The 115,343-nt window shown below is 71.5% G+C and carries 93 protein-coding genes and 1 pseudogene; 48 read left to right on the top strand and 46 right to left on the bottom strand.

Translation table 11 applies throughout. The features are described 5' to 3' along the window. Positions 1–16: 16 nt before the first annotated feature. The 3 genes from AC07BS_RS01235 to qcrB all read left to right on the top strand — a co-directional run bounded on the left by AC07BS_RS01235 (position 17) and on the right by qcrB (position 4,240). Positions 17–994 carry an antibiotic biosynthesis monooxygenase gene (locus AC07BS_RS01235; RefSeq protein WP_478929232.1) on the top strand — a complete coding sequence of 326 codons (978 nt, stop codon included), beginning with the start codon at positions 17–19 and terminating at the stop codon, positions 992–994. A 95-nt stretch (positions 995–1,089) separates the two neighbouring features. Then, positions 1,090–2,463: an FAD-binding oxidoreductase gene (locus tag AC07BS_RS01230; RefSeq protein WP_478929230.1), complete on the top strand. Its 1,374-nt coding sequence runs from the start codon at positions 1,090–1,092 to the stop codon at positions 2,461–2,463. Positions 2,464–2,599: 136 nt separating this feature from the next. Beyond that, positions 2,600–4,240, top strand: coding sequence for a cytochrome bc1 complex cytochrome b subunit (qcrB, locus tag AC07BS_RS01225; protein WP_478638812.1), 1,641 nt, complete (start codon positions 2,600–2,602; stop codon positions 4,238–4,240). Between the two features lie 18 nt (positions 4,241–4,258). Here qcrB and ctaF read toward each other — a convergent pair whose 3' ends face one another. After that, positions 4,259–4,648, bottom strand: a complete 390-nt coding sequence (gene ctaF, locus AC07BS_RS01220) for an aa3-type cytochrome oxidase subunit IV (RefSeq protein WP_478638814.1) — start codon at positions 4,646–4,648, stop codon at positions 4,259–4,261. After that, a complete protein-coding gene (gene ctaD, locus AC07BS_RS01215) occupies positions 4,645–6,363 on the bottom strand; it encodes an aa3-type cytochrome oxidase subunit I (RefSeq protein WP_478929227.1) in 1,719 nt (572 codons plus the stop codon). Before ctaD ends, ctaF begins: the two co-directional genes overlap by 4 nt. Before the next feature lie 336 nt (positions 6,364–6,699). Between ctaD and AC07BS_RS01210 the strand changes: the two genes are divergently transcribed. After that, the gene (locus tag AC07BS_RS01210) at positions 6,700–6,978 is read left to right on the top strand and encodes a hypothetical protein (RefSeq protein WP_478929225.1); all 279 of its coding nucleotides are present in this window, start codon (positions 6,700–6,702) and stop codon (positions 6,976–6,978) included. A 28-nt stretch (positions 6,979–7,006) separates the two neighbouring features. Here AC07BS_RS01210 and AC07BS_RS01205 read toward each other — a convergent pair whose 3' ends face one another. From AC07BS_RS01205 to AC07BS_RS01175, 7 genes are all read right to left on the bottom strand, one after another. Beyond that, positions 7,007–7,687: an HAD family hydrolase gene (locus AC07BS_RS01205; RefSeq protein WP_478638821.1), complete on the bottom strand. Its 681-nt coding sequence runs from the start codon at positions 7,685–7,687 to the stop codon at positions 7,007–7,009. 48 nt (positions 7,688–7,735) lie between these two features. Continuing rightward, positions 7,736–8,386 carry a diguanylate cyclase gene (locus tag AC07BS_RS01200; RefSeq protein WP_478639412.1) on the bottom strand — a complete coding sequence of 217 codons (651 nt, stop codon included), beginning with the start codon at positions 8,384–8,386 and terminating at the stop codon, positions 7,736–7,738. 41 nt (positions 8,387–8,427) lie between these two features. Continuing rightward, positions 8,428–9,432, bottom strand: coding sequence for an SDR family oxidoreductase (locus AC07BS_RS01195; RefSeq protein ID WP_478638823.1), 1,005 nt, complete (start codon positions 9,430–9,432; stop codon positions 8,428–8,430). A 63-nt stretch (positions 9,433–9,495) separates the two neighbouring features. After that, the gene (locus tag AC07BS_RS01190; RefSeq protein WP_478929222.1) at positions 9,496–10,599 is read right to left on the bottom strand and encodes an enolase C-terminal domain-like protein; all 1,104 of its coding nucleotides are present in this window, start codon (positions 10,597–10,599) and stop codon (positions 9,496–9,498) included. Next, positions 10,596–13,094 (bottom strand): GMC family oxidoreductase, encoded by a 2,499-nt coding sequence (locus AC07BS_RS01185; RefSeq protein WP_478638826.1) that lies wholly within the window; start codon positions 13,092–13,094, stop codon positions 10,596–10,598. The genes AC07BS_RS01190 and AC07BS_RS01185 overlap by 4 nt, the downstream gene beginning before the upstream one ends. A 3-nt stretch (positions 13,095–13,097) precedes the next feature. Further along, positions 13,098–13,574 (bottom strand): hypothetical protein, encoded by a 477-nt coding sequence (locus AC07BS_RS01180; protein ID WP_478929220.1) that lies wholly within the window; start codon positions 13,572–13,574, stop codon positions 13,098–13,100. After that, on the bottom strand, positions 13,571–15,400 hold the full coding sequence (locus AC07BS_RS01175) for a thiamine pyrophosphate-requiring protein (RefSeq protein WP_478929218.1): 1,830 nt from the start codon (positions 15,398–15,400) through the stop codon (positions 13,571–13,573). Before AC07BS_RS01175 ends, AC07BS_RS01180 begins: the two co-directional genes overlap by 4 nt. 265 nt (positions 15,401–15,665) lie before the next feature. Between AC07BS_RS01175 and AC07BS_RS01170 the strand changes: the two genes are divergently transcribed. Together AC07BS_RS01170 and AC07BS_RS01165 are read left to right on the top strand one after the other, a co-directional pair. Continuing rightward, positions 15,666–15,890 carry a DUF6458 family protein gene (locus AC07BS_RS01170; RefSeq protein WP_478639414.1) on the top strand — a complete coding sequence of 75 codons (225 nt, stop codon included), beginning with the start codon at positions 15,666–15,668 and terminating at the stop codon, positions 15,888–15,890. Positions 15,891–15,971: 81 nt separating this feature from the next. Continuing rightward, positions 15,972–17,003 carry a sulfotransferase family protein gene (locus AC07BS_RS01165; protein WP_478929216.1) on the top strand — a complete coding sequence of 344 codons (1,032 nt, stop codon included), beginning with the start codon at positions 15,972–15,974 and terminating at the stop codon, positions 17,001–17,003. 12 nt (positions 17,004–17,015) lie between these two features. Here the strand turns inward: AC07BS_RS01165 and AC07BS_RS01160 are convergent, their stop codons facing one another. The 3 genes from AC07BS_RS01160 to AC07BS_RS01150 all read right to left on the bottom strand — a co-directional run bounded on the left by AC07BS_RS01160 (position 17,016) and on the right by AC07BS_RS01150 (position 20,424). Next, on the bottom strand, positions 17,016–17,981 hold the full coding sequence (locus AC07BS_RS01160) for a TIGR03557 family F420-dependent LLM class oxidoreductase (protein ID WP_478638834.1): 966 nt from the start codon (positions 17,979–17,981) through the stop codon (positions 17,016–17,018). Positions 17,982–18,066: 85 nt separating this feature from the next. Further along, positions 18,067–19,386 (bottom strand): TolB family protein, encoded by a 1,320-nt coding sequence (locus AC07BS_RS01155; RefSeq protein WP_478929214.1) that lies wholly within the window; start codon positions 19,384–19,386, stop codon positions 18,067–18,069. A gap of 117 nt (positions 19,387–19,503) precedes the next feature. Continuing rightward, positions 19,504–20,424 carry a LysR family transcriptional regulator gene (locus tag AC07BS_RS01150; protein ID WP_478929212.1) on the bottom strand — a complete coding sequence of 307 codons (921 nt, stop codon included), beginning with the start codon at positions 20,422–20,424 and terminating at the stop codon, positions 19,504–19,506. Positions 20,425–20,495: 71 nt separating this feature from the next. On the opposite strand from AC07BS_RS01150, the gene AC07BS_RS01145 reads away from it, so the two are divergent. The 3 genes from AC07BS_RS01145 to AC07BS_RS01135 all read left to right on the top strand — a co-directional run bounded on the left by AC07BS_RS01145 (position 20,496) and on the right by AC07BS_RS01135 (position 22,212). Next, a complete protein-coding gene (locus AC07BS_RS01145; RefSeq protein ID WP_478929210.1) occupies positions 20,496–21,164 on the top strand; it encodes a maleylpyruvate isomerase family mycothiol-dependent enzyme in 669 nt (222 codons plus the stop codon). Positions 21,165–21,169: 5 nt separating this feature from the next. Next, positions 21,170–21,652, top strand: coding sequence for an anthrone oxygenase family protein (locus tag AC07BS_RS01140; protein WP_478929208.1), 483 nt, complete (start codon positions 21,170–21,172; stop codon positions 21,650–21,652). A 176-nt stretch (positions 21,653–21,828) separates the two neighbouring features. After that, the gene (locus AC07BS_RS01135) at positions 21,829–22,212 is read left to right on the top strand and encodes a hypothetical protein (protein ID WP_478929206.1); all 384 of its coding nucleotides are present in this window, start codon (positions 21,829–21,831) and stop codon (positions 22,210–22,212) included. A gap of 197 nt (positions 22,213–22,409) precedes the next feature. Here the strand turns inward: AC07BS_RS01135 and AC07BS_RS01130 are convergent, their stop codons facing one another. Further along, positions 22,410–23,159 carry a hypothetical protein gene (locus AC07BS_RS01130; protein ID WP_478929205.1) on the bottom strand — a complete coding sequence of 250 codons (750 nt, stop codon included), beginning with the start codon at positions 23,157–23,159 and terminating at the stop codon, positions 22,410–22,412. A 314-nt stretch (positions 23,160–23,473) separates the two neighbouring features. Between AC07BS_RS01130 and AC07BS_RS01125 the strand changes: the two genes are divergently transcribed. Then, positions 23,474–23,797, top strand: coding sequence for a hypothetical protein (locus AC07BS_RS01125; RefSeq protein ID WP_478638844.1), 324 nt, complete (start codon positions 23,474–23,476; stop codon positions 23,795–23,797). A 442-nt stretch (positions 23,798–24,239) separates the two neighbouring features. Further along, the gene (locus tag AC07BS_RS01120) at positions 24,240–24,650 is read left to right on the top strand and encodes a DUF3592 domain-containing protein (RefSeq protein WP_478638847.1); all 411 of its coding nucleotides are present in this window, start codon (positions 24,240–24,242) and stop codon (positions 24,648–24,650) included. A gap of 8 nt (positions 24,651–24,658) precedes the next feature. Here AC07BS_RS01120 and AC07BS_RS01115 read toward each other — a convergent pair whose 3' ends face one another. Beyond that, a complete protein-coding gene (locus tag AC07BS_RS01115) occupies positions 24,659–25,714 on the bottom strand; it encodes a hypothetical protein (RefSeq protein WP_478929202.1) in 1,056 nt (351 codons plus the stop codon). 184 nt (positions 25,715–25,898) lie between these two features. On the opposite strand from AC07BS_RS01115, the gene AC07BS_RS01110 reads away from it, so the two are divergent. The 10 genes from AC07BS_RS01110 (at position 25,899) to AC07BS_RS01065 (ending at position 37,941) form a co-directional block, all read left to right on the top strand. Continuing rightward, positions 25,899–26,717, top strand: coding sequence for a hypothetical protein (locus AC07BS_RS01110; protein ID WP_478929200.1), 819 nt, complete (start codon positions 25,899–25,901; stop codon positions 26,715–26,717). A 125-nt stretch (positions 26,718–26,842) separates the two neighbouring features. Continuing rightward, a complete protein-coding gene (locus tag AC07BS_RS01105) occupies positions 26,843–27,913 on the top strand; it encodes a hypothetical protein (RefSeq protein ID WP_478929198.1) in 1,071 nt (356 codons plus the stop codon). A gap of 116 nt (positions 27,914–28,029) precedes the next feature. Next, on the top strand, positions 28,030–28,212 hold the full coding sequence (locus AC07BS_RS01100) for a hypothetical protein (RefSeq protein WP_478638856.1): 183 nt from the start codon (positions 28,030–28,032) through the stop codon (positions 28,210–28,212). A gap of 236 nt (positions 28,213–28,448) precedes the next feature. Further along, on the top strand, positions 28,449–28,706 hold the full coding sequence (locus AC07BS_RS01095; protein WP_478638859.1) for a hypothetical protein: 258 nt from the start codon (positions 28,449–28,451) through the stop codon (positions 28,704–28,706). A 108-nt stretch (positions 28,707–28,814) separates the two neighbouring features. Continuing rightward, entirely contained in the window at positions 28,815–30,614 is a 1,800-nt protein-coding gene (locus tag AC07BS_RS01090) for a M6 family metalloprotease domain-containing protein (protein WP_478638860.1), read from the top strand. A gap of 134 nt (positions 30,615–30,748) precedes the next feature. Next, a complete protein-coding gene (locus AC07BS_RS01085) occupies positions 30,749–32,644 on the top strand; it encodes a M6 family metalloprotease domain-containing protein (RefSeq protein WP_478929195.1) in 1,896 nt (631 codons plus the stop codon). Further along, positions 32,641–33,465, top strand: a complete 825-nt coding sequence (locus AC07BS_RS01080) for a hypothetical protein (protein ID WP_478929193.1) — start codon at positions 32,641–32,643, stop codon at positions 33,463–33,465. Before AC07BS_RS01085 ends, AC07BS_RS01080 begins: the two co-directional genes overlap by 4 nt. Then, positions 33,462–34,388, top strand: a complete 927-nt coding sequence (locus AC07BS_RS01075) for an MvdC/MvdD family ATP grasp protein (protein ID WP_478929191.1) — start codon at positions 33,462–33,464, stop codon at positions 34,386–34,388. Before AC07BS_RS01080 ends, AC07BS_RS01075 begins: the two co-directional genes overlap by 4 nt. A 107-nt stretch (positions 34,389–34,495) precedes the next feature. Continuing rightward, positions 34,496–36,175 carry an ABC transporter ATP-binding protein gene (locus tag AC07BS_RS01070; RefSeq protein ID WP_478930039.1) on the top strand — a complete coding sequence of 560 codons (1,680 nt, stop codon included), beginning with the start codon at positions 34,496–34,498 and terminating at the stop codon, positions 36,173–36,175. Continuing rightward, a complete protein-coding gene (locus AC07BS_RS01065; protein ID WP_478929189.1) occupies positions 36,172–37,941 on the top strand; it encodes an ABC transporter ATP-binding protein in 1,770 nt (589 codons plus the stop codon). The genes AC07BS_RS01070 and AC07BS_RS01065 overlap by 4 nt, the downstream gene beginning before the upstream one ends. 54 nt (positions 37,942–37,995) lie before the next feature. On the opposite strand, the gene AC07BS_RS01060 is transcribed toward AC07BS_RS01065, so the two are convergent. After that, positions 37,996–38,961, bottom strand: a complete 966-nt coding sequence (locus AC07BS_RS01060; RefSeq protein ID WP_478929187.1) for a methyltransferase — start codon at positions 38,959–38,961, stop codon at positions 37,996–37,998. A 412-nt stretch (positions 38,962–39,373) separates the two neighbouring features. Between AC07BS_RS01060 and AC07BS_RS01055 the strand changes: the two genes are divergently transcribed. Genes AC07BS_RS01055 through AC07BS_RS01025 form a run of 7 tightly spaced genes read left to right on the top strand, consistent with a single transcriptional unit; the run spans position 39,374 to position 48,547 of the window. After that, entirely contained in the window at positions 39,374–41,344 is a 1,971-nt protein-coding gene (locus tag AC07BS_RS01055) for a KedN5 family methylcobalamin-dependent radical SAM C-methyltransferase (protein WP_478929185.1), read from the top strand. After that, positions 41,341–42,717 carry a preATP grasp domain-containing protein gene (locus AC07BS_RS01050; protein WP_478929183.1) on the top strand — a complete coding sequence of 459 codons (1,377 nt, stop codon included), beginning with the start codon at positions 41,341–41,343 and terminating at the stop codon, positions 42,715–42,717. The genes AC07BS_RS01055 and AC07BS_RS01050 overlap by 4 nt, the downstream gene beginning before the upstream one ends. Positions 42,718–42,752: 35 nt before the next feature. Continuing rightward, positions 42,753–43,982, top strand: a complete 1,230-nt coding sequence (locus AC07BS_RS01045; protein WP_478929181.1) for a glycine amidinotransferase — start codon at positions 42,753–42,755, stop codon at positions 43,980–43,982. Then, positions 43,979–45,043 (top strand): 3,5-dihydroxyphenylacetyl-CoA synthase DpgA, encoded by a 1,065-nt coding sequence (gene dpgA, locus AC07BS_RS01040; protein ID WP_478929179.1) that lies wholly within the window; start codon positions 43,979–43,981, stop codon positions 45,041–45,043. The genes AC07BS_RS01045 and dpgA overlap by 4 nt, the downstream gene beginning before the upstream one ends. A gap of 34 nt (positions 45,044–45,077) precedes the next feature. Continuing rightward, positions 45,078–45,845 carry an enoyl-CoA-hydratase DpgB gene (dpgB, locus tag AC07BS_RS01035; protein ID WP_478930037.1) on the top strand — a complete coding sequence of 256 codons (768 nt, stop codon included), beginning with the start codon at positions 45,078–45,080 and terminating at the stop codon, positions 45,843–45,845. Beyond that, positions 45,842–47,200, top strand: coding sequence for a (3,5-dihydroxyphenyl)acetyl-CoA 1,2-dioxygenase DpgC (gene dpgC / locus AC07BS_RS01030; protein WP_478929177.1), 1,359 nt, complete (start codon positions 45,842–45,844; stop codon positions 47,198–47,200). Before dpgB ends, dpgC begins: the two co-directional genes overlap by 4 nt. 15 nt (positions 47,201–47,215) lie before the next feature. After that, a complete protein-coding gene (locus AC07BS_RS01025) occupies positions 47,216–48,547 on the top strand; it encodes an aminotransferase-like domain-containing protein (RefSeq protein ID WP_478929176.1) in 1,332 nt (443 codons plus the stop codon). Positions 48,548–48,576: 29 nt separating this feature from the next. Here AC07BS_RS01025 and AC07BS_RS01020 read toward each other — a convergent pair whose 3' ends face one another. From AC07BS_RS01020 to AC07BS_RS00925, 20 genes are all read right to left on the bottom strand, one after another. Beyond that, complete coding sequence (locus tag AC07BS_RS01020; RefSeq protein WP_478929174.1) at positions 48,577–49,176, bottom strand: DUF6434 domain-containing protein; 600 nt, start codon at positions 49,174–49,176, stop codon at positions 48,577–48,579. 39 nt (positions 49,177–49,215) lie between these two features. Next, the gene (locus AC07BS_RS01015) at positions 49,216–51,516 is read right to left on the bottom strand and encodes a DUF6519 domain-containing protein (RefSeq protein WP_478929172.1); all 2,301 of its coding nucleotides are present in this window, start codon (positions 51,514–51,516) and stop codon (positions 49,216–49,218) included. Beyond that, complete coding sequence (locus tag AC07BS_RS01010) at positions 51,513–53,723, bottom strand: hypothetical protein (RefSeq protein WP_478929170.1); 2,211 nt, start codon at positions 53,721–53,723, stop codon at positions 51,513–51,515. Before AC07BS_RS01010 ends, AC07BS_RS01015 begins: the two co-directional genes overlap by 4 nt. After that, complete coding sequence (locus AC07BS_RS01005) at positions 53,720–56,248, bottom strand: putative baseplate assembly protein (protein ID WP_478929168.1); 2,529 nt, start codon at positions 56,246–56,248, stop codon at positions 53,720–53,722. The genes AC07BS_RS01010 and AC07BS_RS01005 overlap by 4 nt, the downstream gene beginning before the upstream one ends. Further along, the gene (locus AC07BS_RS01000) at positions 56,245–58,650 is read right to left on the bottom strand and encodes a putative baseplate assembly protein (RefSeq protein ID WP_478929166.1); all 2,406 of its coding nucleotides are present in this window, start codon (positions 58,648–58,650) and stop codon (positions 56,245–56,247) included. Before AC07BS_RS01000 ends, AC07BS_RS01005 begins: the two co-directional genes overlap by 4 nt. After that, complete coding sequence (locus tag AC07BS_RS00995; RefSeq protein ID WP_478638899.1) at positions 58,647–59,006, bottom strand: GPW/gp25 family protein; 360 nt, start codon at positions 59,004–59,006, stop codon at positions 58,647–58,649. The genes AC07BS_RS01000 and AC07BS_RS00995 overlap by 4 nt, the downstream gene beginning before the upstream one ends. After that, positions 59,003–59,347 (bottom strand): hypothetical protein, encoded by a 345-nt coding sequence (locus AC07BS_RS00990; RefSeq protein WP_478638902.1) that lies wholly within the window; start codon positions 59,345–59,347, stop codon positions 59,003–59,005. Before AC07BS_RS00990 ends, AC07BS_RS00995 begins: the two co-directional genes overlap by 4 nt. Next, positions 59,347–59,856 carry a phage baseplate assembly protein V gene (locus tag AC07BS_RS00985; RefSeq protein WP_478638905.1) on the bottom strand — a complete coding sequence of 170 codons (510 nt, stop codon included), beginning with the start codon at positions 59,854–59,856 and terminating at the stop codon, positions 59,347–59,349. The genes AC07BS_RS00990 and AC07BS_RS00985 overlap by 1 nt, the downstream gene beginning before the upstream one ends. Further along, entirely contained in the window at positions 59,853–61,025 is a 1,173-nt protein-coding gene (locus tag AC07BS_RS00980; protein ID WP_478929163.1) for a hypothetical protein, read from the bottom strand. Before AC07BS_RS00980 ends, AC07BS_RS00985 begins: the two co-directional genes overlap by 4 nt. Beyond that, entirely contained in the window at positions 61,018–61,383 is a 366-nt protein-coding gene (locus AC07BS_RS00975) for a hypothetical protein (protein WP_478929161.1), read from the bottom strand. Before AC07BS_RS00975 ends, AC07BS_RS00980 begins: the two co-directional genes overlap by 8 nt. Further along, complete coding sequence (locus tag AC07BS_RS00970) at positions 61,380–62,036, bottom strand: hypothetical protein (protein ID WP_478638914.1); 657 nt, start codon at positions 62,034–62,036, stop codon at positions 61,380–61,382. Before AC07BS_RS00970 ends, AC07BS_RS00975 begins: the two co-directional genes overlap by 4 nt. Beyond that, positions 62,033–63,439 (bottom strand): eCIS core domain-containing protein, encoded by a 1,407-nt coding sequence (locus tag AC07BS_RS00965; RefSeq protein WP_478929159.1) that lies wholly within the window; start codon positions 63,437–63,439, stop codon positions 62,033–62,035. The genes AC07BS_RS00970 and AC07BS_RS00965 overlap by 4 nt, the downstream gene beginning before the upstream one ends. Then, positions 63,436–70,797: an eCIS core domain-containing protein gene (locus AC07BS_RS00960; RefSeq protein WP_478929157.1), complete on the bottom strand. Its 7,362-nt coding sequence runs from the start codon at positions 70,795–70,797 to the stop codon at positions 63,436–63,438. The genes AC07BS_RS00965 and AC07BS_RS00960 overlap by 4 nt, the downstream gene beginning before the upstream one ends. Beyond that, on the bottom strand, positions 70,794–71,063 hold the full coding sequence (locus tag AC07BS_RS00955) for a hypothetical protein (protein ID WP_478638921.1): 270 nt from the start codon (positions 71,061–71,063) through the stop codon (positions 70,794–70,796). The genes AC07BS_RS00960 and AC07BS_RS00955 overlap by 4 nt, the downstream gene beginning before the upstream one ends. Next, on the bottom strand, positions 71,054–72,985 hold the full coding sequence (locus AC07BS_RS00950; RefSeq protein ID WP_478929155.1) for an ATP-binding protein: 1,932 nt from the start codon (positions 72,983–72,985) through the stop codon (positions 71,054–71,056). The genes AC07BS_RS00955 and AC07BS_RS00950 overlap by 10 nt, the downstream gene beginning before the upstream one ends. Next, positions 72,982–74,292: a Pvc16 family protein gene (locus AC07BS_RS00945; protein ID WP_478929154.1), complete on the bottom strand. Its 1,311-nt coding sequence runs from the start codon at positions 74,290–74,292 to the stop codon at positions 72,982–72,984. The genes AC07BS_RS00950 and AC07BS_RS00945 overlap by 4 nt, the downstream gene beginning before the upstream one ends. Further along, complete coding sequence (locus tag AC07BS_RS00940; RefSeq protein WP_478929152.1) at positions 74,289–74,753, bottom strand: hypothetical protein; 465 nt, start codon at positions 74,751–74,753, stop codon at positions 74,289–74,291. Before AC07BS_RS00940 ends, AC07BS_RS00945 begins: the two co-directional genes overlap by 4 nt. A 443-nt stretch (positions 74,754–75,196) precedes the next feature. Then, complete coding sequence (locus AC07BS_RS00935; RefSeq protein WP_478929150.1) at positions 75,197–75,934, bottom strand: T4 family baseplate hub assembly chaperone; 738 nt, start codon at positions 75,932–75,934, stop codon at positions 75,197–75,199. 11 nt (positions 75,935–75,945) lie between these two features. Beyond that, positions 75,946–76,467 (bottom strand): phage tail protein, encoded by a 522-nt coding sequence (locus AC07BS_RS00930; RefSeq protein WP_086573033.1) that lies wholly within the window; start codon positions 76,465–76,467, stop codon positions 75,946–75,948. A gap of 46 nt (positions 76,468–76,513) precedes the next feature. Next, on the bottom strand, positions 76,514–78,544 hold the full coding sequence (locus AC07BS_RS00925) for a phage tail sheath C-terminal domain-containing protein (protein ID WP_478929147.1): 2,031 nt from the start codon (positions 78,542–78,544) through the stop codon (positions 76,514–76,516). 335 nt (positions 78,545–78,879) lie between these two features. On the opposite strand from AC07BS_RS00925, the gene AC07BS_RS00920 reads away from it, so the two are divergent. The 5 genes and pseudogenes from AC07BS_RS00920 to AC07BS_RS00900 all read left to right on the top strand — a co-directional run bounded on the left by AC07BS_RS00920 (position 78,880) and on the right by AC07BS_RS00900 (position 84,466). Then, a complete protein-coding gene (locus tag AC07BS_RS00920) occupies positions 78,880–79,395 on the top strand; it encodes a hypothetical protein (RefSeq protein ID WP_478929145.1) in 516 nt (171 codons plus the stop codon). Positions 79,396–79,413: 18 nt separating this feature from the next. Then, positions 79,414–80,199 (top strand): annotated as a pseudogene (locus AC07BS_RS00915) (SWIM zinc finger family protein); the annotation flags it as partial. A gap of 1,118 nt (positions 80,200–81,317) precedes the next feature. Continuing rightward, positions 81,318–82,334, top strand: coding sequence for an HNH endonuclease (locus AC07BS_RS00910; RefSeq protein WP_478929143.1), 1,017 nt, complete (start codon positions 81,318–81,320; stop codon positions 82,332–82,334). Positions 82,335–82,431: 97 nt separating this feature from the next. Continuing rightward, positions 82,432–83,220, top strand: a complete 789-nt coding sequence (locus AC07BS_RS00905; RefSeq protein ID WP_478929141.1) for an NAD-dependent epimerase/dehydratase family protein — start codon at positions 82,432–82,434, stop codon at positions 83,218–83,220. Between the two features lie 88 nt (positions 83,221–83,308). After that, positions 83,309–84,466, top strand: coding sequence for a carboxylate-amine ligase (locus tag AC07BS_RS00900; RefSeq protein WP_478929139.1), 1,158 nt, complete (start codon positions 83,309–83,311; stop codon positions 84,464–84,466). Between the two features lie 15 nt (positions 84,467–84,481). On the opposite strand, the gene AC07BS_RS00895 is transcribed toward AC07BS_RS00900, so the two are convergent. Next, the gene (locus AC07BS_RS00895; RefSeq protein WP_478929137.1) at positions 84,482–85,216 is read right to left on the bottom strand and encodes a 2OG-Fe dioxygenase family protein; all 735 of its coding nucleotides are present in this window, start codon (positions 85,214–85,216) and stop codon (positions 84,482–84,484) included. A gap of 468 nt (positions 85,217–85,684) precedes the next feature. On the opposite strand from AC07BS_RS00895, the gene AC07BS_RS00890 reads away from it, so the two are divergent. Next, positions 85,685–86,173 carry an NUDIX hydrolase gene (locus tag AC07BS_RS00890; RefSeq protein WP_478929135.1) on the top strand — a complete coding sequence of 163 codons (489 nt, stop codon included), beginning with the start codon at positions 85,685–85,687 and terminating at the stop codon, positions 86,171–86,173. Beyond that, positions 86,170–88,197, top strand: a complete 2,028-nt coding sequence (locus AC07BS_RS00885; protein ID WP_478929133.1) for an ATP-binding cassette domain-containing protein — start codon at positions 86,170–86,172, stop codon at positions 88,195–88,197. Before AC07BS_RS00890 ends, AC07BS_RS00885 begins: the two co-directional genes overlap by 4 nt. A 71-nt stretch (positions 88,198–88,268) precedes the next feature. On the opposite strand, the gene AC07BS_RS00880 is transcribed toward AC07BS_RS00885, so the two are convergent. Beyond that, positions 88,269–89,486, bottom strand: a complete 1,218-nt coding sequence (locus AC07BS_RS00880; protein WP_478930035.1) for a PP2C family protein-serine/threonine phosphatase — start codon at positions 89,484–89,486, stop codon at positions 88,269–88,271. A 145-nt stretch (positions 89,487–89,631) separates the two neighbouring features. Then, entirely contained in the window at positions 89,632–90,402 is a 771-nt protein-coding gene (locus AC07BS_RS00875; RefSeq protein WP_478638954.1) for a GNAT family N-acetyltransferase, read from the bottom strand. A 194-nt stretch (positions 90,403–90,596) separates the two neighbouring features. Between AC07BS_RS00875 and AC07BS_RS00870 the strand changes: the two genes are divergently transcribed. Continuing rightward, positions 90,597–91,130 carry an NTPase gene (locus AC07BS_RS00870; protein WP_478929131.1) on the top strand — a complete coding sequence of 178 codons (534 nt, stop codon included), beginning with the start codon at positions 90,597–90,599 and terminating at the stop codon, positions 91,128–91,130. A gap of 10 nt (positions 91,131–91,140) precedes the next feature. Here AC07BS_RS00870 and AC07BS_RS00865 read toward each other — a convergent pair whose 3' ends face one another. After that, on the bottom strand, positions 91,141–92,304 hold the full coding sequence (locus AC07BS_RS00865) for an FAD-dependent oxidoreductase (protein WP_478929129.1): 1,164 nt from the start codon (positions 92,302–92,304) through the stop codon (positions 91,141–91,143). A 192-nt stretch (positions 92,305–92,496) separates the two neighbouring features. Between AC07BS_RS00865 and AC07BS_RS00860 the strand changes: the two genes are divergently transcribed. After that, positions 92,497–93,552 carry a ligand-gated ion channel gene (locus AC07BS_RS00860; protein ID WP_478929127.1) on the top strand — a complete coding sequence of 352 codons (1,056 nt, stop codon included), beginning with the start codon at positions 92,497–92,499 and terminating at the stop codon, positions 93,550–93,552. Between the two features lie 22 nt (positions 93,553–93,574). On the opposite strand, the gene AC07BS_RS00855 is transcribed toward AC07BS_RS00860, so the two are convergent. From AC07BS_RS00855 to AC07BS_RS00845, 3 genes are all read right to left on the bottom strand, one after another. Further along, complete coding sequence (locus AC07BS_RS00855; protein WP_478638961.1) at positions 93,575–94,336, bottom strand: SDR family oxidoreductase; 762 nt, start codon at positions 94,334–94,336, stop codon at positions 93,575–93,577. Positions 94,337–94,452: 116 nt separating this feature from the next. Next, on the bottom strand, positions 94,453–95,085 hold the full coding sequence (locus AC07BS_RS00850) for a pyridoxamine 5'-phosphate oxidase family protein (protein WP_478638963.1): 633 nt from the start codon (positions 95,083–95,085) through the stop codon (positions 94,453–94,455). A 39-nt stretch (positions 95,086–95,124) separates the two neighbouring features. Continuing rightward, entirely contained in the window at positions 95,125–96,255 is a 1,131-nt protein-coding gene (locus AC07BS_RS00845; protein ID WP_478638965.1) for a globin domain-containing protein, read from the bottom strand. A gap of 442 nt (positions 96,256–96,697) precedes the next feature. Between AC07BS_RS00845 and AC07BS_RS00840 the strand changes: the two genes are divergently transcribed. Continuing rightward, the gene (locus tag AC07BS_RS00840) at positions 96,698–97,867 is read left to right on the top strand and encodes an erythromycin esterase family protein (protein ID WP_478929124.1); all 1,170 of its coding nucleotides are present in this window, start codon (positions 96,698–96,700) and stop codon (positions 97,865–97,867) included. A gap of 47 nt (positions 97,868–97,914) precedes the next feature. Further along, positions 97,915–98,448: a hypothetical protein gene (locus tag AC07BS_RS00835; protein WP_478929122.1), complete on the top strand. Its 534-nt coding sequence runs from the start codon at positions 97,915–97,917 to the stop codon at positions 98,446–98,448. Here AC07BS_RS00835 and AC07BS_RS00830 read toward each other — a convergent pair. Next, positions 98,381–104,041: a WD40 repeat domain-containing protein gene (locus AC07BS_RS00830; protein WP_478929120.1), complete on the bottom strand. Its 5,661-nt coding sequence runs from the start codon at positions 104,039–104,041 to the stop codon at positions 98,381–98,383. The genes AC07BS_RS00835 and AC07BS_RS00830 overlap by 68 nt on opposite strands. Positions 104,042–104,402: 361 nt before the next feature. Between AC07BS_RS00830 and AC07BS_RS00825 the strand changes: the two genes are divergently transcribed. The 8 genes from AC07BS_RS00825 (at position 104,403) to AC07BS_RS00790 (ending at position 109,570) form a co-directional block, all read left to right on the top strand. Continuing rightward, complete coding sequence (locus tag AC07BS_RS00825) at positions 104,403–104,762, top strand: hypothetical protein (protein WP_478929119.1); 360 nt, start codon at positions 104,403–104,405, stop codon at positions 104,760–104,762. 155 nt (positions 104,763–104,917) lie between these two features. Further along, positions 104,918–105,451, top strand: a complete 534-nt coding sequence (locus AC07BS_RS00820; protein ID WP_478638975.1) for a hypothetical protein — start codon at positions 104,918–104,920, stop codon at positions 105,449–105,451. 136 nt (positions 105,452–105,587) lie between these two features. After that, positions 105,588–105,731, top strand: a complete 144-nt coding sequence (locus AC07BS_RS00815) for a lasso RiPP family leader peptide-containing protein (RefSeq protein WP_478638976.1) — start codon at positions 105,588–105,590, stop codon at positions 105,729–105,731. Further along, positions 105,728–107,572, top strand: a complete 1,845-nt coding sequence (locus AC07BS_RS00810) for an asparagine synthase-related protein (protein ID WP_478638978.1) — start codon at positions 105,728–105,730, stop codon at positions 107,570–107,572. Before AC07BS_RS00815 ends, AC07BS_RS00810 begins: the two co-directional genes overlap by 4 nt. Next, on the top strand, positions 107,550–107,807 hold the full coding sequence (locus AC07BS_RS00805; protein WP_478638979.1) for a lasso peptide biosynthesis PqqD family chaperone: 258 nt from the start codon (positions 107,550–107,552) through the stop codon (positions 107,805–107,807). The genes AC07BS_RS00810 and AC07BS_RS00805 overlap by 23 nt, the downstream gene beginning before the upstream one ends. After that, positions 107,804–108,223, top strand: a complete 420-nt coding sequence (locus AC07BS_RS00800; RefSeq protein ID WP_478638980.1) for a lasso peptide biosynthesis B2 protein — start codon at positions 107,804–107,806, stop codon at positions 108,221–108,223. Before AC07BS_RS00805 ends, AC07BS_RS00800 begins: the two co-directional genes overlap by 4 nt. Positions 108,224–108,400: 177 nt before the next feature. Further along, entirely contained in the window at positions 108,401–108,523 is a 123-nt protein-coding gene (locus tag AC07BS_RS00795; RefSeq protein WP_478638982.1) for a hypothetical protein, read from the top strand. A 174-nt stretch (positions 108,524–108,697) separates the two neighbouring features. Further along, positions 108,698–109,570, top strand: a complete 873-nt coding sequence (locus AC07BS_RS00790; RefSeq protein ID WP_478638984.1) for a universal stress protein — start codon at positions 108,698–108,700, stop codon at positions 109,568–109,570. A 30-nt stretch (positions 109,571–109,600) separates the two neighbouring features. Here AC07BS_RS00790 and AC07BS_RS00785 read toward each other — a convergent pair whose 3' ends face one another. Beyond that, complete coding sequence (locus tag AC07BS_RS00785; RefSeq protein ID WP_478638987.1) at positions 109,601–109,915, bottom strand: nuclear transport factor 2-like protein; 315 nt, start codon at positions 109,913–109,915, stop codon at positions 109,601–109,603. A gap of 219 nt (positions 109,916–110,134) precedes the next feature. Between AC07BS_RS00785 and AC07BS_RS00780 the strand changes: the two genes are divergently transcribed. After that, entirely contained in the window at positions 110,135–111,691 is a 1,557-nt protein-coding gene (locus AC07BS_RS00780; RefSeq protein WP_478638988.1) for a carboxylesterase/lipase family protein, read from the top strand. A 7-nt stretch (positions 111,692–111,698) separates the two neighbouring features. Here AC07BS_RS00780 and AC07BS_RS00775 read toward each other — a convergent pair whose 3' ends face one another. Beyond that, entirely contained in the window at positions 111,699–113,273 is a 1,575-nt protein-coding gene (locus AC07BS_RS00775; RefSeq protein ID WP_478929114.1) for a TROVE domain-containing protein, read from the bottom strand. 474 nt (positions 113,274–113,747) lie between these two features. Continuing rightward, a complete protein-coding gene (gene gltX, locus AC07BS_RS00770) occupies positions 113,748–115,118 on the bottom strand; it encodes a glutamate--tRNA ligase (RefSeq protein ID WP_478930033.1) in 1,371 nt (456 codons plus the stop codon). Positions 115,119–115,343 lie beyond the last annotated feature (225 nt).

Raw genomic sequence — 115,343 nt, 5'->3', positions numbered from 1 at the left:
TACTAGCCTAACTCGGGTGGGTTCCCGTGCAAGCCGTGATGCCGGGTCCAACAACGCCACCGTCGTGATCTCGCAGAAGGTGCACGCGGATCGCGTCGAGGACTACCGGCGCTGGCAGGACAGGACGAACGAGGCCGCCCGCGAATTCAACGGGTTCGAGGGCGCGGAGGTCTACTCGCCCGAAACCGGCGAAGAGAACGAATGGGTAGCCGTCTTCCGTTTCTCCGGGATCGACTCCCTGACCGCTTGGTTGAACTCGCCCCGAAGGCAGGAGTTGCTCGCCGAAGGGCGGGAGCTGTTCGACGGCCCACCGAGCCAGGAAGTGCTCCGCGGCGGTGCCGCTCCCGAGCGGCCGCCGGAGGCCGTCACGGCCGTCATCTCGCACGAGGTGAAGCCCGGACAGGAACAGGGGTTCCTGCGTTGGCAGACGAAAACCCTCAAGGCGCAGGAGAAGGCACCCGGATTCATGGGATCCGAGTTGTTCAGGCCCGTCCAGGGGGTGCAGGAGCGCTGGGTCGTCGTCTTCCGCTTCGACACGCGAGAACACCTCGACGCATGGCTCACCTCCGATGTCCGCGCGGCGCTGCTGGAGGAGGGGCGCAACTATTTCGGCGCCTACGACGTGCGCAAGGTCGGATCGGCGTTCAGCGGCTGGTTCCGTTTCGGTGAGGGAGCGCAGGGCAGTGCTCCGCCCAACTGGAAACAGGCCATGTCCGTGCTCCTGGCGCTCTATCCCACCGTGATGGTGCTGAACCTGACCGAGGGTGTCGAGCTGACCAGTCTCGGTGTTCCCGGATATCTCGGTCTGTTCATCGGGAACATGCTGAGCGTCAGCGCGCTGACCTGGCTGCTGATGCCTCTGGTGAACAAGGCGCTCGCCTTCTGGCTGGTGCCCGCGCGCGCACGCGGCCGCCGCGTCGATCTGGTGGGCGCGGCCGTGGTGGTGCTCTGTTATCTGGTGGCCATCGCCGTCTTCGGACTGATCACACACTGACCGCTCACGCACCGACCACGTACCGACCACGCACGCACTCACCGCTCACGCACCGACCGCTTCCCATGCCGGCCGGGCGAGGCGAGGAGGCCATGATGTCCGAAGAAGCCGTCGAGGGGACGCTGATACGGCGCGGCGACCCAGGCTACGAGAGCGCCAGGACCGGCGCGGTCTGGAACGGGCTCAAGCCCGAGCGGTTCCCCGCCGCCGTCGTGCGGCCCGGGTCCGAAGCGGACGTCTCCCACGCCCTGGCCTATGCCCGGTCCCATGGGCTGCGCGTGTCGACGGTCTCGGGCGGTCACAACTGGTCCGGGTCCCAGCTCCGGGACGGCGGGCTGCTGATCGACCTGTCGCTGCTCGCGGAGTGCCGTGTCGACGCCGGGTCGGCGACCGCCACGGTGGGGCCGGCCGCGACCGGCCGGGACCTGGTCGCGGCGCTCGGCCCGCACCGGCTCGCCTTCCCCGTGGGCCACTGCCCCTCCGTCGCCGTGGGCGGATACCTGCTCAGCGGCGGGCTGGGCTGGAACTCCCGCGCATGGGGCGTGTCATGCGCCGACGTCCAGGAGATCCGGGCCGTCACGGCCGACGGCCGCACGGTGAGCTGCTCCGAGACGGAGAACGGTGACCTCTTCTGGGCCGCTCGGGGCGCGGGGCCCGGCTTCTTCGCCGTCGTCACCGGCTTCCGGCTCGGCCTCCACGCCCAGCCGGCGTCCATCACGACGACGAGTCTGACGTTCCCGCTGTCCGACACCGGCCGCGTGGCGGGCTGGGCGGAACGGACCGCGCGCGAACTCCCACCGAACGTCGAGACCGCTCTTGTCCTCACGGCCTCCGCCACCGCCACGCCCGGGACACCGGACCCGGCGGGAGCGAGGGTGGTGGTCGGGGCCACCTCGTTCGCCGCGACACCGGAGGAAGCGCTCGCCTCACTGGCCCCCGTGTCCGGCTGCCCCTTCGCCACGAGCGCCGTTTCCCGGCAACCGCCCGAACCCACCTCCTTCGCCGCCCTCCACGCGGGCGCCGGCGGACTGTGGCCGCCCGAGCGCCGCTACGCGGCGGACACGCTGTGGTCGGCGGAGACCTACGAGACCCAGCTGACCCGAACGGCCGACGCGATCGCGCGCGCCCCCTCCGGCCGGTCCCTCGTGCTGGCCCCGGTGCAGCCGGTGTCCGAGGAGCCGGCCCTGCTGCGCGCCATGGCCTTCTCCCCGCTCGGCGACTCGTATCTCGTCTGCTACGCGATCTGGGACGACGCGGCCGAGGACGAGGCCAACGCCCGGTGGCTGCGGGAGGCGATGGGTGCCGCGGACCCGTCGGGGCACGGCGGCCACTACATCGCCGAGGCCGACCTGGAGGCCGGCGCGGCCGCCGCCCGGCGCTCGTACACTCCAGCCGCCTGGGACCGTTTGCGGGAGCTCAAGGCGAGCTGGGACCCGGAGAACCTGTTCCACTCCTACCTCACGCCGTGATGCACCCGATGGAGCGAACCCCTCGGCCCGTCGGGCCGGGAGTCTCGGGTGGGCGGGCGGGCCTGTGCCGTGATCTATCCGTCGGGGTTGCCGCGAGCCGGCCGGTCGGATCGATCCGAGAGGGAGCGGGAAACGCATGCTGCTGCGGAAGCGGAGGGCAGCGCTCAAGGCCCGGGCGCGTCAGGCCGCCGTCACGGGGTATGTCGCGCTCGACCGCCGCGCCCCGGTCTCGGAGGCGGCCGGGGCGCTGCTCCGGAAGGCCTTCCCCGACCACTGGTCGTTCCTCCTGGGTGAGCTCGCCCTCTACAGCTTCGTCCTACTGATCCTCACCGGCAGCTATCTGACCTTCTTCTTCGAGCCGGACATGACCGAGGTCCCGTACGACGGCTCGTACGGGCCGCTGCGCGGGCTGCTCGTCACCGGCGCCTACGCCTCGACGCTCGACATCACATTCGACGTGCGCGGCGGCCTGCTGATCCGGCAGATGCACCACTGGGCGGCCCTGGTCTTCGTGGCCGCCCTGGGGGTGCACATGCTGCGCGTCTTCTTCACCGGGGCCTTCCGGCGGCCGCGTGAGCTCAACTGGATGATCGGCGTGACGCTGTTCATGCTCGCGCTGCTGGAGGGCTTCTGCGGCTACTCGCTGCCGGACGACCTGCTGTCGGGCACCGGGATGCGTACCGCCAACTCGATCGTGCTGTCGATCCCGGTCGTCGGCACGCATCTGAGTTTCCTCGTGTGGGGCGGGTCGTTCCCGGGGCAGGCCGTGATGAAGCGCCTGTACATCGTGCATGTGCTGTTCGTGCCGGGGCTGCTGATCGCGTTGATCGCGGCGCACCTGCTGCTGGTCGTGTATCTGAAGCACACGCACTGGGCCGAGCGGGGACGGACGAACAGCAACGCCGTCGGTATGCCGATGGTCCCGCAGTTCACCATGAAGTCGGCGGGGCTGAACTTCATGGTCTTCGGAGTGCTCACGGTGCTCAGCGCTCTCGCGCAGATCAATCCCGTCTGGGCGTTCGGCCCCTACCGTGCCGATCAGGTGTCGACGGACGCGCAGCCGGACTGGTACGTGGGCTTCCTGGAGGGGGCCCTGCGCCTGATGCCGCCGTGGGAGAGCGCGGTGGGCGGGCACACGGTCATGTGGAACGTCCTCCTGCCCGCGGTGGTGCTGCCGGGGCTGCTGTTCCTCGTGCTCTACTGCTACCCCTTCTTCGAGAAGTGGGTCACCGGGGACCACCTGGAACACCATCTGTGCGACCGGCCGCGCGACCGGCCCGTCCGGACGGGCCTGGGGGTGGCCGCCGTGGTGTTCTACGGGGTGCTGCTGGCGGCCGGCGGCAACGACGTCATGGCGATGACCTTCCGGATCTCCGTCGAGGCGCTGACCTGGATCTTCCGCGTGGCGGTGATCGCCGGGCCGGTGCTGGCCTTCCTCGTCACCAAGCGGGTCTGCCTGGCGCTCCAGGCCCGTGACCGCCGGCGGCTGGAGGAGGGCGAGGAGACGGGAGCGGTCGCCCAGTCCCCGGAGGGCGGTTTCAGCGAGGGTGGCCGGGCGCTGGACGCCTCGTTCCACTACCGGCTGCTGGTACGCGACATCCCGGCGCCCCTGGCCCCTCCCGAGGCCGGGTCGTCCCGCCGGTACCGGCTGCGGGCGGCGCTGAGCGGCTGGTTCTACCGGCAGCGGGTGGAGATGCCGGCCACCCCTGAGCAGCGGCTCCAGGCATCGGCCCGCACGGCGGGCCCGCTCGCCGGGGCGGAGACGCGGGAGGAGTAGCCGCGGAGGCATCCGCCCTCAGTCGTCCACGTCCGTGAACTGGAGGGCCATCCCGAGCACTCCGGCCATCGTGACGCCGATGCCGATGATGAACAGCCACAGCCCGTAGACGATGCCCAGCACGGCCAGGGTGGCGCCCATGGCCGTGAGGGGCGGGTAGCCGCTGTGCGGCGGGAAGAAGCCCAGCGTGCCGGCCCGCTCGTGGATCCGCGAGTCGGGGCGGTCCTCCGGTCTGTCGCCCCTGCGGTGGTGGTTCACCGCGCAGAAGAAGGAGATGACCGACGCCATGAGGAAGGCGACGGTGAGCGCCGCCCCGCCGGCGGGTTCTCGGGCGAGCCAGATGTAGACGGCGTCGGTGACGAGGAAGAAGACCGCGACGCCGGCGAAGATGTAGGCCTCCGTCTTCATTCCTTCTGTCCTCCCAGGGTGTCGGGGGTAGGCGCCGCCTCGCCGCCGACCGGCAGGCCGAGTACGTCGGGGTGGTGGAGGTCGAAGGCGGGCGAGTCGGAGCGGATGCGCGGAATCGCGTCGAAATTGTGGCGCGGCGGCGGACAGCCGGTCGCCCATTCCAGCGAGCGGCCGAATCCCCAGGGATCGTCGGTCTCGACCTTCTCCCCGTAGCGCGCCGTCTTCCAGACGTTGTAGAGGAACGGCAGGGTGGACAGGCCGAGCAGGAACGCGCCGATGGAGGAGACGGTGTTGAGGGCGGTGAATCCGTCGGCGGCCAGGTAGTCGGCGTAGCGGCGGGGCATTCCCGATTCGCCGAGCCAGTGCTGGACGAGAAAGGTCGTCTGGAACCCGGTGAACAGGGTCCAGAAGTGGATCCTGCCGATGCGTTCGTCCAGCATCTTGCCGGTCAGCTTGGGCCACCAGAAGTAGAAGCCGCCGAACAGGGCGAAGACGATGGTGCCGAAGAGGACGTAGTGGAGGTGGGCGACGATGAAGTAGCTGTCGGTCAGGTGGAAGTCCAGCGGGGGCGACGCGATGAGGACCCCGCTGAGCCCGCCCAGCAGAAAGGTGACCATGAAGCCGATCGCCCACAGCATCGGCGTCTCGAAGGAGATGCTGCCCCGCCACATGGTGCCGATCCAGTTGAAGAACTTCACTCCGGTCGGCACCGCGATCAGGAAGGACAGCAGCGAGAAGAAAGGCAGCAGCACCGCGCCGGTGGCGAACATGTGATGGGCCCAGACCGTCGCGGAGAGCATGGTGATGGCGATGGTGGCGCCCACCATTCCGGCGTAGCCGAAGACCGGCTTCCTGCTGAACACCGGGATGATCTCCGTGATGATGCCGAAGAACGGCAGGGCCACGATGTAGACCTCGGGGTGGCCGAAGAACCAGAACAGGTGCTGCCAGAGCAACGCCCCTCCGTTCGCGGCGTCGAACACGTGCGCGCCGAATTTCCGGTCCGCCTCCAGCGCGAACAGGGCCGCCGTCAGGACGGGGAAGGCCGGCAGGACGAGGATCGCGGTGAACAGGACGTTCCAGGTGAACATCGGCATCCTGAACATCGTCATGCCGGGGGCCCTGAGGCACAGGATGGTGGCGATGAAATTGACGGCGCCCAGGGTGGTGCTCAGACCGGCCAGGACCAGGCCCATGGCCCACAGGTCGCCTCCCGCGCCGGGCGAGTGGACGGCCGAGTTGAGCGGGGCGTAGGCGAACCATCCGAAAGCGGCGGGGCCACCGGGCACGACGATCCCGGAGACGACCATCAGCCCCCCGAAGAGGAAAAGCCAGTAGGTCAGGGCGTTGAGGCGGGGGAAGGCGACGTCGGGGGCGCCGATCTGCAGCGGCATGATGGCATTGGCGAACCCGGTGAACGCCGGGGTCGCGAAGAGCAGCATCATGAGCGTGCCGTGAATGGTGAACAGCTGGTTGTACTGCGTCGTGCTGAAGATCTGCAGGCCGGGGCGGGCCAGCTCCGCGCGCATCAGCATCGCCAGGAGTCCCCCGATCAGGAAGAACCCGAACGAGGTGACCAGGTACATGTTCCCGATCGTCTTGTGGTCGGTCGTGGTGAGGTAGTCCACGAGCCTGCCGCCCAGCCCCGTACGGGGTTCGGGCGGAGCGGCGTCGTCGGCGTGCTCCCGGCTGCGATCGTCTTCCAGCTGCGGCATCGCCCCTCCGGAGAGCACTCGGGAGCACTCCGCACCGGTGACTGTGCCGCCACGTCGTGCCCTTCTGCTGTATCTGCTGCGACCTTCCGCTGAACAGCCACGTCTGTGTAACCTCGGCAGGATTCCCGCAAACCTGTGACCAGGCAAACGGAGCATTCCGCGCCTGAACGCCGACTCCGCCGATCGCGCGAGGCTCACCCCCGGCACGGCTGGCCGGCGGGCCGGGCGGGTACGGGAAGACGGGTGAGAATCCGACACCCCGCCGAAGGCGGCGGCGAGCGTCGCAGGCCGTTCGAGAGGTTCGCCGAGAAAGCCTCCCACTTCACCAGCTCACGCATGTTCTTCGGATTGTGCCTCCTGCTGGTCGCCAATTTCGTCGCCGTGCACGTCGTCCACACCTCGATCGAGACCGAGCTGCTCTCCGCGGGCCTGATGACCTGCCTGACACTCCTCCTGCTGGCCCTGCTCAAGAATTCCGAGCTTCGGGCCGAGCACGCCATTCAGCGCAAGCTGGACGCGATCGCGAAGGCCCTGCTGGAGCACCACGAGGGGAACGGCGGCAGCAGGGCCTTCGACGAGCTGCGCGACGCGATCCGCATGGAGGAGGAGATCTGAGCCCTGCCGGGCCGAGGGAAGCGGCTGGTCAGGCCTGCTCCAGCCGGGCGAAGGGGCTGTCGTCGAGCCGGGCCAGCAGCGCGGCCGGGTCGTGGTAGATCGCGAGGGCTCCCGCGTCCTCGAGTTCGGTGCGGCTGATGCCGCCCGAGAGGAAGGCGACGCACTCGACGCCCGCCGCGCGCGAGGCGTCGACGTCCCACACCGTGTCCCCGACGAACAGGGCGCGTTCCGGGTCCGTCCCGGCCTGCTCCAGGGCGCGGTGCACGGGGTCGGGCGCGGGTTTGGTCGCGTCCACGTCGTCCGCGCTGGTGGCGGCGTGGACGGCGTCGTCGGCGCCGATGGCGCCGCGCAGGGCGGCGAGTTCCTCGGCCGACGCGGAGGTGGCCAGCACCACACGCCAGCCGCGGCCGGACAGGGCCCGCAGCAGTTCGGGGGCACCGTCCAGGACGGGGAGCCGGTCGAACCAGGTGGCGTAGACGGCGCTGTGCGTCGCGTTCAGTTCCTCGTCCCGGTCCCGGTCGCGGTCGTCGCCGAGCAGGCGGTCCAGCAGGCGGCCCGAGCCCATGCCGATCGTGTGGTGGATGTCGGCCATGGCGACCTGGTGTCCGGCCCGGTGGAAAGCCTCCCACCAGGTCACCGCGTGGAGGTAGTTCGTGTCGACGAGGGTGCCGTCCACGTCGAACAGGGCGGCGCGGGGGCGGGCGCTCACGGCGCTGTGCCGGGGGTGAAGAGCACGGGGTTCTCCTTGAGCTGGTGGTCAGGACCGTTCGTCGCGGCGCCCACGGGCACGCAGGCACCGGAGCATCTCCTCGCCGTAGGGCAGGGCGACGAAGACGCCTATCGCCGCGGCGATCGAGGCGAGGTAGCCGGTGGGGAGCGGGTGTTCCTTGGGAACGAGCTTCCAGTCGTCGGGAGCGCCCGTGCCGCCGCCGAGGCCGGCACGGACCTTGTCCCAGTGGAGGCACGCGGCGAACGAGAAAGCGGCGAGCGGAAGGACTTCCAGGAAGCTGTGGATGTGCTGCTCCAGTGGGCGGACCTCCCGCTCGCGGGTGGCGAGGGAGACGTCCCACAGGGCGGTGGCGCCGTGCGCCGCGGCAGCGCCGCCCATGAGGGACAGCACCAGCGGGTTGATCTTCGCGACCAGTCCCGCGACGACGGGCAGGCCGGCCTCGGTCATCATCAGGGCGTGCACCGCGGACTCCCGTACGCCGGAGGTGTCCTCGATGCGGGTACGGCGGTGCATCGCCCAGTCGGCGACGCCGGGAACGAACCACAGGGGCATCACCCCGTACAGCAGGAAGCGACGGCTGGCGTTCTCCACGTCGTCGGCGCCGGGCGGGACGCGCAGGGCGGGGCGGTCGCGCCAGGACGGCCACCGGCGTGCGGGTCCGGTGCGGGACATGCGCATGACTTCCCTCCGGGAGTCGAGGTCGGGATCGAAGAACGGGGTCACGTACGGCAGTTCCTGAGGTACCGGCGGACCAGGCAGCCGGTGGTGAGCAGGGCCGCGACCGTCCGGGCGGGATGGCGGGCGACGACGGCCTGGAGCGAGTGGGCGTGGGCGCGGTCGTCGAAGGCCCCGTGCGCGCCGAAGTCGGATCCGGGCTGCTGGTCGACGGGCTTCCAGAGGTTGTGCGGCCGCCCGGTGGGGGCCGGTTCCTCCGTCTGCTGGGAGGAGACGCCGGTACGGGCGAGGTAGCGGTCGAGGAGGGCGGGGGCGAGGTTGTTGGCGAGGATGGTGGCGGCGGTGGAGGCACCGACGTAGTACTGCTTGCGCCGTGGATGGTCGGCGGCGAAGACGACGGCGCGGGCGGCGACCTCGGGCTGGTAGATCGGCGGTACGGGCTGGGGGCGGCGCGGCAGGCGGGAGAGGACCCAGTCGAACTGAGGGGTGTTGACGGCCGGCATCTGCACGATGGTGATGCGCACTCTGCTGTGCTGGTTGAGGAGTTCGGTCCGTACGGCCGAGGTGAAGCCGTTGACGGCGTGCTTGGCGCCGCAGTAGGCGGACTGCAGGGGAACGGAGCGTGCGCCGAGGGCCGAGCCGACCTGCACGATGGTGCCGGCGTTGCGCGAGGTCATACGGCGCAGGGCGGCCCGGGTGCCGTGGACGCAGCCGAGGTAGGTGACCTCGGTGACGCGCTCGTACTCGTCGGGTCCGATGTCGGGAAAGGGGGCGAAGACGGAGGTGAAGGCCGCGTTGACCCATACGTCGATCGGCCCGAAGGCCGCCTCGGCGGCGTCGGCGGCCGCCTCGACCTGGGCGTGGTGGGCGACGTCGGTGGGCACCGGCAGGGCCAGGCCGCCCAGCTGGGTCACGTCCTTCGCCGCGGCCGCCAGACCGGCCCCGCCGCGAGCCAGCAGGGCGATGCGGGCGCCGCGCCGGGCGAACAGCCGGGCGGTGGCCCGGCCGATGCCGGCGCTGGCGCCCGTGATGACGACCGTCTGGGGCATGGGCGCTGTCCTTCCCTCGCGTGCTTCTTCCTGTGGGCGTGCGGCATACGACGTACGGTCCCGTCAGCGCACCCGGTACGGGTCCGCCCGGTCGGCGTTCAGCCTCAGCCCGTGCCCGGGCGCGTCGTCCGTGCCGGGGCGGACGCTTCCTCCCGCGGGGTCGAGGGTGCCGTCGAAGAGCAGGTTCTCGACGCGGACGTGGTCGTGGAACCACTCCACGTGCCGCAGGTTGGGTACGGCCGCGGCGGCGTGCGCGTGGGCGTGCGGGGCGCAGTGGGCCGACAGCTGCAACCCCGATGCCTCGGCCAGGGCGGCGGTGCGCAGCCAGACCGTCAGACCGCCGCAGCGGGTGGCGTCGGCCTGGAGGCAGTCGACGGCCTCCGCCGCCAGCATGTGGGCGAAGTAGGGCAGGGTGTAGCCGTATTCGCCGGCCGCCACATCCAGGGTGACCAGGTTGCGGACGAGGGCGAGGCCGGGAAGGTCGTCGGAGGAGACCGGCTCCTCGAACCAGGTGACGCCGTGGTCGTCGAGGTGGCGGGCGAGGCGGACGGCCTGTTTGCGGGTGTAGGCGCCGTTGGCGTCGACGTAGAGCTCCACCGCGTCGCCGATGCTGCGCCGTGCCAGGGCGACGCGGTGGCGGTCGTGGTCCTCGGCGGTGCCCCGGCTCTCGCCGATCTTGATTTTGACCCGTGGGATGCCGGCGTCCTCGGACCACCGGCGCAGCCGGCGGTCCTGTTCCTGGTCGTCGTACGTGGTGAAGCCGCCGCTTCCGTAGACGGGCACGTGCGGGTGGTGGGCGCCCAGGAGCCGTACGAGGGGCAGGTCGAGCAGCCGGGCCTTGAGGTCCCACAGGGCGATGTCCACAGCGGAGATGGCGCCCGCGACCAGACCGGGGCGGCCCGTGTTGCGTACGGCGCGGCTCATGGCCTCGTGGGCCGCGGGGACGTCCCAGGGGCTGTGGCCGGTGAGGTGGGGGGCGAGTTCGGAGTCGATGACGTCGGCCGTGGCGGCGGCGCCGTAGGTGTAGCCGAGGCCGGTGGTCCGGCCGGAGCGGACGTGCGCCAGGACGAGGGTGGTGGAGTCCCAGGCCAGGGTGCCGTCGGCCTCGGGCAGGTCCGTGGGGACGGTGTAGGCGGCGGTCTCGACGCCGTCGATCAGGGGGCTCATCGGCGGCTCCCGGTCCCGGCGGGGTGGCGGAGACCGCCGCGTGCCCCGGCGGCCAGGCGGGCGGCGGCGCGGTCGACGAGGGCCATGATGGTCAGGGCGGGGTTGGCGCTGCCCTGGGTGGGCAGCACGCTGCCGTCGGTGACGAGGAGGTTGGGTACGGCGAAGGTGCGCAGGTCGCGGTCGACGATGCCGTGTTCGGGGTCGCGGGCCATGCGGCAGCCGCCGACGAGGTGGGCGTAGCGGTTGATCGTGATCACCTCGGAGGCCCCGGCCGCCCGCAGGATGTCCGCCATGACGCTTTCCGCCGCCTGGATCAGCTGCCGGTCGTTGTCGCACTGGCTGTAGGAGAAGTGGGCCACGGGCAGTCCGTAGCGGTCCTTCTCGTCGGCGAGGGTGACGCGGTTGCCGGGCTGGGGCAGCAGTTCGCACAGGGCGCCCAGGGTGGCCCAGTGGATGTAGTCCTGCATGCAGGAGCGCAGGTCCTCGCCCCAGTGGCCCTGGGCGGCGACGTGTTCGGCCCAGACGATGGGCAGGGGGGAGACGGTCTGGAGGGAGAAGCCGCGGCGGTAGGGGCGGGTGGGGTCGGTCTCGTAGAACTGCTCGCTGGTGACCTCCGGCGGCGGCGCCTTGTACGCGCGGACCTCCTCGGTGAAGCGGCCGGAGGTCTGGGGCGCGCCCTGGACCATGACGTAGCGGCCGACGAGGTCGAAGTCGTTGCACAGGCCGTCGGGGAAGCGGCGGTCGGCGGAGTTGAGCAGAAGGCGCGGCGTTTCGAGGGAGTAGCCGGCGACGGCGACCGTACGGGCCCGCTGGAGGCGTTCCTTGCCGTCGCGGACGTAGCGCACGCCGATGGCCAGGCGTCCGCCGGCGTCCAGTTCGATGCCGGTGACCATGGACTGGGCGCGGATCTCCGCGCCGTGGGCGAGCGCGTCGGGGACGTGGGTGATGAGGGTGGAGGCCTTGGCGTTGACCTTGCAGCCCTGGAGGCAGAAGCCGCGGTAGATACAGTGGGGGCGGTTGCCGAAGCGGCCGTTGGTGATGGCGACCGGCCCGACGCGGGCCTCGATGCCCAGGGCGGCGGCGCCGCGCAGGAACACCTCGCCGTTGCCGCTGACGGGGTGCGGGGCGTGGGGGTAGGCGTGGGGGTCGCCCCAGGGCCAGTACTGTCCGGCGACCGGCAGCTCCTGCTCGATCCGCTCGTAGGACGCGCGCAGGTCCTCGTAGGCCAGGGGCCAGTCGGCGCCCACGCCGTCCTCGGTGTACGTACGGAAGTCGGAGGGGTGGAAGCGGGGCGCGAAGCCGGCGAAGTGGATGGTGGAACCGCCGACGCCGCGACCGGAGTTGTTGGAGCCCAGGGGGACGGGGTCGTCGCCGGAGATGACGCGGGGCTCGGTCCAGTACAGGTGGTGGGAGGCGGCCTCGTCGCTGACCCAGTCGGTGTCGGGATTCCAGAAGGGGCCCGCCTCCAGGCAGACGACCGACCAGCCGTGCCGGCTCATGCGCTGGGCGAGGGTCGCGCCGCCGGCACCGCAGCCGACGATGACGAGGTCGACCTCGTCGCCGTCGTCGAAGCGCCGCATGTCGTCGATGAGCCTGTGGTCGAAGCGGGTGTCGTCGCGGGGAAGCAGCCAGGCCGAGGCGTTGCGGGCGCGTACGCGGCGCGACGGCTCGCTGGTCAGGCGCAGCGTGGCGGCGCTGCCGGCCAGGGAACGGAGGGGGCCGGGACGGCGGGTGATGGGTTTCCTGGTGGGCCGGGCGTCGGAGTCCCCCGCGGGCTCGGCCTCGGACTCCGCCGACGGCTCGGCGTCGGCCGGCCGGTCGTCGGCGACTTCCCAGGGTTCGCGCACGCCGAGGCCGAGGCGCAGGTAGCCGCGCGGGTAGGCCGGTCCGCCGTAGCCGATCTCGTTCCAGGCCCAGGGGTGGGAGTAGAAGGCCGTGGCGGTGTAGCGGGTCCACAGGCCCCATACGTGGGCGGCGGGCATGCCGTGCCAGGGGTCCGTTCCGGCGTCCCGCACGGCCTGGATCAGCCGGGCCTGTTCCTCGCGCGAGAGGTCCGCGAACCGTGCGGCGTGCCGGCCGCGCGCGTCGTCGTCCAGCGCGTGGAGGGAACGCCGCCAGGCGGTGTCGTCCTCGGGCATGTCCACGTAGCGCCACCCGTCCGTCTGCATCTCGGCGAGCCGTGCGTCGATCATCTGCAGGACGGGCACCTTGGGGTCGCTCCACTGGGCGAGCAGGTGGTCGAAGAGGACGGTGGCGGTGGCTTCCTCGGCCAGGGAGAAGAAGCGCAGGTCGGGTTGGAGGGCGGTGCGGGAGAGCACGACGGCCGAGGTCGTCGCGTCCCACGTGGGGACCTGGGCGAGCACGTCGTATCCGGTGAACCGGGAGGTGTGCTGTCCCGGCGTCGTCGCCTGCCGGCCGGTGGGCCCGCCGGTGCGCGGCCGGTCCGCGGGGGCGCCGGTACGGGGCCGGTCAGCGGGGCCGCCGGACCGTGTCACGGCTCATCGCTCCCTGCGCAGCAGCGCGGCCAGCAGTCCCATGCCGCCGACCATCGTCACCAGCAGCGGCGCGAACAGCGGCGGGCCCAGCTCGATGTTGTAGCGGGCCATGGACCAGCCGCCGGGCTTCTGGGCGATGCCGCGCAGGTGCAGGTAGGTGCCCTGGAGGCCGTTGGCGACGATGGCGGCCGAGGCGAGGGGCAGGGCCGTCTTCGCCATGCGCTCGCTGGCGAACCCGGCGACGCCGGCGGCCGCCCCGACCGGCCCCAGCAGCACCGGCCACCACATGACGCGGTTGCCGAAGCTCGCCCGGTCGTGTTCGAGGTAGATCTCGGCGGCGGTGACGAGCGAGCCGGCGGCCGTCAGCAGGGACAGCGACCTCTCGAAACGGCCGTGGCGCACGTTGCGCACCATCCGGTCCAGGGCGTACGGGGCGGAGGGCGCGCGCGTGGCCGTGGCGTGCCCGGGACGGAGGGTCATCGGCCGTCCTCCGCCCCGGTGTCGTGGTGCCTGGCGCGCCGGTGGCCGCCGGGCAGGAACTCCTGGATCTTCGCCTTGAAGCCCTGGCGGACCATGGCGGCCCGGTCGCTGTCGCCCTTGAGGATCGCGGAGGCGGTGGCCTCCATCTGGTCCCAGCTCGCGTGCGGCGGGATGGGCGGTACGGCCGGGTCGGTGCGGAAGTCGATGACGAAGGGGCGGTCGGCGGCCAGGGCCCGGCGCCAGGCGTCCACCACTCCCCCGGGTTCCTCGACCCGGACCCCGTCGAGCCCGATCGAGCGGGCGAAGTCGGCGTAGGGCACGTCGGGGATGGCCTGGGAGGGCAGGAACTGCGGGGCGCCCTCCATGGCGCGCATCTCCCAGGTGACCTGGTTGAGGTCCTGGTTGTTGAGGACGGCCACGACGAGCCGGGGGTCCTCCCACTCCCGGTAGTACTTGAGGGCGGTGATCAGCTCGGCGAGGCCGTTCATCTGCATCGCCCCGTCGCCCACCAGGGCGATGGCGGGGCGGTCGGGGTGGGCGAACTTGGCGCCGATGGCGTACGGAACCCCGGGCCCCATGGTGGCGAGCGTGCCGGACAGGGAGCCGCGCATGGAGCCGCGGATGCGCAGGTGGCGGGCGTACCAGTTGGCGGCCGAGCCGGAGTCGGCGGTCAGCACCGCGTTGTCGGGCAGCAGCGGGTCGAGGGCGTGGAAGACGTACTCGGGGTTGACGGGGTCGGCGTCGAGGGCGGCCCGCCGCTCCATCACCTCCCACCAGCGGGCGGTGTTCTTCTCGATCCCCGCCCGCCAGTCGCCGTGCTCCTTCGGCTTGAGCCGCGGGATCAGCCGGGCGAGGGTCTCGCGGGCGTCGCCGACGAGGTTGACCTCGAAGGGGTAGCGCAGGCCCACCATGAACGGGTCGACGTCGATCTGCACCGCGCGCGCCTGGTCGAACTCCGGCATGAACTGGGTGTAGGGGAAGCTGGAGCCGACGACGAGCAGGGTGTCGCAGTCGCGCATCATCTCGTACGAGGGCCGGGTGCCCAGCAGGCCGATGGAGCCGGTCACGTACGGCAGGTCGTCGGGCAGGACGTCCTTGCCCAGCAGGGCCTTGGCGACCCCGGCGCCGAGCAGGTCGGCGAGCCGCTCGACCTCGGCGCGGGCGCCCCGGGCACCCTGGCCGACGAGGATCGCCACCCGCTCACCGGCGTCGATCACTTCCGCCGCCCGGGTGACCTCGTCGTCGGAGGGAACCGGGGCGTAGGGGGACACACCGAGGCTGGAGGGGACCATCTTGAACGCGTGCCCCGGCGGTGTGTAGTCCAGCTCCTGCACATCGGCGGGGATGATCAAGGCGGTCACGGTGCGCCGCGCCCAGGCGGTGCGCATGGCCCGGTCGAGGACGTTGGGCAGCTGTTCGGGGACGGTCACCACTTCGCAGAAGTCGGCGGCGACGTCCTTGAAGAGGGTGTGGAGGTCGACTTCCTGCTGGTAGGAGCCGCCCATGGCGCTGCGGTTGGTCTGCCCGACGATCGCGACGACGGGGACGTGGTCGAGCTTGGCGTCGTAGAGGCCGTTGAGGAGGTGGATGGCGCCGGGGCCGGACATGGCCGCGCACACACCCACCTTGCCGGAGAACTTGGCGTAGCCCACGGCCTGGAACGCGGCCATCTCCTCGTGCCGGGCCTGGATGAACCGTGGGTCGTCGTCCGCCCTCCCCCACGCGGCCAGCAGGCCGTTGATGCCGTCACCCGCGTAGGCGAAGACCCGCTCGACACCCCATTCGCGCAGGCGCTGCAACAGGTGGTCGGACACCTTGACGGACATGGTTCTCCCTTCCGTCTCTCCGTGCGGGGACATGACTCACCGTGACACCGGGAGCACCCGGGCGCAGGGCGAGGGCCGCCGATCGGGTCAGCGGTCGGGGGCCGTGGCCCCGCTGTTCTCCTTGTCTCTTCTTGTCGCGGGGCTGCTGCCCAAGCCCGCGAAGGGCATGCGCGGTCACGCGCGACCGGTGCGGGGGTACGGCGTCAGGGTTGGCCGCCACCGCCGGGGGTACGCGCTCCGGAGCCAACGGATGGAGGTATCGACCATGGGCATGGGATGGTGCATCGGCCTGATAGCTGTGGGCGCGATCCTCAGCTTCGCCGTGGACTGGCACGTGGAGGGCATGAACCTCACCCTTGCCGGCCTGATCCTGATGGCGGTGGGTTTCATCGGCACGGCCGCGTACGTGAGCGTGTTCAAGCGCCGCCACACGCAGCCACCGCCTCCCGCCGCGCCGGTCATCGAGGAGGACCACCGCTTCACCCGCTAACGGGTGCCGGGAGTCGGACGACGGCATCGGGGGAAGCCTGCTCGCGATCGGCAGGGCTCGTCGTCGAAGGGGTAGGGCCACATGCGCACGCTGACATTCGTCGTCGGTACAGGACGCAGCGGGTCGACCGCGCTGTCCCATATCGTCAACGCGCATCCGGATGTGCTCAGCCTCAACGAGCTGCTGTCGTCGGTGCAGAGCCGCGGCTTCCCGGAAGGACTCCTGGACGGCGGGGAGTTCTGGCGGCTCCTCGCCGAGCCCAATCGGCTGTTCGAGAGCATGATCCGCAGTGGGGCGCCGATGCCGGAGTTCGTCTACACCCGGCGCCCCGGACGGTTCGCGACCGACACCACCGGCATCCCCGCCCTGTCCCTGATGGTGCTTCCGCACCTCACCGACGACCCGGACGGGCTCTTCGACGAGCTCGAGAAGCAGGTGTGCGGCTGGCCGGACCGTACCGCCAAGGGTCACTACGAGGCCCTGTTCGGCCTGCTGTGCGCGCGATTCGGGCGCACGGCGGTCGTCGAACGGTCCGGTTACTCCCTGGAGCGCGTACCGCTCCTGCGCAGAGTCTTCCCGCAGGCGCGCTTCGTGCATCTCTTCAGGAACGGGCCCGACTGCGCCCTGTCCATGAGCCGGCACACCGGCTTCCGGATGATCTTCCTGGTGAGGGACATCCTCGCGCGGACCGGTGCGCAGCGCGTCGAAGAGCTGACCGACGAGCAGGTCCGCTCCCTGCCGCCCGAGCTGTCGGCCCTGCTGGCCGAGCGCTTCGACCCCGCGCTCGTACTCGAGCGCGACCTGCCGCTGGCCGGATTCGGGGCACTGTGGTCGGAACTCGTCACCAGGGGCGTGGCACACCTCGGCGAGGTACCCGCGCCCCAGCGGACCACCCTCGCCTACGAGGACCTGCTCGACGACCCCCGTGAGGAGCTGACGCGACTGGCCGGCTTCATCGGCGTCGAGCCGCTCCCGCGATGGCTCGACGCCGGGAGCGCGCGCCTCGACGGCAGCCGGCGGGGCTCCGCCCGGCGACTGCCGGCGGACGACTACGCGACGCTGCGCGAGTGCTGCGCTCCCGGCACGCGCGCCCTGGCCGGCGGTCGAGGCTAGCCCCTCCCCACTTCAGAGCTCTCGCAGGGCGGGCAGGAGTTCGTCGGCGGCCCAGCGGAGGTACTCCTCCTGGTGGCCGCCGCCGATCTGGACCAGGGCGATCTCGGTGAAGCCCGCCTCCGCGTAGGGGCGTACGGCCTCGACGAAGTCCTCCACGTTCGGGCCGCACGCGATCGCGCCCGCCACGTCGTCCTTCGTGACGTGCTGCGAGGCGGAGGCGAAGGCGATGTCGTGCGGGAGCTCGGAGAGCACCGGCCAGCCCAGGGTGAACCAGCGGAACTGTTCGTGGGCCCGGGCGACGGCCGCGTCGCGGTCCCGGTCGTAGCAGATGGCCAGCTGGCCGATCCGGGGCTTGCCGGTTCCCCCGTGGCGGTCGAAGCAGTCGAGGAGGTCCTTGCGCGGCTCGGTGGCGACGACCAGGTCGGCGAGGTGGCCGGCCATGCGGCAGGAGCGTTCGCCCGACACGGCGATGCCGATCGGGGGAACGGGGTCGGGCAGATCCCACAGCTTGGCGTGCGCGACGTCGTAGTGGGCGCCGCGGTGGGTGAGGGTGCGTCCCTCGAACAGCGCCCGGATGATCTCCACCGCCTCGGCCAGCTTCTCCTGCCGGACGTCGACGGCGGGCCAGCCCTCGCCGACGACGTGCTCGTTGAGGTTCTCCCCCGAACCGAGCCCGAGCCGGAAGCGCCCCTGGGAGAGGGCCTGGATCGTGACCGCCTGCTGGGCGACCACGACGGGGTGGTAGCGGGTGGTCGGGCAGGTCACGAAGGTCATCAGAGGGATGCGGGAAGTGGCCTGCGCGGCGGCACCGAGGACGGCCCACGCGTTGGAGCTGTGCCCCTGGGAGGCGAGCCAGGGGAAGTAGTGGTCGGAGATCACCGAGAAGTCGAAACCCGCCTTCTCGGCCCCTACGACGTGGGCGACGAGATCCCTCGGGCCCGCCTGTTCCGTCATCATCGTGTAGCCGAATTGCGCCATAAGATCCGGTTTCCCCGCGTCATCGCGAGGAAACCGGCCCCACGCGGACGGCTTCGGCCAAGTGGGGGACGGCGCGCCTGTTCGGTCAGTCGGTCGGCAGCCGGCGGGCGTAGACCTTGCCGTACCCGCCGAAGACCGCTGTGGCGCCGAGGCCGTCCACGGAGAGGGAGCCGGGCGACCAGGGGATGTCCGTGCCGTCGCCGGCCACGCCGATCCGCTCGATCCGTCCGGTCCGCAGATCGCGCCGGAAGATGTCGGCGGCCTGGTTGGTGTCCCCGGGCACCAGATTGTCGGCCTCCGAGCCGAAAAACAGCCGACGGCTGTCGGCCGTCATGACGGCACGGTACGCGTCGCGCACGGTCCGGGTACCGGGCAGCGGCGGGCCGGCCTTCGTGGTCGTGCCCTGCCGCAGATCGCGGACGTAGAGCTCGAGGTGCGTGGAGTCCGTGTCCGTGGCATCGCGTTCGAAGACCCTGAACATGGCGTACCGCCCGTCGGGGCTCAACGTCGCGTCCTGTACCGCGTCGCGCAGCACACCGGCGGGGTCGACGGAGGCACCCTGGGTCCGGCCGGTGCGCGCGTCCCACACGTGGAACGGCAACGTGCGGCGCGACGGAGGGGGCTTGGAACCGGCGACCGCGGCGGCCCGGTCGTGAGGAAGCGGGTCGGTGGGAAGCGAGTCGGCGGGAAGCAGGTTGGTGGCCTTCGAACGGAAGCCGATGGTCGTGCCGTCCGCACTGATCACCGGATCGTCGGACCCGTTGTCGGCCCGGGAGCCGTCGGCCCCGACCGTCACCAGCCGGGTGGCCCCCTTCCAACGGTCGGTGACATGGATGTCGCGCCCGTCCACGAGGTAGGCCACGTACCGGCCGTCCCGGCTGATGGTGGGGCTCATGGAGCTCCCGTCACCGGGGGTGATCAGCTCGGTGTGCCCGGTACGGCGGTCCCGGACGTAGACCCTCAAGCCGCTGCCGGCCGGCTGTCCCGGCACGACGCCGGGCGCGTCGGAGGCGAACGCCACGTACCTGCCGTCACCGCTGATGGCTCCCGCGCTCGTGCTCCCGTTCAGCTGCGACCCGTCGTCGGCGACACTGACCCGCTCGGTACGCCCGGTGCGCAGGTCCCGGACGAACACGTCGTACAGACGGTTGGTGTCACCGGGCACCAGATTGGACGCCAAGGACGTGAAGAGGGCGTATCTGCCGTCCGCGCTCAGCCCTCGCGCCTCCGACCAGTCGTCGGGCTGCGCGCCGTCGAGACCGACGTCCACCCGCACGACTCCGTCCCGCTCCGGGTCCGCCTGCGCGGGCAACGCCGCTCCCGCCCACAGGCCGACGGCGGCGAGCGCACAGCCCCCGCGTACCAGCCACCGTCTTCCGCCCCTGCCGTACGTCCGTCTCACCATGATCAGTCCTCCCCTGTCGGCCGGCGGGGAAGAGCCAACCGGCGGGCGGCCCACCGGGTCAACGACACCGTTCGATCACCGAAGGAAACGCGCCAACCGACCGGCCTCGCAGGGATGTCAGCTCGCGGGCTCCGCCGTCGGCAGGACCTCGCGCAGGCGGTCGAGCAGCGCCCGGGCCGCGGGGCTCGCGGGGCCGGTGGACCGCCAGGCGAGTGCGATACGGGCGCGGATGGCGGGGTGGGAGATGGTCAGTGCCCGCAGGTGTCCTTCGAGGGCGTCGTCGTCCTCGCCCGCCGGCAGTACCGCGACGCCCAGGCCCCGGGCGGCGAGCCGCGCGAGGACATGGGGCGCTGCCGCCTCGAAGGTGACGCGGGGCCGGAATCCGGCCTGTGCGCAGGCGCGTTCGAGCGCCGCGCGCACGCCGGTGCCGCGCGGCAGACAGATCAGCGCCCTGTCGCGCAGCTCGGCCAGCGGGACGCTCGTACGGTCGGCCGGGGCGAGGAGCGGATCTCCGGGCGCGGCGACGGCGACCACAGGCGCGTCGATGACCGTCCGGAAGGTCAGTCCGGGCGGGGGCTCCTCGCCGGTCGGCCCGAGGAGGGCGATGTCGAGCTCACCGGCGAGGAGCGCGGCCTGCATCCGTTCCGAGGTGTCCTCGGTGAGCGCGATCTCCAGGGCGGGATGGGCGTCATGGAAGTCCGCGAGGAACGCGGCGATGTCGAACGCGTGGCCGGTGGACCCGGAGACCAGCCCGAGCGAGACCCGGCCGCGCAGCAGCCCCGTGTACGCGTCGGCCGTCTGCCGCACCGCGTCGGCGGCGGCCAGCGCGGCTCGCGCGTACGGCAGGACGGCCCGGCCCGTCTCGGTCAGGGTGACCGACCGATGGGTGCGGTCGAGCAACGGCTGGCCCAGCTCCTGTTCCAGCTGGCGTATCTGGGCGCTCAGGCCCGGCTGGGCCAGGTGCAGACGAGCGGCCGCGCGGGTGAAGCCGCCTTCCTCGACGACGGTGACGAAGTAACGCAGCTGACGGAGTTCCATAAGCATTCATGCTAGATGGCAGCACAACTATCTATTGGCCATATGGATCGGTGACCCGCACGCTTGATCGCATGAACAACGCGACGACGGGGCGGCGTAGGGACATGCGGGCCGGCGTGGAGGCGGAGGTCAAGGCCGCCATCGCCGCGGAACGCCGGGAGTTGGCCGATCTCTTCGAGGGCCTGAGGGCCGACCAGTGGGACGCGCCGAGCCTGTGCGAGGGATGGCGGGTCCGTGAGGTCGTCGCGCACATGTCGATGGGCTTCCGGCTCTCCCTGCCCGCGACCTTGGGCGAACTGGTCAAGGCGGGAGGGAATCTGCACCGCATGACCGACCGCGTCGCCCGCGGGGACGCGGCCGCCCATTCCGTCGGCGAGCTGAGCGCCTTCCTGCGCGACAACGCCCATCATCCGTGGACGCCGCCGGTCGGTGGGTTCGTGGCGGCCCTCGGCCACGACGTGGTGCACGGGCTGGACGTGACGGTCGCCCTCGGGCTCGAACGACGGGTCCCCGAGGACCGGTTGCGCGTAGTCCTCGACGACATCAGGCCCCGCGGCCTGAAGTTCTTCGGAGTCGATCTCGACGGAGTACGGCTGTGCGCCGAGGACATGGACTGGTCCTACGGTTCCGGTGCCCCCGTGTACGGCGCCGCCCAGGACCTCCTCCTGCTCGCCTTCGGCCGCAGGCTCCCGCACGGCCGCCTCCACGGCGAACCGGCCATCCGCTTCACGGGCCGGTGACCGCCATGCGCACCCGGCTCCTCCACGCGCTCGCGCTGTTCTCGACCGGCCTGCTGGCCGGGGCCTTCGGCTACGGCGCCGCGAATCTCGTCCCGACGTTCAACGCCGTGCCGATCGAGATGAGGCTCGACTTCCACACCGCTCTGATGAAGATGAACGGCATTACGATGCAGGCGACGATGGCGGTCTCGGCCCTCAGCTCCCTCGCCCTGGCCGCGTCGGCGCGCGGCCGGGCCCGCGCCCTCGCCGGCGCGGCGGGGCTCCTGACGGTCTCGTCCTTCCTGATCACCCGGTTCGGGAACGTCCCCATCAACGGCCGCATCAAGCGGTGGGCCGCCACGGCGCCACCGGCCGACCACGCGGACATCCTGCGCCGCTGGGAACTGTTCAACGACGCCCGCACGCTGACGGCCGCGATCGCCTTCGGGCTCCTTATCTTCCTGGTTCCGCGCCGCCCGGGTGCTGCAGATACTCAAGAGCTTCCGTGATGGTGCCGAAGGACGACTCGGGATGGGAGCGGTCGCCGTTGACCACCGACCCAAGCGGGGGCCAAGCCATCACGTGCAGCCACATGTCACCTGAAAGGACTATTTCTCATGGAACGGGGGCAGTTTTCCGCCAAGAGCAAGGACTGAGCAACCTTGTTCAGCAGGAGGGGGAATTCATGTCGGAAGATCAGGCGGGCAGCCCGGTGCGCGAAGGGAGCCCGGACTCCGCGGTCGATCGGGTGGCCGACTTCTACGGCGCCTACATCGACGCGGTCGACGACGGAACCGATGACCTGGGCAGCGAGCTTCGCGCCCATTACCTCACCGAGGACCTCCGCCAACGCCTGGCCGCCTGGGAGGAGGCCAACCACGCCGACGGCGTCCTCCGCGCCCAGGACGTGCCCACCCACTGGGAGGTCCGCTACCACGATTCCGGCGCCGGGCACCTGTTCACCACGGTCACCCTCACCTGGGGCACCGGCCCGGACGCCGGCCACACCCGGCTGGCGGTGCAGAGCGACCTGAGCACCAAGCTCATCTCGGACATCGAGGACGGCTGACGCCAGGCAACCGCTTCCCCCCGCGCCGCGGCGGCGAGTTCAACGTGGTCAACCCCGGTGGTCTCGACGAGCGCCTCGCCCTGGGCCTGCCCGACCGCACCTCTGATGTCCTGACCGGCGTGTTCCGCTCCATGGGGCTCGCCTGGTGACGGACGGAGGACGGGCGGGCAGCAGGGTGCGCTCGGGACCCGAACCCGCTACGGCTCGACGGTGGTCGGCTTCTCGGCGCGCAGGTCGCTGACGAAACCGTCCTTCACCACGCGCGTCCAGTAGGAGTGCGCGCGGACCTCCGGGGGGATACCGGCGCTGCGCTCGAGCTTGCGGTCCATCGAGGTGGCGCCGGCCGGGGCGTCCCGCTGGAACGTGTAGGGGTGCCACAGGCCGATCTCACTGCTGTAGAAGGGCTTGCGCTCCATCACCATGACCAGGTCCGGGTTCCCCTGCGCGGGCTTCCAGGTGACGCGGACGGTGGCCGGGTCGAGGCGGTCGACCGAGGTCAGCTCCGGGGCCTTCGGTATCGCCGACGAGGCGGCGGGCTTGAGGTCACCGCTGCGGATCGCGCGCGGCACGGACGGGTCGTAGGACTCCGGGTGGTCCAGCCTGCCCGTGACACGGAGCGCGCTGAGGGCCTGGCCCTGGCCACCCGCGCAGGCGTCGACCTGGACGACCTGACGCCAGCCGCCGGAGAATCTCACGAAGTCCTCTTTCTGGACCGGCAGCTCGCGGGTACTGCCACCGACGACCGCGCTCACGGAGTAGACGTAGCGGGAGTCGTCGGAACGGACCACCTGGTAACTGCACCGGTCGACGGCCGCGGCACGGGCGTCGACCGCCGGCCGGGGCGACGGTGCCGCGACGGCCTCCGTACCCGAGGCGAGGGTTCCGAGGCTCAGCGCGCATGTGGCGGTCGCGGCGGCGATACGGGCGGTTCGCGTACGAGAAGACATGCATCCTCCAGTGGCGGGACGGGGGCGGCCATGATCGGGACCAGTGACCGGGCCCGGACGCTACCGGCAACCAACCTTCAAGAAGAAGTCAAACACAAGTAAAGCAAAGGTTTTGAGCCAACTGTGAGAAGGGTGGCCGCCGGGGTGGATGAGCCCGTCGGTCCAGGCCTTCCGGCACCGGGTGGTGCTCCAATCGGGTGATGTGCCGTAACAGCTCTTCAGCGCGTCCTGGAACCGCCGGATGCTGGCCCCATGACGCGTGCCACGCGTGTTCCGGGAGCTCTCCTGGAGCGGGTCGGGGGAAGGGGACAGCCATGACGGTGCGAGGCAGGTTGGTCCGGACGGTTCTCGCCGTCGTCGCCGCACTCACATGGACGACCGGGATGTCCGGGGAGGCGTGGGCCGCGACGGGGACGTTCGAGTACACCAGCACCGGCGGGGCGACCTACCCGTATCCCGATCCTCCGAACGGGCAGTGCATCGGTTTCGACTATCCGGCGGTCAGCGCCGGGAACTACACCGATACGGATGCCACCCTGTACGAGGGACTGGCGTGTTCCGGTACCCATGAGGTCCTGCCGAAGGGCAGCGGCAAGTCCTGGGGAACCTTCCGGCCGAACAGCGTCCGGTTCGGCTGACGGGAGCCGGCGGGTCCGGTCTTCGCGTTGAGCGTTGAGCGTTGCTACAGGTTGACCCCGCCACTGACGTCGACCTTGGTACCGGTAATCCAGCGGCGCCCTGACACTGCTGGCCGCCCCCGCCGCCCAGGCCTCGCCGTCCGACGGTCCGCGTGCGTGACGGCCGCCGCGACGAAATCCTTGGTGTGCCCGCACTTCACGACCTCGCACGAGACGACGTACAAGTTCGACTACACGTTCAAGCCGACGGCTCCGGTGACAGGCGCGAAGCTGAACGCCTTCACGGCCTGATCAAGGGGTGAGCGTCGCCGCCGGGGGCGGGAGCATGGCGACCGACGTGCCTGGGATAACGTCCTCCTCTCTTGTCCGGAGTCAGGGAGACGTTGTGCAGGTCCAGTTTCAGGTTCGTGGTCGGGGGATCCCCCGGGCTCTTACGATCAGCATGATCGCGATCGGCACGCTGTGTTTGATCGTCGGGCTGGTCTTCACGGGGCAGTCGGTTTCCTTCCTGACGGACGCGAAGCGGGTCCCGGGCACGGTGGTGGCCCTGGAATGGCGACAGGACCACGGGGGCGGGTCCCGCAAGGCCGACCCGCCCGTGGCGCACCCGGTGGTCGAGTTCAGGACGGCGGACGGCACGCCGAGGAAGTTCGAGGACTCCGCGGGTTCCAATCCGTCGTCGTACAAGGTGGGTGAGCAGGTCGAGGTGCTCTACCTCCCGGGTTCCCCCGAAGACGCGCGGATCAACGGGTTCCTGTCGCTCTGGCTGCTGCCTCTGATCTTCGGTGGGATCGGGCTGGTGTTCGCGGTGATCGGCACGGTCTTCGCGTTGGTGAGCCGGCGACGTTCCTAGGGCGCGTACTACGGGATGGACAGGCGCCAGGTGGAGGAGGCGTGGAAGGCACCCGGGCGGAACACGAGCTCCAGGTGCGACGGCTTGGTCCGCGCGGTGTAGACGTATTCGAGGCGGGTCGAGTCGCCTTCCGATACGCGCAGCGGTCCGCTTCCGCTGAGCTCCGAGGGGTGGCTGGTGAGTCGTTCCACGCCCGGGTTCGCCGCCGCGTAGTTACCCATGTCGTGGCTGCGCAGCTCCACCGGCGCGCCGCTGCGATTCGTCACGGTGACGGGCACGCGGTAGGCGTACGGGGGCGGCGTGGCGGCGCCTGTCAGTTCGGGGGTGGGGGTGATCGGCTGGGCGGGTCCGATGGTGACCTGGACGCCGTCGTCGTAGGTGACGGTGCCTGCCGGGGAGGGGTCTGTGGTGCCGGCGGCACCGGTGCTTTTGCGTGCGGTGACGGGACGGCCGGAGTCGTAGCGGACGCAACCGCCGTCGGTCGACAGGGTGGGAGTGCCGGTGTATCCGTCGATGCCGACGGCGGTGGTGACGCCGTGGTCGTCCGTGACGCGGATGCCGGGCCAGCGCGGCGTCGGGCGGTCGGGGTTCAGGGGCTCGGGCGGCTGCTCGTCGTGCGTCTTCCAGCCGCGCTTCTCCCAGGCCGTACGGAGTCCGTCCAGGTCTGCCAGGTAGTCGGCCTTGCCCTGATAGGTCAGTCGCCACGTGTAGCGGGGCTGGTGCCTGCTCACGCCGTCGCCGTCGAAGCCCAGGTCGTCGACACACGAGGTGCTGCCTTCCTCCCGCAGCGCGCCGGGGTCGGCGGTGCCCGGCCGCAGGCGGCCGATCGTCTGGCGTCCGGCCTCCCGGGTCCGGATGTCCTGCTCGCGGAACTCCGCCGCGGACCGCACAGAGCCACCGCCGAGCCCGTCGAGGAAGCCGCTCACCGCCCAGCCCGTCCCGCAGACCACCGAACCCACGGTCACACCGATGATCCAGCGCCGCACGACGACCCGACGGTTCACTGTGCCGACAGGGGTCACTGCTGGGTCGGCGGTCTTCTCGTGGGGCGCGTGTGTCTCCATGAGGCAATCCCACCGCACCAGCCCGGCTCGCTGACAGCGGTGAGATGCTCAGTCGGAGGCTGAGTAGATGTACTCAGCTTGTTCTTCAAGGTCGGACAGAGGTGGCGACATGTGGCAGCGGGACGCCAACCGCCCCGAGCGAATCCGATGGCACCGGCAGCCTCCCGGCGACAAGATTGCGCTGGTGAAGACCCTGCCACCGCCGCCCGACCCGCTCCTCCTGCCGGTACGGGACCCGCGCGCCCGCGACCTCGTTCTCGACTATGCGGGCATGCACGCCCTGGTTGCCGGCCTGGTTCTGCCCGGCGATGCGTCGGTGTGCGTCATGAGCGCGCTGGAAACCTCCCGCGAGCTCATCCGGCACTCCTACTACCGGTACGAGTTCGCCACCGTCGCCGTCACGCATTCCCTGTTCGCCCTGGAGCACGTCCTCGCCGAGCGTCTGGCCACGAAGGAACCACTCCACGCCCTCATCGAGCGGGCCACCGACGCAGGGCTCTTCACGGCCGGACTCGCCTCCGAACTGGACCGCGGCCGACTGCTGCGCGACAAGCTCGTGCGGGGCTCCGCGTCAAGTGCCGCCCTCCACCCGCTCCGGGCCGTCGCCATGGTGCGTGCCGTCTTCGATGCCGTCTCCCTGCTCCTTCGCCCACCGTCCACGGCAGAGGCGACAGCCGCCGACGTGGGCGGAGCACAGCCCGACGGCGGCCTCGCGCGGCTGTGGGAGGACCACCTGCACGCCCTGTTCCCCGACGGTTTCCGCGGCGTGGCCTTCGACGGCGTGGACCTGGTCCTCCTGGACGCCGACGTCGCCGGCCTCGTGCAGAGAGAGCTGAAGGGCGGACTCGACGACAGTGGCATCGCCTCCCTGTGGGGCTGCATCGCCGACCTCGACAAGATCGTCCCTCTGATCAACGAGGAATACTGCGCCTCCTACTTCACGAAACTTCGGACTATGGCCCAGGTCGCGGCAGCACCCTACATACCCACCGCGACCTGGTGATGGTGGCACTGGCGCGAAACCGCCGTCCCCCACGGTTCCGGCCGCACCACGGGTCCGATGCGAGCACTGTGGTGGTGCCGCCTCAGCACCACACCGCAACGGGCGCCAGCTTCAGGGGGATCACCATGCCCAGCCGGACACGAACCGTCGCAGTCGCCGTCGCCGTACTCACATTGCTGCTGCCGGCGGCGACCGCCGTCGCGCAGGATGCCGGACCATCCCGTCAGGCCAGAGCGGAAGCCGACGCCACCTGGCCGCAGTTGCGGGCCCGGGTGGTCGGCACCCTGGAGGAGAGCGACACCGCCCGGGCCATGAACAAGCACGGTGACGTCCCCTTCCATACCGACCAGGGCGACCCCGTGGTGTGGAACGCGGTGACCGGCAAGCGGCGCGCCCTCGGAGGCGCCCCGAACACCAACCCCACCGACATCGCCGACGACGGCCGGGTCGTGGGCGTACAGCCTGGCCAGGGCGTGGTGCTGTGGAACGCGGACGGCACCGTGACCACTCCCGGACTGCCGGACGGCGAGACGTCGGCCGGCATGGCGCGGCTGGGCGAGGACGGCACACTGCTGGTGACGGCGTCCCACCAGTTCCTCGGGTGGCCCGGTGGGCACCCGCGCGTCGCCACCTCGTACTACCGCTGGCGACCCGAGACCGGGTTCCGGCACCTGACGGGCCCCAACGACGGCTCCTACACCGCCGCCATCAACGACGAGGGGCTCGTCGTCGGCTGGAAGGGCGATACGGCAACCGCCTGGCGGCCCGACGGCAGCGAGGCGACGTACTCCGGCTCGGTGCCCGGCACCACCCGCACCTGGTTGCACGGCGTCGACGACAGCGGCGTGGCCGTCGGCGGGGAGATCCGTCCGGACGGCACCTCCGCGGCCATCCGCTGGGACGCGCCCGACTCCCCCCGGCAGTTGGCCGACGAGGGCTTCGGCGGACAGGCGCTGGACATCACCGCACGCGGTTGGATCACCGGCACCGTCCGCGCCGCCGCCTCGGGCCCCGGCACGCTCCCGGTGGTGTGGGACCCGCACGGCGGACCGCACCGGCTCGACCGGATGCTGGAGCTGCCCGAGGGCAGCTCGGTGCAGTCGATCGACGCCATCAACGACCACAACCAGCTGCTGCTGCGCATCGACGACACCACCGCGCGCCGCACCACCACCATGGTCGTCCAGCTCGTCTGAAGCGTCCGACCGGCCAGGGCTTCGGCGCCGTCGCGGCTTGAGCGAGTTGCCCCGATATGCGCTGACGGCCGTCAATACAGTGGCGGTGGGAAGGCATGAGCTGCTTGGATCGGCGCATGGAGAACCCGATCTGGGACGCGTTGCCGCCGGTGGCCCGGGAAGAAGTGGACGAGCTGATCAGGAGTACCCGGCGGCTTCACGCGGTGAAGCTCATCCGGGAGGCCCACCCGGGGCCGCGCCCTCTGCTGCGCGATGCCGTGGAGGTGATGTGCGACCGCGCGGCCATGCTGGGGTACTGACCCGGGTGCCGGGAGCCCTGTGCGGTGAGTCCGTGGGGCCGGCTGCGCGCGCACTGGCGGTCGACGGCAAAAGCCGGGGCAGGCAGGGTTGCGATCCACGCGGCAGCGTTTGCCGGCTGCCGGCTTCCGGGAATGCGGGGCGCGCCGTCGTGCTGAAGACTGATCGAGCCCGTGTCGACCTGAAGGCGCCACGGTAACGGCTTGTGTCGAGCTACCGAGAGCGTTCGAGGTGACCCATGCCCGAAAGTCCCTGCGATCTGATGAAGCGCCTCGCGAAGGAACTCGTCGAAGAAATCAAGGCCACCCAGAAGCGGATCATCAAAATCAGAGATCTGATCCGAGAGCTCGAGGCCGAGACGAATCCGGACCAGAAGGTGATCGATTCTCTCAAGAGCATCGTGGAACGGCTCGAGCAGAGGCTGGTGAATGACCAGCGTGACCTGGAATCGCTCAGAGAGGACATCGGCGCGTTCTGTCCTGGCCCCGTCCCCTGACAGGCTCCGACCTCTCCCCCGCCCGGCTCAGTAGCTTTTGCACCCCCGGTCACCCACTGCGAGGCTCCAAGCAGACCTTCCGGCTTGCCCAGGCGAGGAGTGATCCGCGTGCCCGACCACCCCACCTCCGTCGGACAGCGGAGGGTCAGGGCCGTCCGGTCCCCCTTCTGTGCCGCCCCGCCCCACCCGGCCCTGCGGCAGAGGATCGACGAGGAACTCGCCATCAGTCGGGGACGGCATGCGGAGCTGGCCGCACTGCTGGGAATCTCCCCCGAGCCGAACTGGCCCGGCTACAACGACCGCATGATCTTCCCACCGTCCGCGTTCCCTCCGGGAACCCCTTCCTCGACGATCCGGGCAGCGGCGGCCGAGCGCACGCCGCTGACCGGCACAGTCCGTATCGCCGTCGTCCTCGTCGATTTCGAGGACCGCGCGATGACCACGGAGAAGCAACACATCGAGGATCTGTTCTTCTCCCTCAACCGGACGATCCCGAACGGCAGCGTGCGGGAGTACTTCCGCGAAGTCACCAACGGGACCGTCGACCTCGTGGGTGAGGTCGTTCCCCTCGTCCGGCTGCCACAGCTGCTGTCCTGGTACGCCAACGGGAACTTCGGAATCGGAAGGCCCACCGGCGTCCCACGGGCTCCCGTGATGGCCAAGGACGCCGTCGTGAAGTCCAACCCACTGATCGATTTCGCGCCCTACGACAACGACGGCAACGGATACGTCGACGCATTCGTCGTGGTGCACGCGGGGACCGGCGGGGAGCTGAGCGGGAATCCGGGGGACATCTGGTCGCACAAGGGTGTTCTGGATGCGGAGCGCATCGTCGACGGGGTCAAGATCTTCGCCTACCTCACCGTCCCCGAGGACGCGAAGATCGGTATCTGCGCCCACGAACTCGCCCATCTTCTTTTCGGCCTGCCCGACCTCTACGACGGCGACCTCTCCTCCGAGGGCATCGGCACATGGTGCCTCATGTCCTACGGCACCTGGGGCGGCGACGGTGAGCTGCCCGTGCATCCGTCCGCCTGGTGCAAGGCGAACCAGGGCTGGGTCGTGACGGAGAACATCACGACCGGACAGACGGTCACCTTGAACGACGTCAAGTCCTCCTTCAAGGTCCATCGACTGTGGACGAACGGAGCAGCCGGCCAGGAGTACTTCCTGGCGGAGAACCGCCAGCGCACCGGATACGACGTCTCGCTGCCCGCCGGCGGGCTCTTCATCTGGCACGTCGACGAGAGCAGGGCGGACAACAACGACGAGAACCACCCTTTGGTCGGGCTGGTCCAGGCGGACAACAAGCGTGATCTGGAGCTCAAGAAGAACCAAGGGGACTCCGGTGACCCCTATCCGGGCAGCGTGGGCAACGCCTCGTTCAACTCCTCCAGCCTGCCGGCCTCCCTCTCCTACGCCGGTGCCGCCACCTGCGTCTCCGTCACCGAGATCTCGACGTCATCGACGGCGATGACGGCGAAGTTCGCCGTCTCCTGCGGCAAGGACCCACAGAAGGATTCCAAGGACGACAAGGAACACAAGGACCACAAAGAGGAAAAGGAGGACAAGGACTCCAAGGACCGCAAGGATCACCACAAGGACGTCGGCGACAAGGAAACCCCGAAGGAACACGGCAAGGAGGCCGAGGCCCCGCCCGGCCACGGCCCGGGATCCGACTCCGTCGCCTCGATGCTCAGGGACCTGCACCTGCGGCTGGCCGCCGTCGAGGAGGCCGTATCGGGCGGCTGCTCGGACACGGAAGCCGCGGAGCCGTTCATCGGTGCCGGGCTCCGACCCGACCTCATCGGTGGTCCCGTGTACGACGAGAACGCCGATGCGATGCGCGAGGACATGGAGGCCGGCAACGCGCTGGCCAAGCGGTCCTACGACACCCCGCAACGGTGAGCGGCGCGAACGGCGTTGCCGCTGGAAGACGTCACCACCCTCGCCCGGCCGGCGCAGTTGCTTTTGCACCCTCTACCACCCCCTGCGAGGCTCCAAGCAGACCTTCCGGCTTGCCCAGGCGAGGAGTGATCCGCGTGCCCGACCAACCCCACTCCACGGAATCGCGGAGGGTCAGGGCCTTCCGGTCCCCGTTCTGTGCCGCCCCGCCCCACCCCTCGCTACGGAAGAGGATCGACGAAGAACTCGCCATCAGCCACGGACGGCAATCGGATCTGGCCTCGCTGCTGGGAATCGCCCCTGAGCCGAACTGGCCCGGCTACAACGACGGCATGATCTTCCCACCGTCCGCGTTTCCCCCGGGAACGCCTTCCTCGACGATTCGGGCAGCGGCGGCCGAGCGCACACCGCTGACCGGCACAGTCCGCGTCGCCGTCGTCCTCGTCGATTTCGAGGACCGCGCGATGACCACCGAGAGGCAACACATCGAGGATCTGTTCTTCTCCCTCAACCGGACGATCCCGAACGGCAGCGTGCGCGAGTACTTCCGCGAGGTCACCAACGGGACCGTCGACCTCGTGGGTGAGGTCGTTCCCCTCGTCCGACTGCCACAGCTGCTGTCCTGGTACGCCAACGGAAACTTCGGAATCGGAAAGCCCACCGGCGTCCCACGGGCTCCCGTAATGGTCAAGGACGCCGTGGTGAAATCCAACCCGCTGATCGATTTCGCGCCCTACGACAACGACGGCAACGGATACGTCGACGCATTCGTCGTAGTCCACGCGGGCACCGGCGGCGAGCAGAGCGGGAACCCGGGAGACATCTGGTCGCACAAGGGGATCCTGGAGGCGGAGCGCATCGTCGACGGGGTCAAGATCTTCGCCTACCTCACCGTCCCCGAGGACACGAAGATCGGAGTCTGCGCCCACGAACTCGCCCACCTTCTCTTCGGCCTGCCCGACCTCTACGACGCGGATCTCTCCTCCGAAGGCATCGGCACATGGTGCCTCATGTCCTACGGCACCTGGGGCGGCGACGGTGAACTGCCCGTGCATCCGTCCGCCTGGTGCAAGGCGAACCAGGGCTGGGTCACCACGGAGAACATCACGACCGGACAGACAGTGACGTTGAACGACGTCAAAACCTCCTTCAAGGTCTATCGCTTGTGGACCAACGGCGCAGCCGGCCAGGAATACTTCCTGGCAGAAAATCGCCAACGCACCGGCTATGACGTCTCTCTGCCCTCCGACGGGCTCCTCATCTGGCACATCGACGAGAGCCGACCGGACAACAGAGACGAAATCCATCCCATGATCGGGCTGGTCCAGGCGGACAACCAGCGCGACCTGGAACTCAACAAGAACCAGGGAGACCCCGGCGACCCCTACCCGGGTAGCACGGGCAACGCCTCGTTCAACTCCTCCAGCCTGCCGGCCTCCCATTCCTACGCAGGTGCCGACACTTGCGTATCCGTCGCCGAGATCTCGACGTCGTCGACGGCGATGACAGCAAAGGTCGACGTCTCCTGCGGCAAGGACCTGCAGAAGGACGCCAAGGACTCCGTCAAGGAGGAAAAGGAAGGAGAGAAGGAAGGAGAGAAGGAGAAATTTGACAAAGATTTCTTCAAGGATCACAAGGACGCCAAGGAGGTCAAGGACAACAAAGACAGTCACAAGGAAGCCGGCACCAAGGATTCCCCGAAGGAACACATCAAGGAAATCGGCCACAAGGATTCCAAGAAGGAACATCTAAAGGAAATCGGACACCTCGAGGCCCCGCCCGGCCACGGGGCAGGCGACGATTCCGTCGCCTCGACGCTCACGGACCTGCACCTGCGGCTGCTCGCCCTCGAGCAGGCCGCCTCGAGCGGGCGCCTGCAAGCGGAGGTGGCGGAGCCGTTCATCGCTTCGGGGCTCCGGCCCGACCTCATCGGTGGTCCGGCGTACGACGAGGGCACCGACGCCCTGGGCGAAGGCACGGCGGCCGGTGACGCACGGGCCAAGCGGTCCTACGACACCCCGCCGCCGCAGTGAGTCGCGCGGTCGTCGTCCTCGCCGACATCTGGGACGCCGGTGCGTCGGCGGTGGCGTCAGCCGTCGCCGGCCGCCTGGGGAGCGATCGGGTGGTCGCCGTACGGCCCGAGGACCTGCCCCGGGCGCGGTGGGCGCACCGGGTGGACGCGCGCGGAGCGGCCACCACCCGGCTGGTGCTGCCCACCGGCCAGGTCCTGCACGACGGCACTGTCGGTGCCGTGCTGCACCGGCTGCACTGGGTGCCGCCCATCGGGTTCGCCGCCGCCTCGGCGAAGGACCGTGACTACGCCGCCGTCGAGTTGCAGGCACTGGCGTCCAGTTGGCTGCTGGGCATCGCTTCGCGTGTCGTCGGCGCAGTCGGTGCGTGCGGGGCGGTCTCCGGGCTCGTGGCGCTGACGCACGCCCGGCACTGCGGTCTTCCGGTGGCCCGGTGTGCCGCCGCGACGCGGGGTGGTCTGCTCGGTCGGCCGGGGCCGGGCGAGCGGCATGTTCCCCGGCTGGTCTGGCCCGGGGGCGGTGCGGCTCCGGTACCGGTCGATGTGCGGCCCGACCACTCCCCCGGTTCGGGGGGCCGACTGCTGGTGGTGGGAGACACCGTCGTCGGAGACCTCACCGGGAGCTACGCCGATCGCTGCCGCCGTCTCGCCGCACTCCTGGGAACCAGGCTGCTCGAACTGCGTCTGGTGAGCGACGGCGGTACGCCTCTGGTCGCCGAGGTCGATCCGTATCCGCCGCTGGACCGGGAGGATCACGTCGAGGCGGTCGCCGATCTCCTGGTGGGGGTCTGCGGGGGACGGCGGTCGGACGGGAGCGCTTCGTGATCCTCTTCTACGGGTACGCCGATGACAGCCCGTTCGCCACGGCCGTCGATGCCGCACGTACGGCCGGCATCGGCCACCGGGTCGTCGACCAGGCCCGCCTGAGCCGTCACGATCTCGTGGTGCGCGCGGACGGGAGCGGCTGGCTGGGCGTCGACGGTACGCGGTTGCCGCTGGAGGACGTCACCGCCGTCTATCTCCGGCCGCTGACGCCGAAGCCGGAGCCCGGCGCGACCGCCCCGGCGCGGTCGCGGGCCACCGCCCTCCACACGGGCTTCCTGGACTGGCTGGACGTGGCTCCGGCGCTGGTGGCGAACCGGCCGAGGGCCATGCTGCCCAACGGGTCGAAGCCGCTCCAGGCGCAGCTCATCGGCCGTGCCGGCTTCCCGGTCCCCGAGACGTTGGTCACCAACGACCCGGACGAGGTGAGGGCTTTCCGGGCGCTGCACGGGCGCGTGGTGTACAAGTCGGTGAGCGCCGTGCGGTCGATCGTGCAGGAGTTCACCGAAGCCGACGAGGCGCGTCTGCGTCATGTCCGTCATCTGCCGACCCAGTTCCAGGCGTACGTACCCGGGCGCGACGTCCGGGTGCATGTCGTGGGTGAGGAGACGTTCGCCGCGCAGGTCGACTCCGAGGCCGTCGACTACCGTTACGCGTCGCGCGTGGGGCCGCGGGCCGAGCTGAGCCGTATGGAGCTGCCGGTCGACGTGGCCCGTGGCTGCGTCTCGCTGGCCGCCTCGATGGATCTGCCGTTCGCCGGTATCGATCTGCGGGTGCGCCCGGACGGGGCCTGGGTGTGCTTCGAGGTCAATCCCATGCCCGCGTACCTCTACTACGAGGTGGAGGCGGGCCTCCCGATCTCGGCGGCCCTGGTCGGTCTGTTGGCGGGCGCGGGCGACCGGTCCGAAAAGCTGCTGAAATTGTAGGTCGGTCCGCCCAAAGGGTGGTACCGGCAACGAAGTAGGGACCGTCCCCGCTCGCGGCCAGTAGGGTCGGCATTCCTATGCGGAACCTACCTTCTCCGGACGTGGGGATGCCGGACGTCCGTTCACCCGCGCGCTATCTGACCTGGCTCGCCCTCAAACACTGGCAGAGCGTCCTGCTGGGCCTGGTCTACGGGGTCCTGTGCATGCTGGGACAGGCGCTGGTCCCGGCGGCCGTCGGACGGGCCGTCGACGAAGGGCTCGCCGCGCGCGACCAAGGCGCCCTGGTGTACTGGGGCGGCGTCGTGTTCGCCCTCGGGATCGTCCAGGCGGTCGCCGGTATCCTGCGCGACCGTGCGTCCCGGGCCGCCGCGCTCGGCTCCTCGTACCTGACGATGCAGCACATCACCCGGCAGGCGGCGCGGCTCGGTGCGACGCTGCCCCGGCGGGTGGCCGCCGGCGAGGTGGTGAGCACCGGCGTCGCGGACATCACGCAGATCGGTACGGCGCTGGAGTCCACCGCCCGGGGCGGTGGGGGCGCGGTGGCGATCGTCGCCGTGTCCGTGATCATGCTGAGCGCCTCGTGGGAGCTCGGCCTGGTCGTCCTCGTCGGGGTGCCGCTGATGGCGTGGTTGACGGCGCTGCTGCTGCGTCCGTTGCACCGGCACCAGCGGCGGCTGCGCGACGAACAGGAGCGGCTCAACACCCGGGCCGTGGACATCGCGAGCGGCCTGCGCGTGCTGCGCGGGGTCGGCGGTGAGGAGGTGTTCGCGCGGCGGTACCGGGAGGAGTCCCAGCGCGTGCGCCGCGCCGGTGTGCGTGTCGCCCGCGTCGAGGCGCTGATCGACGGGGCGAAGGTCCTGCTCCCCGGGCTGCTCGTCGCCGTCGTCGTCTGGCTGGGCGCCCGCTACGCCCTGGACGGCCGGATCGGCCCCGGGATGCTGGTCGCCTTCTACGGTTATGCCGCCTTCCTGACGAATCCGCTGCGCAGGCTGACCGATGCCGCCGACAGGACCATGAAGGGCTACGTCGCCGCAGACCGCGTCGTCCGTCTGCTGTCGCTCGAACCCGGGCTGTCCTCGGGCCCGCTGGGGCCGGGGGACCTGGACGGCGCGGCCGCCCTGACGGAACCCGGCTCCGGGCTGACGGTGCGGCCGGGCCGGTTCGCCGCCGTGGTCTGCTCCTCCCCGAAGGACGCCGCCGAACTGGCCGACCGGCTGGGCCGTTTCACCGACTCGGAGGCCGCCTACGGGGGCGTACCGCTGCGCGAGCTGCGTCTCGCCGAGGTGCGCCGGCGCGTGCTCGTGGCCGACAACGACGCGTATCTCTTCTCCGGTCCTCTCCACGAGACGCTGTCGCCGCGCGGCGGGGCCGCTCAGGGGGACGAGGCCTGGGAGCGGGCCCTGACGGCCGCCTCGGCCCGTGACATCGTCGAGGCGCTGCCCGACGGGCCCGACACCGAGGTGGTGGGGGCCGGCCGTGAGTTCTCGGGCGGGCAGCAGCAGCGGTTGCGCCTGGTGCGGGCCCTGCTCGCCGACCCCGAGGTGCTCGTTCTCGTCGAGCCCACGAGCGCGGTGGACGCCCACACCGAGGCGCGTATCGCCGAGGGGCTGGCGGCCGGGAGGCGGCGGCGCGCCACGGTCGTCTTCACCACCAGCCCCGTCGTCCTCGACCGTGCCGACCACGTGGCTTACGTGGAGGACCGCGAGGTCGTGGCCGAGGGCACCCACCGCGAGTTGCTGTCACACGCCCGGTATCGGGCCGTCGTCGCGAGGGAGGACCCCGTATGAGCGCGCTGCCGGTCGCTTCCGTGAAGGAGGTGCGCTCGCACGCCCGGCGGCTGGCCCTGAGCCATCCGCGGGAACTGACCGTCGCCCTGGGGCTGCACGGGCTGGCCGCGGCCTCCGCCCTCGTCATTCCCCGGCTGCTCGGCGATCTGGTGGAGGACGTGGCCCGCGGTATCGACCGTGCCACGAGCATGGCCCTGCTGATCTGCGCGTTCATGGTGCTCCAGGGCGTCCTGGTGTGCTGTGCCGTGTACGCCTCGGCGCGGCTGAGCGAGAAGATCCTGGCCGGGCTCCGGGAGGAGTTCGTCGGCAGCGTGCTGGAGCTGCCGTTGTCGACGGTGGAGCGGGCCGGCTCCGGCGACCTGATCAGCCGTACGACCCGTGATGTGGACGTGCTGTCGCGGGCGGTGCGGCAGGCCGTTCCGGACACCCTCGTCGCGCTGGTGACGATCGCCGCCACGCTCGGCGCGCTGGTGCTGCTGGGCCCGCTGCTGGCACTGCCGTGCCTGGTCGCGGCCCCCGTCCTGTGGGCCGCGGCGCGCTGGTACCGGGCCCGGGCCCGGGACGGCTATCTACGGGAGAGCGCCTCGTACGCGCACCTCGCCGAGGGGTTGACGGAGACGGTGCAGGGGGCCCGTACCGTCGAGGCGCTGGGCATCGGGAAGCGCCGGGCCGAGCGGGTCGACACGGACATCGCGAGGTCGTTCGCCGCCGAGCGCTACACGCTGATGCTCCGCACGGTCTTCCTGCCGATCTCGGACACCGCCTACGCCCTGCCGCTGGTGGCCACTTTGATCATCGGCGGTCTGTACTACCTCCACGGCATGGCCTCGCTGGCCGACGTGACGGCGGCCGCCCTGTACGCGCAGCAGCTCATGTTGCCCGTCGACCAGTTGCTGTTCAGGATGGACGAGCTGCAGATGGGCTCGGCCTCCCTGGCCCGCATCCTGGGCGTGCGCCGGGAGCCCGAAGGCAGCGGCACGGGAGCGTTGGTGGCGCCCCGGATCCCGGCCGGGGAAGAGGGGCACCTGGTCGTCCGCGGGGTGCGTTTCGCCTACCGCGAAGGCCGGGACGTGCTCCACGGCATCGACCTCGACATCGCCCGTGGTGAGCGGCTGGCGATCGTCGGTCCGTCCGGTGCGGGCAAGTCCACGCTCGGCCGGCTGCTGGCCGGCATCGAGGCGCCGCGCACCGGCTCCGTCACCCTCGCCGGGACACCGCTGGCCGGCCTCCCCCTCGCCGAACTGCGCCGTCACGTGGCCCTGGTCACGCAGGAGCACTACGTCTTCCACGCCTCCTTGCGCGAGAACCTCCTGATGGCGAAGGAGACGGCCGGCGACGCGGAGCTCGAGGCGGTTCTGCGGGCGGTCGACGCCTGGGAGTGGGCCCGGGGCATCGGTCTCGACGGCCGGCTGGGCTCCGGCAGTACGCGGCTCTCGCCGTCCCAGGCCCAGCAGCTGGCACTGGCCCGTCTGGTACTGGCCGATCCGCACACGCTCGTGCTCGACGAGGCCACCTCGCTCCTGGACCCGCGGGCGGCGCGGCACCTGGAGCGCTCACTGGCCGCGGTCCTCGAAGGCCGTACCGTCATCGCCATCGCCCACCGGCTGCACACCGCCCATGACGCGGACCGGGTGGCCGTCATGGAGGGCGGGAGGATCATCGAGCTCGGCCCGCACGACGAACTGCTGCGCCGGGAGGGCGCCTACGCGGCGCTGTGGCGTTCCTGGCACGGCGTGGCGGACCGGGTCGGTGAGGGCGGAGCCTGACGGGCGGGTGCGGGCCCGGGCCTGTCATGGGCCCGCGTCCGCACCCGCCGCGGCTCAGCCCTTGGTGCCGACGATGAGCCCGTGCTCGTAGGGGAGGTCCGTGAACGCCTTGACGTCGGCGCAGCCGATGTCGAACATCCAGGCGCGGTAGTCCTTCGCGGGGTAGGCCATGCCCGAGCCGGCGGCCAGCACGTTCAGGAAGAGGGACAGCCGGGCGGCCAGCAGGCCACCGCGTTCGTCGTCGGGCGCGGTCGTGCCGTAGGCGAGGATCTTTCCCCCCGGGGACAGGGCGTCGAGGGCCTTGGCCAGGAGTGCCTTGTTCTGTTCGGGCGAGAACACCTCCAGGGAGTGGCTGAAGAGCACGCCGTCGAATCCCGTGGGGAAGGTGTCCTCGAAGAGGTCCCCGGCATGGAACCGCACGCGGTCCGCGAGGTGGGGCGGCACCGACCGCGCGGCCAGCCGTGTGACGCTCGGCATGTCGAAGACCGTGACGGTGGCGTGCGGGTAGCGGTCGGCGAACATCTTCGCGATGGTTCCGGCGCCGCCCGCGACGTCGAGGAGGTTGTGTACGGAGGACATCTCGACGTGGTCCAGGAGTGCTGGGGCGAAGAGATGGGTGAAGGGGCCCAGTGAGGCGTGGTAGGCCGCTTCCAGTCCGGGGTCGTGGGAGAGGCGGTCGTAGAGGGTGGGGCCCTCGCCGGGATAGTCGGCCAGCGCGGTGTTCGTCCCGGTGCGGAGCGCCTCGGTGGTGTGGGGGAACGCGGGGTACTGGAACCTCCGCCAGCCCAGAAGGGTGTCCCGCCAGCTCTCCGGGGCGCTGGACGCCAGCAGTCTCTCGGCGACCTCGGAGTTCGTGTAGCGCTCGTCGCGCTTGATCACGAGTTCGGTGGCGCACAAGGCGTGCAGCAGGACCCTCAAGTGATGCCGCGGCACTTCGGTGAAGCCCTGCAGGGCGTCGAATTCACTGCCGGGGTTCTCGGAGAGGAAGCGGAACAGGTCGAAATCCAGTGCGGTGGTCACGGCGTTGAATAGCGCCGGCCCGTTGGCGATGAGTTGAAACCTCTCGAATGCGCGGTCGAATTCCTGCGCCTGATCCATCGAAGGTCGCCTTTCCCGAATGGTGCGCACATTTGTGAACCGCTCCGGCGATGCTGACATGTGCCACAAGTCGGGTCAAGGGCGCGCCGGGAGCGCGGAGTTGGGTCGCATTGCCTGCGCTCGTGACGACCGTCCGCCACCGCGTCGATCCGGGAGGCTGTCGGTAAATCCCGAGAGGGGATAAAGGGTTGACAGGGTGCGGCGCCTTTGCAGACCATGATTGTGCGGGGCATGCAACTTCTCAGAGTGCAGCAATGGCCATTCATTTCCCTGCTTCGTGAAACCGTGTGGACGTGCGCTCCGGGTGCACTGATGACGTGAGAGAGGTACACCCGTGTCGCATGTGGGGGACGGCCGTACGACATCGGTTTTTCTCGTCCAGCAAGGGGTATGGGACATGCCCCTGGAGTCGATGCCGCTCGCCTCCGGCTATCTCAAGGCCACGGCTCTCGCGGACGACCGCATCCGGGGCTCGGCCGACATCTCCATCCATAATTTCCGTGGCAGTACGACAAACGCCACCATGGCCAACGCTTTGTTCGGGGGTGAGCCCCCGGACGTCCTCGCCTTCTCCGTGCTGGGCTGGAACTACCACGCGTTCGGGGCGCTGGCCGCGACGTTCAAACAGCTCAATCCCCAGGGATGGGTGATATTCGGCGGCACCCATGTCGCCCAGCAGGCCGCCCGCGTTTTCCGCATGTTTCCCGAGGTCGACGTCGTGGTGAACGGCGAGGGCGAGATCACCTTCCGCGAACTGCTGCGGGCCCGCCTCGACGGCACCGACCGGAACGAGCTGAACTCCGTGGCGGGCATATCCTTCCAGGGCCCCGACGGGCGCCCCGTCGTCAACGAGGGGCGGGACCGCATCGAGGACCTGGAGATCATTCCGTCGCCCTTCCTGACCGGCGCGATCGACCTCACCGATGAAAACGGTGAATTCCGCTACGACGTGGCCCTCATGGAGACCAACCGCGGCTGCCCCTACAAATGCGCCTTCTGCTACTGGGGAGGCGCCATCGGGCAGAAGGTGCGCGCCTTCTCCCTGGACCGGCTCCGCCGGGAGCTGGAGGTGTTCGCCCGTCTCAAGGTGCACACCGTGGTCGCCTGCGACGCCAACTTCGGCCTCCTGCCCGGCGACGCCGAATTCGTCGAGGCGCTGATCGAGACCAGGGACAGGTACGGGTTCCCCAGGGCGCTGGAGACCTCCTGGGCCAAGAACAAGTCGAAGACGTTCTACCGGATCGTCAAGAGGATGAAGGACGCCGGTATGCGCAGCTCCTTCACCCTCGCCCTCCAGACGCTCAGCGACAACGCGCTCGAGTCCATGAACCGGCGGAACATGAAGGTCAACGAGTGGGAGGACCTCGCCGCCTGGCTCGACGGCGAAGGCCTCGACTGCTACGCGGAGCTCATCTGGGGCGCCCCCGGCGAAACCGTCGCGTCCTTCATGGAGGGCTACGACCGGCTCTCCCGCCGCGTCTCGCGGATCGCGGTCTACCCCATCCTGCTGCTCCCCAACACCGACTACATGGAGAAGAAGGACCTCTTCGGCATCCGGGCCGTGCGCGGAGACCACGACGACTTCGAATACGTCCTCGCCCACGACACCATGACCTTCGCCGAGAACCAGCGGATGCAGCGCTTCCTGTTCTGGGCGCGGGTCGTGGCCGAGAACGCGGTGCTGCGCCACAGCTGGGCGGCGCTGCGCCGGCTGGCCGGTCTCACCCAGTCCCAGGTCCTGCGTGATCTGGAGGCCTGGATCACCGAGGTCGACGACCCGGCCGCCGTCCCGCTGCGGGAGTACGTCGCCACCGCCGTCGGTGGCACCGGCGCCTTCGGTGCCGCGATCAGCTACCTCTACACCGAGCCCGAGGCCGTCCGGCTGCTGACCCGGTGGTGGCGGGAGTCCGTCCGCCCCCAGGTCCCGCCCGCGGCCGCGCCCGTACTCGACGAGGTCTTCCGCTACGACCTGCTGACCATGCCCGTCTACCGCCCGGCGAACGGGCCCGCCAAGGACGAGGAGCTGCCCGTGGAAGTGGTGCGCGGCGAGAGCTACTACGTACGCAGGAACGTCGAGCTCGCCTACGACGTACCGGCGATCATCAGGACCATCCGTGCCGACGGCGAACCGGACCTGTCCCCCTCGCCCCGCACGCTCGACCTCTACTACCGGAGGGGCTCCGAGTCCGCCGTCACCTCCACCAACCACGAGATCGTGGTCCACTTCATGGGCATGCCCGAGGACGAGATGCCGGCCGGCCCGCCCGGCCGGGGCGCACCGGGCAGCTCGGGAGCCCCGTCATGACGGCACCGGCCGACCGGGCCACCACCACGCGGCTGCTCATCGGCAACGACCTCACCGAGGAGGCCAGGAACGGCGACGGCTGGGTCCGGTGGGGGGTGCAGCGCCTGTTCTGGTTCGCCCGTGACGGCGACGTCGTCGTCCTGCCCGTGGACCCCGACCGGGACTTCCTGCGCCACGTCACCTCCCTCACCGGCACCGACCCCGCCACCCTCCGCCTGGTCGTCCCCCCGCCGGGACCCCCGGGGTCCGAGCCCGGCCTCCTCACCGCGGACCGGCTGGCCGGCCAGGGCTTCCGCGACGCGCTGCGCCACGCCCTCGCCGGACGGACCGTGCGCCGCGTCCACGCCCTGTGGCCCGACGTCACCGTGGCGGAACTGGCCCGCTCCCTGGGCGCCGAGAGCGCCCTGCCGGGCTACGCCTTCCTCCGCCAGGGCGGCGGCCTGCTCGTCAACAGCAAGGCCGTCTTCCGCGCCGTGGCCGCCGGCGCCGGGGTCCCCCTGCCCCCGGGCACGGTCTGCTCCGCGCCTCAGGAGGCGGAGGACCAGATCACCGAGCTCTTCCGCGCCGGCCGCCCCGTCATCCTCAAGCACGAGTTCCTCTCCAGCGGCACGGGCAACGAGATCGTCTCCCCCGTCCGGGGCGTACGCCCGATCGGTGCGCGGCGCGTCGTCCATCTGACCGGCCTGTCCGCCGTCCGCGCCCACCTGGCCGCCGAGTGGGACCGCCTCACCAGCGGGGGCCGGCGACGGCTCGTGGCCGAGGAGTACGTACCCGACAGCACCGCCCACTTCGCCGAGTTCCTGATCACCGACCACGGCGCCGACCTGGCCGGGCACGGCGAGATGGTCTCCGCCCCCCTCGCCACCGCCGAGATCATCCCCTCCCCCGGGCTCACCCCCGGCCGGCGGGCCCGGCTCGTCGAAGGAGGCCGGGCCCTGTGCGGCCCGCTGCGGGCCATGGGCTACCGGGGGCTGCTCAGCGCGGACTCCATCGTCACCCCCGACGACCGGGTCCTGTTCACCGAGTACAACGGCCGTGTCACCGGCTCCACACCCGTCTACGGCGTCATCGGCGCCCGCGTCGTCGGCCCCGACTACGCCCGCGACCGCGTCCTGCTGGAGACCGTCTGGCCCGACGGCTGGCAGATCTCCTCCTTCCGCGACGCCGAGCGGCGCATCGAGGCCGCCGGCCTCGCCTACGACCGGGCCAACCGGACCGGCGTGATCCTCATCAGCGCCTTCGACCCCCGGCGACGGGCCGTCATGTACTGCGTCGTCGCCGAGAACCTCCCGGCGGCGCGCGAGCGCCAGCGAATCCTCGGCGACATCTTCTCCGCCCGGCGGGCCGCCCCCGCCGCGGCCCACCGCACCTGACCGCACGCCACCGAGCGACAGGGAAGGCAACGCCCATGGGCACGGACACCACGCGTACGGACAGCACGCGTACGGACACCACGCGGCGGCTCAACACCTTCGACGAATGGTCCCCGCTCAAGGAGGTCATCGTCGGATCCGCCGAGAACTACGCCTCGCACGAACGCGAGCTGTCCTTCGAATTGTTCTTCCACGACAACATCACCCGCTCAGAGTGGTACTACCCCCGCGTCTCCGCCCCCCGCCACGGCCCGGAGGACTCGCCGGCCGCACACTCCCCGGCCGCGCACGAGGGCACGGGCACCGGCCGCACACCGATCAAACAGCGCTACATCGAGGAGCTCACCGAGGACCTCGAAGGCCTCGTGGCCGCCCTGGAGTCCCTGTCCGTCACCGTGCACCGCCCCATGACGCTCGACAGCACCACCGAGGTCCGCACCCCCGCGTGGGCGGCGGGCGTCGTCCCGCCGCTGAACGTCCGCGACAACACCCTCATCCTCGGCGACGAGATCATCGAGACCCCGCCGATGATCCGCTCCCGCTATTTCGAGACCCAGTTCCTCAAGCCCGTCTTCGCCGAGTACTTCCGCAGGGGCGCCCGCTGGACCGTGATGCCCCGCCCGTTCATGACCGACGCCTCCTTCGACCTGTCGTACGTGAAGGACACCACCGCCGGCGGACCCACCGAGCCCATCGGCGAGCCCCGGCCCTCGCCCTACGACGTCGGCTTCGAGATGATGTTCGACGGTGCCCAGTGCCTGCGACTCGGCCGCGACGTCCTCGCCAACATCTCCACCGCCAACCACGCCCTGGCCTGCGACTGGCTCGAACGCCACCTGGAGGGACGCTTCCGCGTCCACCGGGTGCACCGGCTCAGCGACAGCCACATCGACAGCATGGTCCTGGCCCTGCGCCCCGGCACGCTCCTGGTCAGGAACAAGACGGTCACCGACTTCCTCCCCGAGCCGCTGCGCACCTGGGACATGATCGTCCCCCCGGAGCCCGAGGCCGACAACTTCCCCGTCTACGACGACGAGGACCTCATCCTCGCCAGCCGCTTCATCGACCTCAACGTGCTCTCGGCCGGACCCGACATTGTCCTCGTCAACTCCGCCTGCCCGGAGCTGATGCGCACCCTGGAACGGCACCGGTTCGACGTCGTCCCCGTACGCCACCGCCACCGGCGGCTCTTCGGCGGCGGCTTCCACTGCTTCACCCTCGACACCGTCCGCGAGGGCTCGGCCGCCGAGGACTACCTCTCATGACCCCCGCCGTGCCACGGATCACCGCCGTCGGCACCGCCGTACCACCGCACTCCTACAGCCAGCGCGAGCTCCTCGACCTCTACCGCGTCCAGGACCCGCGCATCCGGTCGCTCTTCCTCAACAGCGCCATCGAACGCCGCCACCTCACCCTCCCGCCCCGGCGCCCCGACGGCACCATGGTCACCGAGAGCCAGGGCGAACTGCTGCGCAAGCACCTCGACGAAGGCCTGGACATCGGCCGCCGGGCCACCCTCCGCGCCCTCGAACAGGCCGGAGCCGGCCCCACGGAGGTCGGCCACCTGTGCTGCGTCTCCTCGACCGGCTTCCTCACCCCCGGCTTCAGCGCCCTCCTCGTCAAGGAACTCGGCCTGCCCCGTACCTGCTCCCGGCTCGACGTCGTCGGCATGGGCTGCAACGCCGGCCTCAACGCACTCGCCGCCGCCACCGGATGGGCCGGCACCCATCCGGGACGCCTCGCCGTGCTGGTGTGCATCGAGGTCTGCTCGGCCGCCTACGTCTTCGACGGCACCATGCGCACCTCCGTCGTCAACAGCCTCTTCGGCGACGGAGCGGCCGCCATCACCCTGCGCACCGGCGACGACCTCCCCGACCGCTGCCCGGGACCCGCCGTCGTCGGCCACGCCAGCCGCATCATCCCGGAGGCCTCCTCGGCCATGCGCTACGAATGGGACGACGAGCAGGGCAAGTTCAGCTTCCACCTCGACCGCGACATCCCCTACGTCGTCGGCGCCCACGTCGAGGAGACCGTCGGCGAACTGCTCGCCGGAACACGCCTGAAACGCTCCGACATCGCCCACTGGATCGTGCACTCGGGCGGCAAGAAGGTCATCGACTCCGTACGCGTCAACCTCGGACTCACCCGCCACGACGTCCGGCACACCCTCGGCGTCCTGCGGGACCACGGCAACCTCTCCAGCGGCTCGTTCCTCTTCTCCTACCGCCGCCTGCTCGACGAAGGAGTCACCGCCCCCGGCGACCACGGCGTGCTGATGACGATGGGACCGGGCTCGACCGTGGAGACGGCCCTCCTGCGCTGGTGACCCGAACCCGAACCCCGGGAGGAAACCGGACGTGATGCAGCACTGCGACACCGCGGGCGACGAGCTGACCCCGCTGCCCGACGGACTCGGACTGAGCCTGCGCGTCACCGCCCGGGCACCGCTGGCCCACCTCACCGCCCTGCTGGAGACGGGCTGCCACCGCGCCGAGGAACAAGGCACTCCCACCACCGTGGTCCTGCGCCTGGACGGTGCGCCCGGCGACCGGGCCTGGCCCGGACCGGTCGGCATCCATGACGTCAATCGCTGGGAACGCGCCGTACGCCGCCTGGAACGCCTCGACTCCGTGACCATGACGGTGGCCCGCGGCACCTGCACCGGCCCCGCCCTGGAACTGCTCCTGGCCACCGACCACCGCATCGCCGACAGCACCCTGCGGCTCCTGCTGCCCGTGAACGACGGCCACTTCTGGCCCGGCACCGCCGTACACCGCCTGGCCGTCCAGCTCGGAGTGGCCCGGGCCCGGCAGCTGGTGCTCTGGGGACACGAGCTCCCCGCCGCCGAGGCCCTGGCGCTCGGCGTGGTGGACACCGTCGACGACGACCTGGACGCCGCGGTCCGGGCCGCGACCGTCCTGCGCGGCCGCGTCGCGGGCACCGAACTGGCCGTACGCCGCCGGCTGCTCCTCGAAGCCCCCGCCACCAGCTACGAGGACGCCCTGGGCGCCCACCTCGCGGCCTGCGACCGCGAACTGCGCCGCCTGCGCCGCACCAAAGAGACCGACGAAACGGCACCGGACGGAACAGCACGCGACGGAACAGCACGGGAAGGACGGACACGATGAGGACCGGGCCCCTCACCGGACAGGTGCACCGCTGGCGGGACGCGCCTCCCGCGCTCCGCGGCTCCTTCGACGACGACGCCACCGCCCTCACCCGCCACACCACCGCCGGCGAGGAACTGCTCGCCCGGCTCCCCCGCGGACCGGCACGCGACACCGGCCAGCGACAGCTCGCGGACACGGTGTTCGCCGCCTGCCGCGAGCTGCGCCACCGCTTCGTCCACCGGCACGCGGAACCGCTCTACGACCGGCTCACCGACGCGCGCACCGCCCGCCGCCACCTGCCGGACCTCGCCTACGACGCGGCGGACCACGTCCCCGGGCTCACCCCCACCCGGGAGCAGATCGACGAGGAACTCCGGCACATCCAGGCCCACAAGGACGGACGGGAGATCGACCAGGGAATCCTCTTCCGCGGACTCCTGCGCTCCCCGGTCGCCGGCGGCCACCTCATGGACACCATGCGCCTGCCCTCCGCCCGCGCCATGGAGCTGATGCCACAGCTGCGGCACAAGGGCCGGGTGGACCTCGACACGGTCCTCGTGGAGCGGCACGCCGGCGCCGCCCACCTCACCTTCCACAACGAGCACTGCCTCAACGCGGAGGACAACCGGCTGATCGACGACATGGAGACCGCCGTCGACCTGGCCCTGCTCGACACGGACGTCCGGGTCGGCGTCCTGCGCGGCGGCGTCATGACACACCCCCGCCACGCCGGCCGCCGCGTGTTCAGCGCGGGCATCAACCTCACCGACCTGTGGGCAGGGAAGATCTCCTTCCTGGACTTCCTGCTCCGCAGGGAGCTCGGCTACCTCAGCAAGCTCGTGCACGGCCTGCTGCTGGACCCGGCACCCGACGCCCCGCCCGAGCACACCGTCCACAAACCCTGGATCGCCGCCGTCGACTCCTTCGCCATCGGCGGAGGAACACAACTACTGCTCGCCGCCGACATGGTCATCGCCGCCGAGGACGCCTTCCTCAGCCTGCCCGCCGCCCAGGAGGGCATCGTCCCCGGCGCGGGCAACCTCAGGCTCACCCGGCACACCGGCGCCCGGCTCGCCCGCCGGATCATCCTCTCGGGCCGCAGGATCCGCGCCACCGATCGGGAGGCGGCACTGCTGTGCGACCTCGTGGTGCCGGCTGACGAGGTGGACGCCGCCGTCGGGACCGCCGTACGCGACCTCGACAGCCCCGCCGTGGCCGCCAACCGCCGCATGCTCAACCTCGCCGAGGAACCCCCGCACCTCCTGCGCGCGTACCTGGCCGAGTTCGCCTACGTCCAGGCGACCCGGCTCTACAGCCCCGACGTCCTGGACAAGGTCGGCCGTTCCTGGGCACGGGCACGGACCGGGTCCTGAGGAGGCGGCCGACGGATGCTGGAGCTCGACGAAACCGAACTGCACGGGGCGTCGCGGGACCCGGCGCTGGACGCGGTGACGTTCCTCAACGAGATCATGAGCCGCCACCCCGACGCCATCTCCTTCGCCCCCGGCGCCCCCCACCCCGCCCTCCTGCGCGACATCGACCCGGCACGCCACATCGACACCTTCCTCCAGCACCTGTGCCGCACCCGCGGCATCGACCTGGCCGCGGCCCGGCAGCTGCTGTACGCCTACGGGCCCAGCCGCGGCCTGATCAACGACCTGGTCGCCGAGGCCCTGCGCCGCGACCTCGCCATCGACGTACCGCCCCGGGCCCTCGTCATCACGGCCGGCGCCCAGGAGGCCATGCTGCTCACCCTCCGCGCCCTCTTCCGCACCCCGCACGACCTGCTCGCCGTGGCCGACCCCTGCTACGTGGGGATCGTCGGGGCCGCGCGCCTGCTGGACATCGGCCTCGTCCCCGTCGAGGACGACGGGCACGGACCCGCCCCGGACCACCTTGCCGCGGCCTGCCGCACGGCACGGGCCCGGGGCCACCGCATCCGCGCCTGCTACCTGACCCCCGACTTCGCCAACCCGTCCGGGGCCCTGCTCGGCCGCGCCGACCGCGTGCGCCTGCTGGAGGTGGCCGAGAGCGAGGACCTGCTGCTCCTGGAGGACAGCGCCTACGCGTTCACCGCCGCGCCCGGAGTTGAGATCCCTTCCCTGAAGGCCCTCGACGCGGACACCGGCCGGGTCGTCCACCTGGGCACGTTCGCGAAGCTGTGCCTGCCCGGCGCACGGGTCGGCTTCGCCGTCGCCGACCAGCGGGTCCGTACGCGTGACGGGCGCGTGCGGCTGCTGGCCGACGACCTGGCCGCGCTGAAGACCATGACCACGGTCAACACCTCGCCCCTGGCCCAGGCCGTCATCGGCGGCATGCTCCTGGAGCACGGGTCGCTCTCCGTTCTCGGCCGAAGCCGATCGGAGCTGTACCGTCGCAATCTCACCCTGCTGCTGGACGCCCTGGACCGGCACATCGGCCCGCGCGGGCGACCACCGAGCGGCGTCGCGTGGAACCGCCCCACCGGCGGCTTCTTCGTCCGCGTGCGCCTACCGGTGCCGGCGGACGCGGCCCTGCTGGAGATCTCGGCATCGGAGTACGGGGTGCTGTGGACACCGATGGCACCGTTCCGCGTCGGCGACGGCAGGGCGGACGACGACGGCCGGAAGAACGAGCTGCGGCTCTCGTGCAGCTACCTCGAACCGGAACAGATCGAGACGGGTGTCGGCCGCCTGGCGGCGTTCCTTCACGGCATCGCCGGACCGCCGGCCCATGGGTGAGCGGCTGAGAGCCCCGTACCGCGCCGCCCTCACCCTCCGCCGGCGGTCTTGGGGAGTGCGCGGTGGGCGTACCAGGCTTCCACGGCCTCGGCGCGGGTGCCGGACGGGTTCCGGCGGTGCCAGGCGCTGGTGAAGCGGTTGAACTCGAACTGCTCCTCGATCTCGCGGGGCCGGGCCGCGTCCGGGCGGGTGGCGTGCCAGTGGGCGACCGCGTCCGTCAGGGTCCGGCCGGGGTTCCGGGCGATGAAGTCGCGCATGAAGGCGTCGAAGTGGAAGCCGGGGCCGATCGCCTCGACGAAGTACTTCCGCAGGACCTGGCTGCATCGTTGCCCGGCCGGGATCACGGTGTCGCCGTCGACGGGCTCGGTCAGCTGCGCGGTCGCCGGGCGACGGCGGGCCGGGGCGGCCGGCAGCGGCAGGCCGTCCAGCGCCGCCGCGAGCCGGGCGGTGAGCGCTGCCTTGCCGCCGGACCGTGCGACGCCCATGGTGCGGGCGAGACCGGTGAGCTCGTCCAGCGTCCAGTACCAGCGCCGTAGCCCGGCACCGGTGAGGTCGGCCGTCAGCGGCGGCCTGGACTCGGCGGCTGCCGCACTCGCCGTACTCGCACTGGCGTTCCGGTTCTCGTTCATGGCCGCCATTCTGCCGGGCCGCGTCCTACGGGTTCGCCACTAGCCCTCCTTGATCCAGAACCACATGTCGAAGGTGCCGCCGCGGCGGTCGTCGCCGCTCGGGAGCCGGACGTCCAGGCCCTGTTGGCTGGTGAAGGCGAGGAAGGAGTCGCCGTCCAGGTGAAGCTGGTGGTCGGCCGACATGATGAAGCTGCCCTTCAGGACGAGGCGTGCCAGCACCTTCGGGTCCATGTTCAGCTCGCGCATACGGCTGAGCACCTTCTTCAGGAAGGCGACGGCCACATCGGTGGGTTTCCAGTTGATGGCGGTGTCGGACGACTCCGTCTCGATCGCCCCTTCCACGGTGAACATCTGGAACCCGGCCACCTTCACCCCCCAGACGTCCTGATCCGCGGAGGTGAGGGGGTAGGGCAGCTCCACCGTGACCGCGCAGGTCGCCCGGCTCACCGTGTCCGGGTCCAGCGGTCGGTCCACGTCGACGACGATCTTCTGGCCGAGAGAGCTCAGAGTAACGGTGGCATTGTTGTGCAGGAGGTCGAAGCCGCCCCCCGCCACGTTCGTCACATGGACGCCCTTCTGCTGCGGCAGTCCGGCCGGTCGCCGGCACAGCGTGTCGATGGCTTCCTGGACGGTGGCGGCGGACGCCAGATCGGGGCAGCTGTTGTTGGGCGTGTAGGACGTGCGCTCGGCGGTGAGGAGGGAGGCGTTGAAGAACACGGGCAGCCCGACCGTACCGTCCCCGTCGTCCAGCAGGTCGGCCCGCAGCGTCTGGGTGTCCACGCCCAGCCGCAGCTCCCAGGAGACGGTGGCCAGGCCGAGTCCGTTGGTCACGGCGACGCCCTTGTCGTCCACACCCCCCACACGCCCCTCCCCCGGCCGCACGGTGAAACGGACCCGGGCGCCCGGGACGGGCAGGCCGCCGTTGGAGACGCCGACGACGATCGGTTCGGGGAGTTCGACGAGGTCCGGAGTGCCGCTCTGGAGGGGCAGCACGGTCTGGCCGTCCCCGCTGACGGCGCGGAGGGTGACCAGCTGGGTGAGGTCGGGGAAGAGTTCGCGGCAGTCGTGCGGGTCCTTCCACTTGGTGCCGTCGAAGGTGACCACCCCGAGCTTGGCGAACCGGTGCCGGATGCCCTTCGGCTCCTGTGGCAGCGGTGTGGTGCCGTCGGGGCTCCGGGGCCAGAGGATGTCGGCGAGGTGGGTTCTGGCGGGGATGAGCCAGTGGTCGCCGGTGCGGTAACGGGTGGTCGCGAACCTGACCTGGACGCCGGATTCCAGCGCGATCCAGCCGTCGCCGGTCCCGGGCGGGGTCACCGGTTGCTCCGCCGCCTCCCACCGGCGCACCCGGGGCCGGAGGGGGAAGTCGCCGACGTCGATCCCGGTCGGGTCCTCCAGGGTGAGGCGGTTGCCGGCGACCTCGGTGAGGCGGACCAGCTCACCCGGCCGACCGAGCAGCTCGCGGGTGTCGTCGGTCAGTTCGACCCACATGCCGGCGGTGAAGCCGAGGACCTCGTCCCGGCCGGGCCCGGCCACGGTGATGGCCCCCTTGGCGTCCGGTCCCGCCACCCAGGTGGCCGCGGTGGAGGCGTTGTCCCGGGCCCAGAGGAAGGTGGTGTCGGCGGCCGCGCCGCCGCGGTGGATCTCGACGCGGTAGTGCTGGTTCTCGATGCCGCGGAATCCGCCGCCGGCGGGCACGATGCAGGGGTCTCCGGCGGTGTCCTGGGCGGGCTCGGCCCTGGCCTCCAGGCGGCCCGTCGAGGCGGCGGTGAGCGCCTGCCACTCGGGGGTGTCGGCGGTGCAGTCGACGCGGGTGGTCAGGTCGCCGAGCTGGAGCAGTTTGACCTGCCACACCGTTTTGACGCGCGTGGTCGAGTCGGGGCCGCCGAGCGCGACTTCCCGTACCGTCGCCTCCTCCAGGGCGGTGCGGTGCAGGTCCCACACATGCAGGTAGACGAGGTAGCGGCTGGCGGGCGGGGTGGGGCCGGGGACGTCCGTGCCGTTCGTGAGGCGGATGATCGGCGCGTGGGGCGGCAGGTCCTGCTGGGCCCAGACGTCCGTGCCCTCGGGCGGCCCGTCGCATTCCACGAGGACGCCGTCGACGTAGTAGCGGCCGTTCGAGACGCGCAGGCCGGTGCCGTCCGTGGTGAGGGCGAAGGCGGCCGCCGCGGCGGGCCCGCCGGCCGGGCCGACGAGGTGGGCGGTGGTCGCGGTGCGCAGGTGGTCGTGGATGTCCTGCTGTTCGTTCCAGTCGGCGTCGAGGTCCACCCGGCCCTGCTGGCGGAACACCTGGCGGAAGTGCTTGGTCGCGTCGAACGTCGAGCGGCTGGTGTCGGCTTTCACTGCTGGCTCCTGGGAGTGACGATCAAGGGTGCGGCTTCGAGTCCGAACGGCAGGTACTCGTCCAGTGCCCGGGTCAGGTTGGCCAGCCGCTGGGGCCGCTGGACGACGCCGAACGCGCCGATCTCGACCCCCTGCTCGGCGCCCGTGAGCAACTCGTCGGGGCTGTCGGGGACGAGGTAGGCGTAGCCGAAGTGACCGAATTCGGTGGACAGGAAGCGGGGTACGAGCCGGGAGCTCACCACCTCGTCGTGGGTCGGTGGCGCGGCCTGCGCCACGGTGTCCGGCTGGCACCGGTACCGGCGGGGGGTGCGGGAGCCGCGCGGTACGTAGCTGAACCGTACGCATCCGGCCTGGCCGCGTTCGATGTCCACCTGGGCGGTGAAGAGGGTGTCGGAGGCGAAGAGTTTGCGGCCCACCGTGGCGCCGAGGACCGTGCTGCGTTCGATGGTGACGTCGGTGCCCGGCGTGTCGAGCGCGCGGCCCCCCGCCGCCTGGACGACGGAGTCGTCGACCTGGAGTCCTCGCACCGTGGCGGGCAGGGTGACGGGTCCGGTGATGGAGCGGTGGACCTCCACGGTCAGCTCCGGGTTGCCGGACTCCACGCGCAGCCCGCCGGCCATGGGCACGAGGCTGCTGTCGCGGACGACGAGCCGGCCGAGGCCACCGGACGCGGCGGCCCTCACCCGTACGTCGCCGTCGATGAGCAGCCCGCTGATCAGCAGCTCGCCGGGCCCGGCGCCGGCGGTCGCGGTGCCGGTCACCTCGACGGTGCCCGCGACGCACGGCCGCAGCCCGGCCAACTCGATGTGGCCGGCCCGTCGCTCCTTCTTGTCGGGCGGTGCGCCCGGGACCGGGAGCAACGGCCACTGTGCGGCGAGGACGGCCAGTTTGCCGCCCGGCCCGACGCGGATGCCCGCGCCCTCGGTGAGGGGGTCGGTGTACCGGTGGTTGTCCATCACCGTGATCACTCCGAACGTCCCGGGGTGCTCGTCCTGCCACGCGTTCCACGCGGCGACCGCGGAGGCCAGGTCGGGGTAAAGGACTTCTTCCGAGCTGTCGCCGGGTTCGGGGGCCCGGACGCCGACCTGCCAGTCGACGGGGCGGTCGAGGACCGCGTCGAGGCTGTCGCGGCGGCTGTAGGAGCCGGCGCCGAGGTCGCCGCCCGCTCCGTAGGCGTGGCTGACGCGCACGCGGTGCGGGCGGTCGCGGAAGGAGATCCGCCCGAGTACGGGGTCGACGAGGACGTGCCCGGCTTCGGCGGGGCGTCGCCAGGTGCTCAGGTCGCAGACGTGGAGGCGTTCTTCCGGTACGGGCTCCAGGGTGTCCGCCGCGTCCTTGGCCGCGTACACCCGGAAGACCGGGTCGACGCCGAAGAAGCGGCCGGTCGGTGCGCGTCCGGTCGACAGGGCCGCGCGCCGTTCCTCCAGTTCGGTGTAGAGGGGCCGGCGGCGCAGGAGTCCGGGCATGTTCTCCTCCTGCGCGACGTGTTCGATGTCGCTCTCGCTCGCGGGCCGGACGAACAGGGGGCGGTCGGCGCCCAGGGGGTCCACCCGGTAACGGCCGTCGTCCGGGTCGGCCGGCCGGGGGGTGACACGCTCGAGCCGGTACGAGCCGATGGGCCAGAGGAACAGGCCGATGTGCGGGATGTTGAACCAGCCCGTCTCTCCGGTGATCGTCCGGATGTCGGCGGTGTGGGCGAAGGTGTCGAAGGGCCCTCCGACCAGTTCGAGGGCGTCGGCGCGGCGCAGGTCGGCGGAGGCCGGGCGCCGCGGCCTGGGGTGGTTGACGTGCTGGGTGGTGGAGAGCAGCTCGAAGAACTCGACGGCTTTGGCGGGCCAGCCGGTGGTGTCGCGGGCGAGTTGTTCCAGCATGGCCCTGGTGCCTTTGCGGCAGCGGAAGCGCAGGGTGTTGGCGACCCAGGCCCGGCCGGTGGTGGCCACCGCGCCGGTCACCTGGTGGACGCCGCGTACGCCCAGGAGGTCGCCGATGTAGGGGATGGCCCAGGGGGCGCAGGTCTCGATGAACCAGTTCTCGCCGAGCTGTTCGATGTCGGCGTCGACGACGGCGATCTGTTCCGCCATGAGGTCGAGCAGGGCCCTGACGGCGCCGCCGGTCTCGGCGTCGGTGCGGCGCAGGGCCGCGGGCAGCAGCGCGTAGAGCCGGTCGCCGTCGGCGAGTGCGGCCTTCTGCACGGTGTCCACGGTCATGGCGTGTGCTCCACGAGGTCGGTGAGGTGGATGTCGGCCTCCGTCAGGGTCAGGAGCTGAGCGGGGCCGGCGGGCAGTACGTCGGCGCGGTCCGGTGGGTCCTCGGTGAGGTGGAGGGCGCTCAGGACCGCGCCGCGGACGCCGGGCACGCCCTGGGCGACGGCCAGGACCTCGCCGGCGGCGACGGGCTGGCCGAAGTCCCTGCGGTTGAAGGAGAAGCCGTCGGCCAGGGCCCTCGTGACGGCGATGAGGACGTCGCCGGGCAGGCGGTCGGGGGCGGTGCCGATCCCGAGCGTCACGGAGAAGGGGCGCGGGTCGTAGGAGTCGACGCGCACCTGGTGGTCGGCGTGCCGAGCGGCGTCGATGCCGGCGGCCAGCCGGGCGCGTGTGGGCTGGTCGGCGTCGACGACGAGGCGGACGAACTGCCGTTCCCCGTCCCATTCGGCGCCGGCCCTGGCCTTGCGGACGCCGGAGAAGGAGCGGGCGAAGTCCTCGTGGTCGCGCAGCGACACGATCCGGTCCAGGGTGAGGACGGTGGCGGGTGCGCTGCGGCGTGCCTGGTCCAGCCGTTCGGGGTCCTCGGCGCCGGTGGCGGGGACGGGGTTGATGACGTCCTGGAGTCCGAGGGGCCGGGACAGCAGCAGGCTGATGCGGCCGGCGTCCAGGTCGCCCGCGCGTCCGGTGCCCACCCGGTAGTCGGCGACCACGTTGTCGCGACCGGTGGGCAGGCGGGCGCCGGTGCGTCCGTCGCCGAAGCGCACGGTGACGACGCCGTCGTCGTCGATCCGGGTGGTGAAGACCCTGGCGTCGGGCGGCTGGCCGCGCAGGGTGGCGACCTCCGTCCAGCGCACGCCGTCCACGCGGATGGTGAGCGTGCTGCGGCCGCCGGAGGCGGTGGCGGCCGGTACGTGGGTCAGGGGCCGGCCGAGCAGGGTGAACGAGGGGAAGGGCACGGAGCCGTCGCCGCTGCCCAGGATCTCGGTGCGGCTCTCTCCGTCGGTCGCGGGGGCGACGTTGGCGTTGATCCGCACGGAGTCGGGGACGTAGGCGTGGGTCAGGGCTTCGGTGAGCTCCAGCGAGGCGGGCGGTCCGGTCCGCGTCCTGGAGATGCGGCGTACCTCCGCGACCTCGTCGCCGGTGCCGTCGCGCCGGCCGCGCACCGCCACCAGCCGGCCCGGTGGCGGCAGCCGCGGGACCTGTCCGGCCAGGGTGATCGTGTCGCCGGACAGCGGTGTGGTCAGCGGGTGTTCGGCGGTGGGCAGCGGCTCCGGCTGGGCGTGGACGGTGGTGGTGCGCGGCGAGAACCGCTGGATGTCCGGGCCCGTCAGCACCAGTTTGGTGACCTGGGCCTGGAGGAGGAAGTCGGCGGCCGTCTCCTCGTAGACGTCCTCGACCGTGTAGGCCTGGGCGCGGCCTTCGGCGGCGAGGACCACCCAGCTGCCGGGGACGATGCCGGGGTAGAGGCGGTCGAGCAGGATCTCGGTGGTGCCCGCGGGGAAGGGTGCGTCGGCCCAGCTGTCCTTCCGGTGTGCGTAGGGGCCGGTGACCCAGGTGGGTTCGGGCGGGGGCACGTCGCCGCCGGGCGGGACGGGTGGTTCGGGCGGGTTGGGCACCCACTCCCCCACGCGCAGGGCCACGGGCAGGGTCTCCCACGGCACGGCGTTGTGACCGAAGACGGCCGCTCGGGTGCGCAGGGCGTAGGCCTGCGCCTGCTGGGGCGGGGGGAGGATCGGTCGCAGGGAGTCGGCGGTGACCACGGTGTGGGCGGGGATCGATCCCTCGCGTTCGACCGTGCTCAGGGTCACCACGCGGCTCGCGTCCCAGGCCCTTTTCGTCGGGTTGTCCGTGCCGTCGGCGAGGAGCAGGACGACGTCCCCGGTGGTGAGGCCGGTCGCGGTGCCGTCGAGGTACCAGGTGGTGCTGCCGAGGACGAGGGGAACGGGTGCGGTGGCCGGTACGCGCAGGGCGTTCCATTCGGGGCGGGCTTCGATCTCCTCGTCGGTCTCGAAGGTGCGGGGCAGCTCGTCCTGGCCGGGGATGCTCTGCGCCCGGGTGCCCACGGCGATGCGGACCGAGGGGGGTGTGGTGACGGCGAGGAGGGCGGCGGGGATGTCGACACCGGGTGGGGGTGTGACCCGTTCGGGTTCGGTGAGGGTGAAGGCGAGGGCGGTGCCGGCCGAGACTCCGGGGCGCAGTTCGTAGCCGATGGCACGGGCGAGTTCGAGGACGGACATGCGCTCGGTGGCGGTGCGCAGGAATCCTTCGTCGGCGATGCGTTCCTGGTAGAAGGTGAGCACGTCGAGCATGGAGGCGCAGGCGTCGACGAGCGCGACGAGGGGGTCGCCGTCGTCGCGGGTGGCCAGGCGGCGCAGGACGGCGTCGCCTCCCAGCCGGTCGAGCATGGCGGCCTTGAAGGCGCCGTGGGTGCCGATGCGGTAGGCCAGCGCGTCCAGGCCGGGCGGGTTGGCCGGTGCGCGTACGGGTGCGGGGCCGGTGTCCGGGCAGCCGCAGTCGGTTCCGTTCACATTCCCCCTTCGGCGGTGATGAGCAGCCGGCCGAGCTCGGGCCGGTCGGGGTCGTTGTCGAGGCGGAGGACTTCCAGGTCGCCGGCGGTGACGCGGCCGTCGTCGAGCTCGCCGGCGGGTGGGCGGCCGAAGCGGTGGCAGGCGGTGATCGTCACGAAGGCGACGCCGGCCACGTCCATGGCGGCCCGGTGGATCTCGCTGAGGTAGAGCGTCTGGCCGAAGGTGAAGTTGTCGGGTGAGAAGAAGCCGCGGGTGCCGTTGGCCCTGGGGCGGTTGCCGAAGACGTCCAGGAGTTCCTGCTCGACGTCTCTGCGGAAGTAGCCGGGGCGGACGCAGACACGTAGGTCGAGTTCGAGGGGGACGGGGACGGGTCCGGCCACTTCGAGGTCGTAGCCGGCGATACGGAAGCGTTCGAGGTGGGCTGTGAGGTCGGCGAGGAAGGCGGGGTCCTCGACGACGGCGCCGCCGCCGGTGCGGTCGATGGTCAGGTGGACGGTGTACCAGCTGCCGGTCCACAGGAAGCGTGCCTTGGCGTTCTGCACCTCGCTGTGGCGCCGGGCCACTTCCTCCCAGTCCGCTTCGGTGACCGCGCGTTGTTGGACGCGGAAGGCCTGGGGGGCGAATTCGCGGATCTCCGCCATGGATTCGGGGCGTTGGCCGCCGGTGGCGGGCAGGGGGTTGGTGACGCGGAGGATGCCGGGCAGGTCCCACTCCAGGCGTCGCAGGGTGTCGTGTCCGACGTTGCCCTCGGGGCCGTTGCCGACGCGGTAGACGGCGCGCAGCCTGGTGCCGGCGGTCGGCCGGCGGCCGTGGGCGTCGTCACCGAAGCGCAGGCGTGCGCTGTCGTCGCGTTCGGTCTCGACCACGAAGTCGCGGTCGAAGCGGTCGCTGGCCAGCAGGTCGAGCCGGGCCTTCCAGCGTTCGTCGCCCTCGATGAGATCCACCTGGGGTACGGCGGCGCCGGGCGAGCGCCGGGTGGCATCGGCGGCGGGCAGGGTGCGGGCGCGTTCCTGCGGGTAGGGCTCGGCCTGGCTGACGGGCATGCGGGGCAGCAGGGGCCGGTAGCGTCCGGTGTCGGGTACGGGCGGCAGGTCGCTGGTGACCTCGCGTCCGTGGTCGGCCAGGACGATGTTGCCGCGGGCGACGGCCAGTGTCTGCGCGGGCCGGCCGGGTGCCGTGGCCGCCTTCACCCACAGGGGGAACGTCAGGGCGTCCGCCTGGTGCCAGCGGACGTCGACCACGTCGAGGTTCTCGATGGGATCCTTGCAGCGGACGGCCTCGACCAGCCGCACGACCTGACGATGGGTGGGGTCGGCGTCGGCCGGCAGCCCGGTCCGTCGGCCGGCCGTCTCCTCCAGGAGCAGGAGGTCACCGGGGGCCAGGGGGGTTCCGGTGTGGACGAGGGTGGTGCCGGTGCAGCCGGCGGGCAGGCAGTAGGTCTCGGCACTCCAGGTGTGAATGGGGATCTCGGACCGGTCGGCGTACAGGGTGATGTCGTGCATGGTCTGGAACGTCACGACGTCGTCCAGGGCGTCGGCCCGGTCCGGTGTGAGCGTCGGAGAGTCCTCGCGGCGGCCGAGGAGGACGCGTCTCCCGGCCGGCAGCGGTTTGCCGTCGCTCGCCGAGCCCTTGCCGACCTCGATGCTGATCCAGGTGCGGGCGTTGCAGCCGTCGTGGACGGGGTGGTCGAGCAGGCGTGCGTGACGGCGGGCGGAGATCCTGCTGCGGGCGGTTCCGAGGTAGGCCTCGGTGGCGACGGCGTCCTGGAAGTAGCTGAGCTGGTCGCCGACGTGGGCGAGGAGTTCGACGAGGATGACGACGGCGTCGGCGGGGCTGCGGTCGGTCCAGGTCGGCAGCAGGGTGCCGAGCCGGTCGAGCATGAGGCGGCGGAAGCCCTCGTAGTCCTTGGCCAGATAGTCCAGGACCGGTTCGGTCAGGGGCGCGGGGACGTTCCGCTCGGGTGGGCGGCAGTCGAACTCGGCCAGGCAGGCGATCTTGAACGAGAAGGGGACGGCGGACAGGAGGGGGTCGAAGCCGTCCGGGGGCTCGGTGGTCGCCGGTCCCTTCACCAGGCGCAGGGTGTAGGTGGAGTAGTCACCGGCCCGGTCGGTCCGGACCCGCAGGACGCGGTCGGAGTCCGGCCGGGCGTCCTCGACGGAGATCGAGGTGATCCGCTCGCCGCCCTCGATCACCAGGTGCCGGCTGTCCAGGGGCGGGGCCGGGGCGGGGATGCCGCCGGGCTGCCCGGGCAGGGGATGCACGAAGTGGACGAGGAGGACGCGCTGGTCCCCGGGGTCGAGTTCGAGGTAGTCGATGCCGTTGTGGGTGGTGCTCCCGGCGACCTTCAGCCGCCGTTCCTCGCTGACACAGGTGAAGACGGTGCCGGTGGTCGTGTCGGTCACAGCGACCACCCGAACTCCTCGACGACCCGGCGGTCGGAACCGCGGACGGTGTAGGCGACCAGGACGCGCAGGGTCTCCTGTTCGGCGCCGACCTCCACGGCGCCGACCTCGATGAGGTCGCCGAGCCAGCGCTGGAGTGCGCTGTGCACGGTGAGCTGGGTGGTCGCCGCGAGGGTCTCGTCGGCGGGGGCCAGGACGAGTTGCAGCAGGCCGCTGCCGAAGTCGGGCCGGTTGACGCGTTCGCCGGGCTGGGTGAAGAGCACCTCGCGGACGAGCGAGCGGATGTACTCCTCCCCCGCGACCGCGGTGGTGCGACCGGAGGTGTCGATGCGCAGCGGGGTGGCGATGTGGGTCACTGTCCCGTCACCTTCGTCTGGGTCGAGGCGATCACCGGTGGCCCCTGGGGGATCTGCTCGGCGCTCTGGCACAGGCCCGTGCTGGTGTTGAGCAGGGCCGGGCGCCCGTTGATCAGGACCCGGGTGGCGGGTGCCTGCCATTGGACGCGGACGCAGGGCTGGGGCTTGGTGCCGGCGCCGACGGGGACCTGGAAGGGGCATCCGGCGACGGTGGTGGTGTCGGGGAGGGTGGCGACGGCGGCGCCGCCGGCGAACACCCTGGTGTTCGAGGTGGTGGTCTGGGCGGTGGCGCCGTGCGGGCAGGAGACGGAGGCGCCGACGTGGAGGAGGGTGCCGGGCATCAGGTCACCACCAGGGCGCCTTGGTTGACGGTGACCGTGCGGCCCGTCATGGTGATGCTCGCTCCTTTGCCGTTGCTGAGGGTGATGCCCAGTTCGTTGACGGAGATCAGGGCGCCGGTGGCCGACTTGATGAGGATGCCGCCGGCGGGGCCGGGGGCGTCGGAGATGACCAGGGCGTTCTGCCGGACGGTCTGGAGGACGACGTGCGGTACGCCGGGCGGGGCGGCGAGGGCCATGGCGGGCACCTCGGCGACACTGCCGTACCAGCAGCCGGTCCAGATGGGGTAGTGCGAGTCGCCCTGTTCGTACTCGACCCACACGCCGGCGCCCCGGGTGGGCAGCATCCAGGTGCCGTGCTGCGCGCCGGTGGCGGGGAAGCTGGGCATGGCCCAGGTCGAGGGGCCGGGGCCGGTCACGTCGGGCACCTGGACCAGCAGCCGGCCGGTCTTGAGGGGGTCGATGTCGTTGATGACCGTGCCGCGGTATTTGCCGAAATAGCGTTTGCTCATGGACTGACTGCTCCCGAGGTGGCCACCTGGGCGTTGCGGCTCAGGCTGAACCGTTGCGTGAACTCGCCGGGCTTGAGGGTGCTGGTGACGCTCTTGACGTAGTACTCGCCGTCGTACGCGGGCCCGGCGCCGCGTACGCCGACCAGGCGGCGGGCCTGGAGGAGCCGGCCGTAGCGCAGGACGTCCAGCGACCCCGAGGCGGAGACGACGTTCGCGGACTGGGCGGCCCTGGCCAGCGCCCGAGCGGTGGTCTCGACGATGTCGTACTTGGCGGTGGCGTCGTCGCGTTCGTGGGTCTGCTCGGACGCCGACGCCTTGCGCCCGGCGTTGATCGGCTTGACCGTCAGGGGGAGCGGGATCTTGCGTCCGAGCGGCGGGTTGAGGGGGGTGATGTCCGGCACGGGGACGGAGATGGTCAGGTGGGCGTGCGGCAGGTGTCCGAGGACCACGGGCACGGACTTGGAGATGCCGTCGAAGGAGAAGGACAGCGATTCCACGTTGGTGGCCGCGTCCATGTTCACGCTGAGCGCCGGCTGCGCCTGGCCGGCGCGGATCTCGGGCCCCCAGTAGGCGAGGTTCCGGCCGGGGCGCGGGCCCGGTTCGACGTAGAAGACGTAGCCCGCGTCGTCGGCCAGCTTGGTGACGTACTCGTAGTCGGTCCCCTGCTGGTTGGGGATCCGCTGGAGGGGGTTGGGGGCGAGGAGCAGGACGCTGGGCACGATCTGCGGAACGATCCCGTACATCGCGTACTTGGCGACGATGAAGCCCACGCACAGCTCGGGCGGCATGGCGGGCAGGGGCAGCCAGGACATGTCGACGAGGTCCATCATCTGGGTGACGTCCACGCCGGTGAGGGTGAGGGTGGACTGCCCGGTGTCGTTGGAGGGCACCAGGTCGTGGCGGGTGATCACGCCGTCCATCAGGACCGTCGGTACGCCGTCGACGTGGACGACGAGGATGACCCGGTTGGGCGGGTCGAGGCCGCGGCCGGGCAGCAGCCGGGTGTTGAGCATGCCGTCCTTGGCGAGGGCGAACTTCAGCTGGAAGCCGCTGCGCTGCCCGGCGGCCACGGTGACCTGCGCCTCCAGCAGCGCGTCGACGACCTCGGCGGGCACCGGCTCGACGCGGACGGCGCCGATGAGCAGGGTGAAGGTGATTCCTTTAAGCACCGCCGCCTCCGGGGATGCCCTCGGCCGCCGTCACCCGCAGGACGCGGCCGGGGTAGGCCGTCAGGTCGGCGGGCCGCGGTTCGAGGCCGGTGTCGGCGAGGCGCCAGAAGAGCGTGGGGTCACCGAAGACCTCCGCCGCGAGGGTGTCGATGCGGTCGCCGTCGCGGACGCGGACCCGGCCCACGGTGGCGAGCCGGTCGGGCTGCGGAACGAAGCGGCGCCGCAGGTACACGGTGGAGGTGCCGTCGGGGTTGGTCAGTTCGGCGGTGGGGATGTCGCGGTAGCGGCTGTTGGGCGCGTGGTGGACCGGCGGGGCGGTGGTGACGGAGGCGAGGAAGGCGGCGGGGTCGATACTCATGGCAGGGCTCCGATCCCCAGCGTGTCGATGCCGGCGGAGGCCTGCCGGGCCGCGAGCTGTTCGAGCCGCTGGTGGTGGGTCATGGCCAGACCGCCCGCCCCGCTGGCGAATCCGACGTCGTTGACGGTGGACACGCGCATGCCGAGATGGACCTTGGCCCGCGTCGGGTTGAGCCGGGCGTCGAAGCTCTCCTCCGTGATGGAGAACTCCGTGATGCGCACCGGCGTGATGTGGTCCTTGGACCACACGAAGAGGGTCAGCGGCGCCGGGGTGGGCGCGATCTCCAGCGCCCCGGCGGCGGCCAGCGCGGCCGATCCGCGCACGGCGTCGGCGGACGGGTACACCATCGTCTCCAGGACCGCGAGCTGCGCGCGCAGCCCCACCTCCACCACCGTGGGGTGGGCCTCGGGGAACTCCAACTGGTCGGTGGCGTCGAACTCCGCGTCCAGCGTGATGCTCTGCTGGGGCGGCCCGGTCAGGCGCAGCGCCTCCGCCCGGGCCCCGGCGTCGCCGCCGGCGCCCCGGATCTGGAAGGTGCGGGTGACGGTGTCGGGGTTGTACTGGAGGCTGATCACGCGGCGCACGGCGTTGCTGGTGGCGTCGAGGAGGACGAGGCCACCGCGGACGGTGCGCGGGGAGACCTGGGGGCTCATCGCTTCTTCCTCTTGATCCAGCGCAGGGCATCGATGAGATCGACGCTGCCTTCGATGGGGGTGGGCAGGCCCTGGCGACGCAGTTCCTCGTCGCTGCGGTCCTTGAGGGTGTTGCCCTCGCGGCTCAGCTCACGGCCGACGGCGACGCGGGTGCCGAAGTTGGCGAACGACTTGGCGTCCTCCTCGGAGAAGCCCAGGGAACGGTAGTTCTGGTACCAGCGGAGGGTGAAGGCTTCGGCGGCGGCGCCGGTGCGGGCGTCAATGGTGCCGGCGCCGTGGTCGGTGAACACCTGGCGCAGGGCGGGCCAGTCGACGAGCGGGCGGGTCGACGAGAAGGGCTGCGGTGGGGGCGCGAACACGTCGGGCCTGAGCACGGAAGGCCCCGGTGCCTGGGGCTTCAGATCGGGCAGGGGATCGCGTGGCGCCTCCCGCCCGGGCAGGTGGGGTGGGCGCAGCTGTACGTCCGGCACCGGGGGCAGGGTGCCCGGCGGCAGCGGGAGGCCCACCGGAGGCTTGAGCTCCAGGTGGGGTACGAGGCGGGGGCGGGTGCCCAGGGGCGGGGCGGGTGGGGAGGCGGGCTCGGAGATTTCGGTCAGCCTGATGCCGGCTCTGCGGTTGGCGGCGGGGTCGGGGCCGAATTCATCCGTCGCCCCATGGGCGTGCAGGCGGACGACCGATCCCTCGGGCAGAAGGGGGGAGAGCGCGGCGGCGACCATGGCGGCGCGGTGTGCGGAGAGGTTGAGGTTGTGCTCGGCGGCGCCCTCGCTGCTGGCGTAGCCGTCGATGTCGACCTGGAGGGGCCGGTTGCCTTCGAGGGCGGGCTGCAGGGCCTTCAGGTCCAAGCCGCCGAGCGAGAGCGAGTCGTGCTGGAAGAGCACGCGCGCGTGCTCGGCGGTCGGGCGGGTGCGGACGATGTCGAAGGGCGTGGTCGGTGGCCCGAGGTGCTTGGTCTCGGTCGGTTGGCGTTCCTGGCGTTGCAGGGCGGTGCGGCCGGCCCGGCGTTGTTGCAGGACGTGGACCAGTTCATGAGCGAGCACGTCGTGGTCGGCATCGGAGGCGAGGACCACATGGTCGCCGACGGTGTAGCCGCGGGCGTGCTCCTCGTCGGCGGCATCGGCCGCGGCGGCGTCGTCGTGGACGCGTACCCGGCTCAGGTCGGCGCCGAGCCGCCGCTCGAAGAACAACCGCCGGTCGTCGTCGAGAGGGCGTCCGACGCCGGGGCAGGGGCGGGGACTGTCCGTGTGGGGCACATCGCCGGTCGGTGTGCGGCCGAGGGGGTCGGTGGTGCGCAACGCGGCCTTGGCCGTCCTGTCGGCCTCGTGCTCGGCGCGCCGCCGGCGCGGTGCCGGGCCGTCGCCGGAGCGGTGGGGCAGGTCGCGGGGCATACGGGTGTACGGGGTCACGGTCGCCTCCAGGTGATGTCGCGGGCGACGGCACGGTCGATGCGGCCGCTGAGGAGCCTGGGTTCCCAGCCCGGGCTCAGGACGATGGCCAGGTCGTGCAGGCCGGTGATCACGATCGCGCCGGTACGCAGCCCGGGGCCGCCGGGCAGGTGGACCTCCGTCGTCTCGATCTTCGCCTGGGCCAGATTGGCCCGGTCCTGTCTCACGGTGCCGGGGAGCTCGCCGGTCAGCAGGAGGCTGCTGAGCGCGTCGGGTGCCAGGATCACCTTGCCGGTGACCTTGCCCCGGCCGGCCTCCGCGAGGTCGATGGGGAGGGGACGGGCGCTGCGTGCGGCGAGGTCGAGGGTGATGGCGCGCAGTTCGACCGGGCTGGGCGCCGCGCCGGGCTTGGAGGGGGTGTCGAGGCGGTTGCGCAGCTCGCCTTCGAGGTTGAGCAGGCGCCACAGGCGGATCTGGCGTGCGAGGTCGGCCTGGCGGAGTTCGTCGCGGTCCAGGTGCCACACGGCCAGTGGCAGTTCCAGGGCGCCGCTCGGCCCGGGCATGGGTGGGCCCATCGCCGGGTCGGCCTGGACCGTGGGGAGGTAAAGCGTGAGATCCAGTTCGGACTTGCCGGCGGGGATGTCGAAGCGCACGAGCGCCAGGTAGCCGCCGATGATCTGCCGCTCGATCTCCTGGTAATCGAGCCGTCCGTCAGTGACTTTCAGATCGACGGGCGTGTCGGTGCGGAACCAGCCGGTGGCCGTCTGGTGGATGGTGAATGTGATGGTGCCCTGCAGCGAGTCGAAGACCTGGCGGTAGGGGCCGAGGCGGGTCAGCAGCTCCGTCCACGGCTTGGCCGCGGGCGGCGCGGCCGGTTGCTGGGACAGGTCCAGGCGGAGGGAGGCGTCGTCGACGACCAGTTCGGGGATGGTGACGTGCTCGGCCTTCTGCAGGGTGGCGCGGATTTCGCCGGGCGCCCTGGCGCTGTCGACGGTGACCTCCAGGCCGGCGTCCGCGTTCTCGTAGGAGAGTCCCTTGAGGCCGAGCTCGGTGATCGTGAGCTGGTTCGTGCCGCTGTCGAACCGGGCTCGCTCGGCACGTACTCCGCCCGCCTCGGGCGGCTGCCCGGGGCCGAGGCCGACGAGACGCAGCCGGTGCCGCGGGGTTCCCGGGAAGAGGGCCTGGAGCGCGGTGATGCTGGGGTGGCGCAGGTCGACGACCACTCCCCCGCCGCTGAGGTGGTCGACGTCGATGCGCTCGACGGCCACCCGTGCGGTGGCGTCCGGGAGGATGCCCTCGATCCTGGCGCGCAGCTTGGGCAGCAGCAGGGCGTCCGAGGTGCCGGCGGCGGCTCCCGGGCCGGTGTCCCCGGTGACGTGCAGGTGCAGTTCGGGGATGGTCCAGCCGCCGCCGGGTGCGGTGGGGGCGGCGATGGCCGCTCCCTGGGGCGGCAGCACCAGGCTCGTGCCGCGCAGCGATCCGGTCTCCCCGGGGGCCAGCCACAGCTCCACCGGGCGGCCGGCTCCCCCCGGGTCGGGGGGCAGCAGGGTGGGCAGGGTGACCTTGAGCCCGTCGACCTCGATGACGTCGATGCCGAGCTCTCTGAGGAGGATGCGGCGGATCGGTGAGGCGTCGTGGCCGGCGGCCTTACGTTCGGCGGCGTTGCGCAGTTCCACGCGGAACTTGGCGTGCGGGCGGCGCAGGACGACGCCGCGGCCTCCGCCGATGCTGTCGATGCGCAGCCCGGGCGAGGCGTAGTGGATCCGGTCGACGGTGATGTCGGCGATCTGCAGGCCCGGTTCGGCGCCGGGGCCGAATTCGATGCCGTCGGGGCCGATGGCGACGACGCCGGTGTCCAGTCCGGCGATCCTGACGTGGGCCTGGGCCTCCTGCTCGGGTGTCCGGGCGCCGGGCGGGCCGGGTTCCTCCCCCGCCACGTCGGCGTCGGCCGTTCCCCGGGCGCGCAGGACCACGCGCCCGCCGGAGGCGAAGGCGGCGTGGATCGTGGTGGCCTCGACGGTCGCCCCGAGCCGCAGGTGGTCGGTGAGCTGTCCGTGGAACTCGACCGCCGCCGAGCCGACGTCCAGGCTCCCTTTGTCGATGCCGCGTGTCGCCGACCAGTCCAGGTCGAGCAACCGGATGTCGCGGATCTCCAGCGGCGGATGTCCCGTTCGCCGGGGAGCGTCGGGTCGTCCCAGTTCGAGGATGAGGGAGCCCTGCTGGTAGCGCAGATGCTCGGCGGTGATGGCGGCGATGCCGAGGTGGTCGACATGTACGCGTACGGGCTGCCCGGGGGGCGTGGTGAGGGAGCCGACGGCGTACAGTCCGATCAGTGCGGCGGGGCCCCGTGAGGTGATCTCGGCTCCGTCGGCGGTCCGCCAGCGCAGCTTCTCCACCCGGAGTTCGGGCACCTTCAGCTCGCGGACGGTCCATACGTCGCCGGAGTGGTGCACGGAGGCGCCGACGGTGAGCCGTTTGATCCGGACGCGGCCGCTCCTGGTGCTGAGCACGCCCTGGGTCAGCTGCAGTCCGGTCAGATCGATCCGCTCGCCGCCCTGCTCGGCGTCGGCCCCCGCCTGGACGACGAGGGTGCCGGTCAGCTGTGGTCGTCCCGTCGCGGTGACGCCGGACAGCACGCCCGAACCGCCGCCGAGCGCGCCCAGCGCCACGTCGAAGCGGAGCTGGTCGAGGCCACCGATCTCGAAGCGGCGCGGCGGCTGGTCGTCGGCCCGCGCGGTGCCCAGGCGGAAGACGTAGTCCTTGACGTCGATGTTGAGCAGCGATCCGGAGGTGATCTCGGCGCGGAACGGGGTGCCCGGCGCGTTCCGTTCGAGGAGGAGCCGGTCGGCGCTGACCCGGTCCAGGCGCAGGTGGGGCACCCTGACGATCCAGCCGGGGCCGTCCGTGCCGGCGGTGCGGTGGAGTTCGGCGGTGAGCTCGATCCCGGTGACACGGGTGGTGCCGGTGGAGTGCAGCCAGACGCCGCTGGTGCGGTAGTCGAGGCCGGCCACCGTGGCGGAGGCCACCGTCAGGCGCGGCAGCCGCAGCCCCAGGGCCGGGCCGCCGGGTGTGACGCGCAGGACTTCCAGTTCGCCGGCCAGGCCGTTGACGCCGATCTCGGTGGCCCGGTTGCCCGCCCAGTCGACGACGGCTCCGGTGGCCTTGAGCCGGTCCGCGTGGAAGGTGATGTTCTGCCGCCCGGGTCCGCCGGCCCGGTCGCCGCCGCGGCTGGTCCACGTGGCGCCCACGCCCCCGCCCGTGATCTTCTCCGCCGTGAAGTAGCCGCCGTAGGAGACGTCTTCCGCGGTGAAGGACTCCGCGACGGCCTCGCCCCGCTCCAGGCGGGTCAGCGCGGGCCCGATCAGCAGGTCGGCGCCCACGCCCTGGGCGTGGACGCGGGCCGCCCGGAAACCGAAGAGGCGCTGCAGCTCGTCGCGGGCGTCGTCCAGCTTGCGCCTGTCCCCCGGGCTCAGTGCGTGCTCGCGGGCCTGCTGCTGCGATTTCTCGTAGTCCTCGACCTGCTTGACGAGCGCGCCCAGCCGCTTCCTACGGTCCTCGGGCGTGCCCGGTGGCAGGCTGTCCAGCTGCTTCCGCAGGGATGCGGAGGGCGGGATGTCGCCCCGCTGTTGGATGGCGGTGGCCACGGATTCCTCGGCCCGGAGGGGCAGTACGGCGGGTGCCGTCGTGGCCGTGGACGGGGTGTGGCCGGCGCGCTGGCGGAATTCCGCGATCCGCTCGGGGTCGGTGACGAACACCGACGACAGGGGGGCGGTGTCCGGGCCGAATACCGGTGCGGACACCTCACCCGTCACACCGGAGAGTTCGATCTTCTCCGACTGGACGTCCCCGTCCAGGCCTTCGAGCGCGATGCGTTCGATGTCGAGGACCGCCCCGCCGGTCATCTCGCGTTCGAGGGCGGCCGCCTCGCGGCGTTCCGCCTCGGTGACGGTGCCGGGGTCGCGTACGTATCGGCGCCGCAGCTCGGTCAGCCGGCTCTCGCGCCCCTTGAGCGCTTCGAGTTCCGCTTGTGTCTGTGCGATCCGCCGCTCGAGCGCGCCGCGTGTCGCGGCATCGGCTCGGCGATCGACCGCGCGGGCGAGCCGGCGCCGCAGCACCTCCTGCAAAGATCGCAGGTAGGCGGGCCGGTTGAGCCCGACCCCGAGCAGGACGTTGTCGATACGCGCGGAATGCGCGGTGATCCCGGAGCCGTAGGCGATACCCGCGAACTCGACGCTGCCGAGAGTCACCCGGAGTCCGCGCAGCGAGAAGGCCGAGCGGGCCGCCTGCTGGGTCTTTCCCACGGTCCGGACGAGCTCGATGACGGTCGACACGAGTGGCCCGACGATGGGGATGGGCAGGGCGTAGTCGCTTCCGGGCGCCGTGGGGAGGGGCTCGTCCATGCCGGTCTCGCTCCGGAGGAGGCCGAGTGTGTGCACGGCGAGACGCGCGATGCCCACCAGCAGGTCGTCCCCGGTGATCAGCAGGTCGGTGATCTCGGCCTGGGAGAGGGTGAGGCTCACCGCGTCCGGCCGGTCGTCGCGACGCGGCGGGAACTTCGCCACTCCGGACAGCCCGGTCAGAACGATCCGGTTGCCGCGCAGGGCGCTTCCGGAGGAGATCTGATTGAGCGACGTCACTTCGAGGCGGGGCAGGCTGAAGGTCAGCAGTCCCGTGGGCGGGTCGTAGAGCAGCGTGAGCTGGTTGCTTCCTTCGGCCGACGCTGCCGTGGGGCCCGGGCCGCCGGTCCGCTCCTTCTCAGGACCGGCCAGGACGGCGGGGCCGAGTGACCCGCCGAGCAGGTCCTGGACCGCGCCGAGGTCCAGTTTCTCGACGCCGACGCCGTGTTTCCCGGCCCGCAGGCTTCTGCCCAGCGTGCTCAGTGCGCGCAGCTTCACCCACAACCAGCCGCCCACCCGCCGGATCACGCCCCACAAATCCTGCGGGGCCTCTTCCAGGGGCAGCCGTTCCGCTTCGTAGCGCGTGCGGTGCGGTTCGGCGTAGAGCTTGAACGCCTCCACCATGGGCTTCAGATCCTCGACCGCGAACGCCCGGGTCTCGCGCGACCGGTCGAAGACGAACCGCCGCAGGCCGAGCTCGATGGCCAGGCGTACGAGCGTCCGCAGTTCCGCCGCCCGTGGGCCTGCCCAGAGCCTGTTGTCCCGCAGCCGCTCCTGGATCCGGTCGCGTTCCTGTCCGTGCCGGTCAGCGAAGAGGTGGACCCCGCTCGCGTGCCGCATCTCCACGGTCATCGCGTCGACCATGGCGCCCCACTGACCACTGGCCTCCAGCTCCCGCCGGTCGGCCTCGGGGAGCAGCCGGACCAGTTGGAAGGCGATGAACGCCTCGTGGGCGGAGACCGACCACGAGGAGAAGAGGATGCCGATGATGGGGACCTGGTGCCAGAAGTTGCGTCTGATCAGGTCGTTGACCTGCCTCCGGTTGTGCTCGGGGTCGCGGAGCGCGGCGATGCGGCGGACGAGGGTCAGGTTGTCGATGTCGAAGAGGAAACGGTCGGGCAGGGCCACCAGGATTCCGCTGAGCAGGCCGAGCTGGTCGAGGCGGAGCACCACCGCGCGCCGCACCTCGTCCCGGCGGGCCTCGGGGACGTGCTCCCCCACCCCGTTGACGCGCAGCAGCAGTCCGGGCGCGCGGGCCTCGTCGATCCCCTCGCGGGTCGCCGCCAGGACACGTTCCCAGGCGGCGCGGCCCGCGTCGTCGGCGAGGGCGCCGGAGACGCGGGAGGCCACGTCGGCCAGCCGGCCGTCCGGGCCGCGCTCGACGACGATGCCCTCGTAGTCGCCACCGCGTCGTTCCTCGGGGATGTGGTCCTCCAGCCGGCGGAACCATAGCCCGTTGTCCAGCCGTCGCCAGCGTTCCTGGTCCGCCGGTGGCAGCCGTCTGACGATCTGGTAGGCCAGCCATGCCTCGCCGGCGCTGATGCCGCCCAGGCCGAAGATGCCGTGGAGGAAGCCGTAGGAGAGGAGTTCACGCAGCCGTGCGAGGTTGGCGGCGACCGGACGGTGGCGGACGACCTCCAGCAGGACCTTGCCGTACGAGTCCTTCTCGCTCCGCTCCCCCTCCGGCAGCCCGTCGACGATGCGCTCGACGACGCCGCCGTGCTCCAGCTGTTCCACGACCTCGCCCAGGCGCGGTGACAGCGGCCGGTCGCTCGGGGCGCGCTCGCCGTCGGCGGGTCCGGGCAGCAGGTCGCGCAGCAGGTCCAGGGCCTCGTGGACGGCCTGCCGGCCGGAGCCGCGCATACGGTCGCGGACGGCGGAGGCGATCTTCTTCAGCCTCTCGTCGCCGCTGGGTCCCGGCCGCCCCTCCAGGCGCTCCGGCTCCTCGGCGGCCCGGGCCTTCCTCCGGCGTTCCCCCTGTGCCTCGTCCAGGACCGGGGCCTGCATGATCTCCAGCACCTGGGCGCGTGCGGAGCCTTGGAGGAGCTCGGTGAACGTGCTGCCGGGCAGCTCGCGCAGCACCTCCACGATGGTGGCGCGCTCGGCGGGGGGCGCCTGCTCCAGGTTCATGCCGTCGAACAGGTGCCGGTCCAGGCGGCGCCTGTCGTCGGCGGGCATCGCGCCGTACCAGGCGAGCACGGACTGCTGGTGCCGGCGGCGGTGGCCGTCGCTCAGCTGCTCGGCCAGCCGTGCGAGGTACGGGGTGCCGACCGCGCGGGCGATCGCGGTGGAGGTGGCGAACTGGTACTGGTCCAGGACGAGCAGGACGTACGAGACGTCGGCGTCGTCGATCCCGGTGAGCCAGCCGCCCCTCAGCCGGGCCCGGATGACCGTGATCTCGCGGGCGTAGGTGTCGAGGACCTGGGCCCCGATGTCGGCTGCCGCCGCCCCGTCCGGGAGTGCCGCGGTCGCCGCGGTGAGTTCGCGGCCCTCGGCGAAGTCGGCCGCGGCGCGGGCCGCTTCGGCCTCGGCGTCGACGAGGGTGGCGACGGCGGCGAGGTGCCGGCGGGCGTGGCGCTGGGCCAGGTGGGCGGCCTCGTGCGCGAGGAGTGCGCGGCCGGCGGGGGTGGCGGGGTCGTAGCGGTCGGGGTGCAGCCAGATCACGCCGTCGGCCATCAGGCCGCGGGCGCCGCGCGGCGCGGTCCGGCGCGCGGCCTCCTCGTCCACCACGACCTTGGCGGCGGCGAAGCGGAAGCCGAGCTGTCCGGCGAGTCTGGCGAGCAGGTGCGCGGTGCGGTCGGCGCGCGCGCTGTCGGCGTCGACGATGCGCGGGTGGATGCGTGTTCCCGGTCGCCGCCGCCGGTCCGGGGTGAGGGACGCTCCGCGTTCGGGCACGAGCCGGTTGCGGCGGGTGCCCAGGGAGGTGGGGGACGCGGCCGCGGTGCCGGGGCGGTTCGTCGTCCGTTTCGCCGGGCCGCTCATCGCAGCCCTTCGTAGACGGTACGGGCCAGGCGCTCGGCCAGCGCCTCGGTGCTCGCCGTCGGGCCGGAGGCCAGGGTGAGGGGCCGCTCCGGGGCGGTGAGCCCGCCGGTGGACCAGCTCGGCGGCACGCCGCGGTCGTACAGCAGCCGGGCGAACGCCGCCTCGAACGCCGGGCCCAGCAGGTCCGGCCGCGCCACCTCCACACCGTGCACGGCGATCTCGCCGATGCGCAGCTCCACGTCCGCGTCCCCGTCGTTCACGCCCATCCCCCGGCCTCCACGGCGGTGATCGGCCGGTCGAGCTTGGCGTACTCGCCGCGCGCCGCGCGCAGGACGTGGCCCATGGTGACCGGCTCGTCGGCGTCGGCGGCGAGGAAGGCGGCCTGGAGGGCGATGTTGCGGATGCTGCCGCCGGTGACGTTGAGCTGCGCCAGCCGTTCGGGGTCCAGGCCTCTGGTGGGCACCTCCGGGGGGAAGACCACGCGCCAGATGTCGGCCCGCTGGGCGGGGTCGGGGAAGGGGAAGTGCACGACGAACCGCAGCCGGCGCAGGAACGCGTGGTCGAGCGCGGAGCGGGTGTTGGTCGTGAGGACGGCGAGGCCGCGGTAGCACTCCATGCGCTGCAGGAGGTAGCTGACCTCGATGTTGGCGTAGCGGTCATGGCTGTCGCGGACCTCGGTGCGTTTGCCGAAGAGGGCGTCGGCCTCGTCGAAGAGCAGCACCGCGCCGCCCTTGTCCGCGGCGTCGAAGACGGCCCGCAGGTTCTTCTCCGTCTCGCCGATGTACTTGCTGACCACGGCGGACAGGTCGATGCGGTAGAGGTCGAGGTCGAGTTCCCCGGCGATCACCTCGGCGGCGAGCGTCTTGCCGGTGCCCGACGGGCCGGAGAACATCGCGCTCACGCCGAGCCCGCGCCGGGAGAGCCGGTCGAACCCCCACTCGTGGTGGACCTTGGCCCGGCCCCGCACCTGGGCGGCGATGTCGCGCAGGGTCGCGTACTGGTCGGCGGGCAGCCGCAGTTCGGACCAGCGTGCCCGGGGCTCGATGCGCTGGGCCAGGTCGCCCAGGCGCGATCGCGAGCGGGCCTGGCACAGTCGCCACAGGGACGCGGCGGAGGGCGCCATGCTGTCGGCGGCCGCGTCGGCGATGTCGGCGTATCCCACGTCGAACTGTGTGGTCGCCTCGTCGACGTGACGGGCCAGCCGGTCGTCCGAGCGGATCTCGTCGTCGAGCACCGCCCGCCACAGCTGCCGCTGCTCCGCCCGCGGCGGCCGCCCCACGGCGATCGGGGCCGCCGCGCCCGGCACGGGCACGGGGTCGGCCGCGGCCAGCACGACGGGCACGTCGACGCGGGCGGTCAGTGCCGCCACCGCCTGCCGCTCCAGCGGACCGCCGTCCGGGCAGTCGATGATCAGCACGGCGCCGTCGAGCAGCGCCTCGCGCTCCCACAGCCGCGCGAACGTCTCCCGCTCCACCACTCCCGGCGGCAGCTCCGCCGCGCTCACCGAGTACACCGGCAGCCCGTCGGCGGCCTCCGCCACCACCACGCCGAGGTCGCGTGGCTCCGGGCCGTGAAGGACCACAGCGGGCACCGGCCCCGTCCGGGGCGCGGCCCATACCGCGCGCACCTGGTCGGCGACGGACACCAGGCTGGCGGGCAACGGCAGCGCGGGGCGGCGCACCGGCACCAGGTACGGCTGGAGGCGGCGGTCGAGCCGGGACACCCCGAGCAGGCTGTGCAGCACCCGCTCGTCGATCTGCAAGGGGGCGTCCACGAGCCGGCCCTCGCCCACGTCGACGAGGCGGCCGGAGCGCAGCGGCCCGTCCGGTGTGATGGCGCTCCAGTGCGGCTCGTCGAGGGCGGCGAGGGCGAGTCCGAAGGTCGGATGGTCGTGGGCCCCGCCGTTGGCCAGGGAGCACACCGCCCGGATGCCGGGGTCGAGTTCGTCGGCGGCGGTCAGCAGCAGTACGTCCCGCTCGAACGCGGTGAGCCGGTACGCCCACGCGAGGGCGTCCAGCGCGGACCTGCCGGGCAGGGCGGCGGCCGCCTCCTCGCACGCCTGCCGCGCCTCGGCCGGCTCCGGGTCGTCGTCCGCGATCAGGCCGGCGTACCGGCGCAGCCTGGTCTCCATCCCGGTGACCGCCGCCGCCAGCCACCGGTGATTGGCCCGCGCCCACTCGCCGTTCACAGTGTGACCTTCGGCAGGGCGTAGCGGCCGGACCCGTCCTTGGCGAGCGGGCTCTCCGCGCCGTCGACCGACAGCCGTACGACGTAGTCGCCGCGCGGGACGCGGGCGAACGGGAAGGCGATCGTCGCCGTCTCCCCCGCCCCGGGTGGCACCCCGTTGTCGGGAGGGGCCGCGAGCGCGATGCTGCGTGCCCGCCGCCCGGCGGTCGGGGTCACCTCGTTGAGCAGCAGGGTGACCCGCTGCCGCGCGGTGACCGGCGGGTTGAGGGCGATGTCGACGCGGCCCGTGCCCACCTGCACGTCGCCGGCGGTCCCGGTGCTCGTCACCCGCGCCTCCACTGTGGCGATGGCCGGGGCCAGGACGAAGGCCATGGAGTTCGACGGGTAGGCGGCGTGCGCGGTCTCCGGGTGGCCGAGCGCCACGTTCATCCGTACCTGGGCCGCGACGACGCCCGCGCGCAGCGGTGGCATCACCTCCGCCAGGCGCACGGTGATCGTCCCCGGGGTGATCTCCTCGGCGACCGTCAGGGGGTGCTCGGCCTCTCCCAGCAGGAGGACACCGTCGGTGGCGAAGTCGCGGCCGCGCAGGACGACGGTGCTGCCGGCGGTGATCGGGGCGCCGCCCGCGGCGTTCTCGACGGCGTCGAGCACCGGGGGCAGCTGGGCGAGGCCCCGCGAGGACACGCCGCCGTCGGCGACGGGCAGCGCGGGCCGGCGCGGGCGTTGGCTGTCGATGAGCACCGCGCGGGCCGTGTAGCTGGCCGTGGGCCGGTAGTGCGCCTGCAGCGCGGACCACACCTTCGACATCTCCTCGGCCGTCATGACGGTGGGGGTGAGCCGGATGGTCTCCACCTGCTCGGCCAGGCCGGATTCGCGCAGCACCGGCGGCAGCGTCGGGTCGGGGGTGCCCGGGTTGAGCGCCTCCCTGATGAGCGGCCGGGTGAGCAGCGGCTCGTCGTGCAGGGCCCGCAGGGCGTGCCCGAGCACGATCTCGCCGATGTACATGTCCGCTCCGTAGGCGGTGAGCAGGTAGTGGAGGTCGAGGGCGAGGGGGTGGGCGTCGACGCCGGCGCCCGTGGAGTCGGTGGAGGGCAGACCGGTGTTGCGCAGGGCCTGGTTGGGGGTGACCTGGTGGAGGAAGACATTGAGCTGGGTCGGTTCCCCGCTGCCCACGGGGATGCGGTCCGGTGGCAGCGCGCTCACCGTCACGTCGCCCACGGCGCCGGACAGGCCGGCGGCGGTGAGGTGGTGGTTGAGCCGGTTGCGCAGGACCGCGGTGACGGCGGCGAGGGCGTACCCGTTGCTCACGCGCCACCTCCCAGACCCGCCAGGTAGTCCTCCAGGGAGGGCACGGTGGAGGGCCGCGCCGGCGCGGGCGCGTAGGCCACCGGGGGTACGGGACGCGGCGTGGCGCGGACGTCCACGCGGCCGACGGAGACGGTGATGACGGGAGGACGGGGCTGGGGAGCGGGGTCGCGGGGTGCCTCGGGTGCGGGGGTGAGGTGCGCCATGACCGGCCTGTCGGCCGTGGGGCGGCGGTCCGGGGTGGAGGGGTGGGGCTCCTTCAGACGGGTGACGACGCGGGCGGGGGCGCGTGTCGGCTGCTGGCCGTCGGTGTCGGGGGGTGGTGGCGCCGTGTGGGCGGGTGGCGTGGCTGGGGGGTCGGGGGTGGCGGCGGGACGGACCGGTTCCGGCGTCGACGGCGGGCTCAGGTGTACGGGGGCGGGCGCCTCGGCGGGGCGGTTGGTGACGGGGAGGGGAGGGCCCACCGTGACGGGGGATGGTGCCGCTGCCGGTGGCGGGGCTTGGGCGGGCGTCGTGGGCTCTGATGTCGGCGCGGTGGTGTGGTCGGCGCCGGGCGAAGCCGTCCGGCGCGCTGTCGGCCGGGGAGGTGTCGATCGGGGAGGTGCCTCGTCGGAGGGCACGGCTACGGGCCGGTGCTGCGGGCGGGGAGTCGGCGTGGTGCCGGGGCGCGGGTCGGCGGCCGCTGGTGCGGGCTGCGCGACGTTCACGGGAGCGGTCCGCCGACGTACGGTGAGGGTCCGCCCCGCGGGGGCCTCCTGAGAGGCTTCCCAGGAGCGGGAAGGTTCCTCCCCCAGCCCGGTGAGCCCGAGCACGGGTGCCTCCTGTGGTTCGAAGCGCGAGACCGGCCGGGCCCTCAGCGTCGTCGCCCGCCCGACCGCGACCCGTGCCAGGGAGCGCAGGTAGCCGCTCATCCGATCAGCTCCAGGTAGCCGGCCCGGCGCAGTGGGTCGATGCCGAGGCATTCGCGCTCGCTCCAGCCGTAGCTGCCGGCGAGCCGGTGGACGTCCAGCAGCAGTCGCCGGGCGCGCGCCTCCAGCTCGTCCCAGTACAGGGACACCGGGTCGAGGACCAGCTCGAAGGTGTGCCCGCAGCCGGGGCAGGAGGAGGTGAGCCGTAGGTCCGCGTGCGGGTCGCGGCGGGCGAGTTCGGTGTCGAGCGCGTGGAGCAGCTCGGCGGGGAGGTCCTCGGCCGGGCTGGGCACGCCGTCCTGGTGGAAGGCCACCACGCATGAGTTCAGGAGCACGCGGGCGGCGGTATCGGCGTCGGCGGATGAGCCCACGAGGGTCTGGAGGTCACCGACGGTGGGCAGGCGGAAGCGGACGACGGCGTCGCCGCCGCCGCGGAGCTCGCCGCCGGCATCGCTCCCGGTGGCGGGGCTCTCGTCCGTGTCGTCGAGGAGTTCGCTCAGGTCGACGGCGACCTCCAGCCGGGCGTCGCAGGACGGGCAGGTCGTCTCCCCCTCCAGCCGGCTCCCCAGGGTGTCCCGGCGGTCGCGCAGCAGCAGGAGGTTGCTCCTGCCGGCGGTCAGCCCGGCCAGCTCCTCGGCGGGGGTGCCGGGGCAGGCCGCGGCGAGCAGGAGGAGCCGTCTGTCCTCGGGGCGCCTCGTGCCCGCGCTCCACACGTCGAGGATCCGGACGTCGTCCATGAACGTGGCGCCTAGGGCTCGACGTACGTCGGTTCGGTGGGCTCGACGACCTCGTAGTCGCGTTCCCAGCCCTCGTTCTCGAGCTTGAGGTGCTGGATGGCCACCGCGTTGGCGTTCGCGTCCAGATCCGGGAGGGCCTGGAACTCGGAGACCCACGCGCGGAACACCTTGTAGGCGAGCACCAGCTGCCCGGCCTCGTTGTACACCTCGATCACGAGGTCCTTGCGGAAGTCCTTGAGCGAGGTCTCGCTGCCGAGGGCGGAGCCGAAGTTCCACACCTTGTTGGCCCACTGCTCGAAGTCGGTGTCGTGCGTGACGCCGCGTTCGAGGGTGATCGCCTCGTACTCGGTGCGTCCGGGCGACTTGCGGCTGGTGCTGGGGTCGCCGCCGTCGCGGTGCTTGACCACCTCGGTGGTCCGCTTGAGCGCGCTGACCTTGCTCACGCCGGCGACGTATCTGCCGTCCCAGCGGACCCGGAACTTGAAGTTCTTGTAGGGATCGAAACGATTGGTGTTCACGGTGAACGACGGCATGACGGCTCTCTCAACCCTCTCGACGCTCTCGGCTCGCTCAGCCCTGTCAGCTCTGCGTCTGGCCTGTCAGCTGCTGGATGCGGATGAACACGAACTCGGCCGGCTTCAGCGGGGCGAAGCCGAGGAGGACGTTGACGACGCCCCGGTCGATGTCGTCCTGGGTGGTCGTCTGGGCGTCGCACTTGACGAGGTACGCGTCGCGGGGCGTCTTCCCCTGGAAGGCTCCCTGCCGGAACAGCCCGTGCATGAACGAGGTGAGGTTGAGCCTCAGCTGTGACCACAGGGGCTCGTCGTTGGGCTCGAAGACCGCCCACTGTGTTCCCCGGAACGCGCTCTCCTCGATCACCTTGGCCAGTCTGCGCACCGGCAGGTACTTCCACTGGCTGGGGTTGGCGTCGGCGCCGTCGAGCGTACGCGCGCCCCAGCTGACGGTGCCGTACACCGGCAGGGTGCGCAGGCAGTTGAGGCCCAGGGGGTTGAGGACGCCGTTCTCCGCGTCGGTGAGCTGGTAGACCAGTCCGCCGACGCCGGCGAGGCGGGCCTCGGTGCCGCCGGGTGCCTTCCACGAGCCGCGGGACGCGTCGGTACGGGCCCACAGGCCGGCGATCGTGCCACTGGGCGCGAGCGTGCGCAGCTGGAAGTTGTCGAGCGGGTCGGGTACCCGGACCCGTGGGAAGTAGGCCGCGGCGTCCGGTCCCTTGACCGTCAGCCCCTGGCTGATCCAGTCGAGTGCGGTGTCGAGGTCGCGTACGGACGGTGGTGGGTCGACGATGAGCACGGCCCGCCGGTCGGCGCAGAGCTTCATCGCCGAGGTGAAGACGGCGTTCGGGTTCACGGTGTCGTCGAGCTGGTCGGGGTCGCCCGGCTTGGCCCGGGTCGCGTCCGGGATGCTCAGGATGGTGAACAGGTCCACTCGGCGCAGTGCCTGGATGCCGGTGAAACCGTGCTCCTCGCCGATCAGGTCGGCGGTGGCGGGCAGTGTGTTCCCGTCGGTGCCGCGGGCCGCGGACGCCTGGGCGCATTCCGAGCGGCCGAGGCCCAGGCGGTAGCGCCCGACGTTGGCTGTGACCGCGTCGAGCTTGAGCAGGCTCAGGAGACCAGGTGATTCCTCTTCCGCGTCCGCGACCGCTTTCCCTGGTTCCTCCGCGTCGTCGTGCTCCGCTTCGGAGAAGGTGAGCACGGCGTCCACCGCGCCGGGAAGCTCCTCGGGGTCGAAGTCGCTGATGATCCGCAGCCCCTTGCCGCTGGGCGACGGCACGCAGCGGACCCGGGCCCCGACGTGGAGAGCGGACAGGCTCTGGTCGAGTCTGCGTTTGAGCAGGGCGCACAGTCCGGCGATCGAGGAGGGCACCGGTTCGCTCTCCTTGAGGACGGTGACGACGACGTTGCCGAAGACACCGCTGGGCACGTCGCTGCTGACCTTGAGGGCGTAGTCCTTGTCGCTCTTCAGGGCGGCGAGCGTGATGTCGCCGCCGACGGTCCCGGTCGGCATGGGCCGGGCGGCCGCGGAGTCCGGAACGGTCACGCTCACCATCCGCGATCCGCTGTCGGGATCGCCGACCACCGCTTTGACGTAGCGGGGGCTCGTGGCGTCGACGCTCACGCCGGGGAAGCGCTCGGTCGTGCCGCTGCGCAGGTCGGTGACGGTCAGGTTGAAGGTCTTGGCGTCGTCCGCCGGAACTCCGTCGGCGTCGACGTCGACGACCAGGTCGTTCCCCCAGGCGCCGCCGCTGAGGGCGGTGACCACCAGGGAGTCCTTGGCTCTCTCGCCGGTCCCGTCCTTCAGGGTGATCGCGGCGCCGACCGCGTCGGGAGCGGGCACGCGGACGACGTAGGCGTCGGTGCCGCCGTTGAGGAAGAACTGGTAGACCGCGTAGCTCAGCTCACTCCGCCGGTCGAGTGCGCCGAAATTCCGCTCGTAGTCCGCGAAACTGAAGATCCTGACGGCCCGGTTCTCGGGGCCGGAGGCCGTGTAGCCGACGAATGCCGCGACGGATGACGGCGTCGCGACGATGGCCCGTGTGGTGCTCTGCAGTTCTTCGAGGTAGACGCCTGGATAGGTCGGTACGACAGGCATGAGCGCGAATCCTCACCTCTCGAATGCCCCGGATGGCCGAAACCGCGTCCGAGACGTCGAGCACTACGCGAACACCGGTCACCGAGAGACAACCCCGGTCAGGGTTTGACACAACATGATCGGCAAATCGGAAACGGAATGTCAAAGACCATATGCAAGCCATGCACACGTGTTTCCGGACATTTCCGAGCGGGCGTGGTGAGACACCGTGAGACACGGGGAGACGCTGCCGGACACCAATGGACATCACGGGTCGCCGGGAGTCCCGCTCGCCGCTGGCCGGTACGGATTCGTCGATCGTTCCGGGCCGCGGCGGCTCGGCGACACTTGCCCGTATGGCGAGCTTTCACGACAGGAAAGCCGTAGGAGACGCCCACGAGCTCCGGGTCACGCGGGAGCTGACCGAACGAGGGTGGGACGTCACCCCCTGGGGACAGGCGATACTGACCGACGGGGTGGGCCGGACCCTCCGCCGCACGGACAGCTCCCTGCGCTGGACACCGGACCTGATCGCCGCCCGGGACGAGCGCATCGTCCTGATCGACTGCAAGGGCCGGCACACAAGCCGCGACTCCGGCCGCCACTCCGTCGAGCGGAAGGCCGTCATGGCCCACCTCCAGCTGACGGCCTGGACGCAGCTCCCCGTCATCTACGTCTTCGACGACCTCGGCGTCCTCACTCCCATGGACATCCTGCTGAGCGGCAAGCGCGGCCCCTACTCCCCCATAGGTTCCGGGACCGCCTACTACCTGACACCCGCGGAACGATCCGTCCCCTTCGACGAGGTCTTCGGAGCGGCCGGCCGCGCGCTGGAGGAAGCCGCTAGGGTAAGGGGCCTTGACGGAGCCTGAGTTGGAGTACGAAGAGTCGTGAACGGCCTTACGGAGGCGAACCTCAGGGCGCTGGCCGGCGCCCGCTCCTTCGAGCGTGGGCTCGGATACCTCGACGCGGTGTCCGGGTTCGAGGTAGGCGACGACTGGATCAGCGCGACCGTCCACGGCACGGAACGGTACGAGGCGGAGCTGGCCCTGGACGGCCCCGGAGGACTGACGGGAACGTGCGACTGCCCGTACGGCCAGGAAGGCAACTTCTGCAAGCACCTGGTCGCGCTCGGCCTGACCGCCCTCGCCCAGCAGGACCGCCTGCCGGAGCAGCGGAAGGCGGCCCACGACCGGGCCCAGGGCCTCGACGCCTGGCTGTCGGGTCTGTCCAGGGACGAATTGCTCACCCTCGTACGGGACCTGACCGCCGAGGACCGGCAGCTGCTCCGCCGCCTGGAGCTGCGGGCCGCGAGCGCCCGGGGAGACCTGACCGGCGTCCGCGTCCGCGTCCGCGAGCTGCTCGACATCGGCCCGTTCGCCCAGTACGGCTACGTCGAGTACGCCGACGCCCGGGCCTACGCCGACCAGGCGGGGCAGGCGGTGAGCGCGATCAGAGCGCTCACGGGATCGGGCCGGGCCCCGGACGCCGAGATGCTGGCGCGCGAGGCGATCGAGCTGCTGGCCAGGGCCGAGGAGTGCGTCGACGACTCCGACGGATGGCTCGGGCAGCTCGGCACCGGCCTCGCCGAAGCCCACCACGAAGCGTGCCGCGCGGCACGTCCCGACCCGGAGGGGCTCGCACGCTGGCTGGTCTCCCAGGCGCTCGACGAATCGCCCTAACGGCGGCGCACCTCGTGCGCCCCCTCTCTGAGGATCAAAGCAGCCGGGCGCCTGGACCAGGGCGCCCGGGAACGGGTGTCCTCGGGAGCGCTCATTAGCCATGAGCGCGCTTACAGAGACGGGGCGCCTATGGGGCGCCATCGCAAGGAGCAACCTCGACGGATCACCCGGGCACGCGTCCCCGGCGCTGAGGGTTTCCTGTTCCACCCTCCCCGCCACAACAGCCGGCGAGGTTGACGTGAGCTCACGTTAGCAGCCGGGTGAAGCCCGTGCAGCACTCCCGCTTGAGATGGCGGGATGGTCGGCCGCGCCGGCGGAGTTGTCAGACCCCCCGTTTACCCTGCGCAGAACCAACGTGATGCAGCAGCAGCCGGAGGGAGAACCCGAGCATGGCGTCGACCTGCGCATGGTGTGGCGGCAACATCGCGCCGGACCGGGCTACCAGGGCCAAGTACTGCGGGGTTGAGTGCCGCGAACGACAAGGCGCTGCGAACAGGAGGGGTACCCGGCGCCCGCCGCAGAAGAACTTCACCTGCGTGGTGTGCGCGGGCCCGATCCCCTCCACCCGCCACCGCGCCTGCACAACCTGCTCCGAGGAGTGCGCCACGGAGCGCCGACGCGAACTCGGCAACGAGAACCGCCGGGCACGGACCCGGCGTAAGCTCGCCGGCATCGTCAAGGCATGCGCATACTGCCGAGAGGCCTTTACCCCCCAGGCCATGCCGTGGCAGAGATTCTGCTCCAAGCAGTGTGCCCAGCGGGCCGGTGGAGAGCGCGCCGAGCTCAAGCGGCAGGAGCTGCTCTCCTCCGGCGACTTCAAGCCGTGCACTCTCGAGGGCTGCGGCGGTCCGGTCGTCGCGCGCGGGTATTGCCGCGGTCATTACGCGCGCTGGCACCAGCACGGCGACCCGCTGCACCGAGCGGTCCCCCGGCAGACGCCCCGCTGCGCTGTCGAGGGCTGTCCGAAGGCGGCTGCCGCCCTGGGGCTCTGCCCACGGCACCGACGCCTGCAGAAGCTGTACGGAGACGTGTCGGGGGCCAAGTGCAAGCAGTGCGGCACCAGATACACGGCGTCCGGGCGCCCCGGCTGGTGCGCGCACTGCGCTTCGGAGGTGTTCGCGAACAACGGCTACCGCCCACTGGAGCCCTTCCAGGGCAGTAGCCGGCCCGTGAAGGTCGCTTGTCTGAGCTGCGGCGAACTGTCGTCGGTGCTGCTCAGCAACGCGGTCCGCGGCGGTTCCTGCGTCCACTGCTTCCGACGGCTGCGCGCCGGCCGGGACCGCGCCGTGCCCAAGTCCGAGGCAGTCAAGGCCTTGGCACGCCTCGGCCTGGTCCTGGCCGGGCCCTACGCCCGGGCCACGCTCGCGGTAGCCGCCGAGTGCCTGGATTGCGGCACCGGTACGACCGTCAAAATCTCTGACATCACACGCGGACAGCGCCTGATCGGGTGTCGCAGTTGTGCGAGCGACTCCGCTGCCCAGCAGACTACCTACTGCGCGGCAGGCTGCGGCCGATCATTCGGGCAGTCCCTCGGCGGACCCCGGCGAAAGTGGTGCAGCCAGGCATGCATGGAGTACTTCAAGCTGTACGCGAAGCCTTATCCGAAGCATGTGGAAACACGCCGTTGCAAGGACTGCGAAGCAGACATAACAACCAAGAAGCTGTCGGCGGTGCGCTGTGACGCCTGTCTCCCGGCGTGGAAGAACGAAGCGCGTCGACAGCGTTGGGCCGAGGATCCGGAGCTGCGGCGTCGCCAGCAAGCGGACGCGGCGAACCGGCGTCGCGCCCGGATCCGGGGCAATGGCCGCGAGCGATATGAGCGACTCGATGTGTTCGAACGCGATCGTTGGCGGTGCCGACTCTGCGCCCTCCCGGTGGACCGGGCAGCACAGTGGCCGGACCCGCTGTCCGCTGCCATCGACCATGTGGTCCCCATCGCCGCCGGCGGGGCCGACACCCTGAGCAACGTGCAGCTGGCTCACCAGGGCTGCAACTGGCGCAAATCGAGCAGGGACTCGATTGGAATCGGACCGGACGAATTCATCCACCCGGCTGTGGCCGCCAGATTCCTTGGTGGGGACGGACCCGGCCCATCGGAAGCCTCCATCGCGAGGCCCCTCGACGACTGAAACATATCCGACGTGCTCGCCGGGCTCACATCGAGCCGGCGAGCGATACTGTCACCTGCCAGGGTCGGGTCGGGCGGACCAGTCAGGAGACGAGGACGTGGAGATCCTGCTCACCGGGGCCGCCGGACGGATCGGCAGGATGCTGCGGCCGCGGCTCGCGTCACTCGGGTGGTCCATACGGTCCTTCGACCTCGAACCGGCCCCACCCGGCGAAGAGGCCGCCTGGGTGCGCGGGGACATCACCGACCCCACCTCACTGCAAGCGGCCATGTCCGGCATCGGCGCAGTCGTCCACCTCGCCGGCATCCCCGGTGAAGCCCCCTTCGCCGACGTGCTGCACCACAACATCGACGGCACCTACCAGGTCTTCGAAGCCGCTCGCCGCGCCGGCGTCCCGCGCGTGCTGTTCGCCAGCAGCAGCCATGCCGTCGGCTTCCATCCCCAGCACACCGACACCGAGCTCACCACCACCGTCCGGCCCCGCCCGGACACCTTCTACGGCGCCAGCAAGGTCTTCGGCGAAGCCATCGGCTCGCTCTACGCCGACCGCCACGGCATGCGGGTGGCGTGCGTCCGCATCGGCTCCTGCTTCCCCAAGCCCACCGGACCGCTCTCCCTCGCCACCTGGCTCAGCCCCGACGACGCCGCCCGCCTCTTCGACGCGCTGCTGCGCACACCCCACCTCGGTTACGAGATCGTCTACGGCATCTCGGCCAACACCCGCGCCTGGTGGGACCTCGCCCCGGCCCGCCGCCTCGGTTACCGCCCACGGGACGACGCCGAGGTCTTCGCCGACGAGATCCTCGCCGCCCACGGCCCGCTCGCCGCCGACGACCCGGACGCGCGCTACGTAGGAGGCCGGTTCACCGTCTGGCCCGCCCCCTGAGCCGTCACCCGCGGCGACGACCAGCGGCGTGGTGCACGACCGCCGCAGTGAGGGCGACAGCTACGCCACGGCACGTGATCCTGAAGCGGTGAGCCCTGACCCCGCCGCGGAACCGCCCACGGTCGGCGTGGAGGAGGAGTACTTCCTCGTCCATCCGCGCAGCCGCGGCGTGGTGGCGGCCGGGGCGCGGGTGGTCGCACATGCCTCAGCGGTACTGCCGGGAGGCGTCTCCGGAGAGTTCACGCGGTTCCAGGTCGAGGGCAGGACGCCGCCCTGTTCCGGCCCGGAGGAGCTGCGCGAGGAGCTGCGCCGTGTCCGGGCGGCCCTGGCCGATGCGGCGCGAGCCGAGGGCCTGCGCCTGTGCGCCTCCGGTACACCGGTCGTCGCGGACGGAGGCGGTGGCGACGCCCGTGCGGACATCGGCGACCATCCGCGATACCGGGCCGGGCTCCTGCAGTACCGCGGCCTGCTCGACGACTTCGCCCTGTGCGCGTTCCACGCCCACGTACACCTGCCCGACCGGGAGACGGCCGTCCTGGTCGGCAACCACCTGCGGCCCTGGCTGCCGCTCCTGGTGGCCCTGAGCGCGAACTCGCCCTACCACCGCGGCCGTGACACCGGCTACGCCAGCTGGCGCGCGGTGATCCGCGCCCGCTTCCCCTGCCTGGGCCCGCCACCGTACGCCGCGTCGCTGGACGAACACGAGCACCTCGCCACCGCGATGGCCGCCACCGAAGCGATGCTGGAGCCCGGCATGCCGTTCTGGGACGTACGGCCGAATCCGCACCTGCCCACCCTGGAGGTGCGGGCCATGGACGTCCTGTCCGACGTGGCCGACACCGTGGCCCTGACCTTGATCGTCCGGGCCCTCGTCGTCACGGTGGCCGCTCGCGTGGCGGACGGCGACCCCGGCCCCCGCGTCGCCGCGGAGTTGTTGCGGGCGGCGTACTGGCGTGCCGCGCGGGACGGCTGGCCGGGTCACGGCGTGGACGCGCTCACCGGTCATGTGGTGCCGTCCTCGGTGCAGGCGCAACGGCTCGTCGACCATGTACGTCCGGCCCTGCGCGCGTACGGCGACGAGGACGAGGTCACGGCCTTTCTGCACCGGCTCCGGCGGCGTGGCTCGGGGGCCGAGCGGCAGCGGGCCCGGATGGCGGCCGAGGGCAGGCTGAGCGCGGTGGTGGACGGCCTGGTCGAGGAGACGTGGCCGGGTGGTCGAGGGCTGGTCGGTTTGGGGACCGGTTGAGGGGAGGGCGGTGCGTCAGCGCGGCAGGAGCGTCGTCACCAGGACGTCACGGCGGGCCTGACGCGCGGGGTCCAGTGGGTGGATCGGCGAGACCTCGTGCAGCGTGTGCCGGTCGTCGCCGAGGAGCAGGCTGCCCGGTTCGCTCAGCGTCGTCGTGAGCACATGGGTGCCGGTCGCGTCGTACACCGAGCTCTCACCGCCCGTGGCGTTCTCGCGACCGATGAGGAGCGAGGAGACGAGTGTGACGCCGTCGCGGTGCCGGCCCTCGGGCGTGGGCTGCCCGTCCTGGCCGGCCGAGGCGATCACCCGGAACGGGTGCACCTGGACGATCCACTCGTCGTGGTCCTCCAGACGTGCGGCGACCTGCCCCAGCAGTCCGATCAGGGAGGCCAGCAGGGGGTCGGCGACGCAGGCGTCGGTCAGCGGCTCGAAGTGCCGGTCGACTCCGACGTACATCGGGTTGCTGGACTCCGGTTGGACGAACGCGTCGTTCGGCCGGGCGGTGAGACGACCGTCCCGGGTCAGGGTGAAGATCCCGTAGCGGCGCAGACGGCGCGTGCCGTTCTCCGCCGCGTACGGGTCCGCCACCAGGTCGTCCCAGTGGGCGGCGAACCGCGTCCAGCCCGCCGTGTCGGCACCCAGACATGCCAGGACCTCGGCCGACGGCATCGGATGCGCGCCTGTCGAGGTCAGGGCCCGCTGGGCCGCCGCGACCGCCGGCTCGGCTGGTGTCGTCCTCCCGGTGACCACGTCCCCATGGTCCGCGTGTCTCCCGCCCGCCGCATCCGCACGTCGCGCGGACGGCCCACCGGCCCGTACGCCGTCAATCGACGGTGACGGGCCCGACCCGGCAGAGGGACCTCGATGCGATCGTGTGCGCGAACCGCGCAATACCCCGCAAGGGTGAGACGACACGCGCGGGTGGATCGAAAATGCCGCCGCGCCGCCGGAGCCCAGGCGCGCCCTGAGGAGCGGAAGGTCGTCGAATTTTCGTTCCACCCTTCGCCCGACCGCACCCGTGACAGGCCTCTGATCAGCAGCGTTGTTCCGGGCGTCCACCTCGACCGCTCACCTTGGAGGCCTCGTGACTCCCGTGCTCGACACCGCCGATTCGCGCATCGCGTTCGAACCCCCGACCTTCGACGCCCCGTCGGAGAGCGCGTGCCCGGTTGACGGTTTCTTCACTCGTACGTTCGACATGGCGTGAAGGGGGGAATCATGTCGTTTTTGCCGAATGTCGTCGGTGCGCACCTGGTGTTCCAGCGGAATGGCCACGTCCTGCTGGGGCTACGACCGCCGGACGCCCGGTTCGCGGCGAACGTCTGGCACGTGCCGGCGGGCCATGTCGAGCGGGAGAGCGCACGGGCCTGCGCCGTGCGGGAAGCCGCCGAGGAGCTCGGGGTCACGGTCGCCGAGCCCGACCTCGAGCTCGTGCACACCGTGCACGTGCTCGAGGCCGACGCCGACGCCGACGCCGGCACCGGCACCGGCACCGGCACCGCCGAGGATGCCGTGCCGCGGTTGCAGCTGTTCTTCCGCGTTCACCGCTGGCACGGCGAGCCGCGGGTGATGGAGCCGGACCGGTGCGTCGAGTGGCGGTGGTGGCCGCTGCGCTCCCTCCCCGACCCGACGGTCGAGTACACGGTCGCGGCGCTGGAGGGCATGGCGAACGGCTGGCCTTACACGGACATGGGGTGGGCCCGATGACCCCTCCCCCTGACCAGTACTCGGCTCAGCCATCAGACGGTCCGGACGCGGTTCCCGGGCCTCGCGAGCCGCTGCCGTCCCTGCCGCTGCCCCCGGCCCGGGCCGCCGCGGCGCCCGAGGGCGAGGAGGTCGGCGACGAACTGAAGAGCGCCTACTGGATGCAGTGGGACGGCGAGGCGGCGCGCACGAGCGTATGGCGGATCATCGGCCGGCTGCCGTCGATCACCGGTCGGGTGCTGCGCATGGCGTGGCAGGCCGACGCACGGGCCACCGTCGTGGTGGTCGTCTGCCAGCTCGGGTCGGCGCTGATGAGCGCGTTCGGGCTGCTGGCCTCGGTGAGCGTGCTGTCCGCGTTGTTCGCCCAGGGCGCCACCGGCGACCGTATCCGCCATGCCCTGCCGGCTCTGGCGGTGGTGGCGGTGCTGATGGCCGTGGAAGGGCTGCTCGACTTCGGCGTCGCGCGCGGCCAGGCCGCGCTCACCCCGAAGGTGCGGCGCGCGGTGGAGATGGAGTTCCTGCGCCTGAGCGCGCATGTGCGTCTCGAAGCCGTGGACGACGCCGCTTGGTCGGACGACGCGAACAAGGCCAACGACCGCGGTCTGTACTACATGCGCCAGGCCATCCCCCAGCTCATCGCCCTGGCCCACGCGGTGCTCGCCCTCATCGGTGCCGCGGGTGTCCTGGCCGTCCTGCACCCGCTGCTGCTCCCGCTCCTGGTGGTCTCCGTCGTCCCCCAGGGGTACGCGGCGGTGCGCTCGGCGCGGCAGCGGTTCCTCTCCCACACCCGTTACAGCAATCTCCAGCGCCGGATCCGGCTGTTCACCTGGCTGCTGCTGGACCGCGACTCGGCGCCGGAGGTCCGTTCCTCCACCGCTCAGCAGGCGCTGCTGGAGGAACACGAGCGGTTCGCCCGCCGTATCGAGGAGGAGGACAGCCGTCTCGGGCGCGAGGAGGCCCATGTCTCCCTGCTCGGCAGGACGCTCGGGGGCGCGGCGGTCGGTGCGACGTACGCGGTGCTCGGGTGGATGACGGCGACCGGGTGGCTGCCGCTGTCGGCCGGCGGCGGCGCGTTCCTGGCCATCCGCTCCAGCCGCGGCACCCTCGTCTCCCTGGTCACCTCCATGCACATGATCTACGAGCACGCCTTGTGGATCGAGGACCTCCAGGCGTTCCTGGAGCGGTGCAGGGGCCTGCAACCGCACCGCACGGGCCGGCGTCTGCCGGGCACGGTCAAGAGCATCACCGTCAGCGACGTGCACTACAGCTACCCCGAGGCGACCGCACCGGCGCTGCGCGGGGTGTCGATGACGCTCCGGGCGGGTTCCACGATCGCGTTCGTGGGCGCGAACGGCTCGGGCAAGTCCACGATGGCCAAGCTGCTGGCCGGCCTGTACGAGCCGACCGACGGCACGATCCACTGGGACGACGTGGAGGTCCGGCAGGTGGACGCGGAGAGCATTCAGGCGCAGGTGGCCATGGTGTTGCAGGATCCGGTCGAGTGGCCGCTGTCCGCGCTGGCCAACACCACGATCGGCGCCGGAACGATCACCACCGCCGACCCCGAGCGGGCCCGGCGGGCCGTCACCGCGTCGGGCGCCGACCGCGTCATCGCCGGTCTGCCGCGGCAGTGGGCCACCCCGCTGTCCAAGCGCTTCAAGGGCGGCCAGGAGCTCTCCGGCGGCAACTGGGCCAAGATCGCCGTGGCCCGCGGCCTGTACAAGGACGCCGCGGTCCTGGTGCTGGACGAGCCGACGGCCAGCATGGACGCCCGCGCCGAACACGCCGTCTACGAGGCCGTCCTGCGCGGTCCGCGGCGCCCGGACCGCATCACCGTCCTGATCTCCCACCGGCTCAGCAGCGTGACCGGCTGCGACACCATCCACGTCTTCCGGGACGGCCGCATCATCGAATCCGGCTCGCACCAGGACCTGATGAAGCACACCACCGCCGACGGCCGACCGGGCGAGTACCGGCAGATGTTCACCCTCCAGGCCGCCGCTTACCAGGCGGTGGCGGGGACGTAGGAAGACGGATGACGAAGGCCGGTCCTCCAGCCCCTGTGGGCGGGAGGACCGGCCCGTGCCGCGACGCCACGTCACTGGTACTGCGGGCGCCATTCGAAGAGCAGGATGGTCGCGTCGTCGCGCAGTCGGTTGCGCTGGTAGTCGAGGATGGCGTGGATGAGCAGCCGCAGGACCTCGGCCGGGCGCTGGCCGGCCGAGGAGGAGCGGATGATGAAGTCGGTGAAGCGGTCGAGGCCGAACTCCGCGCCGTCCTCGTCGCGGGCTTCCACGACGCCGTCGGTGTAGAGCAGGACGCAGTCGCCTGGTTGCAGTGTCGTCTCGTGGACCTGCCTTACCCCCGGGACGAGTTGGCCGGCCAGGCCGATCGGCGGCTGCGGAGGGCTGTCCAGCACCCCGTCGAGCACCCGCTCGTCACGGATCAGCAGTGGTGGCGGGTGGCCGCAGTTTACCCAGCGCAGCACCCCGGTGACCGCGTCGAGCCGGCACAGCACGCCGGTGCAGAAGTGGTCGGGCAGCCACTGGGCGAGTGCCTGGTCGACGGAGGCAACGACGTCGGCCAGGTCCCCACCGCCGCGGCGGGCGTTCCGCGCCGCCGCCATGGCGACCGACGTGGTCAGGCCTGAGGCCAGGTCGTGCCCCATGGAGTCGAGGATCATGGTGTGCAGGATGTCCTTGACCACCGAGTGGTCGAAGGCGTCGCCGGCGACGTCGTACGCCGGTTCCAGGACCGCGGTCGAGACGCACCTGGCGCTGCCGATGGTGTGGGACGGCAGAAAGGCCCGCAGCATCTCGGTGGGCAGCCGCATCGTCGCGGTACGGGCGCGGGCGGCGAGCCAGTCGCTGTAGGCGCGCTTGGAGGTGATCAGCATGGCGAACAGATAGGCCAGCATGCGACTGCGGCGCATCCGCACCCCGTCGAGCGAGGCGGTGCGCACCGCCAGCACGCCCAACCGCTCCGCACCGTCGACCAGCGGCATCCAGACGATCACGTCGTCGCCGGCGTCGGCCACGCGCGGAGTGACCGTCCGGTACGCCCAGCCGGCCAGCGAGCGTTCCACCAGCAGCGGCGCCGCGGCCTCGTCGAGCGGGATGAGCAGCTGTTGTTGCAGGTCGACGAGGTAGATGAGCGCGCCGCCCAGGCCGAGGGCCAAGGCGCACCGGTTCGCCAGGTCGGGCAGTTCGAACGGCAGGCTCGTCTGCGCCTCGATGATCAGCTCTTCCAGACGGGTCTCGTCGACGGCCGTGTCGGGACCGGCGGCCGCGTGCGGTGGGTCCGGCACGGGGATCACCCCTTCCGCCCCCAGTTTCACACCGAACCCGGCCTCCCTCACGTCGGGCACGATCACGTGGGGTACGGGGGCGACGAGGGCGCGAGCGTGGTCCGTAAAGATTTCTTTACCGTCCGCGGAGGCGGCCCTCGCCCGGACCGCCTGGTCAGCCCTTCAGGCCGTAGAAGCGCATCGGCGAGTTCGGCTTGAACCCGATGCGCGGGTACACGGGTGCGCCGGCGGCGGTCGCGTGCAAGGTGGCGCGGGTCAGGCCGGTGGCCCGGGCGCCCTCGTACAGCGCCTTGCGCGTGACCGCCTCGCCGTAGCCCCTGCGCTGCCACCGCGGATCCGTGGCGACGAGGATGACGAAGAGGCGGCCTCGCGCCTCGACCGTGGCGGCGCAAGCGACCGGGACGTCACCCCGCATGGCCAGGTAGGCGTACACCTCGCTCTTCCAGAGCGTGGAGCCGACGATTCCGTCGCGGCCCTCCTCCAGGGGGAACCCGTAGCCGCGCGAGTTGAGGTCCGCGTAGGCGCGCAGGTGCTCATCGGAGGTCACGCGTACGAAGGTCAGGTCGGGGTGGACCGGCTCGGGAATGGGGAGCAGGTCTCCGGCCATGCCCATGCCCGGGAAGGCGTACTGAAGGCCTGCCCGCTCGGCCGCCTCGCCCACCGCGGAACGCGCCTCGTCACCGAGGAGGTCCTCGAAGAGCCACAGGAAGCCCGGGTGCTTCTTCGATCGCATGATGTCCGCGGCCTGACTCAGACGCTGCCCGACGAGCTCCGCTCCCGCGCCCACCTCGGTCAGGGTGACGCAGTTCCAGAAGGCGAACCGGCAGTCGGCCCAGCGAACGGCGATGCCGGGCAGGTCGCGTACATCGGCATCCGCGTCGCGGTCGACCACCATGGTGCGCCAGACAGTGGCGAGTTGCTCCATCGATTCGATGGTCTCCGCGAGATGAGTCACCGTAGCCCCAGACGTCGTCGAGCGTGCAGAACCCTTGCTCGGGCAGTGTGCCAGAGGCCATGAGCGCGGCCCGCTCGCCGGAACACCTATTCGGCCGAGCTTCGGCCACGGTACGTCATCGCTCCCGTCGGGCCGGGTAGGGACGGGACCATGAGGGTTCTGCCATGAGGGTTCTGATCGAGGGGCGTCCGGGCGTGGGCAAGACGACGGCGATCCGCGCGCTGGCCGGCCTGCTGAGCGGTCGCACGGTCACCGGCTTCACCACGCGGGAGATACGGGAAGGCGGCACCCGGGTCGGTTTCGCGCTGGAGACGCTGGACGGCCGGCACGGAGTGCTCGCCCACGTCGACTTCCCGGGGCCGCCTCGGGTGGGGCGCTACGGGGTCGACCTGGGCGTCATGGAGGAGCTGGCCCTGCCCGCCCTGCGCGCGGTGCCGACCGGGCGGGACGCGGACCGGCGCGCCCCCGTCGTCCTCATCGATGAACTCGGCCGGATGGAGCTCGCCTGTCCAGGCTTCCAGGACGCGGTCCGTTCCCTGTTCGAGGCTCCCGTCGACCTCGTGGCCACGGTGCATGTGCACCGGGACCCGTTCACCGACGCCCTCAAGGAGCGCGATGACGTGGAGGTGCTGCGTCTGAGTCAGGCCAACCGGGACGGCCTGCCGGCGGAGTTGGCGGCACGGCTGAACAGCGGATGACCGGTGACCCTCAGCCCGCTGTACGGGTTGCCTCCCGGATCCGGTGGTCGAGGTGCTGGCGTGCTGCGTCCACGTCGATGACCGTGTCCGACGCGATGGTGGCGGTCAGGTCGGTGCAGGCCCGGGCGGCTGCGGTGGCGCGGGCCAGTATCAGGTCCTCGTAGGCGCGGACGGCCCGGTCGAGGTCGTCGTGGGTGGCGATGGCGGTCGCCAGGTCGGTGCCGTCGAGCATGGCGAGGTTCGCGCCGATGCCGTAGGGAGGCATGAGGTGGGCGGCGTCGCCCAGCAGGGTGATGCCGGGGACATGGGCCCAGGTGTGTCCGACGGGCAGGACGTGCAGGGACCTGTTGACGAAGCCGCCGTCGGAGTGGCGGATGAGGTCGAGCAGGCTGTCGTGCCAGCCGTCGAACATCCCGAGCAAGTGCTCGCGGACGGCAGCGGAGTCCTCGATGTCCAGGCCGGCACGGATGTGCCAGTCGTACGGCGCCCGGAACCCTGCGTAGACGCGGACGTGGCCGCCGTTGTTGCGCTGGGCCGACAGCATCATGCGTCCGGACTTCGCCGCCAGGGTGCCGTCGCCGATCAGGCGCGCCAGCGCGGGGTGGCGCGTGTCCACGTCGTCGAGGCAGGTCTCGACCAGGGTGTCGCCGGTGTAGGCGGGGGTGGCGTCGGAAAGCGCCGGACGGATCCGCGACCAGGCGCCGTCCGCGCCGACGACCAGGGCGAAGTCCCGGCTCGTGCCGTCGCCGAAGTGCAGTCGGGCGGTGCCGTCGCCGGCTCGGGACACCGCGGCGGCCGGCTGTCCCCAGCGGACGGTGCCGGGGGCCAGGGAGTCCAGGAGGAGGCCGCGCAGTTGGCCTCGGTCGATCTCGGGCGCGGCCATGGTGGCGTCGGCGGGCCGCTCGTGGTGGACCAGTTCGCCGGTGACGGGGTCGAGACCGCGCAGCTCCTGCCCTTCGGGACGGGCCAGGGCGCGGAACTCCTCGTCCAGGCCGGCGGCGTGGACGGCGGCGCGGCCGGTGTCGTGGAGGTCCAGCATGCCGCCCTGCCAGCGGGAGCGAGCGGAGGGCTCGCGCTCGAACACGGTGACCGGGCAGCCGTGTTGCTGGAGGGCTCGGGCGCAGGTGAGGCCGCCGATACCGGCTCCCACGATGGCGATGGGGGCAGATGTCATGGGGCGAAGTCCTTTCGTGGCACGGGTGGATCGGACCACGAAAGCGTATCCAATACAAAAGTGTAGTGACTAGTCTTTTTGGTCGGATGCATTCGATGCCGGCGCGGACGGACCGGCGATGGTCACCCACACGGGCGTATACCGTCAGGTGGCCCTACCCGGCCAGGAAGCGACGAACGACGATAGTGCTCCATGGCTGCGGACCCGATCCAGCGACCACGTTCCCTCACCACGATTCCCGCTTCCGTAGTGCTGCTCACGCTCCTCGGCGCGCTGGTGATCTGGCTGGCGAGCACCCCACCCGCGGCGGCGGCCCGGCTCCCCAGGGCGGGCGTTCCGCAGTGCGAACTGAGTGCCTACGTCAGCGACCTGTACGACATCGACCCTGCCAAAGACCGGTTCTCCGCACGGATTTGGCTCTGGACCGTGTGCCCGAACCGGGACGTCGACCCCCTGCCCCAGGTCTCCTATTCCAACGCCGACGCCCCCGACACATCGGAGCCGCACATCGTCACGCAGGGCGGCCACGTCCTGGACCAGGTACGCCTGCAGAGCACGTTCCGGCAGGACTGGGACGTGCGCGACTTCCCCTTCGACCACCACCGCATCGAAGTGCTCCTCACGGCCCCCCAGGACGTGGGCCACTTCCGTTTCGTCGTGAACAACGCCGACTCCGAGCTCAACCCGGAGATCCGTACACGAGGCTGGCAGACCACCCGGCTCCGCCTGGTCAGCGCCGACAAGCACTACACCACCACCTACGGCGACCGGACCCTCCAGGGCGGCAGCACCTACAGCCGTGTCCGCATCCAGATCGACCTCGAACGCCGTGACGCCACTGCCTTCTGGAAGCTGACCACCCCGATCTATCTGGCCGTCCTCATCGCGACCTCCACCTTCCTGCTCTCGTCCCGCGACGAGGAGCTGGCGCCCGCCGAGCGGCTGGACGCCTTGCACAACCGGCTCGCCGTTCTCGGTGGGGCGTTGTTCGTGGCAGTGCTCAACATGCAGCAGGCGAACACGGTGATCACCAGCACGGTCGGGCTGACGCTCATCGACCACCTCCACCTGACGACTCTGATCTTCCTCCTCCTGGCGGTGGCCGGCACCGTCCTCTCCTGGCGCTGGACCACCAAGGGCGGCTCCCCGGCCCGGGCCGAGCAGCTGAGCCACCGCGCCGCCTGGCTCGCACTCCTCGCGTACGCCGTGGCATGCGGAGCCCTGGTACTCCTGGCCGCAAGGAAATGAGCCGTGGGCGAGCGGGCACCTATCAGCTGGCGCTCCCCACCAGGCCGCCATTGACGTAGACGGTCTGGGCGGTGATCCACCTGGCTTCGGGAGAGGCGAGGAAACGGACCACGGGGACGACGTCGTCGGGGTCGCCGATGTCGCCGTTGATGCTCATGCTCTTGAGCCAGGCGATGTTCTCGTCGGTCTCCGCGGGGTAGAAGAAGCTGGTCTTCAGCGGCCCCGGGGCGACGCAGTTGACGGTGATGCCGCGGCCGCCGACCTCCTTGGCGAGCGCCTTGGTGTAGTGCTCCACCGGGCTCTTGCTCCCGGCATAGCCGCCGTACGTGGGGGCGGTCACGGCGACGATCGTGGTGATGAGGTTGAGGACGCGGCCGTGGTCGGCCATCTTCTTGGCCGCTTCCCTCATGAGGAAGAAGGGGATCTTCGCGTTGATCGCGAACATACGGTCCCATTCGTCCTCGGTGAACTCCGCGATCGGTTTGCGGACGATCATCCCGGCGGTGTTGACCAGGATGTCCCAGCCGCCGAGCTCCTCGATGGTCGCGTCCACCAGGGCCGTCACATTGTTCACCCGAGTCAGGTCCGCTTGGTGGGTGGCGGTCCGCACGCCCATTCCCGCGAGGTCCTTGGCGACCTTCTCGGCCTGGTCGCGTTTGTGGTCGCTGTTGTAGTGGAGCATCACGTCGGCGCCGTCCTGGGCGAGCGCGGTGGCGAACCTCAGGCCCAGGTTGTCGGAGGCGCCCGTCACCAGGGCGGTCTTGCCCTTCAGCGCAGCGGACACGGTCTTCTCCTCCTCCCGCGCGGCTCGTTCCAGTAGCGCACCCGCCCGGTGGACACCGGAACCCGATGTCCGCCATTCGGGTGACGCTGCCGGGCATGGCCGCGTCGTCGGCCGGGTCAGTTTCCCGCAGCCCCCGAAACGTTTTGCCAGGGTGCGGTACGGGGCTTGGTGAAGTAGTCCGAGTCCCTGGGGCGCGCAGCGTCGCGGCCGGCGGGTCTGGGGGCCGGTTCCAGGTGGGGTATGTGCTTGGAGCAGTGGATGTAGGCCTCCTCGACGGTGAGGTGGACCCACATTTCCGGACTGCGCCCGGGGACGGTGTCGGTGGGCAGGCCGGGACGGATACGGCGCAGGTCCTCGTCACGGTAGAGGTGGGCCACGCCGTTGACGTGGAGCCCCACGTGGTGGTGGGTGAAGTCCACGAAGAGCATGCCGAGGTGAGGATTCTCGATCACGTTCCCGGCGCTGGCCATCACGCCGTTGCCGCGGAATTCGGGGTAGGCGAGCGTGCGGTCGTCGATCACGTGGACGAATCCCGGCGGCCCTGCCCGGAAGCTGGCGTCGCACTCCCCCCGGGAGTCCGCGGTGGCCAGGAAGACCATCGTCTGACGGTCGATGAAGTCGCGCATCTCGGGCGTGAGATACGGATGCACCTGCTGGTCGTAGAACCGGGCGGCGCGGTCCGCGGTGCCCAGTAGCTGCTGCAGCCGGTGTTCACCTGCTGACCCGAAGGACGGCGGAGGCGTGGTCACGAAGGGGTCTCCTGGGAGGGCTGGCGGGAAGGGCGCGACTCAGGGAGTGGACAGGACGGGAGTCTCGAACGGGTCGTGATGGATGCGTCCGAGCGGAGTGCCGTTGAGGGTGAGCGTCTCCTTGGCCGTGGCGACCATCCGCGCGGGGCCGCTGAGGAAAACGTCGTGCTCGTACCACGGCCCGTATGCGGCCAGTACGTCCGGAAGGGTTCCGCGGATTCCCGGGATGTGCTCGTGGGAGACCGCGCCCTTGATGCTCAGCCAGTGGTGCCGTTGGGCCATCCGGAGCATGTCGTCGACCCCGTACAGCTCGGCACTGGTCCGGGCGCCGAGGAACAGATCGACATGACGGTTCTCCCCTCGGCGGGCGATCTCCTCGACGAGTGCGCGGATCGGGGCGAGACCGGTGCCGCCGGCCACGCAGAGGAGTTCGTCGTGATCGGCCACGTCCAGGACCATGTCGCCCATCGGGGGCCCGAGGTGGAGGACGTCGCCCACGGCCGCTCGCTGCACCAGTGCGCCGCTGACCGATCCGCCGGCCACCGCACGTACGTGGAAGGTGAGTGTGCCGTCCTCGCGAGGCGCGTTGGCTATGGAGTAGTAGCGCCACCTCTTCGGCCACCAAGGCGTCTCGATGCTCGCGTACTGGCCCGCGGCGTACTCGTAGTCGATATGGGGACGTACGGTGATCTCGGCGATGCCGTGGCTGTGCGTGACACGGTGCACGACCGTGGCGGGCCATACGGCGGGCCGTATCGCCGCGTCCTCCTCGGCCGCACTGATCATGACCTGGGCGACCACGCCGTACGCCTTCGTCCAGGCGGCGGCGATGTCCGGGGTCCACGCGGAGCCCGCGTACCGGGCCAGAGTGGCGAGGAGGCACTCTCCGACGGCAGGGAAGTGCGCGGCGACGGTGCCGAACTTGCGGTGATCGCGGCCGAGGTGTCCGCAGAAGCGCACGAGGCTCTCGGGGTCGTCGACCAGGTCCACGATGCGCAGCAGCGAGCGCAGGAGGCGGTCGCGCTGGGTGTCCATCCCTTGCGGGAACATCGGACGGACTTCTGGGTAGCGAGCGAACAGGATCGCGTAGAAATAGACCGTGATCTCACCTGCGAGGGGTTCGACCACCGACAGGGACGCCCTGATGAGGCCTATCTCGTGATCCGACAACGGCGCTTCCGCTTCGGCGGTGTCCGGCTCTCCGGTGTCCGCGGCCCCGGCGGGGACGGGGTCCGTCAGGGGCGGGCGCGTGGATGTGCGGCTCGAACGACCGATCCGGAATCTCAAGGCGCCAGCGCTCCCCGGTTCGCCACTCGCCATGACGTCCGCCCGGGACATCCGAGGTGGACGGCATGAGAGTCGAACGATACCGACATGGGTCCTCACAAGGGTGCGGAATCAACAAAGCGGACTGAGTGCTTCCGGGTGCCGGATGATCCTCCATGAGGGCCACGGAGCAAGGAAGGTCCATATTCACCAGAACTCGCGACCAGACTTTGTCGACTTGTTCTCGATCGACTCGGCCGATGTGACAATTTGAGGCACATATCGACCCACCGCGCCGGGGAGCCTTCCTTGACATCAAGCACACTTGAGGTACGAGCCTGAAGACATGACGAACGCACATGCCGCTGTCCTGAACCCCCTCCCCCTGCCCGAGTCCGTGCTGGACGAGCTCGCCGACAGGATCGCCGTGAAGGCGACGATCGTCGGCCTCGGGGAGTCCACGCGGTTCTCCCGTGAGACCTTCGGCATCCGGGACCAGCTCTTCCGCCGGCTGGTGCGGCACCACGGATTCCGGGGACTCGCCGTGCAGGACAGCGCCGACGCCGCCGCCCGCCTCGACGCGTACGTGAACGGCGGCGAGGGCACTGCGGCGTCCGCCCTCGACGGCGCCTGGCGTCCGTGGCGCACCGCCGAGATGGCCTCCGCGCTGGCGTGGATCCGGGCGTTCAACCAGGACCACCCGGACGACCGCGTCCGCATCTTCGGCGTGAAGCCCGTACAGGCACAGTCCCAGGACTACGACGCCGTCCTCGACCACGTCCGCGAGTCGGCCCCGGACCGGCTGCCCGAGCTGGCGTACCACCTGGAGCCGATCCGCACCGCTCACCGCGTCGACGAACACGTCCAGCGCGCTCAGGGGATCCATCCGGGGCGTCCCTTCGCCGCTCACGCCCGTGACGCGCTCGCGCTGGTCGAAGCGCTGCCCGGCATCGACCGTCACGACGACATCGTGGGGCGGATGCGTCTGATCGTGGACTTCCACGAGCACAGCGTCGCCGGGCGGGGAAGCTTCGCGGGCGAGGACGCCCTGTGGGCCGACGTGATCAGCGACCACCAGCGCCGGACCGGTCTGCGCGTCGTCTACTGGGACGGCACCGCCCACACGTCGGCGGCCGAGACGACCCTGGGCCTCGCCCCCGAGCGCGGTCCGCAACCCAGCGTCGGCAGTACGCTGCGCACCCGTTACGGCACGGAATATGTCTCCGTGGCGATCGGCTTCCATCACGGGGACCTCGGCGTCGCCTCCGTCCCGGACCCGGCCGCGGACCTGGTCGACGCGCGGCTCGGCCGGGTCGACCTGCCCGCCCACTGGCTGGACCTGCGCGACGAAACCGTACGGCACCACTGGGACGGGCCGGCGAAGCTCCGCGTCATCAGCGGCGTCTACGACCCGGCCCGTGACGCCGCCGAGCACTTCGCCGTGGAGTCGCTCACCGAGGCGTTCGACGTACTGGTCCACGTCCGCGAGGCCTCTCCCGTGCGGTGGCTTCCGTAGGCCGGCGTCGCTTGCCCGGTGTGGTTCCAGGGCAGGATCATCACCCCATGTTCGAGATGTTCGAGATGTTCGAGATCGGCATCAGGCTGCCCGGCCGTGCGGGCACGCTCCGGCTGGGGATGGACGAGCGCGCCGCGCAGTGGGCCGTCGCCACGGTGGCGGACGTCCGTGAGGGGTGGGTCTGCGGCGCCGGCTGGTCCTTCACCGCGCGGTACGACGGTCTGACGCTCCACGCCTATGGGGACACGAGGGACCGCGACAGCAGCATGCGTCAGAACGTTCCCGGGCTGGCCGAGATCACGTTGGCCCGTGTCCCGGGCGTGGTCGCCGCCCGGTCCGGTTGCCCCGTCGTCCTCCGCGGCATCGATCTCTTCGGATATCCGGCCGCCGAGGTCCTCGACGCGCTCGGCGGCGCGCCTCCCTCCGCCCTCCGGCTGCGAGCGGATGGCGACGGCCTCTACCTGACCGACGTCTCGCTCCACACGGAACTGGTTCAGGAGGGCGACCCCGCGCCTACGGGAGATCCTCCGGAGTACGCCCCAGCACCAGTTGGTCGAACAGGGCTCCCCCACCGTTGCTGAGCAGGCTCATGCTGGTGATCCGCGGCAGCCTCCCGCCCGTCAGGGCCCACAGGTCCACCCGTACGGTGGTCCAATCGGCCGGCGGGCGCCCCGGGAGGCGTTGTTCGACGAGCACACTGTCGGGCAGCCACGTGGCGTCCCCGACGGACACCACGACCGAGGGGCTCGGCCAAGCCACGCCGATCCGTACGCTCATCCCCGTCGTCCCGGGGCCGGCGGCCTTCCAGGCGAACTGGAAGTACCGGTACTGGCCCGGCTCGGGGTGCTCCGTGATCTCGAAGTCCCAGTCGGGTACGGCGTGGCCGAACGTGGCGCCCATGAAGGCGGGGTGCGCCTGACCCGGGCCGTTCATCCTCAGGCATGTGCCGCCGGAGAAGGCGCCCCCGCGCTGGAAGCCGAACATCGGATTGTGGCCGTGCTGGAACGACGCCCTCAGGTCCTCGACCCGTTCGTCGAAGAGGACCGCGCGTCCCCGCCGGGCGAGCACGTCGCGATGCGAGGCGCCCAGGGGCCGGCCGTGGAAGACGAGTTCGCCGAGGCGGATGTTGCCGGACGGCCAGCTGCCCCCGCCGGTGGTGGCGAACCGGAACCTGGCCGCCCGGAGCGGCGGTTGGATCCGGTGGCTGTGCAGCGCCTCGTCCACGTCGCCCGACAGCAGCATCGGGCCGTCGTGCCACACCTCGTTCTCGGCCTCCCACCACTGGAGCCGGACGTCGCGCAGCCATGATTCGGGGTGCGCTGGGTCCTCGGCGAAGGTGATGCCGGTGAGCTCCACCTGGGTGCGGAAGGTGTCGACGGTCAGCAGGAACTTGCCGTGCCATCCGCTGTCCACCAGGTTGACCACCAGCCAGGGCAGCCACGGCACCGCGGGCGGGTCCGCCCTGCCGTCGTACAGCGTCCCGATGGGGTTCTGCGCCGTCAGGTCGATGACGAGCCGCGGGTCGATCAGCTCCGCGCTGATCAGGGCGTGCGTGTCCTTGATCAGGTTGGGCGTCAGGTCGAGGGGCGGGTGGGTGGCGTTGCCCCAGCCCGTCCTGCGGACCACCGGTGTCGGATCCGGAGCCAGCAGCGCGGGGCGGATGTCGGTCTCGGCCGGGGCGAGCCGGCCCTGCCAGCGCGGCCGCAGGTCCGTGTCGTAGCGGACGACGGCCCCCATCCAGGTGGCCGCCAGCAGGTCGCCGCCGGGGAGCCAGGCCGGTACCGGGAGGGCCCGTAGGTCCTCGGCCGCCCGTACGGTGCCGTCGCGGTCGAGCACCACCAGGGTGCCCAGCTCGCTGCCGACGGCGATCCGCGTCCCGTCCGGCGCGACGCGGGGGCGCCGCAGGAGATCGTCCCCGGTGTACGTCCACAGCAGTCCGCCGTCGGCGTCGAACGCCTTGAGCTGCGCGCGGGAGGTCACCACGATGAACGTTCCGTCGTCCGAGACGGAGACCTCCTCGGCGGGTGTCGCGATGGTGTTGACGAGTACGCCGCCCCGGATCACGAACAGCCGGCCGCCGTCGGCGTTCGACGGGATGACGACGGTGCGACGGTCGCCGCTGACCGTACCGCCGCCGAAGACGCCCGAGTCGGTGACCGTGATCGACCAGAGGGTGGACCCGTTGGCCGCCGAGAGGCCGGTGATGGTGCCCTGGGCGTAGGTGACCAGTGTCGCGTTGTCGACGGCGAGCAGCCGCAGGGGCGCGCGGCGGTCCGCCCACCACTCGTGGGCCCACTTCTCCGAGCCCGAGCCCGCGCTGTCCCACAGCGCCAGACCGAGGTCTCCGCCGGCGGCGACCCACGAACCGTCCGGTGCCACCGCGAAGCTGTTGAGCGCGGTGTCGTGCCCCCATTCCGCCCGGGCCCAGTCGGTCGCCTTCTTCGGCAGGCCGAACAGCGCGAACCGGCGTCGCACGGCCCCGTCACCCGCCAGCAGGTACAGGTGGTAGCCCTCGCCGCTGCGCACGTCGAAGCCCTGCGCCGCGAATCCCCCGGGCCACGCAGTGGGGGCGAAGGCGAAGTAGTGCCCGATCCGCCGCCGCCAGTCGACGCGGCCGGTGGTGAGGTCGATGCCGTAGAGGTTGTGGTCCCAGGCGAACGTGTTGAGCAGGGCGGTACGTCCGTCCGGAGACACCGCGACGTCGCGGACGTGCGGGCCGAACGCGTCGGCGGACGCCGTCGGCAACGGGCCGTGCAGTACGGGCACGACGGCGTAGACGCGCGCCGGCACCGTACGCAGGTCGGCGGTGAACTCACCGCCCAGCAGGGTGACGGCCTCCCCGGTGAGCAGGTCGATCACGGTGTGCAGCAGGGGTACCCGGACCTTCAGCCGGGCCATCACAGGGATCCGCTGGGTGTTGAGCAGGCTCACCCGCCAGGCCAGGCCCGGCTCCCAGTCGAGCATGGTGTTGTTGACCGCCCAGATGTAGCGGACGGAGCCGGAGGTCCATTCGCTAAGCAGCACCTCCGGGTTGTCGCACTCGGCGACGGGGAGTACGTCGGCCAGCGCCTGCCGCAGGACCGCGGCGTCGTCCAGGAAGTAGCGGCGGAAGCGGTAGTAGGCCGCGTCGTCGTTTCCGCCGGACTCACCGAGGGCGACCTTGTCGAAGGAGACGTCGAGCGGGGTGAAGCCGGTCAGCAGCTCCGCCCGGGAGCCGCGATCGTAGAAGACCGGCACCCCGGCCGAGCGCAGCGCCGCGTCCAGTGACGGGTCCAGCTCGACGCGCTGGCCGGCGATGAGCACCGCGTCGTAGCGTCGCAGGACCTCGGCGGTGACTTCCTCGGTGAACAGGAACGACGCGGGCCGGTGCGCGTACAGGCAGGCGTTGTACGCCTCGAAGAGCGCACCGAAATACAGGGTGCCGACCTGTCCTTCCCAGCGGTAGCGGGGGCCGATGGCCTTTCCGTCCCAGGTTTCGAGGCGTTGCATCCGGGTGGAGACCACGATGGCGACGCGGTTGCCGTTCTTCGCTGCGGCGGTCGCCGGTCCGAGCCGGCTGATCATGCCGAACGCGGCGCGCAGGACCGAGGTCTTCCCGGCGCCTCCGCAGCGTGGGTCGCCGAGTTCGGTGCCGGGCCCGCCGTTGCGTTCGTCGGTGGAGTGCCCGGCGTCGTGGAGGGCGCCGACGTCGGTGGTCATGCCGGTGCCGTTGGCGCCCCGCATGGCCTGCTGCATCAGGGCCGGCAGGAGCATGCCGCCGGTGCCGTCGTCGTTCCACAGCTCGGGGTGGCCCCACAGGGGTTTGCCCGGCCTGCGGTAGAAGTCGACCATGTGGCCGGTGACCTGGGGCGGCTGGATCTGTTCCGCCTGGTAGTGGAGGTCGATCTCGTCGGCGCCGGTGAGGACGATCTGCGGCGGGCACCAGGAGGCGCGGTAGGGCGCGGTCATCGCGCCGATGCCGGCGGCGGAGATCTGGCGCAGTGCGGTGCGGAGTCGGGCGTCGGCGGCGGGCTTGAGGGCGAAGGCCCGGTCGGAGACGGTCTCGAACACCGGTGACCAGGCGCCGGTGGTGTGCGCGGCCTCGAGCGCCGCAGCGTACGCCTCCTGTTCGGCGCCGGGCTGTGCGGCCCGCTCACCCAGCTTGGCCAGCCACCAGTTCGCGGCCCAGCTCCAGCCGCGGAAGCCCGCGTAGGGCAGGAGGAGGCGGGTGGCCCCTTGGAGGTCGGCCGTCAGCCTCTCCAGGTCGCGGGACTCGAAGTTGTCCGTCGGGCCGAGGAACGGGAGGTACCCGTCGTTGGCGATCAGGATGGCCTGCTGCCGCATGCCGTACGCGCCGTATCCGGCGACGGCACGGCGGGCGGGGTCCTCGAACACGGCCTTCTGGGGTGCGACCGCCGCCCGGTCCGCGGTCAGTCGCGCGACCGTGTCCGGGTCGGCGGGGGTCGGCACGAAGCGGGCGGGCCAGTCGGTGCCGCCGAGGCGGTCGACGAAGAGGGTGAGCCCGAGCTTGCGGGCGCGGGCCAGGTGCGCGGCGGTCGTGTCGGGTACGTCGGCGAAGCGGGGCAGGTCCGTGATGAGCTGGTCGATGACCGGCCGGCGGGGGTCGGCCGGGTAGGAGAGGGCGTAGATGTCGCCGTGCTGCGTGAGGTGGAAGTCCGGTGCGTCGGCTGGTTCATCGGCGAAGCCCGGGCCGATCTCCAAGTGGTGCGGCGCGACGGTGAAACCCGGCAGGCCGGTGGTGTCGGCGTCCACTACGTAACGGCCGGGCTCCCAGGACGCGGTGACCGTCGCACCGAACTCGAACTCCCCCTTTCCGCCGGTCAGTGCGACGACCTGCGGTTCACCGACCCGCTCGCCGTCGTGCAGCACCGTGAGGCGTACGGACGCGGGCAGCGGTACGCCGTCGGGAGCCCGTGCGATGACGGTGACGTGGACGGGTTCGCCCCGGCCGTAGGAGAAGCGGTTCAACGGCTGGACGTCCGGCCCGGTCATCGGCAGGCCGGCCAGGATCGACACGCTCCCCTTCGACCCGGGCGCGCGGACCTCGACGACGCCGTCCACGACGTACTCGCTGTAGCGTCCGCCGACGTCGGCCGAGACCCGCAGGTGGTACAGGCCGCCCGCGTCGGCGGGCGGCGTGACCGACCCGCCGGAGAGCGGAAGCTCGGTGAACTCCGGCACGCCCAGCGGACGCCACCACACCCGGAACCGCGGTGCGGCCCGCCACCGGCCCCGTTCGTGGCGAATCGTCAGCGGTACCGGCCGCCCGGCCTCCCACACCTCGTCCGCGTACGTCACCACCAGCCTCTCGACGTCGGCGGGCACCGATGGCCGGGGCGGCCGGCCCGTGTGCTGGTCGTACACCTCGAACAGGGTCGCCGGATCGGCCCGCTTCACGAAGTACTGTCCGTCACGCAGGCGCAGCTCCGTCACGGGGCGGCTGTCGGGGAGGGCCAGGGTGACCGTACCGGTCTGGTGCCCGTCCAGGTCGTAGATCTTCACCTCGCGGGCGCCGCTGAGCACGTGGAGGTGGCCGTCGCCGTCCAGGTCGAACAGCCCGCGGCGGTCGATTCCCGCGGGGCCGGCCGGAACGCTCCACAGCGGCCGTCCGCCGAACTCCGACGCCCACACGACGCCGGACGGGCCCGGCCAGAGGGTGTAGAGCCGGGAACGGTCCTCGGCCACCCGCAGGCCCACCGTGCCCAAACGCGTCGTGACACCGAGCCGGCCGAGATCGAATGCCGCCACCACGCCGCTCCGGTTGAGCCGGAGCACGCGCAGCGCGTACTGGTCGACGGCGTAGAAGTCGCCGGACACGCCGCCCGCCTCGATCGCCGAGGGGGCGGCGTAACCCACCTCGTCGTTGTCGGTGAACTCGTCGATGTGGCCGAGGAGGTTGAAGTCGGCGTCCCAGAAGGCCACGCGGGGGTGGATGTGCGCCTCCGCGGTCGCGATCATCCCCGCGGCGTTCGCCGTGATGGCGAGCACCGCGTACCCGACCTCCCCGGCCCTCGGCGCCGAGCCGTCGACGGCGACCCGCAGCGCGCGGCCGTCTCCCGGACTCTGTCCGGAATCGGCCAGGTAGACCTTCCCGTCCAGCCCGAGACCGAGCCGGGCATTGGCCACATCGAACTTCGGATCGTACCGGGAAACGATTTGTTCCAGAGTCTTCACGATGGCACCTTCATCTCCCGAAAGGTCCGATGTGGCGCCTTTCAGGTTCCCAGCAGCGGAGGGATCTGGGCAAGGGGCGGAACGCGTCCGACCATGACGTGGCATCAGCGGTGAGGAGATATTCCGACGGACCCGACCGCGGAACCCGCCATCACACTTGCTATATTGCGCAACTAGATAAATGAGAGAGGTGCTTCGCGCGTTTGCCGGGCACACCGCGAGCATGAGCACGCCCGCGATCCCGGACCCCTCTCGCACGACAACTCCACGCACGGTTCACCCGGCCGACGCGCCATAAGACCACCACAACGGTCGGCTGCCGTGGGGTGTTGCGCACGTGAGCCCCGATGACAGGAACGGAATGATTCACCGCATCGCACGATCCATAGCCGTCTTCGCGATCGCCGCCATGGCAGTGGCAGGACCGGCAGTCGCGGCTTCCCCGGCCGCGGCCGCCCCCGGCCCGGCCCGGTCGGCAGCGATCGCCGCCCCGGCAGGCGGCGGCGAGACGTCCACCGAGGCCGGGCGCCCTCACACCGCCGTCGCCCCCGCCTCGACGGTGGAGCTGGCCGCGAAGGAGGAGAAGAAAAAGAAGAAGGGCTTCTTCGCCAAGCTGGGCAAGTTCCTGCTGGTCGTCGTGCTCCTCGTCCTCCTCTTCTTCGTCCTCCTCATCGTGGCGATCGTCTACGCCGCGAAGCGGATCTTCCGTCGCCGCGGGTGACGTTCGCCGTCGAGGCCCCGCGGAACGGCTGGAACCACACCTCCAGCACGAACCAGTGCCGTGTGGCCGGGCCGCGCACGTAGAGGCGCGGCCCACGCCCGACGGCATCGCTGAACCACTTGAGCGGCGAGCCGTTCGGCATCGTGGAATCACAGATGACCTTGGGCACCGGTCAACCGTCGATGCGCCTCTCACCAGGCACAATGAGCCATATGGCCAACAGGGGGGACATCCACTTCACGCTGCCGCGCGGAGCGACAGGCTTCTTCCACCCGAAGGAAGGCCCGCTTCCACGAACTGATCCGCGGGCCTTCCGCACCGCCCTGTACGCCGCCGCCCGCGTCGCCGGAGGCGAAGTTGGCGAGATGGAGGCGCAGACGTATCCCAGGACCTTCCACGCCGCCACGGTCGTCGGGCGCTCCAGCGAGGACGTCGTTCTCTGCCACGCGCACCTTCCCTGGATCGCTTTCGCCGGCGCGCGTCAGGACTGGTACGGGGAGGAGTTCCTCACGCCGCCGCCGTGGGCTCAGGCGTTCACCGACGCGGGCTTCACGGTCCTCGGCGGCGAGCAGCTCGCCACACCGCTCTCGGACGTCGATACGTCGGTGCTCACGCGGGACGAGTGGCGGGCGGTCCGTCTTCACGGGGTCACCACGCTGGGCGGCGTGCTCTTCAACGCCTGGGACTGACCTCCGCACCCCAGGCCACCGAGGGTTCCGCACCGGACCCGTCCCCCGTTTGGGCTAGTCCCCGCTGCGCCGACGCCCACTCGCTGCTCCGGTGGGAAGGGTGCGGAAAGTCCGCACCGTCGGGAGGTGAGCTCGCATGGACACGACAGTGCACACCGAACGGACCGAGAGCGTGTACGAGCCCCCGCTGCTTGTCGAGGTCGGCGACTTCGCCGACCGGACCGAGGGCGACGGATACACCGAGGACGAAGGCGATTTCTCTTGGTTCGACCCTCAGTGATCGAGCCCGATGGCTGCTGGTTCGTAGTCCTTCCGGACCGCGAACCGGCGGCCGTCGTCGTCGCCGGACTGCGCCGCTACGCCTGCCGAAGCGTGCCGCACGCCTCGGGGCGGCCATGGCTGCTCGGCTGCTGGGGAGCCGAGCAGCTCATGGTGGCCTCGTACGGCGCGACCCGCGTGGCGCTTGCCGGTACGTGCTCGCTCGGTGGGAGCACGCTGGCCGGGCGGCTGCGGTCGGTGAGCACGGTCGCGGACGTCGAATCGGTCGTGGCGGGCGCCGCGGGAAGCTTCCACCTGATCGCCTCCGTGGCCGGCGCGGTGTACGCGCGCGGAACGCTGTCCGGGGCCCGGCGTCTGTACCGGGCGGAGGTCGGCGGGGTGACGGTCGTCGCGGACCACGCCCGCACGCTGGCCTGGCTGAGCGGCGCCGAGCCGGACGAGCGGCAACTGGCGGCCCGTCTGGCCGTCCCGGGGCCGCCGTACCCGGTGGCCGGCGGCGGGCTGTGGCGGGGTGTGGACGCGGTTCCGGCGGGCGAGGCCCTTCGCCTCGGCGTCGACGGCCGCGCCCGCACGACGCGCTGGTGGACCGCTCCACCCGGCGAGCTGCCCCTGGTCGTGGGCGCGGCCGGGGTGCGTCAGGCCCTGGTGGAGGCGGTGGAGGCGCGGGTGCGCCCGGGAGATGTGGTGGGCGCGGATCTGTCCGGCGGCCTGGATTCCACCTCCCTGTGCTTCCTGGCCGCCCGTGCCGGAGCCCAGCTCGTGACGGCGACGATCCACTGGGCCGCGCCCGGCAACGAGGACGCCGACTGGGCGGACCGGGCCGCCGGCCGCCTGCCCGGCATCGAGCGGCTGGTCTTCGAACCCGGCAGCCTGCCCCCGTATTTCACCGGCATCGCGGAACGCCGAGAGCCCGGTGACGAGCCGTCCGTGGCCCTACGTGGCCGCGCACAGCAGCGGCACATCGCGGACGCGATGCGCGCGGCGGGCGCCCGGCGACGCCTGACGGGACTGGGCGGGGACCATGTCGTCCAAGCTCCGGACCAGTACGTGCACGCCCTGGTGCGCCGCCACCCCGCCCTCGGGCTGCGCCATGCCGCCGGTTTCCGCGCCCGCCGGCGCTGGCCGCTCCGCGCGACCGCCCGCGCTCTGCTGGACGCGCGCCCCTACCCGGCCTGGCTGGCAGATACCGCCATCGCGCCGCCGCACCACGGTGCCACGCCGGTCGGCTGGGGGCCGCGCCCGGCGCTGCCGCCCTGGGCGAGCGAGCGAGCGGCCGGGCAGCTCGCCGCCCTGCTGCGGTCGGCGGCCCGCGATGCCGCGCCGCTGGCCGCCGACCGCGGCCGGCACGCCTGGGTCCAGCAGGCACAGGACGCGGGCCGGACGGCCGCACACCTCGCCTTCGAGTCCGCGTGCGCGGGCCTCCCGGCGGCCGCCCCGTACTGCGACGACGCGGTCGTCACCGCCTGCCTGACGGTACGCCCCCACGAGGCCCGCACCCCGTGGTCGTACAAACCGCTCCTGGTCGAGGCGATGCGTGGCGTGGTCCCCGACCAGGTCCTCGCGCGTACCGGCAAGGACCACGCCGGCGTGGAGTACTTCGCGGGCCTGAGGCTCCACCAGGCCGAACTGGCGGCCTGGGCCGCCGACTCCCACTTGGTCGCCCGCAGCCTCGCCGACGAACGCGGCCTGCGGGACGCGCTGCTCAGCCCCGGCCTGGTCGACGCGGGCGCGCCCGCGCTGGAGACCACCCTCGCCGTGGAGGAATGGCTGCGCGACCTGGCGGCCAACCCGGTCCCCGCCTACTTGAGGGAACACACCCATGAGCCTGCGACTTCGCTCTGATGTCACCGCTTGCGACACTGATGATGGCCTGGTTCTGCTGGACGGCCGCACCGGCCGCTACTGGCAGCTCAACCGCACCGGCGCGCTCATCATCAACGCCCTCCTCGGCGGCACCAGCAAGGAACAGGCCGCCGTCCGTCTGACCGCCACCTACCCGGTCACCCGGCGACAAGCCGACGCCGACGTCGACGAGCTCCTCGACCGGCTCGCCCGGGCCGGCCTGGTCACCCGATGAGCCAGGTGCTCCCGGCCGGCGGCCGTCCCGGACCGCGCCGCCGCTTCGCCGCCCGCGTCGCCGTCGCCGCCGCGCGGCTGGTCGCCCACCTGCCCCCGCGACGGATCCGCGCCCTGCTGTGCGCCGCACGCCGCGGGGCCGCGCCGGCCACGTACGAGCAGGCCCTGGCCGCCCGCGGTGACGTCGTCGCCGTCAGTGTGCTGTGCTCGGGAAGATTCTGCCTTCAGCGTTCCCTGGCGACCGCGCTGCTGTGCCGGATGCGCGGGGTATGGCCGACCTGGAGCACCGGGGTGCGCACTCCCCCGTTCGCCGCCCACGCATGGGTGGAGGCCGACGGTCGGCGCGTCGGCGAACCGGCCGACACCGCGACCTACCGCACCCTGCTCACCGTCCCGCCCCACACGCCTGGAGACTGACGGCACTCCCGCCGCTCAGCCGCCGCGGCCAACCGCCCGCCTTCCGCTATCGGAAGGCCTACTGGGCGCGACAGCAGGGCGTGCCCCGGCCAGGGCGCCGGTCGTTCATCAGTTCTCCCTACCAGTCACATTCCGGATCCGAAATCATGGCCGCACCGCCATGATCGAAGGAGCACCATGACCGACGAAGACCGTTCGCCCGAGCCGTCCGCCACGCCGGCTCCGGACCCGGGACCCGAGCCCCGGCCGGGCCTGTGGCAACGCCTGAAGCGTGCGTGGCAGGGCGAGGACGACGACTGACCACCGCGGGACCGTCCGCCGGTGGTGGCCCGGCTCGGCGGCGTCGACACCGGCGAGGGATCGTGGAGGGAGAAGGCCGTCCGTGGACGGCGAAGGAACGCGCCCCGCGCACGATCCCCGTACGGCACGCCACGGGGCCGGAACGGGAGAGGGGCCTGCCGAGGTGGTGGAGCGATGGAGCTTCCCCTGGTCATCGGCGTCGACGGGTCCGTCGCGAGCCTGACCGCTCTGGACTGGGCCGTGGACGAGGCGGTCCGTCTCGCCCTGCCCCTGCGCATCGTCCACGCGTCCCTGTGGCAGCGGTACGAGGGGGCAGTGCCATCCTCCGGCGACGAACAGCGGGAGGAAGGGCTGATCGCCGATCGGGTCGTGGCCACGGCCGAGCACCGCGCACGATCACGCGCCCCGCAGCTCGCGATCCATGCCGTGGTCGTGCCCGACGACGCCGCGAGCGCGTTGCTGGCGGAGGCGCGTGCGGCGAGGATCGTGGTCACCGGGTCGTCGGGGCGCGGAACGGTCCGGGAGCTGCTGCTGGGCTCGGTGAGCCTGTCGGTGGCGGGCCGGTCCCACTGCCCCGCGGTCGTCGTTCGCGGCGGGGAACGCAACATGCACGGGCTGTGCCGGCGCGTGCTCGCCGGCGTCGGCGATCCCGCCGAATCGGTCGCCACGGTCGACTTCGCCCTGCGTGAGGCGGCCGCGCGGCAGGCCGAACTCCAGGTCGTCCGCTCCTGGCGCTGTCCCGCCGAGCTTCCGGTGGAGCACATGGTGGCGCCGGGCGCGGCGGCCCGTGCGCACGAAGGGCAGGCCGCCGACGCCCTGGCCGAGGCGGTGGAACGGGCGCGGCACGACTTCCCGCAGGTCCCGGTGGTCCGGCTGACCGTCGAGGGTCCCACGCACAAGGTGCTCGTCGAGCTGTCGGCCGACGCGGACCTGCTGGTGCTCGGGGTGTCCAGACGGCATGGGCATGCCGGCTTGCAGCTCGGGCGCGTCAGCCACCACGCCCTCCACGCCGCCCACTGTCCGGTGGCCGTGGTGCCCCACGCGTGAGGGTGCCAGGGCGACCGACGGACATCGCCCTCAGGCCTGCCCGGTCTCGAAGCGGGAGATCTTGTCGCCGGACACGGTGAAGCGCCATGCGGTGCGCATCGCACCCCAGCGATCGTTGGTGTAGTCGGCCACGAGAGCGGTCCCGCCGTCCGCCACCGATTCGACGTCCATGCGGGCATTGCTGCCGAAGACCTCGCTGTCGACCCAGTTCCGGAGATCGCGATCGCTGCCGTCGTCGCTCATGGTCGCGTCCGGCGTGAGCAGGTCGAAGAAGCCGTCGCTGTCGCCGGCGTTGACCGCGTCGACGAACTTGGCCACGGCCGGGTCCAACTCGTTCAGGGGCATGACGTCTCCAAGGGTGCGGAAGCTGGCCATCCGCTCAACGAACGCCCGACCGCCAGGTCACCGGCCGTGGCGGGACAGGTGGTGCGGGGCCGGCCCATACGGTCGTGACCCGGATGGCGGCCTCGGTGAAGCGCCCGGGCGAGGGGCTGGTGATCCTTGCCGTAGGGACCCCGCCGACCGGGGCCGTCAGCCAGTCCGACAGTCGGAGCAGGAGGTGGCGTGGCTGCCGAGACGAGGGTGGTCTCCACCCGGTACGGCAAGGTGTCCGGCATGGTCGGGAACGGGATCGCCCGGTTCCTGGGCATCCCCTACGCCGCCGCGCCCTTGGGCGTGCACCGCTTCGGTCCTCCCGCCCCGCCCACGCCCTGGACCGGGGAGCGTACGGCCCACGCCTTCGGGCCGACGCCGCCCAAGCCGGCTGCCGCCGGGGGCCCGTTGTCCGCCGTGGTGCCGGACCCGGTGGTGCCGGGCGAGGAATGGCTGACCCTCAACGTCTGGACCCCGGACGCGGGCGGCGAGGCCGGGCTGCCGGTGCTCGTGTGGATCCACGGTGGCGCCTTCGTCTCCGGGTCCTCGGCCATGCCGCTCTTCGACGGCACCGCTTTCGCCCGCGACGGCGTGGTCTGCGTGACGATCAACTACCGGATCGGCGTCGACGGCTTCGCCTTCCTCCCCGACGCCCCCGCACCGGCCAACCGCGGCCTGCTCGACCAGATCGCCGCCCTGGAATGGGTACGCGAGAACATCGCCGCGTTCGGTGGCGACCCCGCCCGGGTCACGGTCGCCGGCCAGTCCGCCGGCGGCGTCGGCGTCCTGGCCCTCCTCTCCCTCGACCTCGGCCTCTTCCACCGCGCCATCGTCCAGAGCGGCTCCGCGCACATGGTCCAGAGCGCCGACGACGCCGCCTGCGTCACCCACGCCCTCGAGGCGCGTCTCGGGCTCCCGGCGACCGCCATGGCCATGGCCGCCGTACCCCTCGAGACGCTCATGGCGGCCCAGGCCGAGATCAGCGACGCCGTCAGCGCCGGCCCGAAGGCGTACGGGCAGGAGTCCCTCCAGGCCTGCGGCATGGCCTTCACCCCCGTCGTCGACGGCGACTTCCTCACCCGCCGCCCGATCGACGCCATCGCCGCCGGCGCCGGCCGCACCGTTCCCCTGCTGATCGGTGCCACCGCCGAGGAACTACGCCTCACCGTCATGACCACCCCCATGGCCCGGCTGCCCGACGAGGAGTTCTTCCGGACCATGGCCGGCCTCTACGGCGCCCCCGACGGCTGCTACGACGCCTACTTCCGCGACGGCTCCCCGGCCTACCCGCGCCGTACCCCCGCCGACATCGCCTGCGCCGTCCTCACCGACCGCGTCTTCCGCATCCCGACCTGGCGCGTCGCCGAAGCCCGCACCGCCGCCCCCGCCCCCACCCACGTCTACGAATTCGGGTGGCGCTCCCCGGCCGCCCCCGCCGGGCCCGAGGCCCCGCTGGGCGCCTGCCACTGCCTGGACCTCCCTTTCGTCTGGAACGCCCTGGACAACCCGGTCACCCGCCCCCTGACGGGACCGAACCCGCCCCAGGACCTCGCCGACGACCTCCATCGCACGTGGGTCCGCTTCATCACGACCGGCACCGTCGACTGGCCCGGCTACGACGACAGCCGCCCCGTCATGACCTACCGCGGCGACACACCCGGCACCGGCGTGGTCCACGACCCGCACCACGCCGACCGCGCGGTGTGGGAAGGGCATCTCCAGCCCATTCCGGAAGGCTCTGGCGAGTAGGCGAGTCCTACCAAGGCCAGTCGGCGTTCCGCCCCCTCTCCAGCAGCGGCACCATGCGGAACGCCGCGTCGGTCAGGCCGCCGAAGGTGTGCCGGTTGGCGGATCCGGACGGGCCGTGGCCGGGCCGGTAGCCGGCGAGGTTCCAGGTGTAGACGGGGATGTCGGCCGGGACCTGCTGGGTCGGGTCGCCCGCGTGGTGGTACGACGCCTGCTCGTCGGTGACGATCAGGACCCGGTCGTGCCCGCGGTAGTACCGGCGGACGGCCTCGGTCGTGTCGGTCCCTCCCAGGCTGCCGAATCGCTCCAGCACCTTCAGCACCGACTCACCGCTCCGGTACGCCACGGGCGCGCTGGTGGTGCCGAACTCGACCAGGTCGGCCTCGGCCGCGCGCATCGCCACAGCCGTGCCGAAGATCGCGGCGGCGTCCGCGCGGTTGAGCTCGGACCTGTCGGACAGCGGCGACCACATGGAGCCGGAACGGTCGACCAGGACCAGCGTCCTGCCCGGGAGCCGGGGCACGTTCGCCAGCGAGTGGCCCAGGGCCCGCTCCAGCGGGTAGGCCCAGCGCAGCGAGGGCGCGTGCTGGTAGGCGGCCAGGTACCGGAAGGGGAACTGCCGGGAACGGGCGACCTCCTCGGGGTCGGCTATGCGCGCGGCCACCCGCTGGGCGACCTCGTCGCGGACGCCGGCCTCGTCGAAGTTCCGCAGGTTGCGGACCAGCGCCATGGTGCCCATGGAGGGGATGACGGCCTCCCAGGCCGCCGCGTCCATCGGTCCCTGCAGCCAGCCCGCCAGGGCCTCCCACGTCATGCCCGCTTCCGCCAGCCGCTCCGCACCACCCGGCCCGGTGACCAGGGCACGGCGCTCCGCGACGGGTACGGCCATCAGGGCGCGGTGGGTGGTAAGGGTGCGGTCGGCGGCCGGCGGGGTGGCGCTGTCGGGGTTGTGCCGGCGGTCCAGGGCGTACTGGAACAGGTCGCCCTGCCACGGCTTGTCCGGGTCGGGCGTGGGGTGGACGAGGTTGAGCACGTCACCGAAGCGGTACCCGCGGGAGGCCGTGTCGTACTTCAGGAGATTGCGTCCGGTGTAGAGGCGGCGTACGGCGTCGGCGATGCCGCGCTTGACCGGCTTGGGCACGTTGCGGCCGTGGGTGGAAGTCCAGTAGGCGAGCATCTCGCCGGGCTCGTCGGCCCGGCGCAGGACGGAGTCGACGACCTGACGGTTCGCCGGACCGTCCGTGGCGCCGGCCTCGAGCCTGGCCTTGACGTACTCGGCCGCGCCGACGAGGGAGGCGGTGCGCATCTGCCCGTCGCCACGCAGCCACGTCAGCAGGCCCGCGGTCCAGGCCGGGTCCTCGACGGCGAGCTTGCGCACGAGCGCCGCGAACCGGTCGTCGCGGGCGGTGCCGCTCTCGTGGAACGTCTGCTGGGAGACGAAGTTCGCGACCGCGAGCAGGAACAGCTCGGAGCGGTCGTCGCGCACGTATCCCTGGCCACCGAGGTGGGTGCGGGTGGGGCCGGTCGTGGTCACGGGCGAGGCCGGGCGGGCCGGCTTGGGCGCGCGGATGTTGAAGCGTGCCATGTGAATTCCCCCGAATTCATCCGGGGAAGCACGGCGGGGGGCGTCCGAGATCGGAAGGGTCGGCGACGGTACACGACAGCCGCTCTTCCTGACTGAGCTACACCAGCCCGAAGCTGGGACGGGATTCGAACCCGCGACCGCTGTTCCGAGAAGTAACCGTCACCTGCGCACCGGACGCCCCGATGCCGCGCCTCCCGAGTTCAAAGTGGTCACGGCGTGGGATTCGATCACAACGAAGTAGCCGTGGCCCGCGCACCGGGAGGTGCGTGAAGCATAGGTGTCCAGAGATCGAGGCGGCGGAACCGAACATGGTGCTCTGCCGACTGAGCTACACCGACCTGAGCGCCGGCGGTGGGACTCGAACCCACGTCCACCCGATGTGGAGTCGAAGTAGGTCCTGCCTTCGCACCTGGACGACGCTCACTGTAGGGGGGGTTGAGAACCGGAGCGCCAAGGGTTTTTCGCGTGTTCGCCTCATACGGTCTCCGGCAACCGCTCGATCGCCGCGTCGATCCGGGCGAGGGCGCGCTCGCGCCCCAGGAGCTCCACCGACTCGAACAGGGGCAGGCCCACCGTGCGGCCGGTCACCGCGACGCGTACCGGGGCCTGTGCCTTCCCCAGCTTCAGACCGTGCTCCGCCGCCGCGGCTTCCAGCCCCGCCTTGAGGCCGGCCGCCGTCCAGTCGCACGCGCCCCACCGCGCACTGACCGACACCAGGATCTCCCGGGCCCCGGTCTTCATGGCCTTGGCCCACGAGGCGTCATCCTGCGGTGGAGCCTCCAGGAACAGCCAGTCCACGTACTTCGTGATCTCCGACAGCACCGTCAGCCGCGTCTGCGCCAGGCCGGCCACCGCCGCGAACACCGACTCGTCGAACCTCTCGGGAGCCCACGGCGCGTACGGGGCCCGAAGCCACCGGCGGCACTCGGCGGCGAACCGCGCCGGCGGCAGGGCACGGATGTACTCGCCGTTGAAGGCCGAGAGCTTCTTCACGTCGAAGAACGCCGACCCCTTGTTCACGTCGTCGAGGCGGAACAGCTTCTCCAACTCCTCGTAGGGCCGGATCTCCACGTCGTCGCCCGGGCCCCAGCCCAGGAGCATCAGGTAGTTGACCATCGCCTCCGGCAGGTAGCCCTCGGCGAGGTAGTCCTCCAGCGCCACCTTGTCGCGGCGCTTGGACAGCTTCTGCCGCTTCTCGTTGACGATCACCGGAAGGTGCGCCCACACCGGGGGCCCGGCGCCGAGCGCGTCCCACAGGAGCTGCTGCTTCGGGGTGTTCGACAGGTGCTCCTCGCCACGGACGACGTGCGTGATGCGCTCGTGGATGTCGTCCACGGCGTTGGCCAGCACGAAGACCGGCGAGCCGTTCCCCCGCGCGATCACGAAGTCCTCCAGGGACGCGTTGGGGAACTCGGTCCGCCCGCGCACGACGTCGTCGACGACCGTCGCCCCGTCGTCGGGAGTGCGGAAGCGCAGCGCGCGGCCCTCCACGTACCGCAGGCCCCGCTCGCGGCAGAAGCCGTCGTATCCGAGGTGCTGCGATCCGGTCCGTTCGACCAGGTCCTCCCGCCGGCAGTCGCAGTAGTACGCCTTGCCCTCGGCGTACAGGCGCAAGGCGGCCTCGCGCTGGGCCTCGGTGTTGTGCGACTGGAAGTTCGGTCCTTCGAAGGCGGAGTCGTCCTTGCTGATCCCGATCGCCGTCAAGGCGCTGATGATGCCGTCCACCCATTCGGGACGGTTGCGTTCGGCATCCGTGTCCTCGATCCGCAGGACGAACCTGCCCTGCCGCTGTCGCGCGAGAGCCCAGTTGAACAGGGCGGACCGGGCACCGCCGACGTGGAACATGCCCGTCGGCGACGGGGCGAAGCGAACACGGATGGTGTTGGACATGTACTTCAGCGTAGTGGTCGCGGGTGACAACGGGCGGTGGGGGGGGGGGGGGGGGGGGGGGGGGGGGGGAGACGAAGAGGGGGGGGGGGGGGGCTCCCCTCCCCCCATTTGGGGGGGGACGCGTGTCCGGGACGGGGGGGAAGGGGGGAGGGGGGGGTGGGGGAAGCGGAGGGAGAGCTG

The organism is Streptomyces sp. NPDC044063, from assembly GCF_056434285.1.
Note: the sequence above shows the minus strand (reverse complement) of the source record. Positions and strands in the feature narration are given on the sequence as shown.

Excerpts from the sequence above, each read along its gene's own strand:
- AC07BS_RS01200 (WP_478639412.1), bottom strand. The coding sequence starts at position 8,386 with ATGCGCATGTCCCGCACCGGACCCGCACGCCGGTGGCCGTCCTGGCGC.
- AC07BS_RS00990 (WP_478638902.1), bottom strand. The coding sequence starts at position 59,347 with ATGCCCGGCACCCTCCTCCACGTCGGCGCCTCCGTCTCCTGCCCGCAC.
- AC07BS_RS00835 (WP_478929122.1), top strand. The coding sequence starts at position 97,915 with ATGTTCGAGATGTTCGAGATGTTCGAGATCGGCATCAGGCTGCCCGGC.
- AC07BS_RS01210 (WP_478929225.1), top strand. The coding sequence starts at position 6,700 with ATGTTCTTCGGATTGTGCCTCCTGCTGGTCGCCAATTTCGTCGCCGTG.
- AC07BS_RS00935 (WP_478929150.1), bottom strand. The coding sequence starts at position 75,934 with ATGGACGACGTCCGGATCCTCGACGTGTGGAGCGCGGGCACGAGGCGC.
- AC07BS_RS01165 (WP_478929216.1), top strand. The coding sequence starts at position 15,972 with ATGCGCACGCTGACATTCGTCGTCGGTACAGGACGCAGCGGGTCGACC.
- AC07BS_RS01105 (WP_478929198.1), top strand. The coding sequence starts at position 26,843 with ATGCCCAGCCGGACACGAACCGTCGCAGTCGCCGTCGCCGTACTCACA.
- AC07BS_RS00970 (WP_478638914.1), bottom strand. The coding sequence starts at position 62,036 with ATGAGCCCCCAGGTCTCCCCGCGCACCGTCCGCGGTGGCCTCGTCCTC.
- qcrB (WP_478638812.1), top strand. The coding sequence starts at position 2,600 with ATGCTGCTGCGGAAGCGGAGGGCAGCGCTCAAGGCCCGGGCGCGTCAG.
- AC07BS_RS01180 (WP_478929220.1), bottom strand. The coding sequence starts at position 13,574 with ATGACCCTCCGTCCCGGGCACGCCACGGCCACGCGCGCGCCCTCCGCC.
- AC07BS_RS01140 (WP_478929208.1), top strand. The coding sequence starts at position 21,170 with ATGCGCACCCGGCTCCTCCACGCGCTCGCGCTGTTCTCGACCGGCCTG.
- dpgC (WP_478929177.1), top strand. The coding sequence starts at position 45,842 with ATGAGGACCGGGCCCCTCACCGGACAGGTGCACCGCTGGCGGGACGCG.
- ctaF (WP_478638814.1), bottom strand. The coding sequence starts at position 4,648 with ATGAAGACGGAGGCCTACATCTTCGCCGGCGTCGCGGTCTTCTTCCTC.
- AC07BS_RS00870 (WP_478929131.1), top strand. The coding sequence starts at position 90,597 with ATGAGGGTTCTGATCGAGGGGCGTCCGGGCGTGGGCAAGACGACGGCG.
- AC07BS_RS01175 (WP_478929218.1), bottom strand. The coding sequence starts at position 15,400 with ATGTCCGTCAAGGTGTCCGACCACCTGTTGCAGCGCCTGCGCGAATGG.
- AC07BS_RS01025 (WP_478929176.1), top strand. The coding sequence starts at position 47,216 with ATGCTGGAGCTCGACGAAACCGAACTGCACGGGGCGTCGCGGGACCCG.
- AC07BS_RS00930 (WP_086573033.1), bottom strand. The coding sequence starts at position 76,467 with ATGCCGTCGTTCACCGTGAACACCAATCGTTTCGATCCCTACAAGAAC.
- AC07BS_RS00960 (WP_478929157.1), bottom strand. The coding sequence starts at position 70,797 with ATGAGCGGCCCGGCGAAACGGACGACGAACCGCCCCGGCACCGCGGCC.
- AC07BS_RS01190 (WP_478929222.1), bottom strand. The coding sequence starts at position 10,599 with ATGAGCCCCCTGATCGACGGCGTCGAGACCGCCGCCTACACCGTCCCC.
- AC07BS_RS01070 (WP_478930039.1), top strand. The coding sequence starts at position 34,496 with ATGCCGGACGTCCGTTCACCCGCGCGCTATCTGACCTGGCTCGCCCTC.
- AC07BS_RS00890 (WP_478929135.1), top strand. The coding sequence starts at position 85,685 with ATGTCGTTTTTGCCGAATGTCGTCGGTGCGCACCTGGTGTTCCAGCGG.
- AC07BS_RS00790 (WP_478638984.1), top strand. The coding sequence starts at position 108,698 with ATGGAGCTTCCCCTGGTCATCGGCGTCGACGGGTCCGTCGCGAGCCTG.
- AC07BS_RS01135 (WP_478929206.1), top strand. The coding sequence starts at position 21,829 with ATGTCGGAAGATCAGGCGGGCAGCCCGGTGCGCGAAGGGAGCCCGGAC.
- AC07BS_RS01230 (WP_478929230.1), top strand. The coding sequence starts at position 1,090 with ATGTCCGAAGAAGCCGTCGAGGGGACGCTGATACGGCGCGGCGACCCA.
- AC07BS_RS01125 (WP_478638844.1), top strand. The coding sequence starts at position 23,474 with ATGACGGTGCGAGGCAGGTTGGTCCGGACGGTTCTCGCCGTCGTCGCC.
- AC07BS_RS01050 (WP_478929183.1), top strand. The coding sequence starts at position 41,341 with ATGACGGCACCGGCCGACCGGGCCACCACCACGCGGCTGCTCATCGGC.
- gltX (WP_478930033.1), bottom strand. The coding sequence starts at position 115,118 with ATGTTCCACGTCGGCGGTGCCCGGTCCGCCCTGTTCAACTGGGCTCTC.
- AC07BS_RS00815 (WP_478638976.1), top strand. The coding sequence starts at position 105,588 with ATGGACACGACAGTGCACACCGAACGGACCGAGAGCGTGTACGAGCCC.
- ctaD (WP_478929227.1), bottom strand. The coding sequence starts at position 6,363 with ATGCCGCAGCTGGAAGACGATCGCAGCCGGGAGCACGCCGACGACGCC.
- AC07BS_RS00795 (WP_478638982.1), top strand. The coding sequence starts at position 108,401 with ATGACCGACGAAGACCGTTCGCCCGAGCCGTCCGCCACGCCGGCTCCG.
- AC07BS_RS00925 (WP_478929147.1), bottom strand. The coding sequence starts at position 78,544 with ATGCCTGTCGTACCGACCTATCCAGGCGTCTACCTCGAAGAACTGCAG.
- AC07BS_RS01120 (WP_478638847.1), top strand. The coding sequence starts at position 24,240 with ATGATCGCGATCGGCACGCTGTGTTTGATCGTCGGGCTGGTCTTCACG.
- AC07BS_RS00865 (WP_478929129.1), bottom strand. The coding sequence starts at position 92,304 with ATGACATCTGCCCCCATCGCCATCGTGGGAGCCGGTATCGGCGGCCTC.
- AC07BS_RS00955 (WP_478638921.1), bottom strand. The coding sequence starts at position 71,063 with ATGGGCGTGAACGACGGGGACGCGGACGTGGAGCTGCGCATCGGCGAG.
- AC07BS_RS00825 (WP_478929119.1), top strand. The coding sequence starts at position 104,403 with ATGATTCACCGCATCGCACGATCCATAGCCGTCTTCGCGATCGCCGCC.
- AC07BS_RS01045 (WP_478929181.1), top strand. The coding sequence starts at position 42,753 with ATGGGCACGGACACCACGCGTACGGACAGCACGCGTACGGACACCACG.
- AC07BS_RS01065 (WP_478929189.1), top strand. The coding sequence starts at position 36,172 with ATGAGCGCGCTGCCGGTCGCTTCCGTGAAGGAGGTGCGCTCGCACGCC.
- AC07BS_RS01155 (WP_478929214.1), bottom strand. The coding sequence starts at position 19,386 with ATGGTGAGACGGACGTACGGCAGGGGCGGAAGACGGTGGCTGGTACGC.
- AC07BS_RS00975 (WP_478929161.1), bottom strand. The coding sequence starts at position 61,383 with ATGAGTATCGACCCCGCCGCCTTCCTCGCCTCCGTCACCACCGCCCCG.
- AC07BS_RS00785 (WP_478638987.1), bottom strand. The coding sequence starts at position 109,915 with ATGCCCCTGAACGAGTTGGACCCGGCCGTGGCCAAGTTCGTCGACGCG.
- AC07BS_RS00920 (WP_478929145.1), top strand. The coding sequence starts at position 78,880 with ATGGCGAGCTTTCACGACAGGAAAGCCGTAGGAGACGCCCACGAGCTC.
- AC07BS_RS00840 (WP_478929124.1), top strand. The coding sequence starts at position 96,698 with ATGACGAACGCACATGCCGCTGTCCTGAACCCCCTCCCCCTGCCCGAG.
- AC07BS_RS00800 (WP_478638980.1), top strand. The coding sequence starts at position 107,804 with ATGAGCCAGGTGCTCCCGGCCGGCGGCCGTCCCGGACCGCGCCGCCGC.
- AC07BS_RS01195 (WP_478638823.1), bottom strand. The coding sequence starts at position 9,432 with ATGCCCCAGACGGTCGTCATCACGGGCGCCAGCGCCGGCATCGGCCGG.
- AC07BS_RS00885 (WP_478929133.1), top strand. The coding sequence starts at position 86,170 with ATGACCCCTCCCCCTGACCAGTACTCGGCTCAGCCATCAGACGGTCCG.
- AC07BS_RS00860 (WP_478929127.1), top strand. The coding sequence starts at position 92,497 with ATGGCTGCGGACCCGATCCAGCGACCACGTTCCCTCACCACGATTCCC.
- AC07BS_RS01170 (WP_478639414.1), top strand. The coding sequence starts at position 15,666 with ATGGGCATGGGATGGTGCATCGGCCTGATAGCTGTGGGCGCGATCCTC.
- AC07BS_RS01020 (WP_478929174.1), bottom strand. The coding sequence starts at position 49,176 with ATGAACGAGAACCGGAACGCCAGTGCGAGTACGGCGAGTGCGGCAGCC.
- AC07BS_RS01150 (WP_478929212.1), bottom strand. The coding sequence starts at position 20,424 with ATGGAACTCCGTCAGCTGCGTTACTTCGTCACCGTCGTCGAGGAAGGC.
- AC07BS_RS00875 (WP_478638954.1), bottom strand. The coding sequence starts at position 90,402 with ATGGAGCAACTCGCCACTGTCTGGCGCACCATGGTGGTCGACCGCGAC.
- AC07BS_RS01095 (WP_478638859.1), top strand. The coding sequence starts at position 28,449 with ATGCCCGAAAGTCCCTGCGATCTGATGAAGCGCCTCGCGAAGGAACTC.
- AC07BS_RS01160 (WP_478638834.1), bottom strand. The coding sequence starts at position 17,981 with ATGGCGCAATTCGGCTACACGATGATGACGGAACAGGCGGGCCCGAGG.
- dpgB (WP_478930037.1), top strand. The coding sequence starts at position 45,078 with ATGCAGCACTGCGACACCGCGGGCGACGAGCTGACCCCGCTGCCCGAC.
- AC07BS_RS00985 (WP_478638905.1), bottom strand. The coding sequence starts at position 59,856 with ATGAGCAAACGCTATTTCGGCAAATACCGCGGCACGGTCATCAACGAC.
- AC07BS_RS00775 (WP_478929114.1), bottom strand. The coding sequence starts at position 113,273 with ATGGCACGCTTCAACATCCGCGCGCCCAAGCCGGCCCGCCCGGCCTCG.
- AC07BS_RS01130 (WP_478929205.1), bottom strand. The coding sequence starts at position 23,159 with ATGTCTTCTCGTACGCGAACCGCCCGTATCGCCGCCGCGACCGCCACA.
- dpgA (WP_478929179.1), top strand. The coding sequence starts at position 43,979 with ATGACCCCCGCCGTGCCACGGATCACCGCCGTCGGCACCGCCGTACCA.
- AC07BS_RS01100 (WP_478638856.1), top strand. The coding sequence starts at position 28,030 with ATGGAGAACCCGATCTGGGACGCGTTGCCGCCGGTGGCCCGGGAAGAA.
- AC07BS_RS01115 (WP_478929202.1), bottom strand. The coding sequence starts at position 25,714 with ATGGAGACACACGCGCCCCACGAGAAGACCGCCGACCCAGCAGTGACC.
- AC07BS_RS01010 (WP_478929170.1), bottom strand. The coding sequence starts at position 53,723 with ATGACCGTGGACACCGTGCAGAAGGCCGCACTCGCCGACGGCGACCGG.
- AC07BS_RS01145 (WP_478929210.1), top strand. The coding sequence starts at position 20,496 with ATGAACAACGCGACGACGGGGCGGCGTAGGGACATGCGGGCCGGCGTG.
- AC07BS_RS00820 (WP_478638975.1), top strand. The coding sequence starts at position 104,918 with ATGACCTTGGGCACCGGTCAACCGTCGATGCGCCTCTCACCAGGCACA.
- AC07BS_RS00805 (WP_478638979.1), top strand. The coding sequence starts at position 107,550 with ATGAGCCTGCGACTTCGCTCTGATGTCACCGCTTGCGACACTGATGAT.